The sequence below is a fragment of the Sneathiella glossodoripedis JCM 23214 genome, assembly GCF_000616095.1.
Taxonomy (GTDB): Bacteria; Pseudomonadota; Alphaproteobacteria; order Sneathiellales; family Sneathiellaceae; genus Sneathiella; species Sneathiella glossodoripedis.
The window spans coordinates 345,751-461,093 of record NZ_BAMS01000003.1 but is presented as its reverse complement, the minus strand read 5'-3'; the positions used below and the strand labels follow the sequence as shown (position 1 = coordinate 461,093).

At 46.0% G+C, this 115,343-nt stretch carries 99 protein-coding genes and 10 pseudogenes (2 of these 109 only partly in view); 36 read left to right on the top strand and 73 right to left on the bottom strand.

All coding sequences use genetic code 11. The features are described 5' to 3' along the window. From betB to tdh, 6 genes and pseudogenes are all read right to left on the bottom strand, one after another. Positions 1-1,357: the 5' portion of a betaine-aldehyde dehydrogenase gene (gene betB / locus JCM23214_RS14440; protein ID WP_025899561.1), read on the bottom strand. Its footprint begins 107 nt before the window's first position; 1,357 of the gene's 1,464 nt are visible here — the first part of the coding sequence; the start codon lies at positions 1,355-1,357; the stop codon falls past the left edge of the window. A 76-nt stretch (positions 1,358-1,433) separates the two neighbouring features. Then, positions 1,434-2,876, bottom strand: a complete 1,443-nt coding sequence (locus JCM23214_RS14435) for a SpoVR family protein (protein ID WP_084264840.1) — start codon at positions 2,874-2,876, stop codon at positions 1,434-1,436. Between the two features lie 3 nt (positions 2,877-2,879). Continuing rightward, a complete protein-coding gene (locus JCM23214_RS14430; RefSeq protein WP_025899559.1) occupies positions 2,880-4,121 on the bottom strand; it encodes a YeaH/YhbH family protein in 1,242 nt (413 codons plus the stop codon). 9 nt (positions 4,122-4,130) lie between these two features. Then, positions 4,131-6,064: pseudogene (locus JCM23214_RS21085) on the bottom strand (serine protein kinase). Positions 6,065-6,293: 229 nt separating this feature from the next. After that, entirely contained in the window at positions 6,294-7,493 is a 1,200-nt protein-coding gene (locus tag JCM23214_RS14420; protein ID WP_025899558.1) for an aminotransferase class I/II-fold pyridoxal phosphate-dependent enzyme, read from the bottom strand. Next, positions 7,490-8,548 (bottom strand): L-threonine 3-dehydrogenase, encoded by a 1,059-nt coding sequence (tdh, locus tag JCM23214_RS14415; protein WP_025899557.1) that lies wholly within the window; start codon positions 8,546-8,548, stop codon positions 7,490-7,492. The genes JCM23214_RS14420 and tdh overlap by 4 nt, the downstream gene beginning before the upstream one ends. Positions 8,549-8,640: 92 nt before the next feature. Here tdh and JCM23214_RS14410 point away from each other — a divergent pair, with 92 nt between their 5' ends. Beyond that, on the top strand, positions 8,641-9,207 hold the full coding sequence (locus JCM23214_RS14410) for a helix-turn-helix domain-containing protein (RefSeq protein ID WP_025899556.1): 567 nt from the start codon (positions 8,641-8,643) through the stop codon (positions 9,205-9,207). A gap of 2 nt (positions 9,208-9,209) precedes the next feature. Here the strand turns inward: JCM23214_RS14410 and JCM23214_RS26805 are convergent. From JCM23214_RS26805 to JCM23214_RS14385, 6 genes and pseudogenes are all read right to left on the bottom strand, one after another. After that, positions 9,210-10,498, bottom strand: a pseudogene (locus JCM23214_RS26805) (glycerate kinase type-2 family protein). An 11-nt stretch (positions 10,499-10,509) separates the two neighbouring features. Beyond that, on the bottom strand, positions 10,510-10,905 hold the full coding sequence (locus JCM23214_RS14400) for a GFA family protein (protein ID WP_037493622.1): 396 nt from the start codon (positions 10,903-10,905) through the stop codon (positions 10,510-10,512). Between the two features lie 15 nt (positions 10,906-10,920). Then, a complete protein-coding gene (locus tag JCM23214_RS21075; protein ID WP_199899626.1) occupies positions 10,921-12,873 on the bottom strand; it encodes a molybdopterin-dependent oxidoreductase in 1,953 nt (650 codons plus the stop codon). Continuing rightward, positions 12,842-12,949 carry a hypothetical protein gene (locus JCM23214_RS26800; protein ID WP_369405909.1) on the bottom strand — a complete coding sequence of 36 codons (108 nt, stop codon included), beginning with the start codon at positions 12,947-12,949 and terminating at the stop codon, positions 12,842-12,844. The genes JCM23214_RS21075 and JCM23214_RS26800 overlap by 32 nt, the downstream gene beginning before the upstream one ends. An 88-nt stretch (positions 12,950-13,037) precedes the next feature. Beyond that, positions 13,038-14,288: an NAD(P)/FAD-dependent oxidoreductase gene (locus JCM23214_RS14390; protein ID WP_025899554.1), complete on the bottom strand. Its 1,251-nt coding sequence runs from the start codon at positions 14,286-14,288 to the stop codon at positions 13,038-13,040. 96 nt (positions 14,289-14,384) lie between these two features. Next, positions 14,385-15,347: an MBL fold metallo-hydrolase gene (locus tag JCM23214_RS14385; protein ID WP_025899553.1), complete on the bottom strand. Its 963-nt coding sequence runs from the start codon at positions 15,345-15,347 to the stop codon at positions 14,385-14,387. A 182-nt stretch (positions 15,348-15,529) separates the two neighbouring features. On the opposite strand from JCM23214_RS14385, the gene fahA reads away from it, so the two are divergent. The 3 genes and pseudogenes from fahA to JCM23214_RS21070 all read left to right on the top strand — a co-directional run bounded on the left by fahA (position 15,530) and on the right by JCM23214_RS21070 (position 19,206). Further along, positions 15,530-16,846, top strand: coding sequence for a fumarylacetoacetase (gene fahA, locus JCM23214_RS14380; RefSeq protein WP_025899552.1), 1,317 nt, complete (start codon positions 15,530-15,532; stop codon positions 16,844-16,846). Positions 16,847-16,850: 4 nt separating this feature from the next. Next, entirely contained in the window at positions 16,851-17,480 is a 630-nt protein-coding gene (gene maiA / locus JCM23214_RS14375; RefSeq protein ID WP_025899551.1) for a maleylacetoacetate isomerase, read from the top strand. Positions 17,481-17,602: 122 nt separating this feature from the next. Next, positions 17,603-19,206 (top strand): annotated as a pseudogene (locus JCM23214_RS21070) (GMC family oxidoreductase). Between the two features lie 51 nt (positions 19,207-19,257). Here the strand turns inward: JCM23214_RS21070 and JCM23214_RS14365 are convergent. Beyond that, positions 19,258-20,094, bottom strand: coding sequence for a mechanosensitive ion channel family protein (locus tag JCM23214_RS14365; RefSeq protein WP_199899624.1), 837 nt, complete (start codon positions 20,092-20,094; stop codon positions 19,258-19,260). A 90-nt stretch (positions 20,095-20,184) separates the two neighbouring features. Next, positions 20,185-21,681, bottom strand: coding sequence for a SulP family inorganic anion transporter (locus JCM23214_RS14360; RefSeq protein WP_234397743.1), 1,497 nt, complete (start codon positions 21,679-21,681; stop codon positions 20,185-20,187). Positions 21,682-22,133: 452 nt separating this feature from the next. On the opposite strand from JCM23214_RS14360, the gene JCM23214_RS21065 reads away from it, so the two are divergent. Then, positions 22,134-23,618, top strand: a complete 1,485-nt coding sequence (locus JCM23214_RS21065; RefSeq protein WP_025899548.1) for a DEAD/DEAH box helicase — start codon at positions 22,134-22,136, stop codon at positions 23,616-23,618. A gap of 77 nt (positions 23,619-23,695) precedes the next feature. Further along, complete coding sequence (locus JCM23214_RS14345; protein WP_025899547.1) at positions 23,696-24,103, top strand: hypothetical protein; 408 nt, start codon at positions 23,696-23,698, stop codon at positions 24,101-24,103. On the opposite strand, the gene JCM23214_RS14340 is transcribed toward JCM23214_RS14345, so the two are convergent. Then, a complete protein-coding gene (locus tag JCM23214_RS14340) occupies positions 24,104-24,745 on the bottom strand; it encodes an RNA polymerase sigma factor (protein WP_025899546.1) in 642 nt (213 codons plus the stop codon). A 215-nt stretch (positions 24,746-24,960) separates the two neighbouring features. On the opposite strand from JCM23214_RS14340, the gene JCM23214_RS14335 reads away from it, so the two are divergent. Both JCM23214_RS14335 and JCM23214_RS14330 read left to right on the top strand, forming a co-directional pair. Continuing rightward, positions 24,961-25,353 (top strand): RebB family R body protein, encoded by a 393-nt coding sequence (locus JCM23214_RS14335; protein WP_025899545.1) that lies wholly within the window; start codon positions 24,961-24,963, stop codon positions 25,351-25,353. 27 nt (positions 25,354-25,380) lie between these two features. Further along, positions 25,381-25,833, top strand: a complete 453-nt coding sequence (locus JCM23214_RS14330) for a RebB family R body protein (RefSeq protein WP_025899544.1) — start codon at positions 25,381-25,383, stop codon at positions 25,831-25,833. A 3-nt stretch (positions 25,834-25,836) separates the two neighbouring features. On the opposite strand, the gene map is transcribed toward JCM23214_RS14330, so the two are convergent. Further along, positions 25,837-26,574, bottom strand: a complete 738-nt coding sequence (gene map / locus JCM23214_RS14325) for a type I methionyl aminopeptidase (protein WP_025899543.1) — start codon at positions 26,572-26,574, stop codon at positions 25,837-25,839. Between the two features lie 212 nt (positions 26,575-26,786). Between map and JCM23214_RS14320 the strand changes: the two genes are divergently transcribed. The 7 genes from JCM23214_RS14320 to recQ all read left to right on the top strand — a co-directional run bounded on the left by JCM23214_RS14320 (position 26,787) and on the right by recQ (position 30,901). Beyond that, positions 26,787-27,134, top strand: coding sequence for a RebB family R body protein (locus tag JCM23214_RS14320; RefSeq protein ID WP_025899542.1), 348 nt, complete (start codon positions 26,787-26,789; stop codon positions 27,132-27,134). A gap of 46 nt (positions 27,135-27,180) precedes the next feature. Then, the gene (locus JCM23214_RS14315; RefSeq protein WP_025899541.1) at positions 27,181-27,501 is read left to right on the top strand and encodes a RebB family R body protein; all 321 of its coding nucleotides are present in this window, start codon (positions 27,181-27,183) and stop codon (positions 27,499-27,501) included. Positions 27,502-27,540: 39 nt separating this feature from the next. Next, entirely contained in the window at positions 27,541-27,900 is a 360-nt protein-coding gene (locus tag JCM23214_RS14310; RefSeq protein ID WP_025899540.1) for a RebB family R body protein, read from the top strand. Between the two features lie 108 nt (positions 27,901-28,008). Next, on the top strand, positions 28,009-28,359 hold the full coding sequence (locus JCM23214_RS22715) for a RebB family R body protein (protein ID WP_025899539.1): 351 nt from the start codon (positions 28,009-28,011) through the stop codon (positions 28,357-28,359). Positions 28,360-28,400: 41 nt separating this feature from the next. Next, positions 28,401-28,730, top strand: coding sequence for a RebB family R body protein (locus JCM23214_RS14300; protein WP_025899538.1), 330 nt, complete (start codon positions 28,401-28,403; stop codon positions 28,728-28,730). Positions 28,731-28,781: 51 nt separating this feature from the next. Beyond that, the gene (locus JCM23214_RS14295) at positions 28,782-29,054 is read left to right on the top strand and encodes a transposase (protein WP_025899537.1); all 273 of its coding nucleotides are present in this window, start codon (positions 28,782-28,784) and stop codon (positions 29,052-29,054) included. Positions 29,055-29,104: 50 nt separating this feature from the next. Then, entirely contained in the window at positions 29,105-30,901 is a 1,797-nt protein-coding gene (gene recQ / locus JCM23214_RS21055) for a DNA helicase RecQ (protein WP_037493621.1), read from the top strand. On the opposite strand, the gene JCM23214_RS21050 is transcribed toward recQ, so the two are convergent. Further along, on the bottom strand, positions 30,898-31,578 hold the full coding sequence (locus JCM23214_RS21050; protein ID WP_037493620.1) for a TetR/AcrR family transcriptional regulator: 681 nt from the start codon (positions 31,576-31,578) through the stop codon (positions 30,898-30,900). The two genes, recQ and JCM23214_RS21050, sit on opposite strands and share 4 nt — an antisense overlap. 162 nt (positions 31,579-31,740) lie before the next feature. On the opposite strand from JCM23214_RS21050, the gene JCM23214_RS14285 reads away from it, so the two are divergent. Genes JCM23214_RS14285 through JCM23214_RS22710 form a run of 3 tightly spaced genes read left to right on the top strand, consistent with a single transcriptional unit; the run spans position 31,741 to position 34,473 of the window. Continuing rightward, positions 31,741-32,199: a (2Fe-2S)-binding protein gene (locus JCM23214_RS14285; protein WP_037493619.1), complete on the top strand. Its 459-nt coding sequence runs from the start codon at positions 31,741-31,743 to the stop codon at positions 32,197-32,199. A 1-nt stretch (position 32,200) separates the two neighbouring features. Further along, entirely contained in the window at positions 32,201-34,183 is a 1,983-nt protein-coding gene (locus JCM23214_RS21045; RefSeq protein ID WP_051548189.1) for a xanthine dehydrogenase family protein molybdopterin-binding subunit, read from the top strand. A gap of 8 nt (positions 34,184-34,191) precedes the next feature. Continuing rightward, positions 34,192-34,473, top strand: coding sequence for a xanthine dehydrogenase family protein molybdopterin-binding subunit (locus tag JCM23214_RS22710; RefSeq protein ID WP_051548188.1), 282 nt, complete (start codon positions 34,192-34,194; stop codon positions 34,471-34,473). A 15-nt stretch (positions 34,474-34,488) separates the two neighbouring features. Here the strand turns inward: JCM23214_RS22710 and JCM23214_RS22705 are convergent, their stop codons facing one another. Both JCM23214_RS22705 and JCM23214_RS21035 read right to left on the bottom strand, forming a co-directional pair. After that, the gene (locus JCM23214_RS22705) at positions 34,489-37,095 is read right to left on the bottom strand and encodes an ATP-binding protein (RefSeq protein ID WP_025899535.1); all 2,607 of its coding nucleotides are present in this window, start codon (positions 37,093-37,095) and stop codon (positions 34,489-34,491) included. Between the two features lie 45 nt (positions 37,096-37,140). Then, on the bottom strand, positions 37,141-38,178 hold the full coding sequence (locus tag JCM23214_RS21035; RefSeq protein ID WP_051548187.1) for a substrate-binding domain-containing protein: 1,038 nt from the start codon (positions 38,176-38,178) through the stop codon (positions 37,141-37,143). Positions 38,179-38,380: 202 nt separating this feature from the next. On the opposite strand from JCM23214_RS21035, the gene JCM23214_RS14265 reads away from it, so the two are divergent. After that, positions 38,381-39,511 (top strand): CaiB/BaiF CoA transferase family protein, encoded by a 1,131-nt coding sequence (locus JCM23214_RS14265; RefSeq protein WP_025899534.1) that lies wholly within the window; start codon positions 38,381-38,383, stop codon positions 39,509-39,511. Then, positions 39,508-40,983, top strand: a complete 1,476-nt coding sequence (locus JCM23214_RS14260; protein WP_025899533.1) for a DHA2 family efflux MFS transporter permease subunit — start codon at positions 39,508-39,510, stop codon at positions 40,981-40,983. The genes JCM23214_RS14265 and JCM23214_RS14260 overlap by 4 nt, the downstream gene beginning before the upstream one ends. A gap of 32 nt (positions 40,984-41,015) precedes the next feature. Here the strand turns inward: JCM23214_RS14260 and JCM23214_RS14255 are convergent, their stop codons facing one another. The 4 genes from JCM23214_RS14255 to JCM23214_RS14245 are packed head-to-tail and all read right to left on the bottom strand — an operon-like array spanning position 41,016 to position 46,033. Continuing rightward, complete coding sequence (locus JCM23214_RS14255) at positions 41,016-43,100, bottom strand: 3-hydroxyacyl-CoA dehydrogenase NAD-binding domain-containing protein (RefSeq protein WP_025899532.1); 2,085 nt, start codon at positions 43,098-43,100, stop codon at positions 41,016-41,018. Positions 43,101-43,136: 36 nt separating this feature from the next. Next, positions 43,137-43,349 (bottom strand): hypothetical protein, encoded by a 213-nt coding sequence (locus JCM23214_RS25620; protein ID WP_234397742.1) that lies wholly within the window; start codon positions 43,347-43,349, stop codon positions 43,137-43,139. 8 nt (positions 43,350-43,357) lie between these two features. After that, positions 43,358-44,170 (bottom strand): NADP-dependent oxidoreductase, encoded by an 813-nt coding sequence (locus JCM23214_RS21030; RefSeq protein ID WP_234397741.1) that lies wholly within the window; start codon positions 44,168-44,170, stop codon positions 43,358-43,360. Positions 44,171-44,185: 15 nt separating this feature from the next. Continuing rightward, positions 44,186-46,033: an AMP-binding protein gene (locus JCM23214_RS14245; protein ID WP_037493618.1), complete on the bottom strand. Its 1,848-nt coding sequence runs from the start codon at positions 46,031-46,033 to the stop codon at positions 44,186-44,188. A 136-nt stretch (positions 46,034-46,169) separates the two neighbouring features. Here JCM23214_RS14245 and JCM23214_RS14240 point away from each other — a divergent pair, with 136 nt between their 5' ends. Then, complete coding sequence (locus JCM23214_RS14240) at positions 46,170-46,799, top strand: TetR/AcrR family transcriptional regulator (RefSeq protein ID WP_025899530.1); 630 nt, start codon at positions 46,170-46,172, stop codon at positions 46,797-46,799. Positions 46,800-46,801: 2 nt separating this feature from the next. On the opposite strand, the gene htpX is transcribed toward JCM23214_RS14240, so the two are convergent. Then, the gene (gene htpX / locus JCM23214_RS14235; RefSeq protein ID WP_025899529.1) at positions 46,802-47,725 is read right to left on the bottom strand and encodes a zinc metalloprotease HtpX; all 924 of its coding nucleotides are present in this window, start codon (positions 47,723-47,725) and stop codon (positions 46,802-46,804) included. Between the two features lie 303 nt (positions 47,726-48,028). Continuing rightward, a pseudogene (alaS, locus tag JCM23214_RS21025) lies at positions 48,029-50,678 on the bottom strand (alanine--tRNA ligase). Between the two features lie 244 nt (positions 50,679-50,922). Here alaS and JCM23214_RS14225 point away from each other — a divergent pair. Genes JCM23214_RS14225 through JCM23214_RS22700 form a run of 4 tightly spaced genes read left to right on the top strand, consistent with a single transcriptional unit; the run spans position 50,923 to position 55,076 of the window. Next, on the top strand, positions 50,923-51,864 hold the full coding sequence (locus JCM23214_RS14225) for an AAA family ATPase (protein ID WP_025899528.1): 942 nt from the start codon (positions 50,923-50,925) through the stop codon (positions 51,862-51,864). Further along, complete coding sequence (locus tag JCM23214_RS14220; protein ID WP_025899527.1) at positions 51,861-53,300, top strand: VWA domain-containing protein; 1,440 nt, start codon at positions 51,861-51,863, stop codon at positions 53,298-53,300. The genes JCM23214_RS14225 and JCM23214_RS14220 overlap by 4 nt, the downstream gene beginning before the upstream one ends. A 49-nt stretch (positions 53,301-53,349) precedes the next feature. Continuing rightward, positions 53,350-54,183, top strand: a complete 834-nt coding sequence (locus JCM23214_RS14215; protein WP_025899526.1) for a sulfite exporter TauE/SafE family protein — start codon at positions 53,350-53,352, stop codon at positions 54,181-54,183. A gap of 20 nt (positions 54,184-54,203) precedes the next feature. Further along, positions 54,204-55,076 carry a DUF1853 family protein gene (locus JCM23214_RS22700; protein WP_025899525.1) on the top strand — a complete coding sequence of 291 codons (873 nt, stop codon included), beginning with the start codon at positions 54,204-54,206 and terminating at the stop codon, positions 55,074-55,076. Between the two features lie 19 nt (positions 55,077-55,095). On the opposite strand, the gene JCM23214_RS14205 is transcribed toward JCM23214_RS22700, so the two are convergent. From JCM23214_RS14205 to JCM23214_RS14155, 10 genes are all read right to left on the bottom strand, one after another. Next, positions 55,096-56,334 (bottom strand): TadE/TadG family type IV pilus assembly protein, encoded by a 1,239-nt coding sequence (locus JCM23214_RS14205; protein WP_025899524.1) that lies wholly within the window; start codon positions 56,332-56,334, stop codon positions 55,096-55,098. Then, the gene (locus JCM23214_RS14200) at positions 56,331-56,876 is read right to left on the bottom strand and encodes a TadE/TadG family type IV pilus assembly protein (protein WP_025899523.1); all 546 of its coding nucleotides are present in this window, start codon (positions 56,874-56,876) and stop codon (positions 56,331-56,333) included. The genes JCM23214_RS14205 and JCM23214_RS14200 overlap by 4 nt, the downstream gene beginning before the upstream one ends. Positions 56,877-57,307: 431 nt before the next feature. Next, a complete protein-coding gene (locus tag JCM23214_RS14190) occupies positions 57,308-58,087 on the bottom strand; it encodes a tetratricopeptide repeat protein (RefSeq protein ID WP_025899521.1) in 780 nt (259 codons plus the stop codon). A gap of 10 nt (positions 58,088-58,097) precedes the next feature. Beyond that, positions 58,098-58,862 (bottom strand): type II secretion system F family protein, encoded by a 765-nt coding sequence (locus JCM23214_RS14185; protein WP_159104371.1) that lies wholly within the window; start codon positions 58,860-58,862, stop codon positions 58,098-58,100. A gap of 135 nt (positions 58,863-58,997) precedes the next feature. Continuing rightward, positions 58,998-60,203 carry a type II secretion system F family protein gene (locus JCM23214_RS14180; protein ID WP_025899519.1) on the bottom strand — a complete coding sequence of 402 codons (1,206 nt, stop codon included), beginning with the start codon at positions 60,201-60,203 and terminating at the stop codon, positions 58,998-59,000. After that, positions 60,200-60,808, bottom strand: coding sequence for a hypothetical protein (locus tag JCM23214_RS14175; protein ID WP_025899518.1), 609 nt, complete (start codon positions 60,806-60,808; stop codon positions 60,200-60,202). Before JCM23214_RS14175 ends, JCM23214_RS14180 begins: the two co-directional genes overlap by 4 nt. Continuing rightward, the gene (locus JCM23214_RS21015) at positions 60,808-62,148 is read right to left on the bottom strand and encodes a type II and III secretion system protein family protein (protein WP_025899517.1); all 1,341 of its coding nucleotides are present in this window, start codon (positions 62,146-62,148) and stop codon (positions 60,808-60,810) included. Before JCM23214_RS21015 ends, JCM23214_RS14175 begins: the two co-directional genes overlap by 1 nt. After that, positions 62,145-62,933, bottom strand: a complete 789-nt coding sequence (locus tag JCM23214_RS14165) for a hypothetical protein (RefSeq protein WP_148301901.1) — start codon at positions 62,931-62,933, stop codon at positions 62,145-62,147. Before JCM23214_RS14165 ends, JCM23214_RS21015 begins: the two co-directional genes overlap by 4 nt. Positions 62,934-63,016: 83 nt before the next feature. Next, the gene (locus JCM23214_RS14160; RefSeq protein WP_025899515.1) at positions 63,017-63,541 is read right to left on the bottom strand and encodes an A24 family peptidase; all 525 of its coding nucleotides are present in this window, start codon (positions 63,539-63,541) and stop codon (positions 63,017-63,019) included. 21 nt (positions 63,542-63,562) lie between these two features. After that, positions 63,563-63,754 carry a Flp family type IVb pilin gene (locus JCM23214_RS14155; protein ID WP_159104370.1) on the bottom strand — a complete coding sequence of 64 codons (192 nt, stop codon included), beginning with the start codon at positions 63,752-63,754 and terminating at the stop codon, positions 63,563-63,565. Positions 63,755-64,235: 481 nt separating this feature from the next. Between JCM23214_RS14155 and JCM23214_RS14150 the strand changes: the two genes are divergently transcribed. Continuing rightward, a complete protein-coding gene (locus JCM23214_RS14150; RefSeq protein ID WP_025899513.1) occupies positions 64,236-65,471 on the top strand; it encodes a glycosyltransferase family protein in 1,236 nt (411 codons plus the stop codon). An 85-nt stretch (positions 65,472-65,556) separates the two neighbouring features. Here JCM23214_RS14150 and JCM23214_RS14145 read toward each other — a convergent pair whose 3' ends face one another. The 6 genes from JCM23214_RS14145 to paaA all read right to left on the bottom strand — a co-directional run bounded on the left by JCM23214_RS14145 (position 65,557) and on the right by paaA (position 70,889). Next, positions 65,557-67,143 (bottom strand): glycosyltransferase family 4 protein, encoded by a 1,587-nt coding sequence (locus tag JCM23214_RS14145; protein ID WP_025899512.1) that lies wholly within the window; start codon positions 67,141-67,143, stop codon positions 65,557-65,559. Positions 67,144-67,238: 95 nt separating this feature from the next. Beyond that, positions 67,239-68,315, bottom strand: coding sequence for a 1,2-phenylacetyl-CoA epoxidase subunit PaaE (gene paaE, locus JCM23214_RS14140; protein ID WP_025899511.1), 1,077 nt, complete (start codon positions 68,313-68,315; stop codon positions 67,239-67,241). Between the two features lie 12 nt (positions 68,316-68,327). After that, positions 68,328-68,825: a 1,2-phenylacetyl-CoA epoxidase subunit PaaD gene (gene paaD / locus JCM23214_RS14135; RefSeq protein ID WP_051548200.1), complete on the bottom strand. Its 498-nt coding sequence runs from the start codon at positions 68,823-68,825 to the stop codon at positions 68,328-68,330. 5 nt (positions 68,826-68,830) lie between these two features. Further along, the gene (gene paaC / locus JCM23214_RS14130) at positions 68,831-69,610 is read right to left on the bottom strand and encodes a 1,2-phenylacetyl-CoA epoxidase subunit PaaC (protein ID WP_199899623.1); all 780 of its coding nucleotides are present in this window, start codon (positions 69,608-69,610) and stop codon (positions 68,831-68,833) included. Then, positions 69,610-69,906: a 1,2-phenylacetyl-CoA epoxidase subunit PaaB gene (gene paaB, locus JCM23214_RS14125; RefSeq protein ID WP_025899508.1), complete on the bottom strand. Its 297-nt coding sequence runs from the start codon at positions 69,904-69,906 to the stop codon at positions 69,610-69,612. The genes paaC and paaB overlap by 1 nt, the downstream gene beginning before the upstream one ends. Before the next feature lie 14 nt (positions 69,907-69,920). Beyond that, positions 69,921-70,889, bottom strand: coding sequence for a 1,2-phenylacetyl-CoA epoxidase subunit PaaA (gene paaA, locus JCM23214_RS14120; RefSeq protein ID WP_025899507.1), 969 nt, complete (start codon positions 70,887-70,889; stop codon positions 69,921-69,923). 134 nt (positions 70,890-71,023) lie between these two features. On the opposite strand from paaA, the gene can reads away from it, so the two are divergent. Next, positions 71,024-71,719: a carbonate dehydratase gene (can, locus tag JCM23214_RS14115; RefSeq protein ID WP_234397740.1), complete on the top strand. Its 696-nt coding sequence runs from the start codon at positions 71,024-71,026 to the stop codon at positions 71,717-71,719. Between the two features lie 4 nt (positions 71,720-71,723). Here the strand turns inward: can and JCM23214_RS22695 are convergent, their stop codons facing one another. The 11 genes and pseudogenes from JCM23214_RS22695 to JCM23214_RS14065 form a co-directional block, all read right to left on the bottom strand. After that, entirely contained in the window at positions 71,724-72,479 is a 756-nt protein-coding gene (locus JCM23214_RS22695) for a FadR/GntR family transcriptional regulator (RefSeq protein WP_025899505.1), read from the bottom strand. Positions 72,480-72,705: 226 nt separating this feature from the next. Then, positions 72,706-73,590, bottom strand: coding sequence for a ribokinase (locus JCM23214_RS14105; protein ID WP_025899504.1), 885 nt, complete (start codon positions 73,588-73,590; stop codon positions 72,706-72,708). A gap of 44 nt (positions 73,591-73,634) precedes the next feature. After that, positions 73,635-74,471 (bottom strand): ABC transporter permease, encoded by an 837-nt coding sequence (locus tag JCM23214_RS14100; RefSeq protein ID WP_025899503.1) that lies wholly within the window; start codon positions 74,469-74,471, stop codon positions 73,635-73,637. Positions 74,472-74,593: 122 nt separating this feature from the next. Then, complete coding sequence (locus JCM23214_RS14095) at positions 74,594-75,298, bottom strand: ABC transporter permease (RefSeq protein ID WP_234397757.1); 705 nt, start codon at positions 75,296-75,298, stop codon at positions 74,594-74,596. A gap of 66 nt (positions 75,299-75,364) precedes the next feature. Continuing rightward, on the bottom strand, positions 75,365-76,720 hold the full coding sequence (locus tag JCM23214_RS14090; protein WP_025899501.1) for an ABC transporter substrate-binding protein: 1,356 nt from the start codon (positions 76,718-76,720) through the stop codon (positions 75,365-75,367). Further along, positions 76,720-77,790, bottom strand: a complete 1,071-nt coding sequence (locus tag JCM23214_RS14085) for an ABC transporter ATP-binding protein (protein ID WP_025899500.1) — start codon at positions 77,788-77,790, stop codon at positions 76,720-76,722. Before JCM23214_RS14085 ends, JCM23214_RS14090 begins: the two co-directional genes overlap by 1 nt. 130 nt (positions 77,791-77,920) lie before the next feature. After that, positions 77,921-79,353 (bottom strand): annotated as a pseudogene (gene phnY / locus JCM23214_RS24815) (phosphonoacetaldehyde dehydrogenase). A 15-nt stretch (positions 79,354-79,368) separates the two neighbouring features. Beyond that, a pseudogene (phnA, locus tag JCM23214_RS26790) lies at positions 79,369-80,605 on the bottom strand (phosphonoacetate hydrolase). Between the two features lie 152 nt (positions 80,606-80,757). Further along, positions 80,758-80,946, bottom strand: a complete 189-nt coding sequence (locus tag JCM23214_RS24790) for a cysteine hydrolase family protein (protein WP_199899617.1) — start codon at positions 80,944-80,946, stop codon at positions 80,758-80,760. Continuing rightward, a complete protein-coding gene (locus JCM23214_RS20995) occupies positions 80,943-81,488 on the bottom strand; it encodes an isochorismatase family protein (RefSeq protein WP_199899616.1) in 546 nt (181 codons plus the stop codon). The genes JCM23214_RS24790 and JCM23214_RS20995 overlap by 4 nt, the downstream gene beginning before the upstream one ends. 24 nt (positions 81,489-81,512) lie before the next feature. After that, positions 81,513-82,682, bottom strand: coding sequence for a substrate-binding protein (locus JCM23214_RS14065; RefSeq protein ID WP_025899499.1), 1,170 nt, complete (start codon positions 82,680-82,682; stop codon positions 81,513-81,515). A gap of 252 nt (positions 82,683-82,934) precedes the next feature. Between JCM23214_RS14065 and JCM23214_RS14060 the strand changes: the two genes are divergently transcribed. The 4 genes from JCM23214_RS14060 to JCM23214_RS14045 are packed head-to-tail and all read left to right on the top strand — an operon-like array spanning position 82,935 to position 86,198. Further along, positions 82,935-83,669, top strand: coding sequence for an ATP-binding cassette domain-containing protein (locus JCM23214_RS14060; protein ID WP_025899498.1), 735 nt, complete (start codon positions 82,935-82,937; stop codon positions 83,667-83,669). Then, positions 83,662-84,363, top strand: a complete 702-nt coding sequence (locus tag JCM23214_RS14055; RefSeq protein ID WP_025899497.1) for an ABC transporter ATP-binding protein — start codon at positions 83,662-83,664, stop codon at positions 84,361-84,363. Before JCM23214_RS14060 ends, JCM23214_RS14055 begins: the two co-directional genes overlap by 8 nt. 7 nt (positions 84,364-84,370) lie before the next feature. Continuing rightward, positions 84,371-85,228 carry a branched-chain amino acid ABC transporter permease gene (locus JCM23214_RS14050; RefSeq protein ID WP_025899496.1) on the top strand — a complete coding sequence of 286 codons (858 nt, stop codon included), beginning with the start codon at positions 84,371-84,373 and terminating at the stop codon, positions 85,226-85,228. Then, a complete protein-coding gene (locus JCM23214_RS14045; RefSeq protein ID WP_025899495.1) occupies positions 85,218-86,198 on the top strand; it encodes a branched-chain amino acid ABC transporter permease in 981 nt (326 codons plus the stop codon). The genes JCM23214_RS14050 and JCM23214_RS14045 overlap by 11 nt, the downstream gene beginning before the upstream one ends. Here JCM23214_RS14045 and JCM23214_RS20990 read toward each other — a convergent pair. The 8 genes and pseudogenes from JCM23214_RS20990 to JCM23214_RS14010 all read right to left on the bottom strand — a co-directional run bounded on the left by JCM23214_RS20990 (position 86,179) and on the right by JCM23214_RS14010 (position 96,436). After that, positions 86,179-87,911 (bottom strand): annotated as a pseudogene (locus tag JCM23214_RS20990) (hydantoinase B/oxoprolinase family protein). The gene JCM23214_RS14045 and the pseudogene JCM23214_RS20990 sit on opposite strands and share 20 nt — an antisense overlap. Then, the gene (locus tag JCM23214_RS14035) at positions 87,904-89,946 is read right to left on the bottom strand and encodes a hydantoinase/oxoprolinase family protein (RefSeq protein ID WP_025899494.1); all 2,043 of its coding nucleotides are present in this window, start codon (positions 89,944-89,946) and stop codon (positions 87,904-87,906) included. Before JCM23214_RS14035 ends, JCM23214_RS20990 begins: the two are co-directional and overlap by 8 nt. A gap of 19 nt (positions 89,947-89,965) precedes the next feature. After that, positions 89,966-90,553 carry an amino acid synthesis family protein gene (locus JCM23214_RS14030; RefSeq protein WP_025899493.1) on the bottom strand — a complete coding sequence of 196 codons (588 nt, stop codon included), beginning with the start codon at positions 90,551-90,553 and terminating at the stop codon, positions 89,966-89,968. After that, positions 90,546-91,430, bottom strand: a complete 885-nt coding sequence (locus tag JCM23214_RS14025) for a UPF0280 family protein (protein WP_051548186.1) — start codon at positions 91,428-91,430, stop codon at positions 90,546-90,548. Before JCM23214_RS14025 ends, JCM23214_RS14030 begins: the two co-directional genes overlap by 8 nt. Positions 91,431-91,470: 40 nt before the next feature. Next, positions 91,471-92,873 (bottom strand): annotated as a pseudogene (locus JCM23214_RS20985) (6-hydroxynicotinate reductase); the annotation flags it as partial. Further along, positions 92,870-94,744, bottom strand: a complete 1,875-nt coding sequence (locus JCM23214_RS20980; RefSeq protein WP_199899611.1) for a xanthine dehydrogenase family protein molybdopterin-binding subunit — start codon at positions 94,742-94,744, stop codon at positions 92,870-92,872. The pseudogene JCM23214_RS20985 and the gene JCM23214_RS20980, both read right to left, overlap by 4 nt. A 5-nt stretch (positions 94,745-94,749) precedes the next feature. Further along, entirely contained in the window at positions 94,750-95,598 is an 849-nt protein-coding gene (locus JCM23214_RS24775; protein ID WP_199899610.1) for a (2Fe-2S)-binding protein, read from the bottom strand. After that, positions 95,591-96,436: an FAD binding domain-containing protein gene (locus JCM23214_RS14010; RefSeq protein ID WP_025899491.1), complete on the bottom strand. Its 846-nt coding sequence runs from the start codon at positions 96,434-96,436 to the stop codon at positions 95,591-95,593. The genes JCM23214_RS24775 and JCM23214_RS14010 overlap by 8 nt, the downstream gene beginning before the upstream one ends. A gap of 182 nt (positions 96,437-96,618) precedes the next feature. Here JCM23214_RS14010 and ung point away from each other — a divergent pair. Both ung and JCM23214_RS14000 read left to right on the top strand, forming a co-directional pair. Continuing rightward, positions 96,619-97,327 (top strand): annotated as a pseudogene (gene ung, locus JCM23214_RS20975) (uracil-DNA glycosylase). Positions 97,328-97,355: 28 nt separating this feature from the next. Continuing rightward, complete coding sequence (locus JCM23214_RS14000) at positions 97,356-98,099, top strand: glycerophosphoryl diester phosphodiesterase (RefSeq protein ID WP_025899490.1); 744 nt, start codon at positions 97,356-97,358, stop codon at positions 98,097-98,099. On the opposite strand, the gene JCM23214_RS13995 is transcribed toward JCM23214_RS14000, so the two are convergent. The 7 genes from JCM23214_RS13995 to JCM23214_RS13965 all read right to left on the bottom strand — a co-directional run bounded on the left by JCM23214_RS13995 (position 98,096) and on the right by JCM23214_RS13965 (position 107,330). Beyond that, complete coding sequence (locus JCM23214_RS13995) at positions 98,096-98,965, bottom strand: GNAT family N-acetyltransferase (RefSeq protein ID WP_025899489.1); 870 nt, start codon at positions 98,963-98,965, stop codon at positions 98,096-98,098. The two genes, JCM23214_RS14000 and JCM23214_RS13995, sit on opposite strands and share 4 nt — an antisense overlap. Before the next feature lie 9 nt (positions 98,966-98,974). After that, positions 98,975-100,678: a Na/Pi cotransporter family protein gene (locus tag JCM23214_RS13990; protein WP_025899488.1), complete on the bottom strand. Its 1,704-nt coding sequence runs from the start codon at positions 100,676-100,678 to the stop codon at positions 98,975-98,977. Positions 100,679-100,685: 7 nt separating this feature from the next. Next, a complete protein-coding gene (locus JCM23214_RS13985; protein ID WP_025899487.1) occupies positions 100,686-101,870 on the bottom strand; it encodes a 2-aminoethylphosphonate--pyruvate transaminase in 1,185 nt (394 codons plus the stop codon). 102 nt (positions 101,871-101,972) lie between these two features. Beyond that, on the bottom strand, positions 101,973-103,385 hold the full coding sequence (pbfA, locus tag JCM23214_RS13980; protein WP_025899486.1) for a (R)-1-hydroxy-2-aminoethylphosphonate ammonia-lyase: 1,413 nt from the start codon (positions 103,383-103,385) through the stop codon (positions 101,973-101,975). Then, on the bottom strand, positions 103,385-105,088 hold the full coding sequence (locus JCM23214_RS13975; RefSeq protein ID WP_025899485.1) for a putative 2-aminoethylphosphonate ABC transporter permease subunit: 1,704 nt from the start codon (positions 105,086-105,088) through the stop codon (positions 103,385-103,387). The genes pbfA and JCM23214_RS13975 overlap by 1 nt, the downstream gene beginning before the upstream one ends. Then, positions 105,085-106,194 (bottom strand): putative 2-aminoethylphosphonate ABC transporter ATP-binding protein, encoded by a 1,110-nt coding sequence (locus JCM23214_RS13970; RefSeq protein WP_025899484.1) that lies wholly within the window; start codon positions 106,192-106,194, stop codon positions 105,085-105,087. The genes JCM23214_RS13975 and JCM23214_RS13970 overlap by 4 nt, the downstream gene beginning before the upstream one ends. A gap of 107 nt (positions 106,195-106,301) precedes the next feature. Continuing rightward, positions 106,302-107,330: a putative 2-aminoethylphosphonate ABC transporter substrate-binding protein gene (locus JCM23214_RS13965; protein ID WP_025899483.1), complete on the bottom strand. Its 1,029-nt coding sequence runs from the start codon at positions 107,328-107,330 to the stop codon at positions 106,302-106,304. Between the two features lie 346 nt (positions 107,331-107,676). Here JCM23214_RS13965 and JCM23214_RS13960 point away from each other — a divergent pair, with 346 nt between their 5' ends. Together JCM23214_RS13960 and JCM23214_RS13955 are read left to right on the top strand one after the other, a co-directional pair. Next, positions 107,677-108,543: a LysR substrate-binding domain-containing protein gene (locus JCM23214_RS13960; protein WP_025899482.1), complete on the top strand. Its 867-nt coding sequence runs from the start codon at positions 107,677-107,679 to the stop codon at positions 108,541-108,543. A gap of 24 nt (positions 108,544-108,567) precedes the next feature. Then, complete coding sequence (locus JCM23214_RS13955; protein ID WP_025899481.1) at positions 108,568-109,431, top strand: EamA family transporter; 864 nt, start codon at positions 108,568-108,570, stop codon at positions 109,429-109,431. Positions 109,432-109,479: 48 nt separating this feature from the next. On the opposite strand, the pseudogene JCM23214_RS25615 reads toward JCM23214_RS13955, so the two are convergent. Further along, a pseudogene (locus tag JCM23214_RS25615) lies at positions 109,480-110,657 on the bottom strand (iron-containing alcohol dehydrogenase). A 10-nt stretch (positions 110,658-110,667) separates the two neighbouring features. Beyond that, positions 110,668-112,059 (bottom strand): aldehyde dehydrogenase family protein, encoded by a 1,392-nt coding sequence (locus tag JCM23214_RS13945; RefSeq protein ID WP_025899480.1) that lies wholly within the window; start codon positions 112,057-112,059, stop codon positions 110,668-110,670. Positions 112,060-112,313: 254 nt separating this feature from the next. Between JCM23214_RS13945 and JCM23214_RS13940 the strand changes: the two genes are divergently transcribed. Then, a complete protein-coding gene (locus tag JCM23214_RS13940) occupies positions 112,314-113,072 on the top strand; it encodes a DeoR/GlpR family DNA-binding transcription regulator (protein WP_037493614.1) in 759 nt (252 codons plus the stop codon). On the opposite strand, the gene JCM23214_RS22690 is transcribed toward JCM23214_RS13940, so the two are convergent. The 4 genes from JCM23214_RS22690 to pdxR form a co-directional block, all read right to left on the bottom strand. Then, on the bottom strand, positions 113,069-113,359 hold the full coding sequence (locus JCM23214_RS22690) for a hypothetical protein (RefSeq protein ID WP_051548184.1): 291 nt from the start codon (positions 113,357-113,359) through the stop codon (positions 113,069-113,071). The genes JCM23214_RS13940 and JCM23214_RS22690 overlap by 4 nt on opposite strands. Continuing rightward, positions 113,356-113,925, bottom strand: a complete 570-nt coding sequence (locus JCM23214_RS22685; RefSeq protein WP_148301899.1) for a glutamine amidotransferase-related protein — start codon at positions 113,923-113,925, stop codon at positions 113,356-113,358. The genes JCM23214_RS22690 and JCM23214_RS22685 overlap by 4 nt, the downstream gene beginning before the upstream one ends. A gap of 21 nt (positions 113,926-113,946) precedes the next feature. After that, positions 113,947-114,801, bottom strand: coding sequence for a TauD/TfdA dioxygenase family protein (locus JCM23214_RS13930; RefSeq protein ID WP_037493612.1), 855 nt, complete (start codon positions 114,799-114,801; stop codon positions 113,947-113,949). Between the two features lie 102 nt (positions 114,802-114,903). Continuing rightward, a protein-coding gene (gene pdxR, locus JCM23214_RS13925; protein WP_025899477.1) for a MocR-like pyridoxine biosynthesis transcription factor PdxR crosses the window boundary here: on the bottom strand, positions 114,904-115,343 show its end. 1,054 nt of this gene lie beyond the right edge of the window; 440 of the gene's 1,494 nt are visible here — the last part of the coding sequence; the start codon falls outside the window, past its right edge; the stop codon is at positions 114,904-114,906.

Sequence of the window (115,343 nt, the reverse complement as noted above, 5' to 3'; positions counted from 1 at the left end):
ATCCACCGAATGGAACACCTGCGGGCGTCAGATTATAATTATTGATCCAGCAACTGCCTGCTTTTAGTTTCTTAACTACCCGGTGGGCGCGCGCCAGATCTTTTGTGAACAAGCCTGCCGCCAACCCAAAGTCAGTGCTATTCGCCCTCTCAATCACATCTGCTTCGTCAGAAAAAGAAAGTACAGACATCACGGGGCCAAAGATTTCTTCCCTGCAAATGGTCATGTCATCAGTGCAATCTGAAAAAACCGCAGGTGACATGTAAAAGCCACGCTCAAGCCCCTCTACAGAAATTCTTTTCCCGCCACAAACCAGTGTCGCCCCCTCCTCAAGTCCTTTCTCCACATAGCCCATAACCTTTTGGCCATGATCTTCATTGATCAGAGCACCAACCTGAGTTTCCACCTCTCTGGGGTCCCCAACCACAAGATTTTCAGTCCTCTTCGCCAATCGTTTGAGAAACTCACCCTTTATGCTGTCGTGAATAAACACGCGTGTCCCGTTGGAGCAAACCTCGCCCATACTGTAAAAATTGGCATTCATTGCACCAGAAACAGCATTATCGAGGTCAGCATCATCAAAAATAATAAGCGGGGATTTGCCGCCCAGTTCAAGTGTACTGTGTTTTACGGTTTCTGAGGACATTTGCAGAATTCTTTTCCCTGTGGGCACAGATCCTGTGAAAGTCACTTTGTCGATTTCCGGGTGCTGTACGAGCAAACCACCAGTTTCTGCCTTGCCATGAACAACGTTAAACAATCCGGCAGGCAAACCCGCTTCCTCATAGATTTCTGCGAGTGAAATTGCATTCATTGGCGTTAATTCAGAGGGCTTGAACACCATGGCATTACCAGCGGCCAAGGCAGGGGCAGATTTCCACGTCGCGATCTGAAGTGGATAGTTCCACGCCCCGATACCAGCGCACACACCGAGCGGTTCGCGGATTGAATATGCCATCGCTGACGATCCCAGATCATGGTAATCCCCGCGTATGTCCATCGCCAAACCACCAAAAAACTCCAGCGCATCAATTGCACTATCGACATCAGCATAAGGCGTTTCAGAAATAGGCTTGCCGGTATCAATAACCTCAATCATTGCCAGTTCCTGACGTCTGCGTCTCATGATTTCTGCCGCGCGCAAAAGAATTCGGCCACGCTCCATACCCGGCGTACCGGCCCAAGTTTCAAAAGCACTTTGAGCGGCGCGAACCGCCTGATCAACGTCCTCTTTTGACGCAAGACTTACTTCACATTCAACGCCGCCATCCAAAGGGCGGAAGTTTGTGAAAGTCTCACCGCTATTGGAATGAATTTTTTGACCGTTGATATATAATGGAAGTAAAGTATCAGTCATGAAGATTTCCCGCTAAGCCGAAATTTTCGTGCACTTTAACGGGAACTGTAGCCCAACGCTACCCGTCATAAACAAATTACCAATGCGAAAAATAGGCTCTCGCTGGATCCTCGTTCATTTCCGCTGTCATGGTCAAGCCGGTATCGTCGAAGCTGTATCTTGCAACACTGTTTTTCATTCGGGTTTCGAGCAGCACTTTACGGCCCCATAGTGTATATAAATGCTCCAGTGTCTTTTCGGCATAGCTCGCTTCCAACTCGCGACCATCGAATTCATGAACCAGCTTTAGAGTTCTGGCTCCATCGCAATCTCCATCGACAATGGAAATCCGCGGAATTGCCCCCAATCCAATTGAGTTTATGAGTAGATTTTTTACGTCCTGCCAACTTTCCTCATTGGCTGTTTTCGAAACTATCCAGTCATTTTGCTGCACTTCTGCCTGAAACAGATCCAGCTTTTCCATAGTTTCACGATCCATGAAACGACGTATAAATGACGTATCTCTGTCCACTTCCCGAATTTCAAACATTAACTCTCTGATATTTGCTGGTTGTCGATCATGTGCGTGATCCCTTGCCTTGCCTAACTCTTTTTCTTCTATTCGATCCCAAAGAGCCAATCCGATATTATACGGATTAATATCTCCCGGGATTGGGCGAACTACCTGATTATGCCGAACCAGAAACTCCATATGAATGTCTGTCGGCAACTCAAGGCTATTCATTATTTCACGGTGCCAATAACACGCCCATCCCTCATTTATGATTTTTGTTTCCATTTGCGGCTGAAAATAAAGTGCCTCCTCATGTACAATCGTCAGCAAATCCTTTTCCCACTCGGTCAAGCGTGCATTATGATCTCGAATAAACAGAAGAATGTTTTCCTCAGGCTCTAATGGAAACTTGTGGGATATCTTTTCAATTTCCTGCTCTGAGTTTCCGCTCTCCTCCGCTGCCTTTAACGCGCGAGAAAGTTGTTGTTCACCGGATCGGGCTTTAACAGCCTGATTACGGCGACACTGAAATGATAAAGAGTGGGCTGCATCCAAAATGCGCTCCACAGCCTTCAATCCAATTGAAGGGTCTTCAATATAACTTCGAATTCGATCCGCATGCGCCTTAAACCGCGCAATCGTTCGATCAGCACGGGTATGCGAAAAGGTGAAATTGTTCTTGAAGAAATCGTTGTGGCCATACACATGCGCCATAGTTAAAATTTGCAAGCAAAGGGAATTGTCACGCATCAATCCAGCTATACAGGGATTGCTGTTGATCACCATTTCATAGGGGATGCCCTGTACACCATAATCATAAAGTGTTTTTGTTCTCTCGAATGATTTACCGAATGACCAGTGGGGATAATGGGATGGCATTCCATGATACGTCATCATTCCCAGCATTTGAATGTGATCACAAATTTCAAACTCTTGAGGGTAGCAGTCGAGACCGAATTCCTGAACTTTTTCAAAAATCCGTTCCTCCCACTTTTCCAGATCCTGCAAGTTATAATTACGCACCATGACTTACCCCCAGCTCTCTGGATCAGCATGTATGGTAGTACTTCGCTCCCGCTCTTTTTGAAGGAAAGCTTTGAATTTGGGCCAAATGTCAGCTTTACCTGTTATGCAAACAGTCGTGAAATTTTCTGCCTCAAAATCATCAAACTTTTCAAGCATTGGCGTACCCCACGCCACCGTACCTTCCGGTTTGATTTCTCCATATCCAAAAAGATTACATACCTCACTCAGCTTTTTTGCAAACTCCATGGTCCTTGGAATATCTTCCTGAAAGTTATCCCCATCGGAACAATGGAATGCATAAACATTCCAAAGAGTTGGATCATATCTATCATTTATTACTTCAAGCGCTTTCTGATACCCTGAAGATATCATTGTTCCGCCGGACTCACCTCTGTGAAAGAAATCATCCTCATTCACTTCGCGGGCAATAGTATCATGCGCGATAAATACCAGTTCTGTTTGTTGATATTTGAGCCTGACAAACTGATACAGAAGGAAAAAGAAACTGCGTGCCAAATATTTTTTCATAACATTCATGGACCCGGACGTGTCCATAATGCAAACAACTACCGCATTTGACTCGTAGCGAATATCAGGCTTATGACGATGATAACGAAAATCTCGCTGATTAAAGGGAAAACGGTTTTCTTCTTCCCCTGTTTCCTTGATCTCTTCCAGTGGCTGACGGGCATTATCAATTTTTTCCTGAACAAATTTACGCCTAAGTCGACTTTTCGCGGTTCTTTTTTTGTCCAGATGCGCACGAATTCCAACCCGTTTGGTTCCGCTGCGCTTATGCGTATACTCAGCTTCTATCGCCCGAAGTGGCTTGCTCTCCAGATCTGGAAGTTCCAGATCCTCAAACATCAAATCAATAAGCTCTTCTAATGTGACATCTGTTTCATAGTAATCCTCCCCGGGCGAATTACCTGCCTTACCGTCACCGCCATCCCCCTGTTCTTGCCCCGCCTTTCCAACAACCTGCCCTTCTTCGGTTCCGCCATTTCCTTGCGCAACTCGGGGCTGGTTCTGCCCATAAATAAAACGATACTCTTTAATCCCCTTTATCGGCACTTTAATAATCTGGTCGGAATCTCGACCAATGATGGACTGTTCGGAAATGACGTCCGCGATATTTCCCTTCAGGACCTCTCGTAATTTTTCCTTATGCCTTTGACGGTCACCAGAAGTACGATCAGATTGCAGGCTATCCGAAGGGGAATACGGGCGAAATACTGCACCCATTTTCTCCTCCTAATCCTTCCAAAGGTGATTGGCCGCATATTTTAGAACGACATCTGCAGAATATTCTGTATATCCGCGTTCCAGCATATTCTCGACCAAAGAGCCAAATTTCTCCTGCTGTTCTTCATCACGTGTCCTTGCTTTGGTGATGATGCGACTTATGTCGCGAACAGATTCCATCAATTTTTTCTCGATGGCTTCTCGGAGTGGATCATAGCTTTTGTAGTCAACTTTCTTGCCTCGGCGGCCGATCGCCCATAAGTACGAAATCACTTCCTGCCTGAAACCGTCGACAGAAGACCCGATTATAGCAATTTGCTCCTCAATGTTTTTAAGGAAGTCCTCGTCGGGTTCCATTTCATCACTTGAATTTCGATCCTTAAGCGTAGTTTTATTTACATATGCCTCAGCATGATCGAGATAATTCTGGAAAAGGGTCTCCGCCTGTTCTTCATATGCATAGACGAACGCTTTGGTTATTTCTTTTTCCAGTATTTCAAGATATGCCTTATGGATCGTATCCTGCAGCAGCTCGAGATAATATTTGCGTACATCATCGGCAAATTCCATCTCTTTAACCATCTTGATCATGACATCACGAATGTGAATAGCGTAATGCCGTCTGGATTATCAGTAAGCGCAGTATCGATCGCTTTCATAATAAATCGCGGTGAAATACCGGACATACCTTCATTCGTGGCGTCTTCTTTCAGTTCTTGTATGTCGATTTTCTTTGTTCGCCCCTTCTCAACGACATCCTCTCCATTATAAAGACGCATCTTGGTAACCACGTCGCATTTTGGAGATTTTTCAAGCCTGCTCATTACGGCAAACATCGCTGCAACTTCCAGTGTGTGAGGCGCGATATGAGATTTAAAACCGGAACGAGACAGCATCTTCTGATAAATTTTTACTTCTTCGTTCAAGCGTAAATTGTATGGCACCTTAACGGTTACGATCCGATCAAGAATTGCTTCATTCGTATGATCGGCCTTGAAGCGTCTCCATTCAGCCTCATTGGAATGCGCGAGAATTACGCTATCCACATAAATGGTTCCATGGCGACCCGGTGCGGGCACAAACTTTTCCTGAGTGGCAGTGATGATAGAATGCAAGTATTCAGTTTCATTTTTGAATACTTCAATAAACTCGACTATTCCGCGATTTCCTGCATTAAAAGCACCGTTTAAATCTAAAACCCGAGGGTCACCTTCAGAATATTGATCAAGTTTGGAAATATCTTCTGAACCAATCAGAACGGACGTATCCTGATTGTTTGGATCAACAGGCGGCACAACAGCAATACCACGTCGATGCATACGGGAAAATGTGGTGGTGGTTACTGGAAATCGCTCATATTTACCTTCGAATTCATGCTCAAGGCGATAACGGCAGACAGGGCACAATTCACCCTCAATCTGTATATCAAGCATTTCATTAAATTTTTCGCGCAGCGGCCTAGGAATAAGATGCAGCGGCTCTTCTCGTATGGGACAGCCATCAATCACGTAAATAGGAGGAGCCTCGGTCAATTTACGTTTTAGATGTTCTGAAATTGAACTTTTACCCGCGCCAACCGGCCCCATCAAATAGAGCACCTGCCGACTTTCTTCCCCTTTCATCGCGGCGGCATGAAAATACCGAACAATCTTTTCAAGTGCCGTTTCCACACCAAAAAATTCATCATTGAAAAATTTGTAGACCTTGGGCGGTGTATCTCCCCATAGTTTGAGACTTCTGGCACTACCATCCACTTCGTCGGCTGGTATTATTCCCGCCTCAGAGATAAGGTCATACATATGCCGGTGCGCCAATGCGTAGATTTCCGGCTTTTCTCTTACTAGCTCAAGATATTCAAGGAAAGACCCGCTCCAGGTTAAATTTTTTCTCTCTGCATGGTCTTTTTTTATGATCTCCCCAAAATCTTCTTTTTTTCTGGTCATCTAAATCACTCCGTCCTGTGACAACCCATCCTCACAATCAGGCAAGGCTAATCATACTGTTAACGAAGTGGTGTAGATTAGTTTTTAATCAAGTAAATATATTCATGAATAATCACAATTTTCAGCACATAATTTATTGTTTTTTAAACAACATTAGTGTTCACAAAATTTTCTAAATAAAATTATGCAGTAGCCAAAACTGAAAAATTTCAATCAGGATTTTCAGTGACTAACTCTGCAGTATTCCTTCTTCAGTCAGGCAAGTTCTTAAGAGATTTGCAGCTTCTTCCAGTTGCGCCTGGGTATGCGCTCTGGAGATTTGAAATCTAAGTCGCGCTTCACCTTCCGGTACAACTGGAAATCCAAAGCCTGTCACAAATATCCCCTTATTCAAAAGCTTAGCCGCTACTCTGATTGCTACAGAAGTCTCCCCCAGAATAACCGGTACGATTGCACTCTCTCCTTCCAGTGGTGATAGACCCAATTCTTTTAAATAACATCTAAACCATCGCGCTTTCTCTTGGGTTTGTGTTACCCACTTCGGATTGGAATTCAAGAGCTCTATTGATTTGCACGCAGCCGCAGCGACTGAAGGTGGGAGTGCATTTGAAAACAAGTGTGGCCGGGATTTCTGAACCAGGGTTTCGGTAACGGATTTCGGACCGGCTACAAATCCACCGGTTCCGGCACCTAATGCCTTGCCAAGCGTTCCTGTAAAGATATTTATATCTTCCAATACACCGAAGTGCTCGGCCACACCGAGGCCTGTCTGTCCCAAAACACCCAAACCATGCGAGTCGTCAAGTACAATAATCGCATCATATTTCTTTGCTAACCGCACAATTTGATCAAGCGGTGCGATATCCCCTTCCATGGAGAAAACGCCGTCAGTTACAATAATTCTGGAAGCGGCAGCGCTGTATTGCTTTAACAACCTCTCCAGATGTGACATATCCGAGTGACGATATACTTCGCGAGTAACAGATTTATTGGTCGCCCTGATGCCATCTATCAGGCTCGCGTGATTCAATTCATCAGACAGAATTACATCACCACCTTCGCAAATCGCGGAAAACAAGCCTGTATTAGCTGCCCAGCAGGACGAATATGTGAGAGCTGCTTCGCATTTATGAAGACCTGCCAGTGCTTCTTCAAGTCGCCTGTGAATATCCTGCGTACCGCATATAAAACGCACTGAAGCCGTACTGGCGCCGTACCTTCTTAACGCTTCTTGCGCCGCCTTAACGACTTGAGGATGGTTTGCAAGCCCAAGGTAATCATTCGAAGACAAGAGAGAAATATCATTGCGCCCTTCAAGCTTGATTTTGGCGCCTATAGGTCCTTCAATAGATTTTAGATATTTGTAGGTTCCCTGTTTTTCCAAATCGGTCAAATTCTGCTGAAGCCGCTGAAACAATTGTGTACTCACTGTATTGATCCTCCTTGAAGGGTTTTAAAATCAAGGACAACTTTGCCGCACGCGCCCTCTTCCATTAACTCAAAGCCCTTTTGAAACTCTCTCGCAGGCAGAATATGTGTTATGACCTTGTCGATCAGTTCCGGATTTTTCAGCATAAAGGCTTCGACCTGAAACCAGGTTTCAAACATCCGACGACCTGTCACTCCAAGCAGACTAATCCCCTTCATTACAACCTTACCACCCAAATCCAGCTCGACAGGTCCACCAGGAATTCCCAGTAAGGCGACCGTTGCACCTGGCGCCGCAATCTCAAGCGCTTCGCTCAAAGCCCTTCCGTTCCCACTCACCTCAAGCACAACATCCGGACCGCGGCCATTTGTTAAATCTAACAATTTAGAACGACTTTCCTCATGCCTCGGGTTCAAGACCAAATCCAGATCAAGTGTAGAGGCAATTGCAGCACGTGCCTGGTTGGGTTCTTGCACAGATACAGTTCGCGCTCCGTGAGCTTTGGCGATTGCAGCTGCAAAAAGGCCAATAGGTCCACCTCCGACGATAAGAACATCTTTTGATGTAACTTTAGCTGTTGTAACCATATGCATCGCATTTCCCACCGGATCAAACACGGCGGCCTGCCGATCAGGAATGACTTCCGGGACCCGCCACAGGTTACAGGCTGGCACGATTACCTTTTCAGCAAACGCGCCTTCACGATCCACACCAATAATTTCTGTCTTTTCACATATGTGCGCATTTCCGGTTCGACATAACGCGCAGTTTCCACAGGCAATATGGCATTCGGCCGACACTCTGTCACCGATCTGGTATCCCTCAACTTCTTCGCCAATGTCAGAAATCACACCAACGAATTCATGTCCGATGGTCATTGGTGTTTTAATGCGGGCTGATGACCAACTGTCCCATTTGTAAATATGGTGATCTGTTCCACATATCCCGGCGGCACTAACGTCTACCATTACCATGCCACGCCCCGGTTTTTGCAGGGCAGGATGATCAACGGACCATATTCCTTTTTCGGCTTTTGCTTTGGCAATCGTAAACATTTTGCTTTCTCACTAGTAAATGGAAAAAATTCCGATATAATGGATTTACATTTTGTACAATATATTGGATTTTTATCCTGTCAACAGGAAACATGACTGAAAAACAATTCGCGACCCCTACCGTTGGAAAAACCGTCAACCGGCTAAGAAAAGAGAAACAGCTAACACTCGATCAACTTGCCAGTCAGTGTGGTGTTTCCAAGTCCATGCTGTCACAGATAGAGCGGAATGAAACAAATCCTACTCTTGCAATTGTTTGGCGGCTTGCTGACGCTTTAGGGCAAACGATTGATGATCTTATCCGTGGTGAAGAAGGTACAGCGAGTCTCAACATTGTGGGTGGTTCTTCAATTCCAATTCTGCACGATCCAAACGGCAGCTACACGTTGACAGTGTTAAGCCCAGCGGATCTGGTCAATTCCATTGAATGGTACGAGCTGAAATTAAAACCAGGTGGTATTCTTAATTCTGAGCCTCATCCGGCAAGAACCAAAGAACATCTAACCGTTCTCGAGGGAGAAGTGGTCGTGACGACAGGCGAAGAAACTGGTCTGGTTCGCTCCGGAGAAACAGCAAGATATGGAGCCGACCAACCCCACTCCATCCAAAATAAAACCAAAAAAGAGGTGCGCGCACTTTTGGTGATGATGATGGAATAAAACTAGTCTGGTAAAACCAGAATAGCCCTAAAATCGTTCACATTGGTGCGTGTTGGACCTGTAATCACCAAATCACCCAACTTTTCAAAAAAACCGTAAGCATCATGGCGGGATAAATATTCCGACATGGAGAGTCCGAGATCTTCGGCTCTCTGCCAACTATCGGGATAAAGAATGGCGCCAGCATTATCTTCCGTTCCATCTATGCCATCTGTATCTACTGCCAATGCAAAAACCGATTGAGCAGATCCCAAGGCCTCGGCGAACGCGAGAAGAAATTCTGCATTCCGCCCTCCTCGGCCCAGTGAACCAGCACTGCTGCTAACAGTCACAGTTGTCTCACCGCCAGATAACAAGACGCACGGTTTGGGGGCCGGTTGATCGTAATCGATGACCTGCTTCGTAATGCCTGCCAATACTTTTGCCACATCTGCAGCCTCACCCTCAATGCTGTCACCCAATATCACAGGCTCCAGACCATAGTCCCTTGCTGTGGCTGCTGCAGCCTGTAGAGCATCCTGCGGAACAGCCATCATAAAATTCTGACAATTCCTGAAAGCAGGATGCTCTGCTGAAGGTGGTATGGCCTCCTGACTATCAAGATGGAGTGAGACATCTTCAGGAACGTCAATCGCGTATTTTTCCAATATACGTTTGGCGTTTTCAACCGTGCTTAAGTCTGCAACTGTTGGTCCGGAAGCGATTATTGACGGATCGTCCCCAGGAACATCCGATATCATGTATGTGGTTATTTTGGCAGGGTAGGCCGCCACAGCCAGACGCCCTCCCTTTATCGCGGAAAGCTTTTTCCGGACTGTATTGATTTCCGAAATATTCGCACCTGACTTTAACAAAGCTGTATTAATTGCTTTTTTACTCTGCAGCTAACGCCCTCAGCCGGCAAAGAAAGTAAAGATGATCCGCCGCCAGAGATAAGAACAATCAGTTGATCATCTTCACCTAGCTCTTTTACCTTCTGCAAAATTTGAGCGGCAGCCTTTTGCCCGGCCTCATCTGGAACCGGGTGCCCCGCTTCAACCACCTGAATTCTATTCAAATCAAGACCGTGAGCGTATCGGGTGACGACCAAGCCTTCTAATTCGCCGCCATTCCAGTTTTCATCCACAACAGCTGCCATGGAAGCCGCTGCTTTACCCGCACCAACCACCAGAGTTCGACCAACAACCGGGTCGGGAAGTGGCATTTTATCAATGTTGGGATATGCAGCACTAATGGCAGAGCTAAACAAACTGGCCAGAATGTCAGACGGAGAGATGGTTTCGTTTTGCATTGAGCCCTAGACTATTCTTCTGCCAATTTTGGTAAATCATCGTTAATCTCATAATAATCGCCCGCTGAGGCAACGTAAATATGCTGAACAACTTTTACACCTGTCGGCTCATCCATGCAGCCGATGGCAATGCCCATCGCCTCTGGGTTATTCTTGTCCCAGAACAGCATGCTGGCCCCACAATTTTCACAGAACCCTCGCTTGGCAAAATCTGTGGAGTGATACCATTTCAGCGTTCGCTCCGACGTAAAAACAAGATCTTTAACTGACGCTGACGTACAGCCTACCTGATCACCGTGAAAAACTCGGCAGATCTTACAGTGACAGTTTATCACGTCTCTGATCTTACCCCTGACTTCAAAACGTACTCCTCCGCACAGGCAACCGCCCGTTGACATGTTCTGCATCAAGCTACCCCGCCATCAATTCATCAGCTCTACTTCAACCTTTGCATCATTGTAACAGGCACCTTCGCAAAGGTCAGCTTTAGTTGTTGGCGCGAGAGCGGAGACAGTCTGGTTATTGCGTGTCGTCGAGAACCACGAACCTTTTGGAGAGTACACAACACCCGGACGCACATCGTCGGTTATTTTCAATGGCAAGAAAACCTCGCCCAATTGATTATAAACACGGACTTCATCCCCATCAGACAGTCCACGGGTTGAAGCATCACGTGGATTCATTTCCAGGAACGGTGCTGTCTGATTGGCAGAAACACCACCAAATGTTGACGTAATCATTTTATTTGAAGAAGGGGTAATCAATGTCAATTCATATAGCGCTTCATTCGGCTTATATGTTGGCACCGCATGGTCATATTTATCCCTTAAATAGTCTGAAACCAGCTCAATCTTTCCTGATGCGGTCGCAGGGAACGTATTCTTAAATGGAATTGTTGGCTCCAGATCACCTTCCATGGAAAAGGCTTGCCCAACTGGCAATTCACTTGGCTTTGTACCTTTAAACCGTGCATCCATAGGATCAAGCGCGTCATCCATCAGTTCCAGATCGGATACTTTAAAAATCTCGTCATCAAAGCCAAATCGACTGGATAATCTTCTAAAGATTTCCGTATTCGGCAATGATTGACCCACACGCGGTATCACAGCCTCGGCCCGCTGAACATATGGCTGCCCATAGGCACAATATATGTCGTCATGCTCAAAATGACTGCACGCAGGCAATATGATATCTGCAAAACGCATACTGTCTGTCATAGTGACATCACAGCCGACAACGAAAATGTCCTCGCGAGACATACCTTTTTTCATCTGGTTTTGATCTGGCGCCACAATTACCGGATTGTGATTATAAATAAACACTCCTTTAATTGGGATCTCCAAATCATCCTTTGCCAGATGCTGACCCACATCGAGAATATTCAAGGTCCTCGTTCCTTCTGGAACCAGATCCGGACGTGTCAATTTTGCAGAGGTTTTTGGGAACAGATTGCCGGCTCCCCCCATAAGGCCACCACCAATCACACCAAATTTATTTGCAAGCGCCGGGAGTGCAAATATAGCTCTCAGACCGTTTCCACCATTTCGATTACGCTCGAGCCCATTCCCTGCACAGATTACTGCCGGTGAAATTTCCTTATATAGCTTTGCAAGCTCGCAGATCTGATCTTCACTTACACCGCAAATCCGAGAAGCTTCAGAAAGTGAATACTTGCTGGCTTCAGCTATGAACTCCGTCGCTCCTACTACATGATCCCGAATAAATGACTGGTCAAAGGCCCCCAACCTCTTAAGTTCGTTAGCTATTGCAAATGCAAGAATAACATCCGTTCCCGGATTGACAGGCAGATACATGTCCGCCTGTTCCGCTATTTTCACACGTTTGGGATCGATAACTACGAGCTTGGCACCTTCCGTCCTGGCTTTTTTGATTAATGGTGCCAAATGCAGATTGGAAAATGTGACGTTGTTTCCCCATACAATAATCAGCTTGGAATGTACGACCTGCTCCGGTTGCATTGCTGGCATGGCCCCAAATGTGCCCATATACGCTTCGCCTTTAACGCCACCACACATAGGACGACGCGCTAAAAGAGTAGCACCGAGTTTATGGAAAAATCTCAAATCCATGGAACCGCCCGCCAACATACCGTGTGGTCCGGCATAATTCAGTGGCAGAATAGCTTGCGGTCCAAACTCGTTTATGATCGATTGAAAGTTATGAACAATCGCATCCAATGCTTCATCCCAGGAAATGGCTTCGAATTCATCACTCCCCTTGGGGCCAGTACGACGCAAGGGTGTCTTAAGGCGTCCGGCTGCATGAACAAACTCCGGATAATAACGCGCCACTTTGTTGCAAATAACACCATTTGTTAGTGGATTAGCCTTTGACCACGGACTTGACAATCTCATTATCGCGGACGGTAACCGCCAAGCTACAGGTATCGGGGCAATCTAGTGTACATACACTTGGGCGTTCTTGAAGCATCATTGTCCTCATTATTTCTTATGAGAACAATATGATCAATCATTGGCTCCTGCAAAAGTACCACAGAGCACATTCGAAAGGTACCAATTTAAAATCTGTCTGCTCGATATGGCCAAAGCTCAATAGTATCTTCTTTACCAAGTGCAATATCCCTCACAATACGCGCTGTCGTTGGCCCCATTGTCATCCCATAATGCTGGTGACCAAACGCAAAAATTACATTTTTACTCTTGGGAGAACATCCGATAATCGGCAACGAGTCAGGTGTTGAGGGACGATGGCCGAGCCAGACATCCTGCTCTTGCGTATTGAGCGTTGGAAGCATGCGCTTGGCCAACGGTAAAAGTTTTCGAATTCGCCGAAAATCTGGTCCCCGTTCAAGTCCAGCAATTTCCACCTGACTGGTCATTCGAATACCTCGTTCCATTGGAGCAAGAACGAATGACTTTTCACCATAAACTATAGGCCTTGAAATCGTTTTATCTTCCAAGGCCGGTAACATCATGTGATATCCACGTTCCGCATCCAGAAGTACATTCGCCCCAAACTGATCAGCCAAAATTTTAGACCATGCACCCGCCGCGATGACTAGCTTATCTGCCTTGAACTCCTTGCCATTACCCTTGGCGACAACACCAGCTTCCATTTCAGATACTGTGGAAATTTCAGCGATTTCTATCTGCCCCCCGATATGTTTGAAAGCATCGGCAATTCCGTGAACAACTTTTTCGGGATTAAGCAAAAAACGTGATTTCTTCTGAAAGATCCCATGCTTGAATATAGCATTTAAATTCGGCTCCAGATCCTGAATATCGGTCGCATCAAGTATGTCAAAAGGACAGCCGACTTCAGACATTAATTCACGCGCCTCCAAGGTCTGAGCAAAACCTTCGTCGCTTTCATAAACCTTGAGCCACCCAACATCTTTCATCAGATCGTCAAGCTTCAGGCTTTTCATAAGTCGTGACCAGTCGCGCCCCGCATGTTTCGTAATCTGATACAGGAATTTTGCGTTATGCCGCACTCTTTCTTCGCGAGCTTCCATCATAAATCGAAGCAACCATGGAGTTGCTTTCGCCAAATGAGACCAGCGCACCGTAAGAGGGCCAGTCGCATCAAACAGCATCGAAGGAATATCTTTTAAAATCCCCGGCATGGAATTTGGTACACATCCATCAACGACAATTGCCCCAGCATTACCATATGACGTTCCTGAGCACGGCCCCACCCTGTCAACCAACGTTACAGAAAACCCTGCTTTCTGGAGCATGTAGGCACTTGATACCCCCACAATACCAGCGCCCACTACAATTGCTGTTTTATTTTGATTTGCCGCCATTATTTGCTTCCCTGCCAATTTTATTTGTCAGTTGTAGCTTAAATAGTTACGAAATCTCATAAAAAAAGCCACCATATGGTGGCTTTAATTAGATTTTTAGTCCTGAAGCTTATCCCAAACTTCCTGATCGCGCTCGTCCGTCCAGATACGAGGCCAATCAATTCCATCAAATTCATCCCAAAGCCGTTGCACATCAAACGGCAAACAATGTTCAAAAATTGGCCACATGCCAAATTTAGGGGCCAAATGTTCGTGTGTTGCCAGAAAAGCCTCTTTCACGGTGCCGCCACGCTTATGAACTTCTCCGACTTTTTCAATCATTCCCTTCAGAAAACCGCGCGTCTGCTCAATAGCAGCGTCAACTTCACTGCGTCCTCGTGCAACAGCGCCTCTTCCTCCTATAAGGATTTCCGCTTCATAGGATTTAACTTTATCCAATGTATCGCTCGCCCAATCGAAATGGAACGCATCACCTGTATAAAGTGCTGCAGCGGCCTCTACCAGGTCACCAGCAAACAATATTTTCTGCTTTGGCAACCATGCGACAATGTCTCCCGCCGTGTGCCCACGACCGCAATATTCAAGGATCAACTCTCCCCGATCACCACCCAGCGGAATAGATACTCGGTCGTTAAAGGTGATATCTGGGTGTGTAAGCCCTGGAATACCTTCAGGTTCCTTAAACAATCGGGGCATTCTCCCATATTCACTATCCCAATCCTGTTTGCCACGTTCCTCGATCAGATACCGGGTCTTATCATGCGTAATGATTGTTTCAGCTTCAAATGCGCTCGCACCCAGAACCCGCACCGCATGATAGTGAGACAACACGAGATATTTCACTGGCTTATCGGTATGCTCACGCAATTTTTCAAGCCAGTCACGAGCAGCTTTTGGAGTAGCACGCGCTTCAAACGCAATCAGAAAATCTTCTGCTTCAATCGCGCCAACGTTTGGGTCACCCTCAGCCGTGAGTGCGTAAACGCCCTCGCTCAGGATTTCTAAAGTTTCAGTTTTTTCTTCCAGATCCGCCGAAGAAGCAAAAGGCTTTTTTGCCATTTTCACCACCCATCCATTTATAATTATACGAAGATTTATCTGCTGCCAGACTACAACTTTATCACCAGATTACAACATATAGTTTCAAAAGTAACTATTTTATTGTCAGTCCCGCATGACACTGTTAATGTAATTTCATCTGAAACTACGGACCTCCTTCATTTATTTAGGATTTGACCGATATGACACGCCTTAATGAAACCCATGATCCCACTCTTAAAAGCTGGGTACTAACTGCGAATGATGGGCAGACAGACTTCCCTATCCAAAATTTGCCTTTCGCCAGCTTTCGCAAAAGTAACTCAAAAGAAGACTATCGAATTGGCGTCGCAATTGGTGATCAGATTCTAGATTTGAGAAAAGTGATTACAACCAATGTGTTGGATTTTTCAGATACGGAAATAAACCGTACTTTGAGCAATGAAAAACTAAACGAATTCATGGCGCTCGGTCAGGATAATTGGTCTTCCGCTCGCCAAACCCTCTCAAAAGCACTCCGTGTTGGATCTGCGTTTGAAAACAGACTTCAAGATTGCCTGTTCCCACAATCAGAGGCCGAATATAGCACCCCTTGCGTAATTCCGGATTATACCGATTTTTACGCATCAATTCATCACGCAACGAATATCGGCTCGCTTTTCCGCCCCGACAATCCTTTACTGCCCAACTATAAATGGATTCCAATTGGCTATCATGGGCGTTCATCTTCGATCGGGGTATCTGGGCAGACTTTCCCCAGACCTAAGGGACAAACCAAAGCCCCAGAGGCGGCGGAACCTACATTTGGTCCCTGCAAGCGGCTCGATTTTGAGCTGGAAATGGGCATCATAATTGGATCAGGTACAGAATTAGGTCACAGCCTAAAGATCGATGAAGCTGAAAACCACGTGTTTGGCATGTGCCTGTTCAACGATTGGTCAGCGCGGGATATTCAAGCATGGGAATATCAGCCACTTGGACCGTTTCTCGCGAAAAACTTTGCGTCCACAATGTCCCCCTGGATTGTAACGATGGAGGCTCTCGCTCCGTTCAGGACCGAATTCTCGCACCCAGCCCAAGACCCTCAACCGCTCCCTTACTTACATTCTTCAGCGAACTGTGAAAGTGGTGGACTGGACATTCACTTGGATGTTTTGATTCAGACCGAAGACATGAAAAGCAAGGGAATTTCAGCGCAATCATTGGCGACATCCAACATGAAGTACAGCTATTGGACTGTTGCTCAAATGGTCACCCATCACGCCTCAGGGGGCTGCAATCTGCAATCTGGTGACCTGATGGCAACAGGCACGATGTCAGGTCCGGATGCTGCTCAAGCCTGCGCAATGATTGAGCTGACCAAGGGCGGTAAAGAGCCAATCGTTCTGAAAAATGGTGAAAAAAGAACCTTCCTTGAGGACGGTGACACCATTGTCATCACTGGATATTGCGAACGAGAGGGTACGGCCCGTATCGGATTCGGCAGCTCAGTCGGTACTATCTTGCCAGCTCGAGATTAATCAAATGGGTTACGAGCTATTCACTTATTACCGCTCTTCTGCGGCCTACAGGGTCCGTATTGCTCTGAATTATAAAGAGATCGACCACAAACTAACCGCAATTAATCTTTTAAGCGCAGAACATGATGATCCTGCCTATAAGGCAATCAATCCTCAAGGCCTTGTTCCTGCGCTGAAAATTCCTGACGGAAGGATCATAACCCAGTCACCAGCTATTCTGAATTTTTTGGAAAATGAACACCCAACACCACCACTGATGCCAGCGGACACATACGAGACGGCTACCATCAATCAGTGGTGCAGCGTCGTTGCGTGCGATATCCATCCTGTAAACAACTTGCGTATCCTTAAGTACCTTACAGGCAAGCTTGGAATTTCGGAGCAGGCAAAAATGGAGTGGTACCATCATTGGGTGCTTCAAGGCTTTGAATGTCTTGAACAGCAAATTAAAGCCGCCCCTTATTGTAACGGAAATGCTTTATCCACGGCTGACCTCTATCTCATTCCGCAAGTCTTCAACGCCCTGAGATTTGACGTAAAAATGGAACGATTTCCGAAAATCATGTCGGTTTATGAAGCTTGCAATAGCTTGGATGCCTTTATCGCTGCCGCGCCAGACAAGCAAAAAGGTTAGAACAGTTTAATATTAAAACTTGGATAATTGAAAAGAGAAAGGTACCGTTCTTTCATGAGTTGCCCGCTCCAAAGGGCCAGACCAAAACAAAATAACAGGTCTAACATGGGAGGACATTATCAATGTATGATTACATCGTCGTTGGAAGCGGATCCGGTGGATCAGTAGTCGCCAGTAGGTTAAGCGAAGATCCTGCGGTATCTGTCTGCCTGTTGGAGGCAGGCGGGCCAGACAAAAGTATCCTTATTCATGCACCTATTGGTACTGCAGCGATGTTACCGCGTAAGATTAACAACTGGGCCTATGAAACAGTTCCGCAAAAAGGGCTTAACTATCGCAAGGGCTATCAACCCAGAGGGAAAACACTTGGAGGATCGAGCTCCATCAATGCGATGTTATATGTACGCGGTCATAAATGGGATTATGATCATTGGGCGGAGCTGGGCAATGCTGGCTGGTCTTACAAGGAAGTTCTGCCCTATTTTAAAAAAGCGGAAAATAATGAGCGCGGCGGCGATGAGTTTCATGGAACCGGTGGCCCATTGAATGTCGCAGACCTCAGGTCCAAGAAGAAAATCGGTCAGGTATTTCTTGATGCGGCAGCAGAGTTACAACTTCCTTTAAATTCAGATTTTAATGGAGAAGAGCAAGAGGGTGTCGGATTTTACCAGACAACACAAAAGAATGGGGAACGCTGGAGCGCTGCAAAAGGGTATTTGACCCCTAACCTGGACCGCCCCAACCTGACGGTCCTGACAAACGCCCCTGCCACAAAAATACTTACTGAAGGAAAAAGAGCTGTCGGAATCCAATATCAGCAAGACGGTCAACTAAAGGAAATTCATGCGAATAGAGAAGTCATCCTTTGTGGAGGTGCTTTCGCAACACCACAGCTAATGCTGCTTTCGGGTATTGGTCCCGCTGAGGAAATCAAAAAACACAATATTGCAGTGGTTCATGAACTCCCAGGTGTTGGCGAAAATTTGCAGGACCATATTGATTACGTTTCCGCCTACAGATCAGATTCAAAAGATACCCTAGGGATTACTTTCGGTGGTCTCGTTGAGATCATGAAAGGGATATCTGAGTGGCGCAAAAGCCGTACAGGAATAATCACAACCCCGTTTGCAGAAGCTGGCGCGTTCTTAAAATCATCTCCAGATCTCGCCATCCCGGATTATCAGCTACATCTCGTTGTTGGAATGATTGATGATCATGCCCGTAAAACCAATCTTGGGTACGGATTTTCATGCCACTGCTGTGTCCTACGTCCCAAAAGCAGGGGAAAGGTTGCATTGAACTCTGCTGACCCATTTGCGCCACCGATGATTGACCCAAACTTCTTTGGTGAAGAAGAAGATCTTCAAACTCTGTTAAAAGCCGTAAAAGAGATGGAGCGGATTTTGCACGCACCCGCGTTTGATAACTATCGCGGTAAAGCCTTGTATCCTGTGGATCTAAGTTCAGATGAAGAAATCATCAATGCATTGCGAAATAAGTCAGATACAGTGTATCACCCTGTTGGCACTTGTAAAATGGGAACTGATGACTTGGCCGTTGTCGACCCAGAGCTTAAAGTTCGCGGAATGGAAGGCCTACGTATAGCGGACGCCTCTATCATGCCAGCATTAATCGGTGGAAACACCAATGCACCAAGATCATGATCGGTGAAAAAGCCTCTGACATGATTAAAGCTGATGCAAAATTGCAAAAAACCGCAGCGTAAATATTGATAAATAAAAAGCCCCGGAATATTCATCCGGGGCCTTTGCTACTTCTAGTCGTCTTCTTTTATCAGATGAACATCCCGCTGTGGGTACGGAATTGAAATACCCTCGCGATCGAAAGCTTCCTTCATCTTTTTTGTCATATCAAATTTGAGTGGCCAATAGTCACTCGCCTTACACCATATCCGAACGGTAAAGTTGACAGAGCTATCAGCCAGCTCAGATACCACCACCATTGGTGCAGGATCTTTGAGCGATCTTTCATCCGCTTCAATAAGGGATAACATCAAATCGCGGGCCTTATCCATGTCGTCATCATACCCAATCCCCATAACCAGATCGACGCGGCGTGTTGGATGGAAACTGAAATTCTTAATAGAGCTGCCCCAAACACTGGCATTTGGTAAGATAATTTGAACGTTATCCCCTGTTGCCAGTTCGGTAGTAAACAGGTTCACTGCTTTAACGGTGCCACCATGGCCTGCAACTTCAACAAAATCACCAATTTTGATTGGGCGGAAAAATAGCAACATTACTCCACCCGCAACGTTGGAGAGAGTTCCCTGCAGCGCAAGACCGATTGCCAGACCAGCGGCACCTAAAACAGCGATCAAGCTCGCAGTTTGAACACCAAACTGAGCAAGCACCAAAAGCAGGGTAATAATAAGTATGGAAGCGCGGGTTAGATTACCCAAAAAATTCACGACAGTTTGATCGACATTGCGCTTATTAAGTAGAGCCGAGACGGTTTTAGGCACGCTTTTCGAAATAATATTACCAATTATCAGAATTATGATGGCGCCAATGACGTCAAGACCATAAGTGGTCAACACCGTAACAAGCTCCTCGGCAACGACTTCCAGATCCATGTTTTCCAAAAAATTCATAAGATTGCCCCTCTCACTGCACCGAAAATTGCCAAAATTACATTACCCTAATTTTTCAGGGCAAACAGTATTTGTCTAGCACATATAGTCCTATTTCTCGTAATCCGCTGCGACACCATATTTAGGATCTTCCAAAACTGATATCTCAACCATATTTCTAGCCTTGTGCAGCAAATCCAGACAATCCTGGCTCAAATGACGCAAATGTAACTGCTTACCCGCTGCTGAATATTTTTCTGCGAGGCTGTCGATGACCTGCAACCCTGAATGGTCAACAACACGTGAATTCCCAAAATCTACAATTACATCGTCAGGGTCATTTTTTGGGTCAAACAAATCCTGGAAACTGGTCACAGAGCCAAAAAATAGCGGGCCATCAATATGGTATACTTTTGAGCCTTGCTCATTAATCTCTACCCGTGCATGGATTTTCTTCGCACCTTCCCATGCGTAAACGAGCGCAGAAACAATCACACCGACCACAACCGCAATAGCCAGATCACTGATTACTGTTACCGCCGATACCAGCACAAGAACAAAGGCATCCGATTTGGGGATTTTATTAATAATCCGAAAACTGGACCAAGCAAATGTGGCGATCACCACCATGAACATCACACCGACAAGCGCGGCCAATGGAATTCGTTCAATTAGAGGAGCGCCGAACAGAATGAACACCAACAGAAAAAGAGCTGCAGAAATGCCTGAAAGTCTATGGCGTCCACCTGAGGTGACGTTGATCATGCTTTGACCGATCATGGCACAGCCACCCATGCCACCGAAAAATCCAGTAACCGTGTTTGCTGCGCCCTGTGCGAGGCATTCACGGCTAGCCCCACCTTTCGTATCAGTCAGTTCGCTCACCAGATTAAGCGTCAACAGGCTTTCGATAAGTCCAATTGCTGCCAGAATGACCGAATAGGGCAAGATAATCCAAAGAGTCTCCAGCGTGAAAGGAACCGAAGGTATGTGAAAACTAGGCAATCCACCAGAAATTGACGCCATATCTCCGACTGTGCGCGCGTCCAGTCCAAACCAGATCACAAGCAATGACACTACCAGAATGCCAACCAACGGTGCAGGAATTGCTTTTGTGACCTTTGAAGTTCCCCAAATGATGGCCATAGTAAGCGCAATCAGAGCCAGCATCCAATACAGGCTGGCCCCTTGTAACCAAACCATTTCACCGTTTGTGTCTGCGATTTTGAATTGCCCCAACTGCGCCAGAAAAATAACGATAGCCAATCCGTTTACAAAACCCAGCATCACTGGATGCGGAACCATCCTTATGAACTTGCCCAGTCTAAATATCCCCGCGAGGATCTGTAAAATACCCATCAGCACTACCGTTGCGAAAAGATATTCCACGCCATGCTGCGCAACGAGACTGACCATAACAACTGCGAGCGCACCCGTCGCACCTGAGATCATACCGGGCCGTCCTCCAAACACCGCAGTTATCAAGCCCACTAAAAAGGCGGCATAAAGCCCGACCAATGGATGAACGCCTGCCACAAAAGCAAATGCAACAGCTTCAGGAACCAATGCAAGAGCAACTGTAAGTCCTGACAAAAGTTCGGTCTTCATTTGCAGTAATTTACTACTTGGAGACTGGTTTGAAAAAAGAGATGTATTTGTCTGCACGATACTCAGCCTGACATTTTGAAATTTCGCAGTCATTTGTGCAACGCACAAATTTAAGCGCACCTTTTAGCGCAAGTTCGCCCAAATTGCCACCCCTTTACCAGCAGATTTCTGATCGACCAATAACCGCACCTCAATTGTTATCTTGACATTTCCGCCAAAAAACAGCATATCACCGCAGCAGTCATTATGACGCATTTAGCAAATGCAGCATTTTCCTGCATTTGAGAACAGGTTTTGCGAACAGTGTTTCCGCGGTATTCAAATGTACCGCTCGCCGGTCATATATCTGCGATATTTTGAGCCAGGCTGGGAGAGACAGTTCCCGCCTTTGGCTTTATTTTACCCGGTGCCTTTGAAATGGCTGTACCGGGCAGTTTGTATTGAGGATTTTTATGACAACCTTTTCCGATCTTTCATTGGTTGGCCCCCTTCTGCGCGCCTTGGAAAAACAGGGCTTTGATACCCCCACCCCTATTCAGGGGTCCGCGATCCCTCACCTGCTCGAAGGACGAGACCTGATGGGGATTGCGCAAACCGGCGGCGGAAAAACTGCTGCATTCGTTTTACCGCTATTACAAAACCTACAGCATGACCGCAAACGGCCTAAGCCCAACAAGCCAACAGCAGTCATTTTGGCACCCACGCGTGAGTTGGCCAGCCAGATTGGCAAGGCAATTCAGATTTTTACCCGCGGAATAAAACTTTTTCATACTGTTGTGTATGGTGGTGCGCCATATGGCCCTCAGCTAAAACAGTTAAAAGCTGGTGTAGACATACTTGTTGCAACTCCCGGCCGGCTGATGGATCACATGGATCGCGGTACGGTAGACCTATCCAACGTTCAAACTTTCATCCTGGATGAAGCTGACCGTATGCTAGACATGGGCTTTGTCGAAGATGTGCAAAAAATCAGCGCAACACTACCGGAAGAGCATCAAACAGTAATGTTCTCTGCAACTATGAGCCCGGCGATTAAACGGTTATCGCAATCGCTGCTCGTTGATCCAGAGTTTGTTGAAGCGCCTCGCGAGAGTGTTGTTGCCAACACAATCGATCATTCCGTCCTGATGGTAGAGCGAACTCATAAAAAAGATTTGCTTATGCATCTGATTGGGCTTGAAGAAACCGAAAAAGTAATTGTTTTTGTTCGAACAAAAGCAACAGCGGAAACACTGACAGAAGAAATTGAAGATACAGTCGAAGGAGTTCGGACTGCAGCAATTCATGGTGATAAACAGCAAAGAGCACGTGAGAGAACTCTTAGGTCTTTTAAGAACGATCGCTTTACCGTGTTGGTAGCAACCGACGTTGCAGCACGCGGCATTGACGTCAGCGGCATCACGCATGTGATTAACTATGACCTTCCAATGGAAGCAGAAAATTATGTCCATCGGGTTGGTCGGACCGGGCGTGCGGGTGCGAGCGGAACAGCGATTTCCATTTGTGAACCACGTGAGCGGAACCTGCTGAGAAACATTGAACAATTGATCAAGGTGCAAGTCCGCGTTGATAATGATCACCCGTTTCCGGTCCCCAAAGAGAAACCGAAAAAGTCAAAGCCAAAGGGCCGGCCGTTTTCCAAAACTAAAAAACCCGGTTTCAAAGGGAAAAGCTCAGCCGCGAAACGGCGTAAAAATACGGAATTCAATGGACGCCCAGAAGATCATCCTCGTTTTGAAGGCAAAGGTAGAGTTGAAAAGAAGAAAAAATTTACTTCTGAAAAATCTCAAAAATCGACAGGCAAAACCAGGTCGTCCGAAAAAGGCGCAGCCTCCAAGTTTCATGCAAAAAAACGCAAACAGGAAGGCAAGTCTGACACATCTGGCAACACAGTAAAATTTGCTGCTAAAAAACACCGTTTTAAAAAAGCCAGCTAGCTAATAACCAAGATTGAAATTGCTCTTTAGTAAAAGTCCTCTAGCATATGGGTTCATCTCGGCTAGAGGATTTTTTTATGGGCGAAGATCAAAACGCTATTTCCAACAAGATTCAGGAATTGTTTCAGCGTTATCCAGATCATGCGAGGATTGCCCTGCTACATGTAAGAGATATAATCTACGACTTATCAACTCAATCAGATGCGATAGGGAAAATTGAGGAAAATATAAAGTGGGGTGAAGCAAGCTTTGCTACCATCAATCCTAAATCAGGAACACCCATTCGACTTGCATATCGTGAGCCATCTGACAAATGCGCCATTCTCGTACATTGCGGCACAACTCTTGTTGATGACTTCAAACAAACCTGCCCTCCTGGAATTGAATTTGAAAAGAACAGGGCACTTCTTTTCAACCCCAAAAACCCGCCAGAGGATACCGTATTAAAATCATTCCTCTTTTCAGCTCTCACTTATTATAAATAATTACCTATCCGCGGGTTTGTAATCCGCAAGTTCTTTGCGAAGAAATGCCCTTGCCTGCTGTACTCTTTTGCGAGCATTGTCATTTGATATTTCCAGACGAGTCGCGATCACATCATACTCTTCACCATGAACAAGCCGCATAACAAACGGTGCGTATAGTTTTTCAGGAAGCTTATCGATCGCCATATAGAGCGTCTCACCCAATTCCGAATTCAGAAGCTCGCCTTCCGGAGTTTCTGATACTTTATCGAGTGCGGAATAATCGATAGTGTTTACTTCCTTTACTCGTTCACTTAACTGAAACCGACGCTTATTCGCACGATGTCTGTCGATGCAAATGTTATGAAGCAACCGTGCAAACCACGCCCGCTGGTTGTTTATGTTCTTGTGATGTTTTTTGTATTTTTCAAAGGCTCTTATAGTGGCATCACTCAAAGCATCTTCAGCTTCCATCGCGCTCACATTCATCCACATCATACTTAACCTGTGTAAATATTCGCGGTGGGAATTCCATGCCTCCCAAAAGCCCAAGTCATCCTCCTGATGAACTTGTGAGATTTCTCGAGCACTGTTGTCATCCTTGCGACCTACAAATTGAACTTCCTCTTGGAGTGGCGATTTTCTCCGTAGTGGTTCGAACATCAAGATCCCCCATTCACTCCTTATAGGAGCTTTTGAAAAACAGTTCACTTGATCTAGGTTGCATTAATAAACTTTTAAAGTGCAAATTTTAAATTATTTTCAATTTTTTGGAGAAAATATTATTTATTGTAGATATTGAATAATTACTAAGTAATAACCAAATTATCTGATGTAAATTTTAATTTTTATTAACAAAAAATTATAGGAGTTAATTAATGGCCAAATCACCACAAAATAAAAATAGAAATTCTGTTTTAGATTCTGTAGTTGCCGTAAACGAAATAGTGCTAGGAAGCGCCGCCTCTACTGCGATGGCCGCAATGTATATTTCAATGGCGCAAGCAACTGGAGTTAGCAATCAAAACACCGTGTCAACTCAACATCAGCGTAATATTCTCGGAACAGCTGCAATTGCAGCGGGCACTGGCAATCTTCTTTGGAGCGGCCTTACGCAACAGGTAGCGGACATGCCATTAAACGCTCGTATGAAAAACTGGGAAGATATGCTTGCCATCGCAGAAGGCAGAGAAACTGGAACCGATGTAGCAAATTCTGAAGGCGCTTCTTCAGAAAAACAGGAAGCAGCACAGAGCGATAATAATCAATGATAGTAACTTTTGTAAGGATTTTCGACAATGCCATCGTCAGACAAACCTGCAACTCCTAAACTAGACAGTCTTTATGCAAATGTAGAAGAATCCCCAAACTTCGCGATGGGTTTATTGTACCAATTTGCCGCTCACTCTTCTGGTTTAGCTTTGGAAAATGCGACTGTGAATTCTAACATCCTAAATAATGTCAACACTGCCAATGGAACTGTGATCACAGCGTTAAAAAACGCAGAAGCGGCTGCTTTAAGCGCGCAACGGGCAACTATTAATGAATCCTACAATGCTCAAACTGCAGCCATTTCTCAGGCGTTAAACTCACAAACGCAAACTGCTGTCAGCAATTTAAATTCTGTATCCAACGCTGGTGCAACAGCATTAAGCTCACAAACCAGCCAACAGATTGCAGGAATTACTGCGGATGCAATTGCGGCAACAGCAGTTGCCATGGATGCAATTGTCAAAAAGATGGGAGGTTAAAAGTTAGGTTACAATGATCGGCTTTTCCTTAGTGACGATCAATGTATGCTCAAACTGGGCAGCACGATTTCTGTCCAGTGTCAATAATGTCCAGCCATCTCGTCCTTCGCGATAGGCACCAATACCCTTTGTCAGGAAGGGTTCAATCGTAATAACAAGCCCTTCCTGCAATATTTCATCCCCAGCAGAGTTAAAGGTGTTATGAACTTCAGGGGGCTCGTGAATGTGCCGCCCCACTCCATGACCCACTAGACCATCAATAATGTTAAAACCCGCGCAGGTAGCAACTTCTTCTACGGCTCTTGCAATGTAACTAATAGGATTACCAGCGCGAGCTTGCTCTATACCGGCTGCAAGCGCCTGACGCGTTGCCGAAAGTAAAAACCGATCATCGTCACTTGCTCCCTCGACAGCAAAAGATCGACCTGAATCCGCCCAGAACCCATTCTTTTCAGCACTTACATCCACATTTACAAGTTCGCCTTTTTTAAGTTTCCTGTTTGAAGGAATACCGTGCGCTGCCTCATCATTTAAACTTATGCAGCTATAGCCAGGAAAATCATAAGCGAGCTTTGGCGCTGATCGCGCTCCATTCTGAGCCAGCATCTCCCCCACTAGCTGGTCCAGTTCAAGAGTCGAAACACCGACACGTATGTGAGTTTCAATTGTATCAAGAATATTCCTGATTATTCCTCCGACTTCTTTTAAACCAGCTATTTCTGAATCTGATTTTGCGATCATAGTGTGGAAATGCCTCTTCCGCTTACTGACAAAACCAAAGCTATGTAGCACACGGCGACTGATAAAAACATCTCAATCCGTTGCGACAATTCGCAACAGAAAAGAAGAAAATGGAAATTTGATTTTCACAGCGTCTCATCAACTCTCGTCTAATCGCTGTCGAATGAGAAGCATATTGCTCTCACTTTTGTCACCAGATGGAGGAAGACTGAATGGCAACGGACACTCCGGTAAACAGTCAAATTACAGATGCTGTAACACAATCGAATATGACTGTTCTAGGTAATGCTCCTGCGCAGTCCATGGCGACTGCCTATCAGATGTTGGCACAATCAACAGGTGTAGCCATGCAAAATGCTGTTTCGAACCAGCAGAACATGAACACCATAGATTCCGCCATTGTCTCTCAGGGCATTAGTCTTCTGTTCAACCTTGACGGTGCAATAGATGCGAGATCTGCAAAGGAGATCATTGAGAATGACTCCAATACAGAAGTTCTCTCGACATTGCAGGCAATCATTTCAGAATTGAAAGCAGCAAAAAACGATGACGAAGAATAACCTCCGCCATCATTTTTACCACCAAGTACTTAAAGGAGTTATTTAAATGCCAGGTGATACACCCGTAAATTCACAGATTACAGACTCAATTACCCAAGCAAATGTGACAAGCTTGGCTGAGGCCCCTGCCGTTTCAATGGCAAACACTTACCAGGTCTTTGGTCAGGTCGTTGGCGCAAGCATGCAAAACGCGGTTTCCAATCAGCAAAGCGCGTCCACTATTGACCTAGCGGTAACTACACAAGGCACTAGTGTACTTTACAATCTCTCTGCCGCAACCGCATCTAAATCAACTGCTGAAATTCTCGGGGGCAATCCAGTTGCGGAGTCCCTAACTGCCATGCAAGCAGCCGCGAGAGCGTTCTAATTTTTAACAGATAAGTTCAATTTCCAAAGGAGTTAAACAATGGCGGAAAATACCTGGATGAATAGTCAGATAACCGACTCTGTAACCCAGTCTAACGTCAAGGTTCTTGGGGATGCCCCTGCAGAATCTATGGGCATGCTTTATCAGATGCTCGCTCAAAGCACCGGTATGAGCATGCAAAATATGGTAGCCAACCAGCAGCATAAAAACTCAATTGATAGTGCTGTAGTAACAGGAGCAGTTACAGTTCTGTACACGCTCGACACAGCGACACAGGGTAAAGCAACGCAGGAAATCCTGAGCGGAAACCCAATCGCCGAGTCAATGTCTTCCCTCAAAGGTGTACTTGCCGCTTATGAGCGTGATAGAAACGCAAACACCCCTCGTTTCAGCTCATAATGTAGCAAATTCTGCGAACTAGCAAATGATGATATCTGAGCCTCACGACTGACCCTTTCATGCGTCATAAGTGAGGTTCAGTTAAAACAGTGTGCATTGGAGCAAATTATGTCTAGTACTACAAAAAGTGAAACAGCAGGTATCAGGTCAGTAAACAGTCAGATTACGGATGCCATTACACAATCCAATTCCTTGATCACTGGCATGGCACCAGCGCATTCTATGGCTGCGCTCTACCAAACCATGTCTCAAGCCATGGGCACAGGTGCACAGAATACTGTTTCTAATCAACAACACGCAAATACCGTAGGTTTAGCAGCGTTGACCCAAAATCTTCAACTTCTGCTATCTCCACAACGAAAACAAACCATAATCCATATTCCACCAGCAATTGTTCCGGAAAAACGCAGAAAACGAAATAAGAAAACCAAAAATATTCGCACAAAAGAGAGTAAATAAATTGACGTCGAAAAGGCTAAAAGCCTGCCAGGAGTACTTCAATGAGCGAAGACAGTTATGTAAATAGCCAGATAACAGACGCAGTTGGTCAAACAAGCCTAAAAGTGATCGGTGAAGCACCGGCAGAAGCTGTAGGAATTTTATATCAGCAAATGGCACACAGCGTGGGACTGGCACTGCAAAACGTGATCGCACAGCAGCAACACAGTTATTCCATTCACAACGCAATTACGCTTGCGGCTTCTCGTCAACTTATCACTTCAGACCCAGCTGCCGCAGCCAAGGCTTCACAAGCCTTGATTAATGACAGCGCGGTTGCAGATAATTTGGCAGCCATACAAGCTGTTGTTGATAAAATGGGCAATAAATAGACCAACGCTTATATTTTTCCCTAAAAGTTTTTAGTGAGGTGTAATTTCAAAATGAAACGAATTCAAAAAGCACAAATTGAGATTACACAAATCCTAGCTGAAATGGAAAATGGTTCTGATATAGGAGAGCTGTCAATAAAGCATGGAATATCAAAGGCAACTTTGTATCGCTGGCGAAAAAAAGCTCAACAGGATCAGAGCGAGAAAGCCAACAAGCTAAAAGACGTTGCACTGGAAAACACCAGGCTACGCAATCTGCTAACTGACGCGGCCCTCGAAATCCAAGCACTGAAAGAAGAAATAACTGAACTAAAAAAATTATAAAATCAGTTTTCGCAATTGATTGACTTATGCAGAACTGTATAAGTGAAACCATGTTGCGTAAACCTTTGGACATTTTGCAAAATACATTTGGCTATCCCCAATTTCGCGGCGCCCAGTCGGAAATCATCGATCACGTATTAGGAAACCGGGACGCGCTGGTACTCATGCCAACAGGTGGCGGCAAATCACTGTGTTATCAAATCCCTGCTTTAATTTTTGAAGGTCTGACAGTTGTTATCTCTCCTCTTATTGCACTGATGCAAAATCAGGTAATGGCTCTGCGTGAGCTAGGCGTGGAAGCCGCAGCTCTAAATTCGGGGATGCCTTTACTTGATCGCCAACGTGTAATCGAAGACGTTCAAGCCAATAAAGTAAAATTGTTATACATTGCGCCCGAACGCCTGTTTGCAGATGGATTTTTCGATTTACTCAAAAAGATTCAAGTATCATTGTTTGCCATCGATGAAGCCCATTGCGTATCCCAGTGGGGGCACGATTTTAGGCCAGAATACTTGCGCTTATCAGCTCTTCATGAAATTTTTCCCAATGTCCCACGTATCGCATTGACAGCAACCGCGGATAGCGCCACACAAAATGACATACAGGAGAGATTAAATCTTACCTACGGCAGAACTTTTAAATCCAGTTTTGATCGCCCGAATATCCAATATCATGTCACCACGAAGAACAACGCTGTATCGCAACTGCTAAGCTTCATAACCTCGCAGCATAAATCTGATGCGGGAATAGTTTACTGCATGTCGCGAAAAAAAGTTGAGTCCATCAGTGAAAAACTCAACACTCACGGCTTTAAATCCCTGCCCTATCATGCCGGACTTAACACTGAGGAAAGAGCACGCAATCAGGAAGTATTTCTAAAAGAAGATGGAATAATTATGGTGGCAACCATCGCTTTTGGAATGGGTATCGACAAACCCGATGTCCGCTTTGTCGCTCATCTTGACCTTCCAAAAAATCTCGAAGCCTATTATCAGGAAACCGGTCGAGCGGGACGAGACGGTCTTCCCGCTGATGCCTGGATGACCTATGGTCAGCAGGATATCGCCAAAGTTAGAAACCTGCTCGGCACCAATCAATCGAGGGCGCAGCTAGCTATTGAACATCAGAAATTCAATGCCTTGCTAAGTTACTGCGAAAATCTCAAATGCAGACGAAAATACCTGCTGAAATATTTTGATGAAAAGTCAGATGATTGCGGGAACTGCGATAATTGCCTAACCAAACCGGAAACAATCGATACCACGGAAGAAGCTCGTTTGGCATTGTCCGCAATCTTCAGAACCGGCCAACTTTATGGCGCCACACATATCATTGATGTTCTGCTGGGGAATGAAACTGACAAGGTCAGCACAGCATCTCATAATTCACTCGCCCTTTTTGGGAAAGGCAAACATAAAACTAAACAAGAATGGCAGGCAATTCTTCGCCAATTACTGGCCAAGGATTATGTGCTTCAGGACATGGAAAATTTTGGCAGCCTCAAACTGACAGAAGCCTGTCGCCCCCTCCTTAAGGGAGAAGAAACCTTTGTGAGTCGCAAGCTATATATGAGCAAACTGAAAACCAGCAGCATGGGAACGCCGTCATCTGTCGTATTCAATAATGATGAAGATAATTCTCTTTTCTCAAAGCTGAAAGAGCTCCGGCTTGAACTTGCTCGTAAAGCGAATATTCCACCCTATGTCATTTTTCACGACAAAACATTAATAGAAATGGTCTTCAATCGGCCGACTACATTAGATGAGTTGTCAGGGATTCAAGGAGTGGGAACAACAAAAAGGGACAAATACGGAAACCTGTTCCTGAACCAGATCTTGCAAAATTAAGCCGTTATTTCTCGACGAATACTACGATATTTCATGCCATCCAAGACCAATGACAATGAATTAAACAAGGCATCTTCCAATTCAAATTTTAACCCTTGTATCTCTGGATGTTGTTGAACGCGTTCAACGATTGGCGACGTTTCTGTGATATGGCTCCAGCCAATTAAAAGGCTGTGGAACTCAATCAAAACCTGATTTCCACCATTCTCAGGGAGATACGGGAGTGCTTTTTCTATAAGCGGCGAAGTGCTGCGCATCAGCGCAAGCAGCTCTCTTTTAAACGCGAACGCTTCATCGTAGGATACATTTTTTTCCAAAATCAGATGCATCAGGGAGATAAGGCGCTGCAATCTAATCCGGTGTAAGAAAGTATCTCTTAGTATTTCGACAAACTCGTTATTTTCAAGAGGTACTGAAGCCTTTCGAAGTTCATCACGCAAATTCTCAAACCACTCTCCCAACTCACTTAGTAACAAACTGAGAAATAGCTCTTCTTTGGTTTGAAAATAGATGTAAATCGTACCTTTCGCGATACCTGCCTTTTTTGCAATCATACTCATGCTGACTTCAAAATAACCGGCCTGCAAAAACAAATCCCCAGCCGCGACCAAAACTGAATTTCGCCTCGCTTGCTTTTGCTCTTCGCTAACTGCCCGTTTTCCAGCGCCTAATTTCATTTTAACAAACTCATATTATTTGCAAACAGGCTTCTTATGCCTCCTAGCAACTTAAAATTCAAAGAATTTCACAATTCTTGTATCCTTCTATTGACATATAAATAGTCACTCCCCATCATTATGACCAGCGGTCATTTAAATAATATTATATGGGGCTGAGCCATGCTGACGCTAAATATCAACGGTAAAGAAATTCAAATTGATGCAGAAGAAGACACGCCGCTTCTGTGGGTCCTACGTGATAATCTTGATTTGACAGGAACCAAATTTGGATGTGGGATCGCCGCCTGCGGCGCATGTACTGTCCATGTCGATGGCACCGCGATGAGATCCTGCTCGGTTCCCATTTCGATGGTAGCAGAGAGCAAAATCACAACCATTGAAGGATTAACGGGAACAGTTGGAAATGCTGTCCAGAGAGCTTGGATAGAAGAACAGGTTCCCCAATGCGGCTATTGTCAACCGGGCATGATCATGGCTGTGTCAGCCCTCTTAAAAGAAACCCCTTCCCCAACCGATGAAGATATCGACGATGCAATCACAAATATATGTCGATGTGGCACTTACCCTAGAATTCGAAAAGCAATCCACAGGGCTGTAAAACTGGAAACGGAGGCATAAGATGGCAAAGTCAACTTTATTGACACGTCGCAAATTCCTGATTGCAGGCGGCCTTGTTGGTGGTGGTTTGGCTGTTGCCTATGCTTTTGGAGGAAATGACGTACCCGACAGAGCGCCTTACGCTTCTACTGCAGGTACAAATGAATTTACCCTAAACGCATGGGTTAAAATTTCGAGCAACGGAAACATCAGTGTCGCCATTTCACAGGCTGAAATGGGTCAAGGAATACACACGGCGTTATGCATGCTTGTCGCAGAGGAGTTGGAAGTTGACGTCGCAGGCATTACACCGGAACAGGCACCGATCGACGCCGTCTATGCAAATTTCACCATTATTCAAGACAGTCTGCCATTTGGAGATGGACATCATAGAGGAGAAGAGACTGCCGGCGCTTGGGCAATGAAGAAAGTTGGCGCCCTACTAGGTATTCAAGCGACAGGAGGAAGTACAAGCGTTCGCAATTTCTGGCTTCCAATGCAACAGGCAGGTGCGACCGCTCGCCAAATGCTGATCCAAGCGGCGGCTGATCGCTGGTCAGTCCCTGCATCTGAATGTTATGCTAAAGCCGGCAAAATTATACACGACAGCAGCGATAACTCCGCTAGCTATGGTGAGCTCGCACAAGCGGCTTCGAAACTGGATATCCCGGAAGAAGTATCGCTAAAACAACCCTCAGAGCGTCGCGTTATAGGATATTCTCAACAGAGAATTGACATTCCTGCCAAAGTTACTGGAGAAGCCGAGTTTGGCGTAGATGTCTCACTTCCCGATATGGTTTATGCCGCGGTTAAAATCTGCCCGACTTTCGGCGGAACAGTTAAACACTGGGACGAGAGCAAAATTGGAAATATGCCGGGCGTGCTGAAAGCCGTTAAACTTGAAAATGCTGTTGCCGTAGTCGCCAACAGTTTTTGGCGCGCCAAACAGGCAGTCGAACAATTACCCGTTACTTTCGACGATACCATCAATTCCTCTCTCAGCACTGACGGTATATTCAACGAATTTGAAGAGCAACTCAAGTTGGATGACGGACGCTCCTACGCTGAAGAAGGTGATGCAAAATCTGTGCTGTCCAACTCCGGTGCTAGTAAAAGTACAGCAACCTATAAAGTCCCATTTCTCGCACATGCCTGTATGGAGCCTATGAATTGCACCGCGATTGTGACGGATACGTCCGTTGAGGTCTGGACACCTAACCAATCTAACACGTTAATTAGCTGGATTGCCCAGGAAATAGCTGAAGTAGATGCCGAGAATGTCAGCGTCCACAATACTTACCTTGGCGGAGGCTTTGGCCGCAAAGTGGAAACTGACTGTGTTTCGATGACCCTCAATTTTGCCAAAGCATTTAAGGGCCGACCTGTTAAGCTGATATGGACAAGAGAAAATGATATGCAGCATGACATGTATCGTCCCGCAGCGTTAGCAAAATTTGAGGCGACCCTGGACTCTCAAGGGCGAGTACAGGCATGGCATAATAAAGTTGCCAGTCCCTCCATCTCCCGAGCGTTCGTGCAACGTATGTTACCGTTTGCCGGTGCTGATATGCCAGATAACACGACGGTGGAAGGGGCAGCAGATATCCCTTATGAATTCCCTCATAAGCTGATGGAGCACTTTCCAACCCCTGTCCAGGTTCCTATTGGTTACTGGCGGAGCGTCGGACATTCCTACAACGCTTTCTTTACCGAGTGCTTCATGGACGAACTTGCCGCCAAAGCGGAAATAGACCCAATTGAATTTCGTCGCCTCCACCTTTCAGATAGCAAAGATTTTTTGGCAGTCTTAAACCGACTGGAAAAAGAAAGTAATTGGAAAGAACCTGCTGCAGATGGACACTTCAGAGGTATCGCGTTGCACGAAAGCTTTGGATCAATCGTCGGACAGGTCGTTGAAATCAGCGTCAGCCCAGACAAAGAAATCACCCTGCATAAGGTCACATGCGTCATAGATTGTGGTGAAGTTCTGAACCTGATGGTGTAGTATCTCAGATGGAAAGTGGGATCATTTTTGGATTAAGTGCTGCGCTATTTGGTGAGATTACTGTTGAAAACGGGCAAGTTGAACAGGAAAACTTTCCAGACTACGAAATGATCAGACTAGCAAACACGCCTCAGATTGATGTTCATTTAGCTCCCTCAGGCAGACCTCTTGGTGGTGTGGGAGAACCGGGCACGCCGCCCATCGCACCAGCGCTTGCCAATGCTTTATTCACGGCAACAGGTGAACGAATCAGGGAATTACCTCTTTCCAAAGCCGGGTATATTGCTTAACCGCTAGTCAAATGCTCAAGTCTGATCTGACTGGTGCCTAGCATCATAAAGAGCCGCTGACAGTTTTGCTTTTGTGAAAGGTTTAAACAGAATATTTGCATCCGCAGGAATATCTTTGTCCGCAGTAAAAGCTGTACCAGCAAAGCCGGACATCAATTGCACTGCTTTTTCCGGGTACTGGCTACGGACATATTTGTAAATATCAATGCCTGACATGCTTCCGGGCAGGATGACATCACTCAATACAATATCAACATCTTGTATAATAAGTGCCTCCAAAGCTTCCGCCCCTGTCTTACAAACGAGTGTCTCATATCCAATGGAGGAAAGTTGAGTTTTAACGAGTTCACGTAACTCTTCATTATCTTCGACCACAAGGACACATTCTCCCTGACCCAGCTTGACGACATCATCCACACTAACATTAGTGTCTTCATCACTTTCACTAAAGACACGTGGCAGCATTAGCTTGATTGAAGTTCCCTCACCCGGCTCACTGTAAATACTGACATGGCCACCTGATTGCTTGGCAAAGCCAAAGACCATACTCAACCCAAGGCCGCTCCCCTTACCAACTTCTTTGGTCGTGAAAAATGGTTCAAATATCCGCTCCATCAGTTCGGGTTCGATACCTGATCCATTGTCGGAAACAACTACGCAAACATATTGTCCTGCCTTTAATTCCTGCTTGCCAGCCACATACTCATCATCAAGTTCAATATTAAAACTCTCAAGACTAATTGAACCGCTACCATTCATTGCATCTCTTGCATTAACCACAAGGTTCATTAGCGCATTTTCCAACTCATTCGGATCAACTAAAACCGACCAAGTATCTTCAAACTGAAGGTGAAAATCTATCCCCTCACCCACAGCCCGTTGCAGCAGCGCTTTGATATCCGCGATCACTTTCTGCGGCCGAACCCGTTTTGGATGCAACGCCTGTTGACGGGAATAGGCCAGCAATTGATGGGTTAGCGCAGCCCCTTTCTCTGCCCCGCGCATCGCATCATTGAGTAATTTACGCATCGGTTTAGCAAGCTTTTCATCCTCCAGCGCCAGCTCCAGATTTCCAATAACAACTGACAGCAAGTTATTAAAATCATGAGCGATTCCGCCTGTTAGCTGTCCGACAACCTCTAGTTTTTGCGATTGTCGCAGTTGCGCTTGTGCGGCTTCCGCTTCCTGTTGAGCCTCGACTTCAGCGGTAATGTTCGAAGACATGCCACGATAGCCTAAGAAATTACCTTTACTATCGTATCTTGGCTTACCACTGGTGGAAAAATAGAATACACGACCATCGTCCATCGACCATTTAAACAATATATTTTTATAGGGTTGCAGAGTTTCCAGAATATGATGATATTCGTCCCAACTCATGCCTTGTATTTCCTGGAACGCTAAATCATCTCGGCGGGTACCAAGCAATGGGCTTTGGGGTTGGTCAAATACTTTTGCTTCTGGTTGTCTGGCAATAAAAGAATAACGATGCTCTGTATCAGTCTCCCAAATAATATCAGACGCAATGGACACAATGTCTTCAAAACGCCTTTCACTTTCCTGAAAATCATTGAAGACACCGGTGAGAGTTTTACCCACCTCATTGAACTCTGAAATTGTAAATGGCTGAATAATCGGGTTGAGCTCACGCCGCCCAACTTCCCTCGCATAATCGATGAGAGCTTCCAAGGGTTGCAATATCTGACGATGCGTCAAATAAATAGCGAGTATTGAGATACCCAGTGTGAATAGCAGAGCAGCACCAGAAGATAAGAAAAACAACTCTTCAAGCGATTGATTAAAATCTGCAGGAAGAATAGAGAGAGTTGTAATTTGTAAATCAGGGACTTTTTCTCCAAGTACTAAAGAGCGAACGGAGGTCCCTTCAATTGCAGAGGAAAACTGACCTGTTTGCACATATTCCTCAATCACAGCTCGGCTCACTTCACCCACATGGGTCAGGGTGTTACCGTCTATAATTAAAGACGTCGAAATAGCGTTACTACGCGACAGTATCTCTTCCATCAAGCTGCTGTTATCTTTGAGAAAAATACCGCTCAACAGGTATCCGGTCACTCGGCCCAGCCTTGGATCAACCAACTCACTCTGATAATATAATAGAACATTATTGATGCCACCATTATCGCGCTTTTCGATAGCCCAGTTCCATCTTTGAATTCGGGGTTTCGCTGTCCGAAAACTGCTGCGAATGGCTGGATATTCCTCGAATTCAGAGCTAACCTCAGTTATGATATTCCCTTCGCTGTCAAGGATAGCAATGAAATCAATCCGACCTTCTTCTTGTGAGTAAAAAGCCCCTCTGATCAAGTCTTCTGCAGGGAACCCTCGGCTATTTTTGAGAGAAGAAAGCTCCTCTGCGAGTAAATCTGTGTAGTCAGAAATCGCCTCCAGTTCTTTATCCAGAACCAGATCCCCAACAATTCCTGAAATTTCCTCTATGCGCTCCTTTTCACTCTCAACAACAAGGCTTGAACTGTAATAAGTGACGATCAACATCACCACGCCAAATAACGTCAATAATGAAAACTGACTAATCAGGATTAATACGGAAAGAGATATTCCGCTTTTTGGAAGAAACTTACTCAGAATATCGGAACGCACGCTTCTTCAAAGCCTCAATTTCAAGGTCATTCATATCACTGTCTACTAAAACCATATCACCAGAGTAAATTGTTGGGACTTTATTCTTAGACCTGACTGGGCCAAAACAATAGCGTCAGCCATGGCGACACCGTTGTCATCATTCATTCGCATTACCGTTAGAGTCATTTTATTAGATCTCAGGGCCTCTAATTCAGCGCTACCGCCCCCCCAACCGTTTGTAATGACTTTCCCTTGCAGCCCCATTTCTTCAACTGCATCAATTACACCGAGGGCGATATCCGTAGATGCACTGAAAATAAACTTTAAGTTGGGATGTGTTTTCAGAACCTCTAGCGCCGCTTCACGTGATTTCTCTCTATTAAATCCAACGAAATAGGAATCCTTCAACACCATGTTTTTATTTTTCTGCATGGCCTGTAGAAAAGTTCCTCCGCGCATGTCACTGACATATCCCTTTGGACCGTAAAAAATGGCGTATTCAGCTCCATTTGGGAATAGCTCGAAGTATCTCTCAACGAGTAATCCAGTTCCCAATGCGTGATCAAACCCGACATACTGAAAAGGTTGAAGTGCAGAAAACTCTTTAAGCGGTGTTGTGATATTCTGTAAAATTACTTGGGTGGAACTTCTCGCAAGCAATTTACGAATGACATTTTTATGGCGATTTACGTTTAAAGTAAAAATGAGGTAATCTGGTTCTTGTGCCAAAAACTCTCCGAGTTTCTGCCCCTGTTCGCCGACACTTTCGCCGGGCTTGGTAAAATGGGTAATCAATTCATATTTTTGACCAGCTTCCTGCAAACGCTTTTCGAGTGATACAATGCTACGACGCCAGTAATCTGATACCTGCAAGCCAGGGTATACAACAGCTATTTTGGCAACTGCATTAGATGAGTTAGTTGTCCTGGCCTCTTTTCGAACAGCAATGGAAAAAGTTTCGCTAAGTGCGACTTGTTCAACATTAAGCGACAAAAACTCTTCAACTGTCCAATAGTCTTCGAATCTGCTCGCAGAGACCGAATTAATACTCCCCACAGTAGAAACTGCTATACACAGTGCGATCAGCAGAATTCGAAGCATTAGATACCTCCCACTTCCATACTCACGACATCCTGAATATTAAGCATATCCTAAAATACTTATAAAGTTTTAAATATTTACAGAAATTTTAGTATTGGTTGAACGTGGGTCACCGTATTAACAGTGAGAAGTCATAAAAACTGATTGCTTCGGCTCAAACATAGCGGATAGTCTGTCATCAAAAATAATATGGAAATTTAGCATGTCCCGCCCATTAGACGATATTCTTGTTATTTCACTTGAGCAGGCTGTAGCAGCCCCGTATCTATCCTCACGACTTGCGGATGCCGGTGCCAGAGTTATTAAGATTGAACGTCCTGAAGGAGATTTCGCCCGCCAATATGACAGTGTTGTAAATGGACAAAGTGCTTACTTTGTCTGGCTCAACAGGGGTAAAGAATCCATTCAGTTGAACATTAAAGACGATCAAGATCTAAGACTGCTAAAGTCTATGATACAAAAGGCAGACATATTTATTCAAAATCTGGCACCGGGTGTTGTGAATAAATTTGGACTCGACTGTGAAAGTTTAAGAGAAAAGCGCCCGGAACTCATTACAGTGGATATTTCTGGATATGGAGAAAGCGGTCCGTTTACTCAAATGAAAGCCTATGACATGCTGGTGCAATCAGAAACTGGCCTGGCGATGGTTACCGGATCTCCTGATGAGCCTGGGCGCGTTGGTGTATCCGTTTGTGATATTGCCGCGGGTATGCACGCGCTTGTCGCTGTTCTTGAAGCATTATATGAACGAAAAACCACTGGAATAGGAAAATCCATCAAATCCACATTATTTGCTGGAATGGCGGATTGGATGACAGTGCCATTACTTCATCAGGAATATGGAGGAAAAGCACCCGGTCGCGGTGGGTTACGGCACCCGTCCATTGCGCCTTACGAAGCTTTTGAAACTGGAGATGGTGATAAGATTGTCATTTCCATTCAAAATCAACGCGAATGGCGTAATCTGTGTGAGATTGCTCTAGAGGCCCCGCACCTGCTGGAAAATCCAAGCTATAGATCCAATGAAGATAGAGTAGCCAATCGTGATCAGCTTCATCAAGACATTAGCAAAATTTTTAAGACAATGTGCAGACAGGAAGCCAGTGAACGACTACTAAAGGCGAAAGTTGCTTTTGGATCTTTGAATTCAGTTGAAGATTTATCCCTTCACCCTCAGTTGGAACGCGTTGAAGTGCAAAGCCCAAAAGGACCTGTAAAACTTGTTTCATCACCGATAAAGTTCAAGGATCAAAAAGAGGTCTATGGTCCTATTCCTGAGTTGGGTGAGCATAACGACAGGCTACGCAAAGAGTTTGGCGATGCCCAATGACGTCTGCGCGTGAAACCAGATTACAGGAAAAATTCGGCCCTGCTTATAAATGGATGGCGGGCTTTTCCGTAATATTAGGATTATTGACAGCTATTTTCTCGTCAACAATGGTGAATGTTGCCTTGACCGACATCATGGCAACTTTTGATATTACACAGGCTTCTGCTCAGTGGATGTCGACAGCCTTTCTGAGCGCGTCTTGCGTGGCCATGCTCACCACCGCCTGGCTTATGAATAATTTTGGCGCCCGTTCAACATTCCTGATTGCCATTGCAGCTTTTTCCATTGGAAGCCTGATCGGATGGCAGTCAATTAATTACGAAATTCTTGTGTCTGCCCGCATACTTCAGGGTATCGGCGCCGGCATCTTGCAACCCCTTTCAATGTCACTGATTTTTATGCTCTTTCCAGCTGAAATGAGGGGAAGAGCTATGGGTTTATTTGGAATGGGTGTGGTCATAGGACCAGCAATGGGCCCTGTCATTGGAGGCATTATTACAGATAGTCTGGATTGGCACACAACCTTCGCAGTTGTCCTTCCGCTGGCACTATTAGCGGGACTACTCGGTTACCTATTGCTCCCTGACAAATCAGAAAACCGCCCAATTGCTAGGTTTAATTTCCAAAGCCTCATACTTATCAGCGCTTGTGTAGCCTGCCTGCTAAGCGGATTGTCGAACAGTCAGTTTTTCCCTTTTTCAAGTTTACTTGTATTCCCGTATTTACTTATCGCCGCAATTACTCTCGTTTTGTTTTTGATAAGAGACGTGAAAAGCACTAACCCGCTAGTTCAACTGGCGTTGTTTAAAGATCCACGGATCTGTGCGTCAGCTATTATTGGGGCACTCACCAGCGCGGGTATGTTTTCCAGCTTTTATACAATTCCACTATTTTCCAGAACTGTTCAGCAGACCAGCGCAACAGATGCCGGTTTGCTTTTGTTACCTGCAGGACTGCTGCTTGTGATTGTGTTTCCCATAGTTGGACGTTTGATAGACAGAATGCCGAGCTATCCATTGATCCTGATCGGTCAGGTAACGTTTGTGTGTTCAACTGTTGCACTCAGTTATGCAACAGCAGACACCAGTTTTCTCTATCTCGCGGGTTGGATCATAATCAGCCGTATCGGGCTTGGCTTTATCATGCCTTCAAACAGCACATATTCGCTTTCAATTGTGCAGGCTCATCAGGTTCCCGACGCATCTGGTGCACTGAACTTTCTTAGAATACTTGGCGGTACTATCGGTGTAAATTTGACAGCTCTATTAATCACCGCTCGATCAGATTTTCATTTAAATGAAGCCATGCAAGTTTCGGGACAACAAGTCCTTACTGAGGTCGATCAGATAAGGGCACTAACTCTTGTTTTTGAGGATGTCTTTCTTGTGACGGCTTCAGTCTTCGCTCTATCACTTCTGCCCGCCCTATACCTTACATATTCATTCCTAACCGCAACAAAAAAACCCCGCTAGTAAATTGCGGGGTTTTCTGTGAGACTAATAATTTATACGCCCGAAAATGTTTTCTTTTCCTCAACCATTTTCGCAAGTAGTGCTGAAGGTTTGAAAAATTCGCCGTGCTCTTTTTCGTATTCGAGCAAGGTGTTATATACATTTTCCAGTCCGATAGAGTCTGCGTAACGCATGGGTCCACCACGATATACTGGCCATCCATATCCATAAACCCAGATCACATCAATATCGCTTGCGCGAGAGGCAATTCCTTCTTCGAGAATTTTACACCCTTCATTGATCATTGGATAAATACAACGCTTTAGAATTTCATCATCTGAAATTTTACGACGTGTAATGCCGGCTTCCTTCGAAGCTTTGATAATGATGTCTTCAACAATTGGGTCAGGTGTAGGAGTTCTGCTACCATCTTTATACAGATAATATCCAGAACCAGTCTTCTGCCCAAACCGGCCGAGTTCACAAATGGCATCGGCGATTGGGCTGGTTACGCCTTTTCCTTGACGAATACGCCATCCAACATCATTACCGGCAAGATCTGCCATTGCGAATGGTCCCATTGGGAAACCAAAGTCAAAGAGTACTCTGTCAACGTCTTGAGGCAGTGCACCTTCCATGAGAAGTTCTGTAGCTTGCTCGGATCTCCGATGGAGCATCCGATTACCAACGAAACCTTCGCAAACACCAACCATTGCAGGAACTTTGCCAATTCGTTTGGCAAGCGCCATACAGGTTGCCATAACGGTCGCACTGGTTTTCTTGGTGCGAACTTCCTCCAAAAGCTTCATGACATTGGCTGGGCTGAAGAAATGCAGACCGATTACATATTCCGGACGCTTCGTCACATCACCAATTTCATCAATATTCAAAGTAGAGGTATTCGTCGCAAGAATTGCCCCGTCTTTACAGATGGCATCCAATTTGGTGAACAGCTCTTTCTTAACGTCCATATTTTCAAAGATTGCCTCAATGACAATATCCACGTCTTTGAGATCTTCCAGATTTGTCGAACCAGTGAGCAAGCTCATGCATTTATCCATGGCTTCCTGGCTCATGCGTCCTTTGGAAACTGTTGCCGCATAGTTTTTCTCAATGACAGCAATACCTTTGTCCAAAGCTTCCTGCGTTGTCTCAACAATGGTGACCGGAATACCAGCCTGCAGGAAGTTCATGGCGATACCACCTCCCATTGTGCCAGCACCTACGATACCACAGGTATTAATATCAATTAGCGGTGTTTCTTTCGGTACATCTGGAATTTTTGCCGCCTGGCGTTCTGCGAAGAAGAAATACCGTTGACTGATTGACTGTTCACCAGTCATCAGTTCCATGAACAGTTCCCGCTCCCTTTTAAGACCTTCGGGGAAAGGAAGCTCAACCGCCGCCTGAACGGCCTTGATACAATTTTCAGGAGCCTGAAAACCGCGAGTTTTACGAGCAATTGATTTTCTGAAATCATCGAAAATCGCAGGATTGTCTTTAGCTTCCTGAAGGCGTTCATTCTGATCACTAATTTTGACCAGTGGCTTGCCTTCTGCAACCACCTTTTTCGCAAATGCAATCGCGCCCGCCTTTAAATCAGTTTCGATAACCTCACTGACCAAGCCAACTTCCTGGGCTTTTTTTGCGTTGATAGGATTACCGCTGGTAATCATTTGAAGTGCCATTGGAACACCCACCACCCTTGGCAGACGTTGTGTGCCACCAGCACCTGGAAGAATTCCCAATTTCACCTCTGGAAGCCCTACTCTCGCCCCCGGATTAGCAACGCGATAATGAGCCCCCAAGGCTGTCTCAAGACCGCCGCCCAAGGCTGTACCATGAATGGCAGCAACAACGGGTTTCGGGCACATTTCAATATGGGCGATTACTTCATTAAGACTTGGGCCGACCAGAGGCTTACCAAACTCGGTAATATCAGCGCCAGCAATAAATGTCCGGCCATCACACCACAAAACAACCGCAGAAACACTGTCGTCAATTCCAGCGATTTCAATTCCTTTTTTAATCCCTTCGCGCACACCCGCGCTCAGTGCGTTTACAGGAGGATTATTGATGACAATAACGCCAACTCCATCCTCGACCTCGTAACTCACCATATCTGTAATTGCAGTCATTAATTATTCCTTCCAAGGTTTGACTGATTGCTGTTTTTAGCTGCGTGTCGGATCGTCGGAAACCTGTACCAGCAGCTTGCCGAAATTTTTACCTTTCAAAAGCCCCAGGAACGCCTCTGGTGCATTTTCAATTCCCTGTACGATATCTTCCTTGTATTTGACCTTGCCTTCGCGAATCCAACCACCGAGATCCCTGACAACATCAGGAAAACGGTCATAGTGATCAAAGCTTATAAAACCTCTAAGCATGATACGTTTTACCAGCATCTGCCAAAAAAGGCAGGTAGTTTATTGGGGCCTTCCGGATCGCCTGTCATATTATAATTAGCTATACGGCCGCAGAGTGGAATTCGCGAAAAGTCGTTCATCAACGGAAAGACTGTATCAAAAACAATTCCGCCAACATTCTCAAAATAGATATCTACACCTTTGTCGCACGCAGCCGCCAGTTTTTGAGCAAAATCCGCGTCTTTGTAGTTAACGCATTCGTCAAAACCCAATTCATCCACTACGTAAGCGCATTTTTCTGGGGAACCGGCGACACCGACCACTTTACATCCTTTGATTTTTGCGATCTGTCCGACGATAGATCCGACTGCCCCTGAAGCTGCAGACACAACAACAGTTTCGCCTTCTTTTGGCTTGCCTATGTCAAGAAGACCCGCGTAAGCGGTAAGGCCAGGCATACCAAGAATACCAACACCCGTCGAAATAGGAGCATTTTTTGGATCAACCTTCATGACACCCTGCCCGTCTGAAAGACTGTGAGACTGCCAGCAGGTTTGGGAAACCACATATTCACCTTCAGCGAAACCATCCAGGTTTGATTTTACAACCACAGAAACACCTGTGCCTGACATTGGATCACCCAGTTGTGCCGAAGCCGCGTAGCTTTTGGTATCATTCATCCGCCCCCTCATATAAGGGTCAAGTGACATATAAATCGTCTTGAGCAGCATCTGGCCTTCACCCGGCTCAGGTACAGGTGTTTCTGCGTATTCAAAATTGTCCAGTGTTGGCTCCCCGTGAGGGCGGGATTTCAGCAGCCATTGTTTATTCATTTCTGACATTTTCATCACTTCCTGTTAGTTGAATTTCATGATGTCTTCAAATTGGTCATTATATAACCGGCTTACAAGTTCCGCCCTGTTATCAAGGACGGCGCGCTGATTTATATATTGTTTATCGGTAATCTCGTTTTTGTCCGCCGACAGCGGGCTTCCCATAATCAACGCACTACCGACAAAGCGGCTTTTAGACGGAAATTTGGTGTTATGTGCCGTAATTTTTTCCGAAATTTTTGCCATCAACTCACTGTCCGTGATTATGGAAAGCGGTCCCTTATCAACAAAACCTCTCTTTATCGCGTCTTTGACCACAAACTCGCTGGGTACAATTAAAATTGACAAAAATTCTTTGTCATGACCCGCAATCACAACATCACGCGCAAAAGGATCTAACGCGTCAATGAGAGTCAATCGCAGACTCCCGGTTTCCACCCAAGTTCCGTTAGACAATTTAAAGTCTTCCGACACACGCCCTTTAAAGGCCAGTCCCCGTTCGGGCTGCTGGGGATCAATGAATTGCACAGCATCCCCGATGCAATAAAACCCATCTTCGTCAAAATAATCTTTCGTTAAATCAGGTCGTTTGTAATAGCCCGAGTGAACAGCGGGACCTTTTAAGCGAACTTCAAATTTATCCTGTACAGGAACCAGTTTGAGCGTAATGCCTGAATAAGGAACGCCAACCAAGCCCACCTGATCTTCGTTCCAGAAAACAGCCGTTCCCATTGCTGTTGTTTCGGTTGCGCCCCAGCCGGTTCCTACAGGAATTCGCTTACCGGTATATTTCACTGCCTGAACCTGCAAACGTTCAAACAATTCCTGAGACAGCGCGGCACCTCCGTAATTGCAAAGGCGCATTCGCTCAAAAAATGCACGCCCCAATTCCTCGTCCTGCTCCATCTGATCAAGCAGGAAACTATAAGCCGTTGGAACTGAACTGAAGCGCGTTGGTTTGATCCGCTTGATATTTTCAATTGTCCGTTGGAACAACCCTGGAACCGGCTTTCCATCGTCCAAATACATGGTTCCACCCAATCGCAAACATCCTAGAAAGTTAGCGTTTGCTCCAAAAGTATGGTGCCACGGGAGCCAGTCCAGAAATATGGTTGGATTCCCCTCAGGATCTCTCGGTTCTGACATCAGCTCCACCATTTTTTGAGCGGAGCATAACATTTCCTGTGTATTGGGAACTGCTTTGGGCATCCCGGTTGACCCAGATGTAAACAATATCTTTGCAAGCGACGCTGGTTGCACTTTTGCACGTGCTGCACGGACCCTGTCACTCTCACAAATCCCCAACATGTCTTCAAAACGAATTCCACCATGCGTGTCACCAGAAACAGTAACTGTCTGAAGGTCAAATTCACCAAGCACATTCAACGCCTTACCATACAAATCACCATCTTCAGCAAAGACCAGATTTGCACCTACCAGTTCACTGGCATAACGCAACCGTTCAAAATCTGCACTCATTAAAGAATATGACGGCGACAACGGTGCAATTGGCACTCCGATTTGCAGGGCGGCCATCGTTAGAAGTGCATGAGCAAAACTGTTACCGGACAGAATTAAAACAGGCGTTTCGGCGTTATAGCCATTATTTAGAAGCCAAGTGCTAATCTGATCAGCTTTGTCAGCCGCTTCTTTAAATGTCAGTTGCGGCCAGTCTTCATCAGGACTGCATTTCACTAGACAAGCCCTGTCGGGCACCTCTTCTGCTGACTTTAACCAATAGTTTGCAATATTTTTTTCATATTCTCCGATTGAAATATTGTTGGTAATCAGATATGAGCCATCCTTCGATTTTTGAACGGAGATATCTGGTTTAGGTCGGTTTAGTTCCAAATATGGTATTGAGCTAGTCATGCCGGTCACGTCTCCCCCAGTGATTTTTTTAGTTCAGTTTTTATTGGCTGACTGGTAGTGTTTTACGATATTGACAAATTGTCATGAAAAATACCAGCGTCAGCTGTAAAAAAAAATAATAAGGGGTAACTTTTACATGACGGATGCATTGGAGGGGAAACTTGCAACCGATCGTGCCAGTAAACGTAAAGCAGAAAAACGGGGAAGACTGCTAAGCGCCGCACGAAAACTATTCATTCAACGCGGGTATCACGAAACGCGTCCGCAAGATATTGCCCGGGCGGCTGATGTTGCGCACGGTACTTTTTACAGCCATTTTCACGACAAGCGCGAGATTTTCATGGCATTCGCGAGTGAAGCTCAGGAAGACCTCCATCAATTTGTGGTAGAGCGAATCCCTAAAGTTGAAAGCTTCGAGGAGTATATTTATTACGCTCTTAATGCCATTCAGGAATTCGCCGAACAAAATCCGGGGCTTTTACGTTCTGCTCTTGTTGACACAAAAGTTTTTGACCCATCAGATTCAACCGGCAAGGTTGTGAGAAGCAAATTTGCTGCTGGCTTCATAAAAATCCTGAAAATGTCCAGAACCAATGACGAACTATATGATGATATAGATCCGGAATTGATGGGGCATGCCATGATGGGATTGATCCAGTCAACAGCGCCACAAGCCTATCGCATGGGAAAAAGCAGAGAAGAATTTGTACAACTTCTTGCGAGGTTTTTAATTCGTGCGATGGTGAAGTCTCCAAAAAACCTTTGAGATTAATTATTCCAGGGAGTATGCGGACCACCACCTTTTCTTGACGAGGCCGAAGGAACAGAAGTCCGCCGTGAAGTTTGCGCCTTTGGACGCAACCGAGCCATTTCCAACAAACGTGCTATTCTGTTTTGCGTTGAAGGATGTGTTGAAAATAAATTGTCAGCACCCTTTCCGTGGAGCGGGTTTACAATAAACAGATTTGCCGAAGCCGGATTTTGTTCAGCAACGGGATTTTCAATATAACTTGCACCCTTTTCCAATTTGTGAAGTGCACTCGCCAGCCACTCGGGGTTACCACATATCTCACCACCCAATTTGTCGGCGGAATATTCACGAGTGCGACTAATCGCCATTTGCACCAGCATTGCAGCAACAGGTGCTAAGACGACCATCAACAAAGTCCCAACCACCCCAAGGTTATTGTTTCGATTACCACCAAAAAACAATGCAAAATTGGCGAGCATACTGATCGCCCCTGCAATGGTGGAGGTCACGGTCATAATCAATGTGTCACGATTTTGAATATGCGCGAGCTCATGAGCCATCACACCTGCCAGTTCTTCACGGGTGAGCATTTTCAACAATCCTGTTGTTGCAGCAACAGCCGCATTTTCGGGATTTCGACCAGTTGCAAAGGCGTTCGGCTGAGGATTGTCCATAATATAGACTTTTGGCATCGGCAAGCCAGCATTCTGAGCAAGCTTTCGGACCAGCGCCACATATTCCGGGGCGTCTGCGTCTGACACCTGCCTGGCACCATACATCCGAAGCACCAGTTTATCTGAATTCCAGTAGGCAAAACCGTTCATTGCAATTGCAACAGCCAGAGCAATAAACATTCCGCTCTCACCACCGATGGCAAAACCAACACCTAGGAAGAGCGCAGTTATACCCGCAATCAGGATACCCGTTTTAAAGAAATTCATGACCTATGCCTCCATAGACAACAGATCTTTGAGATAAGAAAAATAATGCATCCTTCAATATGGACTGTCAAAAATATATACTGATCGGGTAACAAATTTGAGTCGCACTGCCATAGAATTACCCTATTGGCGCCTCACGCAGAACAACTATTCAGTTCACAGTTAAACTTCCTTTTACAAAGCACTGATTTAAAATCGTAAAAGGAGTTCGAGTAGTCACTCGGAGGCGCTCTGTGCTTCGGTAAGCACAGAGGGGAACGGCAGGGGTCAACAGCCTGCCGTTCTCTCTTTATACAAGCTGAACTAACTTACGATTGCAGCCTTGATTGCTTCAATTGCAGCAGAGGCAGCCGAAGCATTGGGTCCACCTGCTTGCGCCATATCAGGTCGTCCGCCGCCGCCCTTGCCTCCAAGTGCTTCTGAACCAAGCCGAACAAGATCGACCGCGTTCACGTCAGGTGTCAAATCATCTGTAACCCCAATTACGATGGATGCCTTTCCGTCATTATCAGCGATCAGAACCACTATACCAGACTTAATCTGAGCTTTTATTTCATCAGCCATTGGCTTTAAGTCACGAGGGGGCACATCACCAATTACGCGAGCCACAAAATTATGTCCCGCAACGGTATCTACTGCCGCTGCGTTTTGAGAACCACCCGTAGCAAGCTTTTTACGGGTTTCTTTGAGTTCTTTTTCAAGCTTTTTGCGCTCTTCAAATAACGCATGTACGCGAGAGGCTAAATCTGCAGGAGACGCTTTAAGCGCTTCTGCTGCGCTGTTAAGTAAGCCCTCACGCTCGTTAATATAATCTAGGGCCGCTTCTCCCGCGACAGCCTCAATACGCCGAACACCAGCGGCAAGACCACTTTCACTCACAATTTTAAGCAAGCCAATATCGCCAGTTCGCTCCACATGTGTACCGCCACAAAGTTCGGTTGAATATGATCGGCCTACCCCTTTCGAGGCTCCACACCGCCCATGGAAACTACACGAACCTCATCTCCATATTTTTCCCCAAAAAGGGCCATAGCACCGGCCTTAATTGCCTCCTCGGGTGTAGTTAGATGCACTTCAACTTTAGCGTTTCGGCGAATACGGTCATTCACATCCTTTTCTACCTGCCGCAATTCTTCACTGCTAATTGGCTTTGGATGTGCAATATCAAATCGAAGCCTGTCCTCCGCGACCAGAGATCCTTTTTGCGTTACATGATCACCTAGGCGTTGACGAAGCGCCTCATGCAATAAATGAGTAGCAGAATGATGAGCTTTGAGTCGTGATCGACGCTCCTTCTTCACCTGTGTATTAACGACATCTCCGACTTTGGCGGAGCCTTGAAGCACCTTTCCTACATGAACAAAAAGGTTCTCTTTTTTCTGAGTATCGGTAACATCAATTTTAAGGCCGTTCTCATTCACCAGGTCGCCGCAATCACCTTCCTGGCCACCAGATTCCGCATAAAATGCGGTCTGGTTCAGTATCACCATGACGTCATCCCCTTCCGTTACAGAAGGAACTTCCTTACCATCCACTATCAAGGCCTGTACCTGCCCTTCTGCAGACTCTGTCTGGTACCCCAAGAATTCTGTTGCACTTAACTTATCACTCAAATCAAACCAGAGTTTGTCAGTTGCAGCATCGCCGGATCCGGACCAGGCGGCACGCGCAGCTTCTTTTTGCTTGGTCATAGCCGCATCAAAGCCAGCTTCGTCAAGCTCACGCCCCTGTCCTCTGAGGATGTCCTTTGTCAGATCCAAAGGAAAACCGTATGTGTCATAGAGTTTGAAAGCAACATCACCAGAGAGGGCTTCACTATCACCCAACTTTTCGGTTGCATCCTCCAGCAACTTCAAGCCGCGGCCTAGGGTCTCCTTAAAACGGGTTTCCTCGGTCTTCAATGTCTCTGTAATAAGGGATTGGGCACGCTCCAACTCTGGGAAGCTGCCCCCATTTCATCGACCAAAGTCGGCACCAACTTCCAGACCATCGGATCCTTGGCGCCCAAGAGATGAGCATGACGCATGGCCCGTCGCATAATCCGGCGCAGCACATAACCCCGCCCTTCGTTAGATGGAAGAACACCATCCGCAATGAGAAATGATGAAGACCGCAAATGATCAGCAATTACGCGATGGGAGACCGCAAACTCACCATCAGCCGAAACATTGGACGCATCAGCAGAGGCTTCAATAATCCGCCGCATCAAGTCGATATCATAGTTGTCGTGCTTACCTTGTAGAACCGCCGCAATCCGCTCAAGCCCCATACCGGTGTCAATGGATGGACGAGGCAAATTCAAACGCTCACCTCCCGCTTGCTGTTCGAATTGCATGAAGACCAGATTCCAAATTTCGATAAACCGGTCACCATCCTCATCTGGAGAGCCTGGAGGACCACCAGGGATTTTTTCGCCATGATCAAAGAAAATTTCCGAGCATGGTCCGCAAGGTCCAGTATCACCCATCGACCAGAAATTATCGGATGTTGCTATCCGGATAATCCGATCATCGGAAAGTCCGGCAATTTTTTTCCATAAATCAACGGCCTCCTCATCATCATGATAAACGGTAACCAAAAGCTTTTCTGTAGGAAGAGCAAACTCTTTAGTGAGCAGGTTCCACGCAAGTTCAATCGCCAGATCCTTGAAATAGTCACCAAATGAGAAATTACCCAGCATCTCGAAAAACGTATGGTGACGAGCTGTATAACCAACATTTTCAAGGTCGTTGTGTTTTCCACCGGCACGGACGCATTTTTGCGTAGTTACAGCTCGATTATAATCTCGCTTTTCCTGACCAGTAAAAACGTTCTTGAACTGCACCATACCCGCGTTTGTGAAGAGCAGTGTAGGATCATTTCTGGGTACAAGCGGTGAACTATCAACTATCTCATGACCATTTTTGCCGAAATAGTTGAGGAAACCAGATCGAATATCTTTTGCCGTTGTCATTTTCTACACTCTCCATCGCCATTTATCTGGCAAGGGCTACTTTCATGCTCAGTCAAACTGCTGTTCAACCACGCCTTTTAACGTGACTACGCGATTGTGTCCAGCGGGATACAAGTATCTAGGCCACTCCTACTGGATCAAACCATTATTTCCTGCTATTGAAACAGTATCAGAGAATAACAACCAAAAAACATATCGGGCCGAAAAGCCCCTAATCAGAAAATCGGAATTACTCGTGACATTCATCGATGAAAAGCCGCAGGCGGCAATTGAGGATATACTAAAACGTTTTGAAAAAGCAGGCTATATCTGCGATCAGCATATTGCCACATCCATTTATTTGTCACAAAAACTGGACAAACCAATTCTGGTTGAGGGTCCTCCGGGCGTTGGCAAAACCGAATTGGCAAAAGCGACTGCGGAACTGTTGGGGACAGACTTAATCAGGCTCCAATGCTATGAAGGGCTGGACGAATCCAAAGCGTTATACGAATGGAAGTATGGAAAACAGCTTCTGTATACTCAAATTCTCAAAGAAAAACTGAGAGATTTGCTAGAGGATGCACAAGGACTGGAAGCCTCAATTGACAGATTACATCAATTTGGCGACCACTTCTTTTCAGACAAATTCCTGGAAGCAAGGCCGTTGCTACAGGCTTTGAAATCTGAAAAACAATGTGTGCTTCTGATAGACGAAATTGACAAGTCCGATCACGAATTTGAGGCTTATCTGCTGGAAATATTGTCAGATTATCAAATAACTGTCCCAGAAATTGGAACCATCAAAGCCAAGACAAAACCTGTCGTATTTCTGACAAGCAATAACAATCGTGAGATGGGCGATGCCCTTAAGAGACGATGTCTGCATCTATACATTCCTTTTCCAGACAGCAAACGTGAAAAACAAATTATTCAAGCTAGAATCCCTGATATTGACGCCAGTTTACGGGACCAGCTCGTTGAATTTGTTCAGCAACTTCGAACACAAGATCTCAAAAAACTACCCGCAGTTAGTGAAACAATTGATTGGGCGCGCACGCTGATGCTTTTGCATGCTGATAGTCTGGATGCTGATCTGGTGCGTAACACCCTCAATATAATTCTAAAATTTGAAGACGACATTGATAATATGGATATTGAAATTCCGAAAATGATAGCTGCTGCAAAGAAAGCTGCCCGCGCATGAACCGCCCCTTAGCCGATTTCATAGAGATGTTGCGTTATTCGGATGTTCCCGTCTCCATTGGCGAAGCAATGGATGCTGCACGTACAATTGAACTGATCGGCTATCAGGACCGCGCCCTGCTTAAAACGGCACTTGGTCAAGTCATGGCAAAAACTGCTGAGGAAGTTGTCAGTTTTAATGACTGCTTTGATCAATTCTTCTCACTCAATACCGAACTCGATCTGGACACTCCCTTAAATTCAAACGAAGCTCCGATTGAAGCGCCAACGGCACCAGAAGATTTTCCTCCGGAACTTGGTCAATTGGACCAAACAGTCCAAGGGCAAGGCGGTGGAGATGGCGCCGGCGGCGGATCCTCTGGGCAGCAAGGGAGCGACGGTGCTCCCCAAACCAGCCTGCTTGAGATGCTTGAAAATGCGGACCGCGCAGGCCTTACAATGGCGATTACCCAATCCGCTGATTCTGTGGGGCTATCAAATATAGTTCTATCCACACAACGAGGGCTATTCACTCGTCGCATAATGGAAGATATGGGGCTTGGGGATATCACACAGGAAATTAGTGATCGGCGCAGCAACGAGCGGGAAACTGAAGCTTCTGAGCTTGAGCGCAGACTGAACATACTGTTTGAAGCTGTCCGAGACTATGTTGATCGTCAACTGGCGCTGACTGCATCTGGTAAAAGCAACGAATTCCGTCAGGAAGTCCTTAAGAAAGTTCGCCTTTCAAATATTGAAAACCGTGATTTCAAAGTAATGCGCGAAATGGTGCGTAAAATGGCGAAACGTTTGACCGACATGAATTCGCGGGTTCGAAAGGTAAAAAATCGCGGGCATTTGGACATTCGCAAAACCATGCGTCGAAATATTGCCTACGACGGGATCATGTTTGAAACTTACTGGAAACAGAAAGAGAAAGACCGTCCAAAAGTTCTTGCCGTGTGTGACGTTAGTGGATCAGTTGCTGCTGTGGCCCGTTTTCTACTGCTGTTCCTCTACAGTATGAATGAAGTCCTGCCCAATGTCCGCTCTTTCGCATTTTCCGGCGAACTTGGTGAAGTCACAGATCTGTTTAACCGATATGGCCCAGAGGAAGCCATCCCAGAAGCGATTGAACGTTTTGGGGGCCGATCGACAGACTATGGCCGGGCTATGGAAGATTTCCGGGACTTGGTAATGGATCAAATCGACAATCGGACTACTGTCATTTTTCTGGGGGATGGTCGGTCGAACGGCGCAGACCCAAGAGTTGATATTCTGCGAGAAATCAAAAACAAATCCAAGCGTGTCATTTGGCTAAACCCGGAGCGCAAGAATATTTGGGGCTCCGGCGATTCCGAGATGCGGAAAATTTCACCTAACTGTACAACAGTTGAGGTATGTAATTCACTCAATAAGCTTGAGCTGGTCATTCGGGACTTATTAAAGACAGGATAACCATTCACGCCAACGCGATTTTTAGTAGTTAGTATTCAAGGTAAATTACATGCTCGATCTGTTCAGCGACACACCTCTTCTCGTAGGTATGATTGTTACTTTAGCTGCCACCGGTATTTTTGGCGGCATTCTGGCTGGTCTGCTTGGAGTGGGTGGAGGCATTGTTATTGTACCGGTACTGTTCCATGTACTTCCTTTCTTCAACGTACCTGAAGACATCAGAATGCATGTGGCGGTTGGCACATCCCTCGCCACAATAATACTGACCTCCATATCCTCTGCCCGCTCTCATTATAAAAAAGGAGCGATCGACACTGATCTGCTAAAGACCTGGGGACCTGTTATTCTGTTAGGGGTTCTGGGTGGGACATGGATGGCAACGGTCGTAAATTCAGCTATACTGACTGGTGTATTTGCGGTTCTCGCACTTCTCGTTGCAGCCAATATGGCTTTTCGTCCAGAAGGGGCGCATATAGCCAACCAACTTCCACCGCGCCCCATACGGGATTTCCTTGCGTTATTCATAGGGTGGTTTTCCGCAATGATGGGAATTGGCGGGGGGACTTTTACTGTACCAATCCTGACATTGTTTAACTACCCCATTCGCAAGGCCGTCGGAACCGCTTCGGCAATCGGTTTAATCATATCTTTTCCTGGAACAATTGGGTTTTTGTACTCAGGCCTTTCTGCTGCAGGCTTACCGCCCGGGAATATCGGTTATGTTAATATGCTGGGATTTTTTGTAATTGTTCCAATGACAATCCTGTTTGCTCCAGTGGGCGCGCATATTGCACATAGTATAGAGACAAAACTTCTCAAGCTGGCATTTGCGGTCTTTCTGTTTCTGACATCACTTCGAATGTTTTATAGTCTGATGACGTAATCACCAAATGAAAGACCCTCGTGCGCCAACTGGAAAATTACTTACCTCACGTTGTTGAAGATCTTCATTGGGTCATTAAGAGCCCATTCCTCACTCGCAACCTGCCCGAGCCGGATTTTCGCAACCACAAGGGAACAAACCAGTTACTTAAAAGGCTTGAGGAAAATCCAGAAATTATTCTCGATGACCTTGCGTTGATGAAGCGGCATAATCTGGGCAGTTATTTTGAAACACTAGTCTCTTTTTGGTTAAAGAATTTACCCGATGTTCAAATTATAGCCCAAAATCGCCAAATCAGAAACGAGGGGAACACCATAGGGGAGCTCGATCTGGTTTTTTTGTTTAACGACGTCTACTACCATTGGGAGCTTGCCGTAAAATTCTACGCAAACACCGACGATACAAGCCAAGAGAGCTGTTGGGTTGGACCGTTAAAAAAAGATACCCTTAAACGCAAATTTACCCGGCTATTCGATCACCAACTGCCAATGGTGAACCACGCTATTAAAACCCTAAATCTTCGACCAGAGCTACCTGTTAAGTCATCTCCTTTTGTTAAGGGCGTCCTCTTTCATAAACGTCGGTCCAATACAACCGATATAAAATTACCTGCAAGAGTAAACCCCAATTGCCAGAAAGAAATATGGCTTAGTGTCGGCGAACTGCCCCGGCACTTTAAAAACATGCCCACTCACTTTGCTGCCCTACCTAAACTTCACTGGTTTTCAACAAATGTTTACGCAGACTGGCAGCAACTGACACACTATTCGCAAATTGAAAAACTTGTGAATCTGAACGAACGACCTCAATTAATTGCCTTTGGAAGCAGCAAGCACGGCTCTCACCCTCCTCTGCAAATTGCCAGACATTTTATTATGCCAGACGATTGGTGAAGCTCGTCATAGTCAAACCTCATTCGAGGTGAGAAATACTGTAATTCGCAAAAATCTGGCTGAAATCTGCGATTGCAGACCTAAACTCTTCCTGATTTAGCACCGACTTGTAACCTGCAAGCGCACTACATTTCTGAAAGGCGTTCAAATTTTCGCCGTCATTGGAAAGGTCCAACACCCAAAGTTTCATCCTATTTGAGGCCAGCAATTCACACACATGGACGAAATCTCGTGCAGACTGTCGCACATTCCCTATCTCAGTCCCCAACAATAAAAGAATATGTTTATTTGGCGAACCCTTGACCGATGACTGTCCTCGCCACACCCCTTCCCATTCTGGAGCAAGCATTCGTCCCGCCCATAACAGGCCACGCTCTAATATAAACTTGGGATATAACTGAGGAACTGAAAACTCTCGTACAATGTGACCCCAGTCCGAAGTAAGTGGAAGTAAGCGTAGAGCCGGACATTTAAGGCCTTTCCTAATTGAAGTTTCCGCCTCGGTACTTTGAATACCAATCACGTTAGCATTACTTAAAGCTGGAAATAAATTGTCCGCGGGTAATGTAAAATCAGTTCCTGCAACGTCCTTCCTGCGCTTGACGCACCCAATACGACTTGCCGGGTTATCAGTCCAGTTGGAATTGGGAGATATGTTAACAAATTCCGATGCCATTGGCACGACACCTAATCGCAATTGATTGCCGAAGCCCGATTGTTTGTTAAATTGGCTCTGAAGGAAATTGACTGTATCTTGCAATGGCTGGGACAATAAAGCGTTTGAATTGTCCAAAACTAATACCACATCAGCTTCTGTTGGCTTAAATTCTGATTTCACTTCTACATTAAATTGAAACTGTCGATTAATGCCGACAACTGAAATATATGTGTAGGGCAAACTGGCCTGCAATGTTATCTTGTGGCCATGCTTTGAGGTATCTGAAATCTCTTCCAATAAAAAAGCACTAAGTTCTATATCTGACGTTATATGGAATTGAACCTGCGAATTGACAAAATCTTCAGCCATTTTATTCAGTGTCTCTCCATCAGTATATGAAGAATTAGCCGATACTAATTGCACAGCAGAAACCGCGATAGACTGAAGCTTTCCCCGCGTTTCATAAAAACGCATAAAGTCTATTGCTACAGCAACAGCACCAATAAAAAGTGCAAATGTAAGAGCGAACCATACCGCGAGCGCCCCTTCCTCTCCTTTTAGGAATTGTTTAGTCTTATGAACACGTAACCGATTACTCATTTCCAACCAGTCCGTGGCGAATATATGATGGTTTCAACGAAAATTCCCTTTTTAAGCAAAAAATTGAGGGAACTGATAAACGATTGATATTGTGGGATTGCACAAAAACGAACACCAACAAAATATTGCGTAGGCACGAAACCACGTACTTTATTATCTATGAGCTCTTGTTCGATAATACCGCTTCCACAGTCTGCACCACCCAAGATTGTATCCACTAGAATATCAGCACCATTTTCACCCCAACCACTTAGAGATATAATTTTGATCTGATAGAATATTTTTAGATCCAATGAAGCGGAGTTGTCATGAATTAACGCCTGCACTGAAAGCAGATCATTCTCACTAACTTTATTTAAAGATGCCAGGTGTCGCGAGAGCGTGGCGGATAGGTTGTTCAGGTTTTGTGATGCCGTGTAATAACGGCTAAAATCTAATAGAACGAAAATTAATAAAACAATCATTGGAAATATAACCGCGGCTTCAACCGCCACATTCGCACTTTCATTTTTCATCAATTTATAGAGCGACTTAATCACCATTTGCTCCCTGTGTTTGACGGAAATAAACGACAAGCTCCTCCGAGCTGTATAATGAGTCTACAAAATCAAAAGTCGGGAATAAATTGTCGCCGAAATCCCATACAACACGAAAGGCTATGATCCTTCATTTCCCTCAAATGAATGATAAAATACTTGTAAATTTTGAGGTGCAATCAGGGTCACTCTTCGCGTGTTCACAGCAGTTAACAGATGGCTACGGAACAATTCTGGTGTTATGCTGATATTCTTCGAGACGCCCATTGAAACGGTTGTGGCAGCCCAAAATAATGCGGATTTCTTTGCAACTATTGTTGCTAGTCCTAATGTTAGAACAAGCAACATTGCAAACACTGGGAAAATAATTGCAAACTCGAGAGTAACACTTCCTTTGTATTCTCGAATAAGCTTCAGAAATTTAGAGTTCTTGTTACTCATTGTGCTAGCAAAGCACTACGCACTTCACCTCTATTCCCTGATCTGTGTAAATACCGGTAGAAACTCATATTTTGTTCCACTAAGGACGGCGGCAAATCTCTTTCGCTCATGCTTCTCGCTGCTGACCAATTTCCAAGCATTGCGTATGAAAATGCAAGATTTTGCCTATGCTGAGTAGTCGACCGAGGGTGACTTATCCAACCAGACAACTCCTGAACAGCGGCACGATATTTACCGTCCAAAATCAGAGAAACAGCGTAATTGCTTCGGTAATGTAGATTTTCTGGTTCATCCAATATCAACTTAAAATATAATTGTTGTGCGCGCTTGTAATTACCAATCCAGGTAGCAGCGAACGCAAGCCCATTTCTCGCCTCTTTGTTAGAACTTTCCAACGCAAGACATTCTTCAAAAACGAGCACAGCTTTTGCATGTTCATTCAGTTTAATCAATGACACGCCCGCACCCGTCAGTATGAAACAGCTCCGGTGTCCGCTTGCCAGCAATCCCGCAAAGCTTTCATGAGCCCGTTCATATTCCTCAGATTTGTAATATAACCATGCGAGTTCAGCTTTCAGTGTGTGGTCTAATGGATTTGCCATTGCCGCCTTTCGCAAAACCTCTAGCGCGGGCCTAACGGCCCCTTTCTCAGCTAAAGATCTCGCTAGCTTTATTGGGTCAGCTTCTATTGCATTCTCCGTCTCTGAACCTATCGGGAAATGGGCACAGCCTCCCAAGATCGATAATATCACCAGCATTAAGAAAGTTGTTTTCATCAATATCTCACTAAGGTATGGAACGTGAAAGCTGGACAATACTTGGTCCTGCAGAAATGATAATGACAGGCGGTAAAATCAAAAACATAACCGGTATACTTAAATAGACAGGCAGCTTTCTTGCTTTTTCTTGCTCAACCATCAACGCGTTCTGTCTAGCCTCAGCCGCCACCGCTCTTAATGATGCCCCTATTGCAGTCCCATGTTTTTCGCCATAGACAATATGCGCTTTAAGAGTTGAAAATATACTCGACCCCGTTCTCTGAATTAGATTTTCAAATGCCTGTTCACGTTCAGGTAATACCGCTAATTCTTTACTTGTCAGTTCGAGTTCTCTAGACATCCAAGGTTTTAACTCACGCATCGCAACGCTCGACTGCAAAAGCGCTTTATCAATACTCAGCCCTGTATCAACACCTAGAAGCAGGAAATCGATCACATCAGTCGCAGATTGATCAAACTTTCGACTTTTATATCGCTGATAGCGCAAGTTGGCATTGGCGAGGATAATGGGGCCACAGAAACAGCCCACCAGAACAACTCCTAGCTGCGATAAAATACTTTCATCAAATAGGCCAGTCGCTAACGAAAATGAGGAAAAAATTACACCCGTGCTTAACGCACCTATTGCTCTCTCATACAATTCAAAGCTTTCGGGTAAACTTTCTGCCCTCCGGATGTAAATATAAATATCCGCAAAAATACTGGCTTTAGATTTATTGTTTATTAGACTTTTTTTGAGTACCCGATACCCCCCGGAGTTAGTATTGTTCAAGGCATACTTGTCTTCCGTAAGTCCCTTTAGTTTCGAGAACCGATAGAACAACAACTCTCTCTTACGACTCATATAGCAATGAAAAACAAAACGAGGCCAACACATAGAAAGCCCATACCCGCGAATAAAAACCAACTATTCACGGCTACCTCCCGTAATTATATGAATAACAATGAAACCCGAGACCAAGCTTAATAGACAATACCCAACCATTTCTCTGCCAACTTCATCCTCAAGAAAAAAGCGCGCTTGATAAGGGTTAGTCATCAATAGAAACGTTAGTAAAACTACTATTAAAACCAGTATTACTGTTGCTGCTGATTTTCCTTCGGCCACTAACGATCGCACGAGTTTACGCTGGTCTTCTTGTTCTTTTAGAGTATCTCGTAAACGAACGAGAATTGAACTTAGTTGACCTCCACTTCTTCTTTGCATCGCGAGCGCTGAGGAGAGAAACATGAACTCATAGCTTTTATATTTAACTGCTGCTTTATAGAGAGACTCATCTATCGAACAACCTGCTGCTGACCAACCGCACATATCCTTTGTCGCAGCATTTATTGGATATGGGAATTCGTGACTTGCCTGAACTATCAATTCATCAATCATTCTTCCTGCTTTTACGCCACTCACCAATAAATCCAGTCGATCATTCAATTTTTCCACATTGCGCGAGAACAACAGTTTATCGATACGGTTGGGATTAGAACATAGGACGCCCAAGCCATTGTTTCTAGTTCTGTTGAAACAGGCGGAGGCTGCCGGGCTATTTTCCTGCATATCCAATAACAGAGTTTTGCGTCGATAATGTTGTGCCAGAATATCTGCTACAGAACACGCAATTGAAGTCGTCCCCACGCCTCCTGCCGCTCCAAGTATCCCAATATTTCTGGCTCCAATTTTTCGCGGAGACCTTGGAGCTTCACCACCTAAAATTGCCTTTAGTCTAGTTTTCAGCTGTGATAACGGGATAGGTTTTGTGAAATATTCATCTACTCCCAAATCTTTCAATTGTCTGTAAAGGGAGATGCTATCAATATCACCAATTGCGATGAACCGACAATCACTCAGACATACCTGTCTTAACTCTTGAATTCGCGAGGCTGGCAGTTCCTCGTTACTGATATCACTCACAACAACCGCAGGTGATTTTTTGGCTCTAAAATATTTAATTGCTGTATTGATCCCCCCTTGCATAAATTCAATGTTCAAATCCACTTCGTCTTTAAAAAAACGCCGAGCACTTTTTATATCTGAACTATTTTTGAGGAAAACTGCAGCCGCTAGACCATCTCCAAGCTCCGCTGGACTAAAAAAACGATCCCCGATAAGATTTTTCATTTTACGACCTCAGAATTTCTAACGCGATTTTCTTTTGTCGTCCAATGCTGGCCCGTCTCACCAGTATGATTCACTCCTCCGGTATTAGTGGTCTCAGCGGCCTTCCACAGCTCCGTCTGTCGCACCAGTGAGAGGGCTCTATTCTGAGACACCGCACAACCGACCTTATACGCTCTTAGCTTCGTCATACAGGTTTGTAAAAAGAGTTGAGGAATATATTCGGTGATTTGCAGTCGCTTGCCAGCGCCATTTAGAACAGTATTGTATTGTAATTGTCTTGGTTTAATTCCTAGATTTTCGAAGAAAGTTAAGAATTCACCTCTTTTATGATCATCATAAGACACAACGGGGAGAGTCAGAACATACTCGATGTTATGTTGATGCAAGTCTTCCAATTTATTTGTTACGCTGACGACACATTCAGGCCGACTTAAATTCTCAATCAAACAACTCTTGAATTCAGACGTCTTCAAAACAAACCGCAAGTCAGTAAATCGTTGCGGAGCAAAGTAATCTGCAGCATTTTTTTTAGAACTAATACCGACACACCCCATCAATGGTACGGCAACTAAAGCACCAAAAGTTAAAAAGAGAAATTGGCGCATCAATCGTGTACCTCCATGAGTGTCAGTCCTCTCGGTCCTATTAACCCTCCAGGATGTTTTGGATAAATTACTGCACCGTCCTGATATGCCTCACCAGCAGGATCCTTAAATATATCTTGATCAACTGGCTCCACAATATTTGCGGTCGCGATCACAACGAGTTCGGTTTCCGAGTTCTGATATTCACGTGATTTAAAAAGAGGACCCAATACATCAATTTCTGCAAGCCATGGGACTTCCCTGATCAAATCTTTTCGCTGGTTCTGCAACAATCCAGCAACGGCAAAACTTTGCCCACTGGATAGTTCAATAGTTGCCTCTGTACGTCTGGCGGCCACTCCGGGGATTGCTATCCCACCAAGTTTCACCGCTCCAATTGAAGTCAGTTCACTCACTTCTGGTTTTATATGCAATCTGATCCGCTGATCGGCCAACACAGTTGGCGTCATATCCAGTATCACTCCAAACTGTTTAAATTCGATACGCACATTGTCATCTGTAGTAGCAACGGGAATGGGAAACTCTCCGCCGGCAAAAAAACTAGCTGTCTCTCCCGAGCGTGAGGTCAGGTTAGGCTCTGCCAGTACTGTCACAAGATTTTGTTCAGCCAACGCATCCAAAACGGCTCCGACACTGATATTACCAGATGCCGTTCTAGCAGCTGTTGCGCTGCCCCCTTCCAACAAACCTATACCGGAAATAACAGTTCCTTGGTCAGAAAAGAGTGGTGCTCGACCAGAAATCAGATTGATCGCCATCGAGCCCGGATTAAAAAGAATGTCCCAGTTAAGGCCGAGATTTTCAGTCTCTCGACGGTTCATCTCCATAATCCGCACTTTAAGATTTACCTGTGCAACCGCAGAAACTCTTAGATTATTGACCAGCTTCTGTTCATCCGTAAGTGCCCCTCCTGCTAAATTCAAGATCATTTCCATTTGCTCGACGCTCCCAACTTTTCCAGAAAGTAACATGCGATCGGATACCCAATCTAACCGTACACTCGCCTCTCCCAAGTCTTGTTGAATCAATTTTCTCAAGCGTTCCAAATCTGGGATAACTTCAATCTTGTGATCAAACAGAACTTGATTTCCTTTCGTTAGGGCAACAATCTGCGTTACTCCCGTTTTTTTGCCATAAATCATTAAGCCGCTGTGTTGTGTCAGTTGGACGTCAGCCACATTTGGATTGGTGATCAGGATTTCGGTGACCTCTTGCCCTAATGTCAAAAACCTGCCTTCATTGACGTGAAGCCGAATTCTGTCCGGCTCCGCCCGTAGCAATCCAGGCAAGGTCGTTAAAAGTACGACAATACAAAAAATGGGCCATGTCATCCTTTTCATTGCGCCTTGTCCATTGCGTCATTTGTTACTTGAACAAGTTTCGAAAAAGTAGTTTCTACATTGTCAATTCTTTCAACCGCCGCACCGCGATATACGATAATGTGCCGCTTAACATTAGGTTGGTGGTCCAAAATTTTCTTTTTATTCTTAAAATGCAGGGCATCAAATGCTGCCTGAGCTATCAGATTACGGGTTGCAATATCATGCGATGTAGATGTACTAGCTTCAAGCACCCCCACCCTTTGAGCTTGCATAAGCGCTTCAAGCTCTGCATCTAAAACCTCCAAGGTTAGGAATAGCGAGCCCTTTGAATGTTCGACCCATTTAAGTACCCTAACTCCTTGAGCAATTTTTAAAGGAACATTATTGTAAAGACCGCCAAAAACCTTTGCAGTCCGTTCATCCGGCCGCAGGTAGATTCCCATTTTTGATCCTACGGGATGATTTTGAGGGAGAAGTGCACTAAACGCCTTTCCATTGATAGATATCGCTTTATGAGACGGCTTAAGAACTTCTTGGATGAAATTTCGATTATCGCCCCAAATCACAACATCTCGGCGCAAAGCAGTCCCACTTTTCACGGGACTTTTAAGCGCTATATAGCTTGCACCCTTGTCAATAAATTCATTGTATTGAAGAAATTGTTCATCATCCGATGAAATACTGGCATCAGACCAAATAATCTCTGCAGCCGAGACAATATCTGTGGCCTCGTAGTCCTGCCGCATCACAGCCAGCTTAACGTCAATCATCGCGACTGACTTTGGTTTTGCAGATTTACCCACCTCTTCGTAAATACCCTTAAAGACTGTAAATATTCCCCCACCCACAAATACAAAACAGCAGATGAAAAGTATTAAAGAGCGCATTATCCGTCCCCTGTAATAAGAGGAAGCATCAGATAAATTGAAGCGCTTGATATAGCGACAGCATAGGGTACTGATGATGGGCCTCTTGTAATTGCATTGGAGACTCGGACCCCAACCAAAGGAATAAATACTAATTGCAAAGCGATTACTCCTCTCATCAGATAAAAAAACGCAACTGGTATGCCCATAACCGATATCATTACGAAGAACGAGATTAGGTGATCCATTCCAATCCAAAACGCCATCACCGTAATTAGTTTGACATCCCCCGCCCCTAAAACCTTCAAAAGAAACAAAGGGAAAAAAGCTGCAAGTGCTAGCGACCCAGCTAGTAGACCATTACCGATAAGGCCATTCTCATTTGCGGCGCTGCTATAAACCGCATAGCACAAAAGGATATGAAAGCACACCCAGTTCGGTATTCGCCGTGCACAAATGTCGCTCCATGAAGCCACGACAAGTAAAACACAGACATAAACGGGAAGCAGCGAGTGCCATGCGATATTCATAAACGATATGACCATAGCTACTCCCCCTTAATTCAATCAAACACCGCTGGAGTCATCGCCGCTTGCTCCCCCTCCAAGGTCGAGACTGGAAATCAAGGACTTGATTTTCTCGTATATTACATTGTCCCCTGCAGCCAGTAACGCTGCTGCAGCACCAGCCATCATTGCGTACTCGACAGATGTGACACCACTTTCATCCGCAAAAAAATCAAAAACCGCCTTTTTCATTGTCACCTCCTCTTGGTGATTAAAACTGACCAAATTCAGATCAACCATAAGCAAAAAACCAAACTACCCGTCCAACCGACCACCTAATTTTTCAGTAGGTCAATCTATAAGTAAAACTAATGTTCGGGCTCAAAGCGTATGGGGAAGTAATTAATTTTCTCAAATAATTTTTGCACCAATAAATTAATAATATTAATATTTAATTCCCTCATAGATTAATATGAAGTTATTTAAATATTTGAAAATAAAAAGATTTTTGTTAATTCCATTTAGCGATATTTTGTGAAAACTATTTCGTTAATAAAAATAGTTAACGCTAATATTTGAACAATAAATATTATATTTTTTAGATTTTCTAACTAGAATCTCTGGAATATTCTCAGTACAAAGAAAAGATAATCAGTGCATTATTGTATACAGACGTTTATATGGTCGATAGTATAACTTTAACCGGCGTAAGTATTTCTTTTGGGGGGTCAAAATGTCCCTGGATAATGGCGCAAGGCGCATCCTGATTTATAGTCATGACTCGTTTGGCCTTGGACATCTGAGACGGTGCCGTACTTTGGCACATGCGCTGGTGGAGCAAAATCAAAACCTCTCTGTCCTTATACTCTCCGGCTCCCCAATCATTGGCAGCTTTGATTTCAAAGCCCGTGTGGATTTTGTACGCATCCCAGGTATTATCAAACTGCGCAATGGCGAATATACGTCACTTAGTCTGCACATCGATACAGAACAGACGCTTGCTATGCGCGCGTCTATCATTCGGCATACAGCAGAAACATTTGATCCCGATATCTTCATTGTCGACAAAGAACCTTTTGGCCTTAAAGGAGAGGTTGAAGACACTTTGCGAGTTCTAAAGGAAAGAGGCACCCAACTTGTATTGGGCCTTCGGGACGTTCTTGATGATCCTGCACTTCTCATTCCAGAATGGAAACGCAAAAATGTTTTGCCCGCTCTGTCAGAATTATATGATGACATTTGGGTGTTCGGTGTCGAGCAGCTTTACAACCCGCTGAACAGCATTGAAATGCCAACCGAAATAAAGCGCAAAGTAACCTATACAGGCTATCTCCCTCGTAAAGTACAGCCCAGCAATGAACCTGCAATACTTGACGAGATCGAAGAGCCATATGTTTTGGTTACAGTTGGCGGCGGTGGAGATGGCGACGTCCTCACCGATTGGGTCCTTCGCGCCTATGAAGAAGATCCAGACCTTCCTCTGAATGCACTTTTTGTTCTAGGCCCCTTTATGCCAACAGATTTGCGTGCCAGTTTCCGCGAGCGGATGGCTAAACTGCCAAAAGTCAAATCCGTTACATTCAATAACAATATGGAAAGCTTGATGGACCGCGCCTCGGCAGTTGTCGCAATGGGCGGCTACAACACATTTTGTGAAGTTCTCTCCATGGATAAACGGGCGTTGATCATTCCAAGAACTGTACCACGGCTGGAACAATATATTCGAGCAACCCGTGCTGCCGAACTGAAGCTGATCAGTGTGTTAATAGATGACGGAGAACGAGCCACTGAAACAATGAGCACAGCGTTGAAACAATTGAGCCAGCAAAACAAACCTTCAGATGTGGTGATACCAGGTCTGCTCGATGGGCTTGTCAATGTAAACCGCTTGGCACATTTGCGCTTCAAAGATCGTGATAGAGCCCGCAATGAACAACAGTTCGCGGTCAATTACACACATAAAGCTTAAATTCGCCACAACAAGTCAGAGAACTTTGATAAGGTCCATTTTCGCAAGCCATCCGGCAAATAGCTGCATCCGATCGGCCCTGATGTCACATTTCGCCGCCAGATCCCCAATACTCATCTCCTGCCTCATCAATATGGGTGAGCATCTGCTCAAGCTTTTCCTCACTTGGCAGAAGCTTGATGACCCCATTCCCAAGTGAGTCCTTTAGGTAGCGACCAACCGATCCTCTGGCATCAGGTTGCAGACTTAACCGCGAATTTGCAGTCATCAATTCGGTTGGATAATGAGCAAAAGTGGAAAACGGATCATCAATCAATGGAACAGCAACTTTCGGCTTTTCTATCTGAGCTGCGAGCCTTTTTTCTGCAAGTGAGGACCACAGATCCTGATATTTCGGTATAAGCACCTGCCAGTCAAAATCTCCCTTCGCCCGATCTCTACCAGCCTCCCCCATTTTTTTCCGAAGATCAGGATTCTCGATCAACTTTATAAAGCATTCAGCACAGTGATCCGTATCCACATTGGTAAACAAGCTGACTTGACCGATATAGCGGTCATAATGATCAACTCCAAGCTGGTACCTGTAAGACAATGGTAATCCAGACCCAGGCTCAGGCATGGTTGTACGCACCAAAAACCCGTCTACTCCATCACGGACAGTTTCGCGATACCCGTCCCAATCAGTCGCAACCACAGGCATTCCTGCTGCCATTGCCTCGAGGGGAGTTATCCCAAATGTTTCCTGAATATTGTCTGCGAGTGTTGTGAAGATATCCCCCACATGCCAGATATGTTTTCTGGTATCTTTGTCGCGTCCATCAATAAAGATGCAGTTCACGGACGGACAGAACTTTTTTGCACCTTCGACAAATTGTCGCTCGATCGACTCGGTTGCAAACCAGCCTGACTGCACCAGATGCACTTTCTTTCCCGTCTTGCGTACTGCTTTTTCCAACGCCTGATACATGAGGAGCGGATGCGCTTTTGCATGAGATGCTAGGCGCCCAACGTAAAGAACGACGATGTCGTCTGAACCGATTGAATGTCGATCCTTAAATTCTTTTACATACGCATCCGCGGTATCCGGCCATTCAAATTCATCGCAATTAATTCCGAGCGGTAAAATTGGCAACTGAACCCGAATATCAAACTTGCCACCGCCTCTTTCCGCTAGATGCTCCGCATAGTTACCAAGCGCATATTCAACAGTTTTTTTGACTGATTGCGACGTACAGATCAAAGCATCCCATTCATGCAATGGACCGGTTATCAGTTGCCCGAACGCATCCATTGCTTCTCGGGAACAGGTCGTATGAGTTAACCCGCAAAGGCTATACGCGTTCGGTGTAATATACTGGCGTTGCCACGCAAAACTGCCAAGCCCCGGCCCAGAATAAAAAACACAACCCGGGTTTCGGATTTTGTGAAGTTCAAGCGGATTAATCCATTCAGCTTTGGGTTTGGATAAGCGGTAGTCGCTGATTTGTTTTTTAAATAACTGAAACTTGCCAGGATGATCAGTATAACAGAAAAACCTCTCAAGATCTGCGTTCTTGACAAACCCTCTCAGGAAGCTTTCGCCGGCGACCTGGCGCCCTAACAAGCGTTCACCCGTAGTTGAAAAGCCGTCAACTTCGTAAAAAATAGCGGCATTTCTGTTCTGATCTGACATGACAGTCCCCCTCAGTCAGTCTGATTATTCATGCATCATTCAGTATCTTATTATTTTAATGCCAGAGGAAAATGAAATTTGTCTAAACGGAAACGCTATTGATCAAAATCGACGATAACATCATCACTTAAAGGGTGAGACTGACAGGTCAACACATACCCATCATCCACTTCATCATCTTCTAACGCGTAATTGATGTCCATTCGGACATCACCCTGAAGTACCTTGGCACGACATGTACTGCAAACACCGCCCTTGCACGCAAAAGGAACATCCACTCCCGCCTCAAGCGCTGCATCCAGAATGGAAACTCCCTCTTCTGCAATCGTGACTTCCGTTGAGCTCCCATCCAATACAACTTTAACAACATGATTTGGTCCTGAAACCTGTTTGTCCGCCGCAACTCTTTCACGGCTATCAGCAATTGCTGCATCCGTAATAAACAGTTCAAAGTGAATATTGGACTTATCCACGCCTTTGCTTATCAAACAGGATTTAACATCAAGCGTCATCTGTTCGGGCCCACAGATAAACGCGTCGTCAACTTTAATTCCCTTCAGCGGACCATCCAGTATTTGAGCACACTTTTCCGCTGAAATTCGGCCATTAAAAAGCTCACTATCTTGCTCTTCCCGGCTAAGAATATGCAGCAGGTTCATTCTTGTTGGATACTTGTTCTTTAGATCTTCAAGCTCTTCCAAAAATAAAATGCTTGACACAGTTCTGTTGCCGTAGACAAGAGAAACACTGCTCTGCGGTTCAGTTTCAAGTATGGATTTAACGATGGACAAGATGGGTGTAATACCACTTCCAGCAGCTACACATAGGTAATTTTTAGTATTTGACGGATCGAGGTCGGTAAAAAAGCGACCTTGTGGGACCATCACCTCAAGAACATCACCTTCACGGAAATTCTGTTTCGCATAAGTCGAAAATTTTCCATTTTCGATCTGTTTAATCGCAACCCGCAACTTTTGTTCAGAAACAGCGCTGCAAATCGAATAGGATCGGCGCAGCTCCTCTCCATCAATTTTAGCTTTCAAGGTCAAATGTTGTCCTTGAATATATTGAAAGTCATTTTCCAGTTCCGCAGGTTTTTCAAACTCAACTGATATTGCATCGGATGTTTCCTGAACTACTTTTTTAATCTTCAGGTTATGAAAAATCGACATTCTTATTTCTTTCTAAACACACTTGAAATAGTCAAATGGCTCGAGGCAATCTTCGCATTTATAAAGTGCCTTGCAAGCAGTTGAGCCAAACTGACTAACCAGTTCTGTATGACCTGAACCACATTGTGGGCAAGTCACAGCCTCCTTATGAAAAAGGCTTCCTCTTTTAGCATTTTTTTGTGGAGGCGCTATACCGAATTCTCGCAATTTAAGACGACCTTCATCGGAAATGAAATCGCTACTCCAGGCGGGTGTCAATACCGTTTCAACATGTACGTCGGCGTATCCGTTAACGTGAAGGGTATTTTCAATGTCTGCTGCTATCGTATCCATGGCCGGACAGCCTGAATAGGTCGGCATTATTTCTACGTTGATTTTCTTTTCATCAATCAGGACATCCCGAATAATCCCCATATCGGAAATCGACAACACAGGGATCTCGGGATCTCTCACCTGCTCGAGGACCTTATAAACTTCACTTTTTGAGTAAATCGGATTAGTCGATGTCACTGATCTTACCAATTTGCGTCTGGATATGCCCGTGGCAAAAACTGCATTTCAGCTAGCAAATAGCCCAGATGTTCGGTGTGCTTGCCTTCTTTGCTTCCTCTGACTTGCCATGTCAGTTCTGGGAAATTTAACGTCGCTTCACTCAAAACACCTTCAACCATCTTTTTCCAAGCTGGTTCAATTTCTTTTAAGTCCACCCCTACACCTGATTTCAGCATGGCTTCATCAACCGCATCCATATCAAACATTTCGGGTGTGTAGCCCCAAAGCTCGTCTACCGCTTTTTGCATTCTTTGATGGCTTTCTTCTGTTCCATCTCCCAAGCGAATAACCCAGTCAGAACTATGACGAACATGATAGGTGATTTCTTTTAACGACTTAGTCGCAATTTCAGCCAGCTTTGTATCTGCTGAATTTGACAGTTTTTGATATTGCAGGAACTGAAAGCAGTCAAAAAACAGCTGTCGAGACATTGTCTTGGCAAAATCACCGTTTGGCTGTTCAACCAACAACAGATTTCTCCAGGCCTGTGCATCCCTGAAAAAGGCAAGTTTATCCTCGTCTCTGCCTGCGCCTTCAACCTTGCCAGCATAATCCAACAGCATTCTCGCTTGCCCAAGTAGATCAAGGCCAACATTCATCAACGCAAGTTCTTCTTCGAGCACAGGTGACTTACCACACCATTCCGCAAGTCGTTGCCCAAGGATAACGCAATTGTCGCCCAATCTTACTGTATATTCAAACAGCTGATCCTGTTCAGTCATTTCGGCTACAGAGACACTCATTACATATGTCCAATCTCGTCCGGAATATTATAGAATGTGGGATGACGATACATTTTATCATCGTTGGGTTCATAAAATGCCCCCCTGTCTTCTGGACGGGATGCCACAATATTTTCAGCCTTCACAACCCAGATACTGACCCCTTCGCTACGCCTCGTATACACGTCACGAGCATTGGTTAGGGCCATTTCATCATCAGCAGCATGCAAGCTCCCCACGTGCTTGTGATGGAGCCCGTTTTTGCTGCGAATAAACACTTCATACAACGGAAGTTCGCCTGTACTAGTCTCACTCATTACTAAATCCTTCTTTAAGCAGCTGCTGTTTTTAACGCTTCGCGCTTACGTTTCTTTTGTGCATAGGCAAGCGCAGCATCGCGCACCCATTTACCCCCCTCATGGGCATCCTTGCGGGCTTGCAATCTCTCTCTGTTACAAAGACCATTACCAGCAACAACGTTTTTAAATTCGTCCCAATCGATTTCACCCCAGTCGTAACTCTGCGTCTCTTCGTTCCAGGCCAGTTTGTCATCAGGGATCGTCAAACCCAAATATTCTGCCTGAGGCACAGTGGCGTCAATAAAACGCTGACGGAGTTCATCATTGGATGAACGTTTAATTTTCCAAGCCATATTCTGATTGGAATGATTACTGTTCTTATCATGCGGACCAAACATCATCAGCGAAGGCCACCACCACCTGTTTAAGGCATCCTGGGCCATTTCGCGCTGCTCTTTTGTACCTCTCGCCATCGTCATCATAATCTCGTAGCCCTGACGTTGGTGAAAACTTTCTTCCTTGCAGATTTTTACCATCGCTCTCGCATACGGACCATATGAGCAACGGCATAAGGCGATTTGATTGGTAATCGCTGCGCCATCCACGAGCCATCCAATAGCCCCTATATCTGCCCAATTCAGGGTTGGATAATTAAAAATAGAGGAATATTTTGCCTTGCCCGAATGTAGCTGCTCATACATTTCATCGCGCGAAATGCCTAATGTCTCTGTGGCACTGTATAAATATAACCCATGCCCACCTTCATCCTGAATTTTCGCCATCAAAACAGCTTTACGCTTCAAAGATGGAGCCCGTGTCAACCAATTCCCTTCCGGCAGCATTCCTACAATCTCTGAATGCGCATGTTGAGACATCTGCCGGATCAGAGTTTTTCTATATCCTTCTGGCATCCAGTCTTTCGGCTCGATTCTGATTTCCGCGTCAACCTTCTTCTGAAAATCATCTTCGAGTTTCGCAATATCAGTATCCGGATTAGTCATGCGCATCTCCACTCTTAAACAGCCCACCCATCCCTTTATGATACACTATTCATTAAAAATCAATAAATTTTGTATCATATAAATATGTAATTTTTCACATGAGCCTCTTGAATTAGACGACAAGACTTGTACAAATGAGCTCGCATTACACAGATTACTGGATAGAGAGAGGCGACAGGATGCACCCAACCCCTGAAGATCTGTTTAAACGGAACATAGAGTGGGCAACTCAGAAAACTAATGAGGATACTGAATTTTTCAGTAAGCTCGCCAACATTCAAACCCCGAAATATTTATGGATCGGCTGCGCGGATAGTCGAGTGCCAGCAAATGAAATAGTTGGTATGCAACCCGGTGAGCTATTCGTCCATCGGAATATTGCAAATGTAGTTCCGCACAGCGATACCAATTGTTTGTCTGTTATTCAATATGCGGTCGAAGTTCTACAGGTCGAACATATCTGCGTGACAGGACATTATAATTGCGGCGGCGTTAGAGCAGCCCTCGATGACAAGGGGCTCGGCCCAATCGATAACTGGCTCGCGCATATCAAACAGGTCCTTGAAAAACATTATGATGAAGTAATGGCAATAGAGGACATCGATGTTCGTGTTGACAGGCTCTGCGAATTAAACGTGGTTGAACAAGCTCGAAATGTCGCTAGCACACCAATCGTACAAAAAGCGTGGCGCAAGGGGCAGAACCTAACTATTCATGGTTGGATATACGGCCTTAAGGATGGACATTTACGGGACCTCAAAGTTGATTTCTCAAGCGCTGATGCAGTTCACCCCGCCTTCAAAATCAACTCTGACGCAGACTTGAGATAACTATTCAAGCCACTGCATTTGGTTTCGACCCTAAAAAGTCTCTTTCCCGTCTAGCGGCGTCTATATATGTCCCGATAAGGGTCTTAGCGCCGCTATATGCGGCATCACCGTCATGTTCCTTGATTCTCTCAACGACATAAGCGTACCAGCGACTTGGCCCGCGACGCGCCTCGACGCTTCTATATTGTTTATATTGACAATGGGATATTGATAGTCTGACCGCATCACGCATCCGCGCAATATATTCATTCCCACATGTCTCCAGTAAAAAAGTATGAAATGCCAACTCCGCTTCATATGACTTGTCGATATTTCCTTCTTCCCAAGCCCGGTGGATCATTTGACACGCTTTTTCAAGATATCTGACCCCACCAAGTTCATTGGGTTTCATTGCGTGCAGACGCGCAGCTTCCGGTTCTGCAAATTGTCGAACTTGCATGAGCTGTTCAGCATGCCCTTTAGTCAAGCTTTCCACCCTCTGCCAGCAAAGCACATCTGGATCCCAAATATTCCAATATTTCCTCTTACGAACACTTGTTCCTGCACGTTGCTTCGCTTCCAGTAGACCTTTAGCCGTTAAAACCCGAAATGCCTCACGGATAGCCGTGCGACTACCATTATATCGATCAATAAAGAAATCTTCTTTTGGTAGGCGCTCACCTTCCTTAAAGCGCCCATTGACGATTGCCCTTCCCACTTCATGCACCACTCGTCCATGAATGCCGTTTTTAGGATATCTTCGATCAAAACTACCAATCATTGCATCTGCCCCCCATTAAAACTCAATTCACATTTATAATGTTTATTGAATATACAGATCAATAGTTATAATTATGGTTTTGTAAAAATTTTCTTATTAAGACACAAATACACCGCAAAAAGTGTAAGTATCACAAATTTTTTCTATTTATAATATAATTACTAGCCTCAATATGAGCGAAAATCGAGCAAAAAGAGCAAAAATTAATCGAAAAAGTGAACAGAGACTAATATGATTCTCTTAAATAGGGTATGCTTGTTTGCGCACCAGCACGGGTACAGGAAAGCCCAGCGATAGCAGTTGCTGACTTGAGTGCGTCCTGCAACGCCTCTCCCCGCTCCAGAGCTGCACAAAAACCACCGATGAAGCTATCACCAGCCGCAGTTGTATCCACCACTTCCACAGTATCAGCAGGAACATAAAAGCGTTCGCCAGCATTTTGCGCTTTCACTCCATCGCCACCAAGTGTGATCACGCAACATAAATCGTAGGTATCCGAAAAATAAGCCAACAATTGATCCATATCAATTGCTTGCTGACCGAGCTGTTTTGCCAGAAAAGAAGCCTCAATTTCGTTGAGTACCAGATAATTCAAATCATGAAGCATATCTTCTGATACAGGTGCTACCGGAGCCAGATTAAGAAGCGTGGTAACACCACACTTCTTGGCAATCTTTAAAATTTGAGAATTTTCCGCCGAAGGAACCTCCATTTGCAGCAACAGAAAATCACTCTTCTCAATGACCTCTTTTGGAACCTTAGTTGCGTTAAGCTCAGCATTTGCTCCGGCAAAAACCACGATGCTATTCTCGCCATCGGCGCCGACCCACACGGATGCACAACCTGTCGGACCTTCGGAAATTTGCAGATATGTTAAATCAACACCATCTTTCGTCAACAATGACAAAGCCAAGTCCGCATTCGCATCGCGCCCAACGCACCCAAGCATTGTCACTTCTGCACCAGACCGACGAGCTGCAAGTGCCTGATTAGCGCCTTTTCCACCCGGAACTTGCATATAGGCGTTACCGCTTAAAGTTTCTCCCGCTTTTGGCAGCCTGGTGACCTGATATACCTGATCCAAATTGATTGACCCAAAAACTGTGATCATTTTGTTAGTTACCCTTCCTTCAGTCCTGCCAAAGGCTGTTCTATTTACAAACGTTTGTCCATGCCTGAAGAGAAAATATTTTTGGCTAGTAACCGGTGACTTACCAGCAGGAAAAGAACCCCTGGAACAACCATTATAAGCGTCAAAGCAGCTGACACGGGATCCAGTATGCCCCCTGCACTTATTTTGGAAAACAAGAGCGTTGCCAAGGTATCCACCTGCCCCTTACCCACATAAAATGTCAGTAGAAATACATTTATTGAAATTAGAATGCTAAAAAAGGCAGATGCAACCAGTCCCGGTAAAATTAACGGCAGCTCGATAAAGATAAAAACCTGCCACGGTTTTGCCGACAGCAATTGCGCTTGTTCAATCAGCGTCTCATCAAGTTCCGCATACACATTTACGAGCATTCGGAACATATATGGTAAGACCGGGATCAAGTGAGCGATGACAATACCTGTTACGCTTCCATACAATCCGCTATCCAGAAAAATCAGTAAGATACCTGCCCCCACAGCAATTTCAGGAATAATAAGAGGAGACAGGAAATAGAGTTCAAGAAAAGTTCTGCCAAAAAACCGACGACGAGCCATTACACGCGCCGCTGGTACGCTCAATGCAGCCGCAGCTAACGTCACCATCCCGGCGATAAGTATTGTATTTCCAAATGCCGGTAGAATACGGGATACCGGATCGAATATATAATCCCATGCCAGCGGAATACCTGCGTCACCCCGCCTCTCCCACCACCAGATTGACGGCAGTAAATCGGGCCAACCCCAGCGAAAGGAAAAGGAAGCGATTATCGTTGGGATAAAGGGCCCTGCAAACGCAACCAACGCCAACCATAGATAGGTCTTTTGCCAAAATTTCAGCATCCTAACCTCTTCCGGTTTTTCGCTCAAAAGCCCGATACGCCAAAAATGCTGCTGTCAGGGTCAAGAGAGAAAGACATACAGTCACAACGACAGTCGCCATAGCTAGAGGTCTCTTTGTATAATCAGCTATCAAATAATTGCCACGCCTGTACGGGGAGGGTGTTTGGATAACCCGCTCCTAAAATATAGGGAACCTCAAAAGAGCCAAAGTTGAAGGCAAATACTATTGCCATGGCAGTAATCATGGCCGGAATTAATTTTGGTAGTGTTATATGAAAGAAGACTTGCTTTGCCGATGCCCCCAATAATCTGGCGCTTTCCTCATCTTCACGACCGATAACCATCAAATTTGAATAGAGCACAAGGGTCATAAAGGGGATTTGTTTCCAAAGATAAACCATCATAATGCCAATACCGTTACTGGTTTGGAGCAATCTTGGAAATTCAGCGGGTGATGAGACAATCCCAAAAGCATGGAAAATACGTGCAAACAAGCCGCCGTTGGCAAAAAGCAGAATAACCAGGCTGACCCCAACCAAATAGGGAACCACCATAGGAATTTTGTATAAAAATTCGGCGATAACTTTGGCCTTGAAGCGTTTTACCAGTATCAAGGCCAATGCAAGGCTTATCCCCGCCCCAACAAAAGTTGGGACGATCGCATAATAAAAAGTCAACCAAACCGAAATCCAGAAACCTGAGTCACTGCCCAACTTCAGATAATAATCAAAAGTCAAAAATTCCTGAATGCCGTATTGCGGTGCATATCCCAAACTTTGCAATATCGCCAATACAAACGCACCAACAAAAATTACAAGCAGAACCATCACTGCAGGAAGCAGACACAAGAGATCAAAGATGCACAGTCCTCGGTTTCGGTTTATTTTCATAGATCAGGACAGTTTGGCAAATGCGTCCGAAACGATCTGTTCAAATGGCTTTTCATTATTCCGCTCGATATATTCTATCCAGATTTCCTGAATAATTTTAACCAGCGACGCGTTGGTATCGGGCACCGCATTTGATGCCAACTCTTGCGCACTCACACCGTGATGAGATGGTGCCGCCTCTACAGCGCGTTGTTGATCATCTGCGGAAAGTTTACCAAGATCAATTCCTAGCGGATATCCAATCTCCTTCAATTTGGAAATCTGCAAATCAATTGATGACAACACATTTGCGAGCACCATCGCGGCAGCCGGATTTGGCGCATTTGAAGGAATGGCGATAAAGTTTTTGTTTTTTATCATCCCATTTTTAGGAAATAACATGGTCTCTGTTGTTTCAGAAAAAGCCCCGGTCTTTCGCAGATTTGCAACCAGATACAACCCAAACTCACAACCTATATCAACTTCACCATTATTAAACAGTGCCTGATTAGCGGCCTGATTTTTAGCATAGATTGGCGAGCCCTCACCCAACAAAAAGGGCTCAATCCGTTTCAAATACTCAAACCCCGGTTTTACAAGTTCAGCGAAACTGCTCTCGCTAAAATCCGAGACTGATTTTTGAAAATCGACTGCGCCGCTTCCGTTTGGGTTAAACGCATATAAAACTGATTGAACAAAGGTATTACCCACATAATGTGGGGGTTTTACATAGGTAAACCGTCCTGGATTTTCTTTCAGCCAATCTTCAAGTTCTAAAAAAGTCGAAGGTGCGTCACTGCGCGCCAAACGGGATGAATCGAAATAACAGACATATTGCTCTCCTGACCAGGGAACTTCCTGTGCCAATGTCGGCGTTCCAAAATCAGACAGGTTTAATTGAGCTGCAGGCACAGCGGGATCAAAGTAAAAATTAACTGAATTGGGAAGCTTGTTTGCAAAGGAGCCGAACAAAGCATTTTGTTGGGACAGAGTATAAAAATTATCTCCGTTTAACCAAATGGCATCGACACTCCCCTCTCCCACCCCTCTACCGGACTGCTTTTCAGTCAAGACAAGATCCACCGCCTCCCGGGTTCCGCCAAGCCGCGTAGTTCGAAGTTTTATTCCTTTATCCGCAAGAGCCGGTACAACATGCCTGTCAATCCAGCTATTCAGACTTTCACTGCCACCCCAATGAAACAAGTTTACTTCCCCTTCTTCACGCGCTCTTGCCTCCACTGCCGCCCAGCTTAATTTGCCATTTAGAAATTCTGACCGAAATTTTTCCACGCTTAGCGTTTCCGAAAAAACGGGCGTCGTGACGCACACACCTAGCACACTAGCTAAAAAGAAACTTTTCATACCCTTGATTTTCAGCATTATCTCATTCCATTTCGTTCTCGAAGGGGCCAAATTAAATCTGGCGGAATTCTCATTTGAACCGTGGTACCTCTCTTATGCCGTTCACGGCCCGCACTTTTCACGTGAAAAACAGTGTCATTGGCCTGCACTTCATAAGACATGAAGCCACCGATATATCGCGCTTCAAGAATTTTCCCGACAATCACGTTGTCAGAGAGAGGCCCATCACCACATTCTGCTTTCAATTCGATATGTTCAGGCCGGATCATAACTAATTTTGCATCTCTAAAAGCACTGCTATTTTCTAACGAATGGCTTAGTCTGAAATCCTCAATAAGGACTTCATGATCTGAAATAACACTGCCATTGAAGAGGTTCTTCCCCCCCATAAAGCGAGCAACTTTTGGCGATGCCGGACGATCTGTAATTTCAGTGGGTGTGCCGACCTGATCAACGCCGCCCTCACTCATTACCGCAACTCTATCCGCCAATAACAGAGCTTCTTCCTGATCATGTGTAACAAACACCGTCGTAATATTTAACCGTTGCTGCAAATCACGAATAAATTTTGCCGTTTCAATTCGCAAGTTTGCATCTAGATTTGAAAGAGGCTCGTCCAACAATAAAATATCTGGATCCATGACAAGTGTACGGGCCAGAGCAACTCTCTGACGCTGCCCCCCCGAAAGCTGATGCATAAACCTGCTCTCAAGACCAGAGAGTTGCATCACAGTTATCATGTCTTCTACTCGTGCCCGGACTTCTGAAGCAGAAACCCGCTTCATTCGCAAGCCGAAAGAAATATTCTTCTCCACGGACATATGAGGAAACAGTCCGTAATTCTGAAACACCATACCGACTTTTCGCGCACGAGGGTCAAGCGTCGTCAAGCTGATACCATCAAACAAAATATCACCGCCTAATAACGGCTCAAGCCCCGCGATGAGCCGAAGCGTTGTCGTTTTTCCTGAACCCGACGGCCCCAAAAGAGACAGCATTTCTCCCTTTGGCACGGATAAAGATATAGGTCCAATCTGGCCACCATCTTCAAATCTGGTTACCACACTTTCTAAACTCAGCCCCGACAAATGCACTCCCCTTTCGCAAGTTCCTACACTGTATCGGGTTTACAAAAAGCTGTGTTGTAAAATTGATGTGAACACAAAAAAAACTGCACCCAGCAAGAGTGCAGCTTTCATCAAGTAGTTTCTTTCTATTTTACCACGGTAGTGAGTAAGTCTTTAAATTCGTAAAGCTCTTCATCGCTTCCAGGACACCTTCCTTGTACCCCAATCCTGAATCTTTAATTCCGCCAAAAGGCGACATTTCAATCCGATATCCCGGCACTTCCCAAATATTGACCGTTCCAACATTCAATTCCTTGATAAAACGTTGAATAAGTGGCCAGCTATCCGTACAAACACCTGACGACAGACCGAATGCCGTTGAATTGGATATACGAATTGCCTCATCAACTGTTTCAAAACGTATAATTGGCGCCACGGGTCCAAATGTTTCTTCGCGAACAAGTTCGCAGTCGTAAGGGACATGATCAACGACAGTTGGCGAATACAACGCCCCCTCGCGTTTATTGCCGAAAACCAATTCAGCTCCCTTGGCCACAGCATCCTTTACTCGTTTTTCAAAAAGTTTTGCTGAAGCTTCATTAATCACGGTTCCCATATCCATTTCAAGGTCAAACGGGTCACCATATTTTAGTTGTGCGGTTTTTTGAGCGAGCAGATTGACAAACTCATCGGCAACCTTGTTGTCCACAAGAATACGTTTAACCGCTGTGCATCTTTGACCTGAATTTTTATAGGCGCCCGCCACCGCCAGATCGCTTGCCTTATCGAGATCAGCATCGTCAAGAACGATCAAAGGGTCATTCCCACCAAGCTCCAAAACCTTACGTTTATATCCTGCTTTCTCAGCGATATATTTGCCTATGGGAACTCCTCCGGTAAAAGTCACGAGTTCCGCATGCTCATTTAAAAGCATCTCATCGGCGATATCTTCGGGCCTGCCAGTGACCACAGAAAACATCTCTGGTGGTAGACCTGCCTCATATAAAATATCTGCTAGCAACAAAGCAGTCAGTGGTGTTTTCTCCGTTGGTTTAAGAACCATACAGTTATTCGTTGCAATTGAGGGGCTACTTTATGCGCCACCTGATTTAGAGGATGATTAAAAGGCGTTATTGCACTAATTGCTGTCAACGGCTCTCGCAGCGTGAATATTTTCCGCTCTTTACCGTGAGGGGTAATATCGCAAGAATAAATTTCTCCATCATCAACTATACATAACCGTGCCGAAAGACTGAATACATCGTAGGCGCGACCCACTTCGTACAAGCTATCCTTTTTACACAAGCCCGCTTCCGCGGTAATGACATCAGAAATCTCTTCTTTGCGAGCTACGAGTAAATCCGCAGTCTTCTGAAGAATTGCATATCGGTCATGCCGACTTAAAGCAGGTTTGTAATTGGCTGCAATCTCGAATGCCCGTCTAACATGTTCCTTTTGTCCAGTCGGTATGGTACCAATCACTTCGTTAGAATATGGGTGGACCACGTCAATTGTTCCATCCGCATCAACCTTTTCACCGCCAATTCTCATTGACTCAGCACGTTTTTGAAACCTGCTCTTCATCCCACCCCCCAACGGTTATTGCGCAAAATTCAGCGCCATATCAAAGATATCAAAGTTGCGAAGCCGGCGTCCGTCATCTACTCCATGCGCAGGCTTGGTGCACAATAATGGAACACGTTGTTCAGAAATGCCTCCATGAGAACGAAGCGGTTCTTTTAATGCAGAAAGGTCGTGTTTACTGACACTCGTTCCCAATACTTTATGCGTTGAAGAGACTAAGATCACGTCTCCTGTTCGATCTTCTGGCAGCTCAAACTCTGCGCACCCTTCTTTACGAGACAGACTTTTTTCAATTCCCTCAAGACTTTTCAGCCTATCGATAATGTCTTCTCTATGCTCTTCGGGCAAATAGGCGGTCGCAAACGATCCCAGCGCTCCATGATGCACAACATAGGGATCTGTGATAGGCAAGATAACGCGTGCCTTTCCAGCCCCAAGCCAATCATCAAGGACATCCTGCAGATAAATAACGTCCGGTTGCCCATCCTCCGCAAATTTTGACTTCATACCGTGATCCGCAGTCAAAGCGATCACAGCACCACGAGCATCAAGCTGCGCTAAATACCGGTCCAGCATGGTATAAAAATCATTTGCGACCGGCGTGCCTGGCGCATGTTTGTGCTGAATATAATCGGTCGTCGACAGATACATAATATCAGGCTGGAATTCATCCATCAGCTTAACACCACAGGCAAAGATAAATTCACTCAACTCCGCTGAATAAACGGAAGGAACGTCTCTTCCAATCCAACTGGCGGCGTCTTCAATCCCATTTTCTGCAAGAGTTGCATCTGCCGATTTTTCTGATGAAAAACAAATTGCCCGACCAGAGCTTACATCTAGCCATGCCCCAACAGTTTTCGAAGTTTGTCTTTCGCAGTCACAACGGCAATTTTGGCCCCCTCGTCAAAAAAAGCCTTGAATATCGTAGGTGCACGCAGGAATTTTGGATCATTCATCATGACCTCGGCATCGGTCTCTACGTCATAGAAATAGTTACCGCAAATTCCATGCACACTTGGAGCTGCCCCGTTACAATGGAAAGATTATTGGGATTAGTGAAACTGGGGACTACACAATCTGCACGCAGATCAGTACCTGAGGCTAAAGCCTCTTTCATAAACGGCATTACCCCGTCAGCTATAGCTTGTTCAATATAGGCGGGTTCACTCCCATCTATACACACCACAACAACTGGCTGTTTTGGCCAAGCATAGCTTCGGTTATTCACCGTTACTTTGTCTTTCGACATAAATCTGTCCCTCTATCAGTCTTTATCCATACTGGCAGGTGTAAATGAAGCTTATGTGACTTCGATAGTCTACCCGCGAAAATTATGATGAGTATAGGAACAGTTCAAAAATAAACAAAATCGATATTATTAATTGAATTAATAAGCCAGATTTATACTGATATGGATCCAACAAGATTAGCCCCTCGAGAGGCCATAAAGTACAGTCCCATATAATGCGTAATGTTTTGTGGATGTGCGGCCACCTCCGGCAGCCCCGCGTCTCGAGCCACCTCAATCGGCAGATCGTAAGTGGAGCAGCCTTTATCATAGACATGTATATTTTGAAGCGTTGGCATCATGCATGGTTTCTCGCACTTAAGCTGGTAAGCACGAAATCCATGACACAAATGTCAGTACAGATCCCCACAACGATAAGATCCGAAAGCTCGTTCTTGTTTACCCAATTCACGAATTTATTTTCTCCGTCAGCGTCAATGCTTCCAACAAATCCGTTAATGCAATCTTTTCGAACAAGCGTTGTCTGTGGATCGCGCTCCAACCATTTAAGTTCAGGAACCAGCTCTTCCTCTCCGGTTCCAGCCTCACAATGAGGGGGGTATGGCGGCTCAGCCTTTCCCGGTTCATGAGTATCAAGAAAGGCAAGAATAGGCTTTCCTGATTTGGAAAACTCCTGAGCCAATCGGTTCGTCTCCGCCACCATTGTTGAGACCTGTTCATTGGGAACCGGCGGCGCCAGATTACCAGCGCCGACGGATGCGAAACCATTTACTTCATCAACAATAACAAGACCCACAGCCTTGCAATCCTGACCCACCTTCAATTCCGCCAACTGAATTGGCATAATTTCGCCAATGGCTGATGTAATCGCCTCACTTTGCATGGTTTCGCCTCATGTCTGTATTTACTAGCCGCACTGTTTCGAAGGCTCAATAACACCCAGTGCTTTTTCTACATTTAGGGTGCCGCCCTCAGTTTTACCAATATACATATTCATTGCGACGTGATGGTCTTCTTTCGTGATCGTCGCTTTGCCTGTTGGAATGTCAAAACTCAAACCAGACATTCCATCAATCAGTGCTTCCCGATCCACTTTTCCTGCTCTTTCAAGACCAGCCTTTACCGCCATCAGAGAATTGTAATGGGTCATCACATAAAATGATACGACTGCATCCGCACCTTCGCGTTTTTTGATTTTGGCGACAAAATCCTGAACACCGGCTTCTTCGGAATTTGCGACCATGGGAAGTCCAGCATACATCCCCTCTCCCTTACCTGCACCGAATGCGCCGAGATACGTTTCAGCAAATCCTAGAAATGCAACTGTCACTTTGTCCATCAAGCCAAATTCTTCGGCCTGCTTGATAAAGGTAATACCATCCGCACCCGGCAGCGCAAACAGCAGGATTTTAGCGCCGGAATCCGCGATTTTTCGAATAACAGAGGAAAAATCCTTCACACCAAATGGCGTATACTCTTCTCCAAGCGATGTACCGCCAATCTGCTTGATCATATCATTGGCAGCTTTGAACATATTTCGCGGCCAGACATAGTCTGCACCGAACATGTAATAGCTGTCACCAACCCCAATGTCTTTCAAGTACGGAATAAGGGGTGCGGTATCCTGATTGGGGACTGTATTGAAAGAAAACAGATATCGATCACAGATCCCACCTTCGTAATTTGTCGCATACAACAGAGGGGTCTTAAGCCGCTTCACAGTTCCTGCCATGGCATCACGGGCTGCAGATGTAATAGGTCCCGACACAGCGATAACTTCATCGCGCTGAATTACCTTTCGAGCGCGCTCAACAGATGTCTTTGGATCCGTTTTATTGTCTTCGTATAAAATTTCCACTTGATGGCCCAATATACCGCCAGCTGCATTTATCTCTGCTGCTGCAAGGTCAAGTCCCATCTGCGCCTGCTTACCAAACAGCTCCAGCCCTCCGGAGAATGGCTGCACCGCGCCAATTTTGATGGTTTTTCCTGCGGAAATAGCTGGCATGGCGAAACTGCTCACCGCTATCGCTGCACTACTCGTTACCAAAAAATTACGTCTTGAAAGTTGAGTCATTGCCGTTCCCCGATTTTATTCGTTTACAAACAATAATATTTCATAAAAAATGAAAATTATCCAGTTTTGAGTTGGCCTCTTGTTGACGAATTTCTCTATAAAGGCAAGTAATCAGACCCACATTCTGTAGAAAAAATGTAAAACAGTTTAAAAAATAGGCAGTTTCTTTTGTGCACTTATATTTTTTTCATTTGATCACTGACAAATCAGAATTGATTTCTGTTCGCTCACTTATGACCTTGAGTACTCGACATGTCGTTTCTTGATATCATATCTCTTACTCGGAGATTCGGAGGCCTAAAAGCAGTCGACAACCTTAACCTGTCGATTGAGGAAGGATCACTTACAGCAATCATTGGACCAAATGGCTGCGGAAAATCCACATTATTCAATCTCATTTGCGGTGCGCTGAAACCTGATATTGGAACAATTATATTGGACGGAGTTCATCTGGAAAATATGACCGCGACCGAAATCGCCCGGCACGGTGTCGGACGGAAATTCCAGGTACCTTCTATTTTTGATGACCTGACGGTTATGCAAAACATTCACCTGCCCACCCTTCGCAAATCTCGATTTGCCAGCGAAGGGCCAAGTTGGACAGTACAGCAGATACTGGAACTAACCAAACTAGCCCACCGAAAATACGATTTGGGCAGTGAACTCTCTCATGGGGAAAAGCAGTGGCTGGAAATTGCTATGATCCTTAGTCAGTCTCCCCGTGTCATTTTGTTGGATGAACCAACGGCAGGCATGAGTCTGTCGGAAACAGAGCAAACAGCCGACCTGATCAAGAGCATTAATGCCAATAACAACGCCACCGTGTTGGTTATTGAACATGATATCGGATTTATTGAACGGTTGAATTGTCCTTTGCATGTCATGAGCAGTGGAACTTTACTGAAGTCAGGGAATTTTCTGGAAATTCGTCAGGATACAGAAGTTCAGGAATTATATTTTGGTAAAGCCGGAGACTTTCATGCTTGAGATTAAAAATCTGGTCAGCGGCTATGGAGAGGCTACCGTACTAAAAGAGCTAAATTGCACAATTGCACCCGGTGGAGTAAGCGCCATTATGGGCCGCAACGGAATGGGCAAGACGACTCTCCTGAAAACGATAATGGGGCTAGTTCGGGCACAAAGCGGTGAAATATTCTTCAATGCTGTCCCTATTCACTCCCTTCCAACTCACCAGATTGCTCACAAGAAACTGGGATATGTACCACAAGGTCGGGAAGTCTTCGACAAACTGACTGTGCTGGAAAATCTTCGTCTCTCCGCATTGGGGTCAAGCAAAGAAAACCTGCAACTCTTGCCACAAATTTACGAGTGGTTTCCTGTTTTGCAGGAAAGATCATCGCAAAAAGCCGGAACCCTTTCAGGGGGACAGCAACAAATGCTGGCAATTGCCAGAACGTTAATAGGACGGCCAGAAATCATCCTGTTGGATGAGCCCAGTGAAGGCATTCAACCCAGTATCGTTCATGAAATCGCAACCCGCCTTAAAAAGATCGCGCTATCAACAGGGCTGACCATTCTTCTGGTTGAGCAGAATGTCGACATGGTGATGACGATGGCGGATCACATTCATTTTATGGAAAACGGAGAAATCAGGGAAACCGTGGGTAAAGAAGAGCTGAGGAACAGCGACGAAAAACTCAGAACATACCTGAGCGTATGAGGCTAACATGGACATAATCATACCACTAGTGGACGCAAGCTCTTATATTTTAATCCTGATCATGATCGCTCTAGGACTGATGATCGTATTTGGAATGATGGGCGTTATAAACATGGCCCATGGCGAACTATTCATGATTGGGGCCTATGTTATGGTCCTGTGCCAAAGTCATAATCTGCCTTTCTGGCTTGGTCTTGTATTGGCACCCATAATGGTTGCTTTCATAGGTCTGCTGATAGAAACCCTTCTCATTCGCCATATTTATCAAAGACCACTGGATACGATTTTGGCCACATGGGGGTTATCTATTGCCCTGAAGCAAGCAATTGTTCTGGTCTTTGGCCCCGAGGCTCAAAGTGTTTCTGCACCTGTAGACGAAAGCTTTTCAATCGGCGATTTCTCCTATCCAATTTATCGCTTGTTTATCATGGCTGCTTCACTTTTCATGATTATCGCAACTTTCTGGATTTTTCTGAAAACCGACTTTGGCTTGATGGCACGGGCCGTAATTGCACGCCCCCATACGTCCGAGACTTTGGGAATCAATACACGGCGAATTTACCGATGGAGTTTTGTTTTTGGTACCGCATTGGCGGGACTTGCAGGAGCTCTTATCGCACCAACAATCAGTGTAGATCCACAGATGGGTTTAGGTTACCTCGTTCCCGGATTTTTATCCATTCTGGTCGGCGGAACCGGGCCACTTGCGGGAGTTCTTGCCGGTGCTGGTGCCATCGGCGGAACTAACAGCCTGCTCAGTGTCTGGGTCTCCCCTGTCGCTGCACAAATCGCGGTCTTCATTCTGGCAATTATCATTATTCGAATGCGACCATCGGGTCTGTTGGGGGAGCGTGATGAAAAATAACCTTTTTATAATTTTCACCTTCGCCCTGCTCGCAGTGATGCCTCTGATCCTGTCTGACTACTGGACAGGTCAGTTAAATTATTATCTGATATATGGCCTGTTTGCGTTATCCCTGTCACTTGTTTGGGGTTACGGCGGAATTCTGTGTTTTGGACAGGCCATTTTTTTTGGCATCGGCGCCTATGTTATGGCCGTTAGCACCAAGGGCATGTTATCCCCTGTTCCTGCCAATTTTTATCTGGGTCTTTCTCTTGCCTGTATGGCTGCGGCAGCCTTTGCTGCCCTTTTGGGTTCTTTTCTTTTCGCCGGTAAGGGAATAAATGGACCCTATCTGGCAATTATTACGCTCGCCATAGCCATGGTACTGGAGCGTTTAATGAGTAATTGGTATGCACTCGGGGGTTACAATGGCCTCCTTGATATCCCCCCAATTAATCTTGGTCTTTTTAGTTACGATCTGGAAATCTGGGACAGCCGACCCGCTTTCTATATTCTATGGTCGATAGTTTTTTGTATTACGCTATTACTGGGATGGCTTGTTAAATCTGACTTCGGATCGCTACTCATCGCCCTAAGAACAAATCCTGAGCGATTGACATATTTTGGCTTCAGCCCTCTTCAGATCAAATTAAAAGTATTTTGCTTAAGCGCTGCCATAGCCGGCCTTGCGGGTGCGTTATTCGTGACGTTGGATGGGTTTGCATCTCCCACCCTTATTGGCTTTACTTTATCTACCGAAGTTTTGATTTGGGTTGCATTGGGCGGTAAAGAGCTATTAATCGCAGCCTTTTTGGGAGCTATCGCAACCCGGCTTGCGGAAAACTGGCTTTCCGAACTGTTCGGTGATTACTGGCTCCTGATACTTGGCTTTCTTTTTATGGTCAGTGTCGTTCTGTTTCCCAAAGGATTGATTGCAACCCCCATCCAGGCATTTTTAAAGCGCTTTAACTCTAACAAAAACGCTGCCTAAGATGTGCGGTTGCGTCTCCATCAATTTTCAAGCTGTCTTTGTCGAATACAACGTAGAATAAGTCTTCGGCCTGCTTGGGCGTATAATATCCAAGCTCTACATCTTGCTCTACACGCTGGGGATCACGTAACCACGGCTTTCCAAAACCGCCTCCACCCGGTGTGGATATGGCGATCTTATCACCCTGCTGAATATGAATATCCTGATCCTTGGATAAATGCGGAGGAGTATAGGATTTATTTGCCGTAAAAACGGTCACTTTGTTGGTACCGCCATCACTCCCACCCAAAGCGCCGGATGGCCCATATCTTCCGTGATCCATCACCATCGACGCACGCGCTTCTCCCCGACGTAATTGCAAAGTATAATTCACACCAAACCCACCCCTGAACTGGCCAGCGCCACCAGAGCCTTCGTGAAGTGAATACTCCTCAAACAGAACCGGGTAATATTGCTCCATGACCTCAATCGGTGTCGTTTTGGAAATACCGATTGTGGAACAGCCATTGGTCAATCCATCAGCACCCGAATACCCTCCGTACCCTCCACCAGATATCACATACATGACATAGGACTTATCCCGCTCAGGATCATACCCTCCAATTGCCAGGTTGCCAGAAGTTCCTGCAGGCGCTGCAAACAACTCTTCCCGCATAACGTCAACCAATGCATTAAAAACCGCTTCCGCGATACGTTGGCTGACTTCTGCCGCGCATCCAGAAACCGGGCGCGGATATTTGGCATAGAGAAAAGTTCCCTCAGGATCATTGATAACAAGGGGCTCAAAAGTTCCTGCATTTATGGGAACATCAGGAAAGATATGTTTTATGGCAAGATAGATAGAGGATTTTGTAGTCGCCAGAACAGAGTTCATCGGCCCCATACACGGCGGGCTGGAATTTGACATGTCAAATCGCATCTCTTCGCCTTCAACGGTAACCTTCATACAAATACGAAGGGGCTCATCGACAACACCATCGGAATCCACATAGGATATCCCTTCATATGTGCCATCAGGTATATCGCTAATTTTGCGGCGCATTTGCTGCCTTGCACGGCACTTCAACTCACCAATTGCTTGCGTAACTGTGTCCTCTCCATATCGATCGAGTAATTCGGTCAAGCGTTGCTCTCCAACATGCAGTGCTGCAGATTGAGCTTTTATGTCACCTATTCGCTGATCAGAAATTCGGATATTTGATAGCACGATCGAAAGGATTTCCTGATCAAGCTTGCCTTCTTTGAAAAGTTTTACTGGTGGAAGTCGCAACCCTTCTTGCTCAACCTCCGTTGCATTGGCAGAAAAGCTCCAGGAACAGCACCGCCAAAATCAGGCCAATGGCCAGTATTGGCGAGCCATGACCATAGTTTCCCCCTATAGAAAAATGGTTTTACAAATTTAACATCCATAAGATGCGTACCACCCAAATAAGGGTCGTTGACGATATAAATGTCACCAGGCTGTACGTCTTTCGCCCGCTCAATCACTGCTTGAGTGGAGAACTGCATTGTACCAACAAAAACAGGTAAACCCAGCTCACCTTGCGCAATCAATTCACCCGTGTCTGCTGCATATATGCCATCTGAGCGATCCAGCGCTTCTGATATTACAGGACTGAAAGCAGCCCGTACAAAAGCAAGGTCCATTTCGTTGCAAACCTGAACCAGGCCATTTTGAATAACCGAAAGGGTGATTGGATCTAGCTCACTCATTGGAAATCTCCACGATCAGGTTCCCGTAATCGTCCTGAACTACTGTGCAACCGGGCTCTATGACACTTGTTGTATCCAACTGAGTAATAATGGCCGGCCCCTGCAATCTGAATTGGTCTGGTAACCTCTCACGCTCATAAATTTGAGTTACATGCCATTTACCGTCAAACAGGATAGGGCGGTCGGATACAACAGCTTGCTCCAGCGTCGCGGCAGGAGTGTTGCTTTTTAACATTGCCAGATCCACGCTTTCACGACGCCCGATAACCGCAGTGTGCACATTTACCAGAACAGCTCTTATTTCCGGAAGTTCCACACCAAAACGCGTCCAATAAACCTCATCGAAACGGCTTTGCAATTCTTCAAGGGTAACATCAGGTCCGCTGATCGTGACCGGTAAAATGTGGCTTTGTCCTTGAAACTGCATATCTGCAGAAAACACAAAAGCCTGTTTCGAAACCACTATGTTGTCTTTTTCAAGCGCCGACAGCCCTTGCTGGATTTGTGAGCGAATTAGGCTGCGTACCTCCTCAATATCAAGCGATTGTAATGGGCAATTGATCGTATTTACAAAATCATGCCTCAGATCAGAAACAACACACCCAAGCGCATTGGTTATTCCTGGTCTGGCAGGCAAAACGACTTTCGGAATTCCAAGTTCCCTTGCAAGAGAGACTCCGTGAAGAGGACCTGCGCCGCCAAACGCAAATAACGCAAAATCTCGCGGATCCAGCCCTTTGGAGAGGCTAACCATCCGTATGGCACCCGCCATTTTGTTATTCGCGATTTTCAATATTGCATCCGCAACTTCCAGCGCGTTCATGCCCAGAAAACGTCCAATTTTCTTTTCAAAAATCTGTTCAATTTCAGAAATAGAAACGGAACTTTCAACAGACAGCAAAGCTTCGGGATCAAGTCTGCGAAGTAACAGGTTGGCATCTGTAATTGTGGGTTCACGACCACCGCGCCCATAGCAGATTGGTCCCGGCATGGCGCCAGCGCTTCTCGGCCCCACCTCCAACAGACCTGCCTCATTCAGATAGGCAATCGAGCCACCGCCCGCCCCAATTGTGTGCACATCAACCATAGGGACATGAATGGGCAAGCCGTATTCCAGATCCAGTTCAGATGTAACTTGTGGTATGCCATTCTGCACGACGCCAACATCGCTGCTGGTTCCCCCCATATCGTAGGTGATCACACGATCAATTCCCGCAACCCGTGACGTAGCCGCTGCAGCCATAACACCCGAAGCAGGTCCCGACATAACTGTACTCACCGCCCCTTCAGTGACCATGGACGCGGCAACGCTTCCACCATTTCCCTGCATGACTAGCAAATCATGTGTAAAACCGGCATCTTCAAGTTCAGACTGTAATCGCATGATATATCGGTCGAGCACCGGTTTGATCGCCCCATTAATGGCTGCTGTTGTACCCCTTTCATATTCCCGATATTCCGATAACAACTCATGCCCCGCAGTTACATATGTGTTGGGCCAGTTTTGCAGCACTATCTCCTTGGCGCGACGCTCATGCGTTGGATTTTTATAGGAATGCAGAAAATGAATGACGATACTTTCAACGCCCAGCTCACGCAATTTTCCTACGGCTTCAAGTACCGCGGCCTCATCAAGCGGGGTTACCACTTTTCCATCCGCATCCATACGTTCGGGCACTTCAAGTCTCAGGTTTCTGGGAATGAGCGGTGTAAACTGACCTTTTAACCCATAGGGTTTTGGTCTTGTCCGCCGCCCCAGCTCCAAAATATCCCGAAACCCTTTTGTGGTAATAAGACCGACTTTCGCAATTTTTCTCTCAAGCAGCGCATTTGTCGTGGTTGTAGTGCCATGACTGATTGCTGAGACACCCTTCAGATCAACGCCAACTGAACCCAGAGCATTCATAACCCCATAAGCCTGATTATCAGTCGTGGTTGGTACTTTTGCGATCTTGATATCTCCGCTCTGCGGATTTACCGAAATCAGATCAGTAAAAGTGCCTCCAACATCCACACCAATTTCAATACCCTTCATAGGCGCCCCTTGTTTCTGATTATCGCAATCCGTCAAATTTTGAAATCTGATCCGCGGCCAATCCGCCAAGCCTTGCATGAGGTCGTCCGCCTGTTGCCATCACAAGAGCAAACAGGATTTCATCCCGTCTAGGGCTGTCTCCCCCACCGACTTCCATTGCGTCAAAATGACTTCTCACATATGAGGCATCCTTGTGTGTCAAAGGAATTTCCAGACGCGCCCCCAAATGACCGATCTTTTTACTCGATGGCACAATTGCCAGAGCTTGCCCAAGTGCTTCACGCATGGCGTACCCACCTGCTACATGCCAGGTTGCGCCATGCTCCAGTTCGCCATCCTCACCAACAATGGCACCTTTACCATAACTACAGACAGCATTCGCGTCTCCACCCAAAGCGGCGATGAGCTTGTTTGCAAGCTGGAGTCCTAACGGTTTTAAAGCATCCATAAATGGCAGCAGGTCTTCTTCGTATCTTCCTGCGTACGGGTTTTTTACAACGACTGTTACCGCTCCTTTTAAAATTGGAGTTTCCAACGCTGGCCCTCGCTCGTGATAAACCTCTTCCACATCGACTTTAATTTTGCGAATTTGCACCAATTCAGACATGTAACCTCTCCCTGAAAATTCTTTTGGACATACTGACGCTTTTCACTTCTCCCTGAAGTGAGAGATAAGCGCCAGAAATCACCCCTTTTGACATAAATACGTTTGCTGTCCTCATCCCCTTCATCAAAGCCTCCCTGCGCGCTTGAGGAGACAGGGTTTTGACATCTACAGTGACCAGCCTCCGCCCCAAATCTGTACTCGCATCAATTTCTTCGGCAGGTCTTTGCAAGACAGCATTGTCTGCAACGTACACATCACCGGCAATAAGTGTCGCTGCGATATCAGCATCAACAGCGTTTCTTGCAAGCACCGTTACGGCATCCGCAATCCCCATGGACAAAGAGCGACCCCGCCAACCACTTGTTGCAATGCCGCGAACCGGTTGGCTATTTGTAATTTCGATTTCAGCATCACAGCGCGGATTGTCTGGATTATCCACGATTACAGTCTTAAAGACTTTTCCGGGACTTAAACTAAAGGCAATATCCCCCCCGTTATTCACATATGCTTTCGCCAGGTTTGTTTCTCGGCACATTTCAGTCAACACAGCATCCGCTACCGCACCGGCAACACCGGCCATCGGAGTTACAAAATATGAATGGCTGAATTGCTCGGCCGCTTTAATCATATTTTCGCTGACAGCACATATGTTTGGAGCTTTGATCCAGCGGCCCTCTTCACCAGCTTTTTGTCGCAAAATCGGCAAATCATTCACAAGTCCTTGTAACAAGGTCTCGAAATATCGATCTGCCTGCTGATATGCTTTGTAAACTTCTATATCCGGTCCTTCAGCCAGACAAATTAGATCTATCGGACCATGCTGCAGATGCAGTCTCCTGCCATCGGGCATCATTCTGACGACAGCTTGCCCCACCACCTTATTGCTCCAACCTAAGACGCTTCAAATCTCGCGATTTCAGTACATCCTCAACTGGTATTATTCTCTCCACATGACCACCGAGTTCGCCAAAATCCTGCTTCGATAAGGTAAATTCGATTGGCGCGACAATGGCTGGTGTCGGCACATACCCAAACGAATTTTCCGGCATCTGCGACACATCCACCATCATCGTAATTCCTCCCCCAGGCCAGATATAGGCGGGCACACCTCCGCAGGTCACCTTGGTCAGGCTCTCTTTAACAGATCGCGTCAATCGCACCGGATTTTCCGTAACACCGGCTCTCAAAGATCCTCCGGCGCCCGCCATAAACAAGACAGTACAAAGCGCGGGTTCACAATTTTCGGCAATTCTATCAACAATCTGGCGAATTTCTTCGGGCATGGCTGTAGGGACAGGCACCAGATTCTCATCAAGTACGTACCAGGCACTATCCTGCCCCGTGGTTGATACCATCAGCAACCGCATACCCGCATAAGCCCGCTCCGGATCAATTTTCGATATGATATCAAGTGGATCTGTAATATCGGTCCCTCCCCAACCTGCACCATGATCAGCGACTTGAAAATATCGCCCTGGGGTGGATTTACGACCACGCACCCGAATACCTGATAAGGGCATTTGTAAAAATTGACCCGCTTGATGCTCGCTCAATACACCAGTGATGTGATCATCAACGACTATGACTTCATCAACTTTTCCATGCCACTGAGGTGCAAATATGCCAATGGTAGCGGAGCCACACCCGACCCGCATTCGTTCTTCCTGCACATCATCAATTATGGGAGGTTTTCCCGCCTGAACGACAACTTTTGCCCCATTTTCAACGTTAAGGGTAACAGCTTCTCTATTACACAAACGCAGCAACGTATCGCAGGTCACCCGCCCTTCTTTTTTGGACCCGCCCGTCAAATGACGAACCCCTCCGATGGCAAGCATCTGGCTCCCATATTCTGCTGTTGTCACATGGCCGACTTGCTCACCCTCAGCGAAGACTGCCGCAGTTTCATCGCCCACATACCGATCCGTATCGATTTTTATTTTTGTGCCGCAATAACTGAATACGCCCTCAGAGACGACTGTTACAGTATCAACGCCATCCACCTCTGCTCCCACAATGAACGGGGCTGGCTTGTAATCCGGATAAGTCGTGCCGGACCCGATACCTGTTATGGTTACGTTCTGCGGCTTTAAAATATTTCCATCCCAATCGGCCTGATCGGCTGGGCAAGAGTATCCGCCTGCGCCGTTTCTGTAACGACAAGGGGATCCATTCTGGTCAGCACCCCATCCACATTTCCGTACCGGTCGCAAGCGCCAGTTTGACCTACCCTGATGCGGCAAAGCACCGGACATGCATCACATCGGATCAAGTCCTGATCCAGCGGTTGACGCTTCGAACCGGTTGAGGTTTTGGTCATCTTGTTACCTCCTGTTTTTGCAAAGCAGCTTTCAGCCTGTGTGGCAGCATTGGCGCCTCCGTCACACGTACTCCGCTTGCGTGCCTGATCGCACTAAAAATAGCTGGCGCCGTCGGAACCAGTCCCGGCTCGCCCACACCCTTCGCACCGTAGGGGCCAAGTGGCTCAGCGTCCTCAACTATAATCACCGTCATATCAGGCATGTCCCCGACTGTCGGGATGAGGTAATCATGAAGATTTTCTGTCTTGCCGGGGACATACTCCTCCATCAAGGCAAGCCCTAATCCTTGCGCAATTCCACCTTGTATTTGTCCCTCAACCTGCTGTGGATTTATCGCACGGCCAACATCATGGGCTGCGAAGATTTCCAGCACCCGAGTGGTTGCCAGTTCCATATCCACCTCGACAAGAGCGATCTGAGCAGCAAACCCATATGTTGCATATGGAATACCCTGACCATTTTTATCCAGCATGGTCGTCGGTGGATCGAAGCGGCCGCGCCCTACAAAAACTTGCCCTTTTTCATCTGGAGTAAGGGTTTCAAGCTGAATTTCGTGACAGGAGGTTTGATCCTCAACCACCAGTGATCTGTCTTGCATACTTAACCGAGCATCTTCGCCTGCATTCACATGGCGTAGAATTTTCCTCCTCAATTCCAGTCCTGCAAGCTCTGCGGCTTTTCCCGATACAAATGTCTGGCGCGACGCCGATGTTTTGCCAGCATCCTCCGTCAAATCACTGTCACCCATTACATAGTGAAAATCCGCGACAGGTAAGCCTGCGGCATCTGCGCAGATCTGCAGTAGAACAGTATTAGATCCCTGCCCGATATCCACCGCCCCGTTAAATAACGTTAATTGACCCTTCCTGTTAATACCAACTTCCATGGTGGAGGGGTTGGAGAGGGCTGTGTTTCCAATTCCATACCACATGGCACCGATACCAATACCCCGTCGCAACCGACCATTTTGCGCTTGATTGAACTGATCCACTTCAGCCATCAATCTCCGCCAATGTGGCTGCAGCATTTGCAGACATTCTGCAAGCCCCGCACTTGCTTTCAGTTCTTGTCCCGTAGCTGTCTCTTGCCCCTCCCGGATCGCGTTTTTGAGACGGATTTCCAGGCGGTCCATTTTTAACTCTTCCGCCAAATCATCCATCATACACTCATGGGCAATGGCAGCCTGTGGCACACCAAATCCCCGGAATGCCCCAGCGGGTGGACCATTAGTGTATATTCCCCGGCCAGTGATTTTCACACTGGGCACAAAATAAGGACCGCTCCCATGCACTGGCACGCGCCCAGCAACAGTTGGCCCCCAAGAGGCATAAGCACCAGTGTTAAAATCCGCCTGCATCTGAGCAGTCTGCAAATACCCCTGTCGATCCGCTGAAAATTCGGTCCAAATGCGCGAAGGATGCCGTTTGGTACTCGCAATCATGCTTTCAGGACGTTCATATACCATCGCCACCGGCCGATCATTTCGGTAAGCTGCAATTGCAAGAAGGGGTTGTACGGACACATCCAGTTTGCCGCCGAAACCGCCACCACATGCACTCGGAATTACTCGAACCAGTTCTTTTTCAAGCCGCATCACACTCGCAATCTCATCGCGGTCCATATGAACCGCTTGCGTTGTGACATGCATTTCAATGCGATCCCCAATCCGCTGGGCCCATCCCGCCTCTGGCTCAATGTATGCGTGTTCGACAAAGCGAGTTTCAAACTCTCCCCTCACGACAATTTCCCCGCATTGCGTCACATCCCCTTTTTCGACGCTGCCTTCAATAAGTACGTTATCCGGGTGATCTTCATGCAATATGGGAACATTGGATGATACAGCATCCTTGGTGGTTGACAGCGCTGGCAATTCACTCAGTCAATGGGCAAATCTTCAAGATTTAGCCTGCTTATAACCTCTTTTTCACCCACCAGAGCGACAATTGCATCTCCTCGATAGCGGGCAACATCTTCACACAGGACTGGCTGATCTTTGCCCTCTGGATAAATACCAAACCGGTTAAACGGAACATCACGGTGGGTCAGAATTTCGTACAGTCCCGATATCTGCTGAACCACCTCATCCAAGTTCCCCAGCTTAATCTTCGCGTGCGACAATGGAGACCTTAAAACCTTAACCCACAGGGCATTGGCAGGAATGTCATCTGCGCCATACCGCTCGGCCCCTGTCAATTTTGGATCCGCATCAACTTTTGCAAGGGATTGACCGACAGCGGAACCAGCTTCAACGGCTTGTTGCATCTTAGTGCCGCGGTAATCCAAAATGGCTTCCACAATTTTCTGATAACCTGTGCAGCGGCACAATATTCCCCCAATCGCATCTTCCACTTGTTCTTGCGTGGGCGTTTCAACCTTGCGCAGTAACGATGTCGCCGCAGCCAACATCCCGGGAGAACATATGCCGCATTGAGCAGCCCCATGACGTTTGAACGATTGTTGCAGCGCGTTCAACTCACCGGACTTTCCAAGCCCTTCTATTGTTTCAATCCTACGCCCTTGCACTTGCGCAACTGGTGTGAGACAGGCGCACATCTGTTCGTCATCGATCAGTACGGTGCAGGCACCACAATCCCCCGCGTTACACCCCACTTTAGTACCCGTAAGTTGCAAATTCTCCCGCAAAACCTCAGATAACCGGCGGATCGGTGATGTTTCCACCTCATGCTGCGTACCATTTACAGATAAGACGAAACGTTCACTCATATTGACCCCACTCACTCAACATATCGCGGAGCATCGATTGAGCAGCCTGCAACCGGTATTCAGCGCTCGCCCGAACATCATCAATTGGGCTTAAAATCGCAAGATGTTCAGCCTTTACAGCATCTTCCAGATTTTCATCTATGGAAGCTCCCGCCAAGGCTTTTTCCAGCTGAAAAAGACGGCAGGCAACTTCTGAACAAGCCCCAACCGTTATTCGTACATCTGTGATTTTACGATCCTTTGTCAGGCATAAAACAGCCGACACCATAACCAGCGAGATAACCAAATATCTACGGGATCCCAATTTTTTAAAATACCCAAACGCGCTATCACCAGCTGGTTTAGGAATGCGAATACCATAGACAATCTCAGCTTCTTTCAAGGCAGTTCGGCGGTTACCGATCACAAACTGATCGATGGGAAGTACTCTAATTCCTTGAGGACCGAGAATTTCGACTTCAGCATCCAAAGCGAGTAAAGCTGTCACACCGTCCGCTGCAGGTGACGCATTACATATATTTCCGCCAATCGTGCCGCTTGCCTGAATTTGCATACCGCCCACTTCTTTCGCAGCGAGCCTTAACCCATCAAAAAACGGAGGAAAATTATAATCCCGAATTTCAGACCAACTGGTTGTCGCCCCTATTCGCCAGTAAGCCGTGTCTTCAGAAATACCTCGCAATTCCGCAACAGCGGTTAAATCCAGAATATCTGACGTTTCTGTTTTTCCGACAATTGAGGGATAGTAGTCCGTTCCACCTGCCAAATACCGCCAATGGCGCCGCGACAACGCAGACACAAGGGCATCCCTGTTTTCCGGTCGGAAGAACTCTCCCATTTCATTCCTCTTTATATGTATACGAACAATGTTGGTAAAAATTAGATTTCTGTCAAGCAGGACTTTTCAGCACACGAAAAATATTTACTCCATTCGCCATGACCTGTTGTTGAGGAATTACAACTACGATAGTTTCGATCTGAAAACCCGAATAATACCAAAACAGTGTCCTGAAATTAAAAATGAAGCTCTCGGCGAAACTTGATCATATTGACGGCGACTGGTCAACTCACCTGCAATTGCAAATCTCCATGCCTTATTTTCAGAAGCTTGAAGAGTTTCTGAGTGGTCAGAAAAATGCCGGCAAAATTATTTACCCTGAAGAGACTGATATATTCGCGGCCCTTTCCCTTACCCCGTTTCAAGATGTAAAAGTGGTGATCCTTGGGCAGGACCCTTATCATGGCCCAGGTCAGGCCCACGGATTGAGTTTTTCCGTAAGACATGGCGTTAAAATTCCCCCATCCCTTCGAAATATTTTTCGCGAGATTGAGCGCGATCTGGGATATCCGCCACCTGAAAATGGTAATCTCATAACATGGGCTAAACAAGGGGTTCTGCTTCTTAACTCTGTCCTCACCGTTGAGGCTGGCAGAGCCGGATCACACAGAAATAAGGGCTGGGAAACTCTAACTGACAGCTTCATAAAAAAACTATCGGATGACAGGAATTCACTTGTATTTTTGTTATGGGGTAAACCAGCACTTAGCAAACAGTCGCTAATAGACAGGACACGTCACCTGATCTTGAGCAGCCCCCACCCATCGCCATTATCAGCATCGGGGCTTCATTGGAAACGGTCATTTTTCTGCAACAAATAACTATTTGATAGAAAACAATATTTCTCCTATTACTTGGCAAATTCCGCAGGAACAACCTAAACTCTTGTAATAAAGTTAATCGGCTGGGGAGCCCACAAATGCAGTACCCATATTTTAACAATATGCCTCGAATTATCGCACATCGAGGCGCATCCGGCTTGGCACCGGAAAACACTCTGGCCGCCATTGATCTCGCTGCAAAGTTGGGAATCCGTTCAGTCGAAATCGATGTAATGATTACGGCTGATAACCAGTGTGTCATCTGTCACGACCATAATGTAAGACGCTGTACGAACGGTGAAGGGAAAGTCCGGCTGAAAACTCTCAGCGAAATAAAAGAGCTGGATGCAGGTAGTTGGTTCTCTTCAGAATTTAAGGGCGAAAAAATACCCACCTTATCTGAAGCGATGAAACTCATCGCTGAACGCGAAATGAGCGTTAATCTGGAAATAAAACCACTCGATGGATGGCAGGTTCCCACCGCCGAAATTGTCTGCGCCGAACTTAAACGCCTTCAGTCGCAACTGCCGCCACTCCTGATTTCGTCTTTTAATATTGAAAGTCTGCAGGTAGTGAATAAACTCCTGCCAGATGTCCCTATCGGGTATCTGAGCGACACCCTGCCCCACAACTGGAAAGAACGTCTATCTGCGGTGAATGCCGCCAGCCTGCATATGGACTGTGATTTCATAAACCGCGATATAGTCAATGAGGTACATGAGGCCAGCATCAGATTATTGACCTACACCCTGAACGATCCAGCAAAGGCAAAACAATTCCTAGGCTGGGGTGTTGATGGGATAATCACCGACTTTCCAGATCGCATGTCTGAACTGAGCTAGCCGAAAGCGTGCGAAACCAATGCAAAGATACCGGGCTTTTCCTCATAAGGAAAGACTTCGTTCAACGCCATAACGGGTGATCTATCCACCTCTTCAAACCCCATTTGAAACAGTTGTTCACGAAAGCTGGACTGGTTGGAGTAAGTATCTATTCTCAGCTTCGATGATTGACCATACGCCAACATCTGACACAGCGTTAAGGCCTGTTTTTGTGTTATCGCAACAACAGGCCCGATCACCGAATACCCATCTCTGATATATCTGCAGGCATAGGCCTCAATAACTTCCGTGTTTCTGTTAATCAGATAAACACCTGCAAATCCGCCCTGTTGCATCGCAGAAAGCAAATGAGATCTATTTGCACCAAATTGCTGACGGTCCAGCTCTATTAGTAACGGCATGGCATCCGCATTAACAGGTTTGCAAACATAACCGTCCAACTCACCAAGTTGACTTGGAACTTCGCGCCTCACCCGCATCAACTTGTGACACTGGTCAACTGTTTCATATCCAAGTTTCTGATACAACGGTGCCCCTTCGGGCGTTGAAATCAACCGTGCAGGCAGCTTTTTTTGCGCAATCTTTTCATGCAGGTGCTTCATGACCATTCGGCCGATACCTTTACCCTGACATTCAGGCACTACGATTACCGCACCGACGAAACTATGAGTTGGGGGGAAACAGATATGACTGGCGCATGCGATTAAGCGTCCTTCATCTGAAAAGGCGCCGATAACCGTGCTCGTGGCGATTAACAATTGCCAGTATTGAAGCGTATAGTCCCATCCCACTAAATTCGACAAATTCAGCAAATTATGGGCATCCATTGCACCTAAATCCCGAAATTCCAGCCCTCGCTCTGACATCCTCACCCCCTAGTGCAGTTGGTCGCGTGATTTCTTCTTCTTGGATTTATCCTTCTTTTTGCTGTCACTTTTGTTACCGAATTCTTTCAATTTGCTTTTTCTTTCCAGCAAAGGGTAGGCAATGGAAGAAATCAGCGAATTAATGCGGCGCAAGTCACTTAGCAGGCCCAGATGGAGCGCACTTGAAACTTCATCCATAGCAGGCCCCTGCCGCAATCTGGTCAAATGTGCATTTACGGCAGTTCGCTCCTGCTCGCGCAAAATCTGCTTATTACGCACAAGTTGAGCAGCTTGTTGTTCATCCTGCGTCAGGAAAACTGTGAAGGATAGTTTCAGGCTTGTCAGAAGCAGGTCAAACAACCTGTGATGATCAGCGATATCCTCTTCAGAAAAAACAACCTGATCAGAACTGCTCCGCTCCAATAGCTCCGCCATATTCAAAACGACAATATTACCAATATTTTCCATATTGGTTGTAAACGTCATTATTTCTGTACAGCGCCGCTCATCTTCATCCTCAAGGCTTTCGCGCCCAAGTTCCGTCAAATAGCTTTTAATTCCTGCATTAAATTCCTTGATACTATTGTCGGCGTCCCTAACCCGCTGCAGGATAACAGGATCATTTTTCTCAAACGCAACTTTGTAATCACGGAACATTTTTTCCATGACATCACCAAGGCGCAACGTATCTCGTACAGCGTTCGCAATAGCCAACTGCGGACTTTCAAGTGCTGCGCGGTCCAGATGAATGGGAATGGGCGCCAAATTATCTGTTACAGTCTTGTCCGGAACAATTGCATGTGTCAGCCTGCCAAGCGGGCCCGTAAAAAATATAAATACGGCGGCAAGACCAAAATTGAAAAATGTATGGAAATTCACGATCTGACGGGCTGGATCCTGAGCAAATCGGGAAAGCTCCGGCTCGATCAGATGCAAGAACGGCAATACAAATACGACAGCGGTCAATCTACAGATTAAATTTCCAAGTGGCGGACGCCTTGAAGCGGCATCTGCATTCATGGTCGCCAGAACCGGTGGTAACGCTCCGCCCAGATTAGCCCCAAGTATCATGGCCAGCGCCACATCCATAGGGACACCACCGGTCGCTGCCAATGTCAAAATAAACAACACGGTGGCGAGGCTTGAATGTGCCGCGAAAGTCAGTATTGCACCCAATAATACAGTCAGTACCGGCTCTCCCGTGAGAGAGGAAAACACATATTGAGCGACACTGGAATCACGAATGGGTTCTGATGCAGCAACGAGTAATTTCAATGACGTCAGCATCATACCAAGGCCCAGCATAATGCGACCAAGGTTTTTTGCACGAGTGCTTTTGGCTGTCGAGTGCCGGACAAATCCAATAAAAAGTAAAACCGGCGCCAACCAGGATAAATCAAAGGTCAGAATTTGCGCAACCAGCGTCGTACCGACATCGGCGCCAAGCATTACAGCGATTCCCGCAGACGCAGTTACTAAACCTCTTCCAGCAAAGGATGCAGTCAACAGTGCCGTTGCTGTACTGCTCTGCAACAGCATTGTAACCCCTAGGCCACCGAAAAATGAGTTGATCCTGTTCTTGAGACTAAAATTCAGAATTTTACCAAGTTCACGACCAAACGCGCGTGTGACACCAGTGTTCACCATGCGCAATCCCCACAGGAGCAGGGATACTCCACCCAAAAGGCTAATCAATACTGTTGTTGCGTCCAATTTTTCTCTATTTCACTCCATCTGGCGGGCCGAAATTCGTAACCCCCATCACTTCGCAGCTATCCTTGACTGCCTGTACTACACCACTCATGACATGCTGATCAAGCGCGCCAATACATCCAACCCGGAAACTGTCCGCCACCGTTAGTTTTCCAGGGTAAATAATAAATCCACGTTGCTTTATCTCGTTATAAAATCTGGAAAATTCAAATTTTGAATCATTTGGGCTGAAAAAGGTAGTTATGATGGGAGAAAGCCATTCATCATCCAGAAGCGTTTCAAACCCAAGCGCTCTCATTCCCCTTACCAAGACATCTCTATTGGCAGTGTAGCGAGCGAGCCGCCCCTTCACGCCTCCTTCCGCTTCGTGAAGACGGAGTGCTTCCAAAAACGCGACGACAGTATGTGTAGGTGGTGTAAAACGCCATTGCCCCGTATTATTCATGTAAATCCACTGATCGTGAATATCCAGACTAAGTGAGTGGCTGTTCCCTTTTGCAGCCAGCAACGCTTCTTTACGCGCCAAAATAAAACCAAACCCGGGAACACCCTCAATGCATTTATTTGCCGATGATACAAGCGCTTCAAACGGGATGTCCGCGACATCAATTTCAATGGCCCCAAAAGCGCTCATGCTATCTACAATTAACTTGCGACCTTGCCGCTGAACGACATCCGAAATCCCTTTAAGAGGGTTTAATATCCCTGAACTGGTCTCACAATGTATGGCAACTACATGGGTAACGTCAGGATTCTCGCCCAGGATTGCATCGACCTCTTCAGGCATTGGCGGCAGATAGTCCCCCTTGTCCAAGGTAATATAATCCCTCTTTAGATATTCAAGGGTTTTAGCGGATCTCTGACCATACGCACCGTTCATTAAAACCAGCGCTTTTCCATCTTTCGGAATAAATGACGCCAAAGCGGCTTCTACTGAAAAAGTGCCGCTCCCTTGCATCAATACACAGTCATAATCACTCTCACCCGAACACATGGCGACCAATCGTTTTCTGATTTCTGCAGTAATTGCCTTGAAATCATCATCCCACGACCCCCAATCTTTGAGCATCGCAGCTTTGGTTGATACCGCAGTAGTTAGTGGACCGGGCGTCAGCAGATAGGGCTCTTCCCCAACGCGATGGGTACCCTCGCTCGTACTATATTGCGGAAGTTGCAAGGCTTGACTAGACATTTCCCTCTCCTTTATTGAAGGGCCGATGGTAATTTTCCTCATTTGGCGTCCTTACCATCGATAAGTCAAATTGCTATTTTCGATCAAATTAATCACTTTAACTTATATATTTTTCGACCTGCTTTGTACGTGTTTGAGCCCCTCTTCAATCACGTCTAAAGCAAAATCCAATTGCTCAATTGTGGTGATAAGAGGCGGCGTGAAGGTCAATACATTCCCCATAGTAGTTTTGAAACTCAGCCCCTTGTCAAAAGCATGATACAGGATTTCCTCCGCCGCATCGGATGCTGGTTCCTTTGTTTCCTGATCTGTCACAAGCTCCATTCCCAACAGGAAACCACGACCTCTTACATCGCCAACCATAGAAAATCTATTCTTAATGTCTTTCATACGGTTAATCGCGTAAGTCCCTACTTTTTCAGCATTTTCTACGAGCTTTTCCTCGTCAATAATCTCAATCGTTGTAAGCGCAGCCTGTGTGGTAACCGGATTTTTCTCATGCGTGTAATGACCGATGGCGTAATCGCCCAGAACATCAAGTTCTGGTCTGCATAACATCGCCGCGATCGGAAGAATTCCCCCGCCCAAAGCTTTCCCCATCACCAGAATATCCGGCACTACCTCGTCATGATCGCAGGCAAACATCTTGCCGGTTTTTCCAAGTCCTGTCGGGATTTCATCGAAAATCAACAACGCTCCAGCGTCATTGCATGCTTCTCGAACCATCTTCCAAAATCCAGATGGTGGGGTATAGGGAACTGCGCGTGCGGGCTCTGCGATCACCGCGGCCACATTTCCCTCCTTTTCCAAAACATAACGGATCATATTCGCGCAGGTGGTCTTGCAGACGCTCTGGTCAGGCGCACCATTCTTGTCAACGTCATATCCATACGGACATCTATAACAGGCGAAGGGTGCAACATGTTCGCTCCCCGGAAGTAACGGCCCTATGGCTTGGCCCCGAAAAAGCTGCTCTCCTCCAACGCTGGATGCTCCAAAGCCGGCACCATGAAATGCATCCCAAAAAGAGACTGTCTTGAAACGCCCCGTTTTCGCACGTGCCACTTTAAGCGCCATTTCTATGGCGTCGGATCCGCCGGTTGCAAACAGAACTTTCGATAAATCGCCGGGGGATATTTCCCCGAGTTTCTCGGCCAACGCCACCGCGGGTTCACAGGTAAAACGACGCGGCGCGAACGGCAACTCGTTCATCTGACGGTTAATCGCTTCTTTCAGTTTTGGATGCCCATAACCGATATGATGAACATTGTTCCCATGAAAATCCAAATACCGACGCCCCTGACCATCGTAAATATAGGCGCCTTCAGCTTTTGAAATGGTATTAAGACAAGGTGTAGACACAGATTGATGCAGGAAAGCTTTCGCATCTCGGGCTAGTAGCGCGTTGCTTTCAGCATCAATATTTGTTGCCGCCCAGTCTTGTCTCCGCTTGGAAAAATTAACATCCCCTTCCGATTGATGAGGTGTTTGATTGGAAGCTGCACCACCAGACATCACCGTTTTCTCCACGCTTGGGTTTTCAACTGAAGCCCCCTTGAAAGCAGCGCATGGATTAAACGGACCGTTGCCGAAGTTGCTACAATCACCATACACATCGCAGCAGCGGGTGCCACATCACCAGCATCATCCATATTAAGCGCCGCTATTGATGCCAGTGACGTATCGGTGGAATAGAGGAAAATAACCGCAGACACAGTCGTCATGGCATTTACAAACAGATAAATGGAAATATCCAGAATTGCTGGCAAACAAACGGGAACCGTCACCTTCAGAAATGTTCGGAAAAACGGAACTTTAAGAGACGCAGATACAGTTTCAAATTCCGGATCCATCTGCTTCAATGCAGTCATGGATGTTAAATGACTCACCGTATAAAAATGAGCAATGGTCACGATTACCAGAATGGGCATGGTTCCGTAAATGAACCCCAACGGATTATCTGGATGGTTAAAGAAAAAGATATAGGCAAGACCCAACACCATGCCCGGAACCGCCATTGGGATCATGCACAGAAACTGGATAACGCCTCTGATCGCTTTAAATCCCTTGGCTTTTTCCACCATATAGGCGCCGGTAAAGATGATTATCGTCCCGAAAATGGCAGTATAAGTCGCCATTTTCAAAGAATTGTAAAAGGACGCCCAACCACCGCCATCCATGACATCAAAATTATAATTGTTCAGTGAAAGCTCGAGGTTATAAGGCCAGAAAGTGACAAAGGATGCATACCCTGCCATCCCAATAATGCCGATAATCATAGCGCTGATAACGACACAATAGATAAAAAAGACACTATCGAGCCAGAAATGCGGCTTGGGCTCATAGGGTACCGCCCTCGCCGTCAGCATGGCCACTTGCTTGCGCTGAACAAATCGGTCGACCGCGAAAGCAACAACAGCAGGTATAAGCAAAACAACACTGACAACAGCGCCCATTTCAAAATTCTGCTGACCAATAACCTGCTTGTATATGTCCGTTGCCAGAACGTTATACTGACCGCCAATAACCTTGGGGATACCAAAATCTGTGATCACCAGCGTAAAAACAACGAAAATTGCACTGATCAAACCATATTTGATGCCGGGCAGCGTAACCGTGAAAAAAGTTCGAATTCGGCCAGTACGTAAAACCTGAGCAGCCTCATACAGGCGAGCGTCTGCAATGGAAAATGCTGCAATCAGAATCATCAATGCATGCGGAAAGGTATAAAAAACCTCCCCCATGATTATCCCGATAGGCCCGTAAATACTTGCGTCCCCAAGTAGATCCTTCAACACGCCCTGACGGCCGAAGAGATACACAAATGAAATGCCTGGCAACAAGGATGGGGCGAGCAGTGGCAGCAGCGCTGCTCCTTTGAAAAACCCTTTAAAGGGAATGCTGGATCGCGCCAGAACAAAGGCAAATACGGATGCCAGTGAAATTGTTATTATGGTGGAGGTAATCGCGATGAAGAAGCTGTTGTTAATTGAATTGAACAATGCAGGGGTTGAAAAATATTCAATATAATTTGCAAGCCCTGTAAAGGTTCCATCCTTGCTTTGCACACTTTTGGACAACATGGCATAAAGCGGCAGCAATAACGTAACAACCAGCCATAATCCAATTCCCACAATAAACGCACGCATGACCCAGTCATCGCGGCTCAGCCTTGCTTTAACGACAGGCGGCGTTACAGAAAATCCCTGATCCGTCATTTCGCTGTATCCGCTGGAAAAATATGAAGACTGTTTGCCGGGATCGCCACTCGAATTTTGGCGCCGGGTATTATGTTGCGATCACGAACAAGATTAATGGAAAAATCTGCGTTGATATTCGATCCTTCGTCACCGTAGCACAACGTTGCCCTGCAAAAAGAGCCAAGAAACTCCAGATCCTTCACAGTTGTCATAAAGGCATTTTCTGTAGCATCGTCGATATTGCGAACCTGAATATCTTCAGGGCGAACGCAAGCCAGAATGGGGCTTCCATTCAATTTTTGTCGTTCGGCCTCATCCAGATTAAGCAGATTTTCACCCAGTAGGATTTGCTCATCGTTGGCTTTGCTGGCATTAAGGAAATTCATGGTACCTACAAATTCCGCAACAAAAGCGCTCGCCGGATTGCGATAAATTTCTTCCGGTGTCCCCACTTGCTCAATAACGCCATCCTTCATGACCACAATGCGGTCGGCCATGGTGAGGGCTTCTTCCTGATCGTGGGTTACCATGACCGTTGTGACCCCAAGGCGCCTCTGCAGCTCCTTCATTTCATGGCGCAGATGAACACGAACCTTGGCATCAAGTGCTGAAAGGGGTTCATCAAGTAACAAAAGTCCGGGCGACATTGCCAGCGCCCGTGCCAGAGCGACGCGTTGCTGCTGACCACCGGAAAGTTGCGATGGATATTTGTCTCCTTGCTCAGGCAACCCCACAAGCTCGAGAAGCTCTGCAACCTTGGCGGCTATCTCCGCTTTAGAGCTGCGGATATTGACAAGGCCATAGCCCACATTTTCATTCACGGTCAAATTTGGAAAGAGCGCATAAGACTGGAACACAATTCCAAAATCACGTTCCGATGCAGGCAGGCCAGAGATATCCCGCCCCCCTTGAAACACAGACCCGTGGGTTTGGATATCCAACCCGGCAATGGCCCTTAAAAGAGTTGTTTTCCCGCAACCGGAGGGGCCTAGAAAACAGACAAATTCCCCTTCATACACATCCAGCGATATGTCGCGTAGTGCAGTGAAGGAGCCAAATTTTTTAGTTACATTACGAACCCGCAGATAGGCTTCGCGCTTCTGATCAGCAACGTCCTTACTCATAATTCCAGCTCTTGCTCAACAATCGTTGCGGTCACAGACCGCATATAAATGAAAAAGGCCTTCGCAAGTCTGACAAGCGAAGGCCCCAGCGACCTTTTCAGGTTTGTTTATTTAGCTTCCGACTTGGAATCGTAACGCTTTTGCCATTCAGCCAGGATACGCTTGCGATTTGACGCAGCCCAACCAAAATCATTGTCGATCATCGCATCTGCAATATTTTCAGGGAAATATTTTACAGGCTTGGCAACCCCAGGATATGCAACCACAGCATAGCCTTCGTTATACATTTCGTTTGCCTTGCGGGTAACTGACCAATCCACGAGCTTTTTAGCCGCTTCGAGTTTTTTCGTACCCTTGATGATTGCAGTTGCTTCCATATCCCAACCGACACCTTCGGATGGTACGATAATTTCAAGCGGAGCCCCTTTTGCTTTGGACTTGGCACCGCGGAAAGCAAAAGAAATACCGATAGGAATTTCACCGGCTGCGGCCAACTTGCATGGCTTGGAGCCTGAGTGAGTATATCTGGCAATATTCTCATGCAATGCATCCATATATTTCCAGCCTTCTTCCTCACCAAAGAGCTGCAACCACGAAGAAACGTCAAGGAAACCGGTTCCGGATGAGTTTGGATTTGGCATGATGACCTGATTTTTATAGACAGGCTTGGTCAAATCTTTCCATGAAGTTGGCATAGGAAGTCCGGCTTTTTCAGCCTCTACCGTGTTAAAGCATACGGAAGCCACCCATGCATCCATACCAGTCCATGTGGTTGGGTTGTCTGCATCTCTAAACTTGCTGTCCAGCTTTTCAACGCCAACAGGCGAATAGCCCTCAAGCATACCTTCTTCTTTGAGCAGCATCAGGCTTGTCGCAGCCAGTCCCCATACAACATCTGCCTGAGGATTGTTTTTCTCTGCCAATAGTTTTGCTGTGATAATACCAGTTGAATCGCGAACCCAGTTTATTTTGATGTCAGGGTAATCCTCATTAAAGTTTTTCGCATACTTCTTAAGGTCTTCCGCTTCAACCGCGGTATATACGGTCAATTCTTCTGCAACGGATACTGTCGCAACCGTTCCCAGCATAACGCCGACAACACTTGCGAGTACTGATTTTAATGTCTTGGATTTCATAGCTGCATCCCCTTCTGTTTGACATTTATGAATAAACTGCCTGAATAGCGCCCGCCTTTTTTCAATAGACGATTGTTATTTGGTTCGCTTAATTCATGCTCCCATTCTGTTATGCTTTTATGACGACCTCCCAAATCTTCATAACGCACTTACTAGTTTATTGAATTTTTTTGGAATTATAAAAGACATTTTCACAAAACTGTCTTATTTCCCACAACTTCGCCCAAAATATTCACAAATCGGGCTTCGTATTTTCATAAATTAGCAATTGTGCTTGACCCCACTTTAGCCTGCAAAATAATATAAATCCAAGTTCTTTATTTTATCATATATATAAGAAAATATTATGTATTACTCTCAATTTCGCGCCTTTCACGCGGTAGCCACGCATGGAGGCTTCTCAAAAGCGGCGGACAGTCTGGGCCTGACGCAGCCCGCCCTTTCCGATCAGGTCAAGAAACTTGAAGAACGCTTTAACGTTCTTTTATTTCACCGTCACAAACGCGTCGTCCGCCTGACCCCGCTGGGAGAGCAGCTTTTTGCGATCACGCAAAAATCCTTTCAACTTGAAACACAGGCAATTGATCTGCTGTCCGCCCACCAAACCCTCGCAAAAGGACATCTGAGTGTCGCTGCGGACTCCCCATTACATGTAATTCCCCTGATTGGAAAATTTAAGAAATCCTACGAAGGGGTGGCCGTCAGCATGCATATTGGAAACGCTGAACAGATCATTTCGGGATTACTCGATTTTTCCTATGATTTAGGAATTGTGGCTGACATGGAAAAAGACAGCCGCTTCACGTCTCTCACCCTCTGTGAAGATCCGCTGGTCGCATTTGTCTCACGCACGCATCCACTGGCGCAACGCGACTCCATAACGCTTAAAGAACTATCAAAGTTCCCCCTGATCATGCGCGAGCCCGGCTCACGCACCCGCAACCACACGGAGGAAGAATTTTCAAATGCACGGCTTCCCATGAATATTGTAATGGAAGTGCAAGGACGCGAGGCCGTTCGAGAGGCCGTTGCCGCTGAAATCGGTGTGGGCATTGTCAGTGAACCCGAGTTTGGCCATGACAGCCGTTTGAAATCCCTTAGATTAAGTGACTGCAAAGCCACCATGACGGAGTCGTTGGTGTGCCTCAAAGAAAAGCGGCACCTGAAAACAATCAGTGCATTTTATGAATGTAACGCGATTGCAGACAATTAACCCCTGACACAAAAGGACAGCTTCTTGTCACTCACGATTACTTTGCTGGTTTTATGTTCCGCGACACTTCATCCGCTTTGGAACCTGCTCATCAAAAAAGACCCCGAACCGGAAAATGCGTTTCTGACCCTCGCTCTTATTGTCGCACTTGTTGGTTTGGTGCATGGCATAGCGATAGGAGCAGACTTCTGGCTTTCCCCTGATGAATGGCTTTTGGTTGGAATTTCCGTTGCAGGTCAACTCCTCTACAGTCTGTCTCTTATTGCGACCCTCAAACGGGGAGATCTTTCTGCCTATTACCCCATCATCAGAGCATCCCCTGTCTTTATCGTCTGTTTCAGTTTTCTGTTTCTGGGAAAAGTCTATGACTGGGAAATTCTGTTGGGTATCGCACTGGTGATCATCGGTGCCGTTCTGCTTCTTTACCGACGCGGTGTAAACCTGCTTTCCGACACCAGAACTCTCGCTCTGGCGATACTAGCCATGTGTGGCACCGGCATCTACTCCCTCTCTGATTCCCAATTAATGATGACGATCGAGGCACCTGTACTGTTCTTTTGGGTACAGATCATCATTTGGCCGCTTCTGGCCTTGATCTATATCAGAAACGGCTACCCGTTTCCTGCATATGGCGGACTTCTGCGTGTCATCAGGACTCCGGTTCTACACCTGAAACTTGCCGTGTGCCTTTATGGCTCCTACTTCCTGATCCTGCTCGCCTATGAACAGGGGGCAGATGTGGCAATTGTTACCACTGTCCGGCAGGCATCCATCCCCTTATCCGTCATTATAGGGGGATATTTCCTCAATGAAGGAGCTATCCTAAGGCGTCTGTTTGCATCCTTCATCCTAAGCGCCGGAATAATCACGGTTATCTTGTTGGGATAAAAAAAGCCGGGCAAAGCCCGGCTTTATATTTCGAATTGACCGTTTCAATCAGCCAAGATCACCTTTGACCGCATTCAGGAACAGCTCCGTATATTCCTCAGCTGTCAACTGGATCGGATTTCCACCTGATGATGGATCCTCAACAGCCATCTTGCCAATCAGTTCAGCTTTTTGATCATCAATATTCAGTGCGCCCAGGTCATTGGGAATATTCAACTCATTGCGAATATCCAGAACCCAGCTCAAAAAACCATAAAAATTGGGATCTGCAAGACCCATATAGGCTGCAAGTCGCGCAATGCGATCCTCAATAGCTTCTTTATTCCTGATCAGCACATAGGGCATCAGAATCGCGTTTAGCAAGCCGTGATGCGCGTCATACAAGGCACCCAACGGGTGAGCCAATGCGTGCATACCGCCAAGCCCCCGTTGAAAGGCTGTTGCCCCCATGGTTGATGCGACCATCATCTGACTTCTTGCAACCAGATCATCTCCTGTCTTTGTCGCTGCTGGAAGATATTCCTTCACAAGGCGAATCCCTTCTACGGCAATGCTTCAGCCATTGGATGATAAAAGGGAGAGCAATAAGCTTCCAGATTATGAGACAGCGCATCCATTCCTGTTGCCGCTGTAATATGTGGTGGCAACCCAACAGTCAGCTCCGGATCAGCGATAACTATTCCTGGCAGCATTTTTGGATGGAAAATGATTTTCTTCACATGATTTGTCGCATCTGTAATCACTGATGCACGGCCAACTTCAGATCCAGTACCAGACGTAGTCGGAACAGCAACCACTGGCGCAACCCCTTCTGGCTTTACACGTGTCCAGTTGTCGCCCACATCTTCAAAGTCAAACACAGAGCCACTCTGCCCAACCATCAGCGCAATTGCTTTTGCTGCATCCAGTCCTGATCCACCACCAAAGGCGATCACACCGTCATGCTTGCCTTCGTGATATACAGAAACTCCTTCTTCCACATTCTCGCCTACCGGATTTGGCTTCACGTTGCTAAAGACAGCACATCCCAAACCGGCGCTTTCGCAGGATTTAACCGCGTTTGCAATCATTGGTAAGGCCGCCAGTCCCGGGTCAGTTACCAGAAGCGGGTTTTTCATTCCCAGCTCTGCACAGGCTGCGCCAATTTCCTTCGCCCGGCCAACACCGAAACGAACAGAAGTGGGATAGTTCCAGTTTCCTGAAAGCTGTTCAACAGTAATAGACATATATACTTCCTTATACAGAATGACGCAGATGATAGGATTTTGGGCGGGTCAGGCTTTCATACCCAACACTCGACAACGTGCAGCCTCTACCGGAATTTTTAACCCCTGTCCATGCCAGCGCAGGATCAAGATAATCACACCGGTTCATAAACCATGTGCCGGTATTAATCTGATCTCCGATCTCAATGGCTTTCGCTTCGTCATTTGTCCAGACAGACGCGGTCAAACCAAACTCGCTGTCATTCATCAATTCAATAGCCTCTTCGTCTGAGCCAACCTTCATGATACCGACAACAGGACCAAAACTCTCTTCGGTCATCACCCGCATGCTGTGATCAACATCGACAAGGACCTGCGGGGCAAGATATGGGGTTCCCTCTTTATCCATTGGGAAATTGGATGGGTCGATAAGCGCCCGAGCACCTGCCGCTACCGCATCTTTAATCTGTCCCCGAACGAAATCCGCTGCTTTGGCATTCACGCAGGGTCCAAGTGTTGTTTCCTGATCAAGGGGGGAGCCAAGCTTGTAGCCATTGACTGTATTTACGACACCTTCAACGAAAGCATCATATACATCTTCATGCACATATATGCGCTCGATCCCGCAGCAGGACTGCCCAGAATTGAACATAGCCCCATCAACAAGGTTTTCCGCAGCAAACTGTGGATCCGCATCCGCCCTCACATAAGCGGGATCCTTACCGCCAAGCTCCAGACCAACGCCAATAAACTGACCTTTCGCAGCTTCTTCGATCGCAGCGCCACCCGGAACGGATCCGGTAAATGCAACAAAATTAACCCCACCTGATTTTATCAGATCTGCGGCAAACTGATGTGTTGCAACGACAAGCTGAAACAAATCTTCAGGAAGGCCTGCCTCAACGAATGCGCTTTGCATTGTCTCTCCGCACAAATGGGTCTGCGTTGCATGCTTCAGTATCACAGCGTTACCTGCCATTAATGCAGGAACAATGGAATTTACTGCAGTCATATATGGAAAATTCCACGGAGCGATCGTAAAGACCACACCCAAAGGTTCACGCTTGATATAACGTGTAAAACCTTCCTTCTCACCCACCTGAACGTCTGCAAGTGCCTTTTCAGCGACTTCAATCATGTAAGTTGCCCGCTCTTTGAAGCCGCCAACTTCTCCTGCACCATAGCGGATTGGACGCCCCATCTGCCATGCCAGTTCCTCACTGATCTGATCTTGTCGGGACACAAAATTCTCAACGCATTTAGTCAGAATTTCCGCCCTCTCGGAAATGGGTTTTAACTTCCATTGAGCCTGCGCGGTGCGAGCTTTCTCAACAAGCTCGGGAATTACGTCAGGCGACATGTAGGGCCTTTCAAGATACAGGCTTCCGTCAACTGGCGTAAAACATTTCAAACTGTCTGACATTAGGCAAATCCACTTACAAATTTGAGGGAAAAGTTTTAAATCATTTCGATCCTGCGCGGCACTTTAGTCATTTTAAGCCTGCAATCTCAACACATTTTTCATGCCATTTGAAACAAAGGTCATACATCACAAAATATCCTTCACATTTCCAACAAATCAGGGCAATAAATTTTGGATTCCCACAAACTGGTTTGCAGTATCCTCAACCTATGCTAGCGTTGTGGATATTTTAACCGTAAGTGAGTCTGCATTACATGATCAAGCAATCCAAAAGACAACAGGAAATCATGAAAGTACTGCAGGTTCGCAAGTCTTGCAGTGTTATTGAACTTGCGGAGCAACTTGATGTCTCAGATGAAACCATCCGCCGCGATATTCGGCATATGGCTTCCACTGGCGCGGTCGAAAAAATACATGGTGGGGTGATGCTCCCTCATAATTCGGCCGAACCCCCTTTTCTGAGCCGGCTGCAGGAACAACGTGAAGAAAAACAACGCATTGCCAAGCTGACAACCAGCTTCATAAAAGATGGAGAGACCCTGTTAATCGATAATGGCAGTACGTCATGCTATATTGCTAAAGAACTGATTACTCACAGAAACCTCACAATTGTCACGAACTCCACCGAAGTCGCACGCGAGCTCTGCTCGCGTAACAACAACCGTGTTTTTATGGCTGGCGGCGAAATCCGTTCAGACGACAGCGCAGCCTATGGCCCAACTGCTATCGAATTTGCAAGGCAGTTCACTACACATAAAGCGATCCTATCCATGGGTTCTGTCCATGCACAACAAGGCTACTTGGATTTTGACTTGGCAGAAGCAGAATTCAAACGCGCAATTCTGCCTCAAGCGGAACAGATTATTGTCGTCGCTGATCACACAAAATTCAACAAATCAGGCACAGTAAGGGTCGCAGACTTTACTTCCGTTGATAAACTTGTAACCGATCAGATGCCGCCAGCAGACCTTGTTGAGTCTATCGGCAGCAACCGAATTTTTGTTGCACCCTAAAGTGTTGCAAACACTTTGCGCTCAAGCCAGTTTCTAACTTCCAGATGGCGGATATCGGAATTGAGAACATCGTCATCGATACCCAACTGCCAGCGCAGGTCACTTCGCCCGGGATCACTATGAAGGTCCTGCAACCTGTCAATAAAGACTTCTGCCTCGGCGACAGAGGCAAAATTTCCCTGCGCCGTTAGCCCCTCTTTACGCCAGCGGCACAGGCTTGCAATTTCGTGCAAATCATACTCAGGATGATACTGAACGGCCCAAAAGCTCCCTCCTCTGAAGGTCACATCGACGGCCTGTACTGCGGAAAAATTATTGGAAGCCAGTACAACGGCACCAGGCGAACATGCGTTATTTCATCCTGATGACTTGTGAATCCATCAAACACGGATCGCTTGCCCGCATACATCGGATGTCCTCGACCGGCGTCATTCAGTGCAATCTTACGCGCAACACCGAACTCTCGCCCGCGCGGGCTCGGCGCGCATCGACCACCGGCAGCAGTTACAGCCATTTGTGCGGCCCAGCAACTGCCAAACATGGGAACTTGTGCCTCATAAGCTGCTTGGGCAAAGGCAATCTGACGCTGCACCTGTGGGTCTTTATCATCATGGATGGTCAGACTGGACCCGGTCCAGACAATTCCATCCACATCGGCAAGCGCTACACCGCCGGGTAATTCACAATCCTCATCCGCAGGGTATAAAACCGTCGGCTCACATTTACTGCTTACCGCTTTCAGACGTTTGGCGTAAAGTTCCCCAGCCAGCGTTCCTTGATGATCTGCCAGCAACTTCCTGTGGTCCTTAGGGTATCCATCAAGGACCAGTATCTTATAAGAATGACTACTCATGTGCGACTTTCAGCCCCTAAATCAAGATGGGCGCTTGTCGCCACCAATGGTCACCCGGCGCATCAAACGTTTATATTGAACATAGTCATTCATTGCATAATGTTGCGTGCAACGATTATCCCACATCGCGATTGAGCGATCTTCCCATCTGAAACGACAGGCGAATTCTGGCTGCGTTGAAAAATCATAGAGATATTGCAGGATTGGGGCGCTTTCTTTTTCCGTCATCCCCTTAATGCGGATCGTGAACATCGGATTGACAAAAATGGATTTTCGCCCCGATACGTCGTGAGTTCTGATCAGGGGATGTTCAACTTCCGCTGTCACAGCATCCGAATACTTGTATTTAAGGGAATGCTTCCCTTCATATTTTTCTGCGGTTGTACGCGGATCAAAAGCGACTTTCGCGGAATGCACCGCAACCAGTCCATCCAGCAACTCCTTCATTCCGTCGGACAAATGATCATAGGCCTTTTCCATGCTTGCCCACATGGTGTCTCCCCCAACGGGCGGGGTTTCGATACCGTAAAGCATGGTGATCATGCTGGGCTTTTCAAAAAACGTATTATCCGTATGCCAGCCGGTACCAAAGGAGGCTCCCTCGCCGGCAGGTTTTAACACCTCAATCAACTCCGGATGATCGTTGGAACCTTCAACAATTGGATGCACTTCTGGCGTCCCAAAACGCCGGGCAACATCCAGTTGATTTTCAGGAGATAAATCCTGATCGCGAAAGAAGATAACCGAATTATCAACAAGCGCGTCATGAACATCCTGAAACTGTTCGTCTGAGAGTGGTTTTGAGAAATCAACACCATGGATATAGGCGCCCAGTGCGCTTGCCATTGGCTCAACTTCGATGGTTGAATATGTCATTATTTTTCCTCGCTACGGCAAATCCGGACAAAATTTCTGGCAAAAAGCCTGTTAAAACAGGTAATACAAGACCCGAAATTTCATTAGGTCCAATTTTGAATATTAATTAATACCAGAAAGTTGTTCTTCCATTAACCGGGCCAATAATTCAAGCCCTGGCCTGATTTGGTCGGTGGCGATTGAAGAAAAACCCAGTCGCATGAAATTCCGGTTCTTTTCTGGTTTCATAAAATGAGGGCTTCCCGGCTCGATCAGCAAGCCTTGGTCACGCGCTTTTATTGCCAGCTGGTCCGCATCGAGTTTTGCCGGCCCCTGCAACCAGACACTTGTATTGATACAATTTGACATTGTATCCATTTTCGCAAAAATTGTATCGATACAATCCGACATCACCTCCGCCCGCTCTGAATAAATACGACTTAATTTCCGCAAATAGCTCTCATGATAGCCAAGGGCGATAAACAGCGAAGTTGTCCGCTGGTTATTGCTGGGGACATGGCGCAACATAAGCCGTCTTAGGGAGCGCAATTCCGAAATCAAAG

Excerpts from the sequence above, each read along its gene's own strand:
- JCM23214_RS14435 (WP_084264840.1), bottom strand. The coding sequence starts at position 2,876 with ATGGTGCGTAATTATAACTTGCAGGATCTGGAAAAGTGGGAGGAACGG.
- JCM23214_RS14430 (WP_025899559.1), bottom strand. The coding sequence starts at position 4,121 with ATGGGTGCAGTATTTCGCCCGTATTCCCCTTCGGATAGCCTGCAATCT.
- tdh (WP_025899557.1), bottom strand. The coding sequence starts at position 8,548 with ATGTTTACGATTGCCAAAGCAAAAGCCGAAAAAGGAATATGGTCCGTT.
- JCM23214_RS14410 (WP_025899556.1), top strand. The coding sequence starts at position 8,641 with ATGACTGAAAAACAATTCGCGACCCCTACCGTTGGAAAAACCGTCAAC.
- JCM23214_RS14400 (WP_037493622.1), bottom strand. The coding sequence starts at position 10,905 with ATGCAGAACATGTCAACGGGCGGTTGCCTGTGCGGAGGAGTACGTTTT.
- JCM23214_RS21075 (WP_199899626.1), bottom strand. The coding sequence starts at position 12,873 with ATGAGATTGTCAAGTCCGTGGTCAAAGGCTAATCCACTAACAAATGGT.
- JCM23214_RS26800 (WP_369405909.1), bottom strand. The coding sequence starts at position 12,949 with ATGCTTCAAGAACGCCCAAGTGTATGTACACTAGATTGCCCCGATACC.
- JCM23214_RS14390 (WP_025899554.1), bottom strand. The coding sequence starts at position 14,288 with ATGGCGGCAAATCAAAATAAAACAGCAATTGTAGTGGGCGCTGGTATT.
- JCM23214_RS14385 (WP_025899553.1), bottom strand. The coding sequence starts at position 15,347 with ATGGCAAAAAAGCCTTTTGCTTCTTCGGCGGATCTGGAAGAAAAAACT.
- fahA (WP_025899552.1), top strand. The coding sequence starts at position 15,530 with ATGACACGCCTTAATGAAACCCATGATCCCACTCTTAAAAGCTGGGTA.
- maiA (WP_025899551.1), top strand. The coding sequence starts at position 16,851 with ATGGGTTACGAGCTATTCACTTATTACCGCTCTTCTGCGGCCTACAGG.
- JCM23214_RS14365 (WP_199899624.1), bottom strand. The coding sequence starts at position 20,094 with ATGAATTTTTTGGAAAACATGGATCTGGAAGTCGTTGCCGAGGAGCTT.
- JCM23214_RS14360 (WP_234397743.1), bottom strand. The coding sequence starts at position 21,681 with ATGAAGACCGAACTTTTGTCAGGACTTACAGTTGCTCTTGCATTGGTT.
- JCM23214_RS21065 (WP_025899548.1), top strand. The coding sequence starts at position 22,134 with ATGACAACCTTTTCCGATCTTTCATTGGTTGGCCCCCTTCTGCGCGCC.
- JCM23214_RS14345 (WP_025899547.1), top strand. The coding sequence starts at position 23,696 with ATGGGCGAAGATCAAAACGCTATTTCCAACAAGATTCAGGAATTGTTT.
- JCM23214_RS14340 (WP_025899546.1), bottom strand. The coding sequence starts at position 24,745 with ATGTTCGAACCACTACGGAGAAAATCGCCACTCCAAGAGGAAGTTCAA.
- JCM23214_RS14335 (WP_025899545.1), top strand. The coding sequence starts at position 24,961 with ATGGCCAAATCACCACAAAATAAAAATAGAAATTCTGTTTTAGATTCT.
- JCM23214_RS14330 (WP_025899544.1), top strand. The coding sequence starts at position 25,381 with ATGCCATCGTCAGACAAACCTGCAACTCCTAAACTAGACAGTCTTTAT.
- map (WP_025899543.1), bottom strand. The coding sequence starts at position 26,574 with ATGATCGCAAAATCAGATTCAGAAATAGCTGGTTTAAAAGAAGTCGGA.
- JCM23214_RS14320 (WP_025899542.1), top strand. The coding sequence starts at position 26,787 with ATGGCAACGGACACTCCGGTAAACAGTCAAATTACAGATGCTGTAACA.
- JCM23214_RS14315 (WP_025899541.1), top strand. The coding sequence starts at position 27,181 with ATGCCAGGTGATACACCCGTAAATTCACAGATTACAGACTCAATTACC.
- JCM23214_RS14310 (WP_025899540.1), top strand. The coding sequence starts at position 27,541 with ATGGCGGAAAATACCTGGATGAATAGTCAGATAACCGACTCTGTAACC.
- JCM23214_RS22715 (WP_025899539.1), top strand. The coding sequence starts at position 28,009 with ATGTCTAGTACTACAAAAAGTGAAACAGCAGGTATCAGGTCAGTAAAC.
- JCM23214_RS14300 (WP_025899538.1), top strand. The coding sequence starts at position 28,401 with ATGAGCGAAGACAGTTATGTAAATAGCCAGATAACAGACGCAGTTGGT.
- JCM23214_RS14295 (WP_025899537.1), top strand. The coding sequence starts at position 28,782 with ATGAAACGAATTCAAAAAGCACAAATTGAGATTACACAAATCCTAGCT.
- recQ (WP_037493621.1), top strand. The coding sequence starts at position 29,105 with ATGTTGCGTAAACCTTTGGACATTTTGCAAAATACATTTGGCTATCCC.
- JCM23214_RS21050 (WP_037493620.1), bottom strand. The coding sequence starts at position 31,578 with ATGAAATTAGGCGCTGGAAAACGGGCAGTTAGCGAAGAGCAAAAGCAA.
- JCM23214_RS14285 (WP_037493619.1), top strand. The coding sequence starts at position 31,741 with ATGCTGACGCTAAATATCAACGGTAAAGAAATTCAAATTGATGCAGAA.
- JCM23214_RS21045 (WP_051548189.1), top strand. The coding sequence starts at position 32,201 with ATGGCAAAGTCAACTTTATTGACACGTCGCAAATTCCTGATTGCAGGC.
- JCM23214_RS22710 (WP_051548188.1), top strand. The coding sequence starts at position 34,192 with ATGGAAAGTGGGATCATTTTTGGATTAAGTGCTGCGCTATTTGGTGAG.
- JCM23214_RS21035 (WP_051548187.1), bottom strand. The coding sequence starts at position 38,178 with ATGCTTCGAATTCTGCTGATCGCACTGTGTATAGCAGTTTCTACTGTG.
- JCM23214_RS14265 (WP_025899534.1), top strand. The coding sequence starts at position 38,381 with ATGTCCCGCCCATTAGACGATATTCTTGTTATTTCACTTGAGCAGGCT.
- JCM23214_RS14260 (WP_025899533.1), top strand. The coding sequence starts at position 39,508 with ATGACGTCTGCGCGTGAAACCAGATTACAGGAAAAATTCGGCCCTGCT.
- JCM23214_RS14255 (WP_025899532.1), bottom strand. The coding sequence starts at position 43,100 with ATGACTGCAATTACAGATATGGTGAGTTACGAGGTCGAGGATGGAGTT.
- JCM23214_RS25620 (WP_234397742.1), bottom strand. The coding sequence starts at position 43,349 with ATGCTTAGAGGTTTTATAAGCTTTGATCACTATGACCGTTTTCCTGAT.
- JCM23214_RS21030 (WP_234397741.1), bottom strand. The coding sequence starts at position 44,170 with ATGTCAGAAATGAATAAACAATGGCTGCTGAAATCCCGCCCTCACGGG.
- JCM23214_RS14245 (WP_037493618.1), bottom strand. The coding sequence starts at position 46,033 with ATGACTAGCTCAATACCATATTTGGAACTAAACCGACCTAAACCAGAT.
- JCM23214_RS14240 (WP_025899530.1), top strand. The coding sequence starts at position 46,170 with ATGACGGATGCATTGGAGGGGAAACTTGCAACCGATCGTGCCAGTAAA.
- htpX (WP_025899529.1), bottom strand. The coding sequence starts at position 47,725 with ATGAATTTCTTTAAAACGGGTATCCTGATTGCGGGTATAACTGCGCTC.
- JCM23214_RS14220 (WP_025899527.1), top strand. The coding sequence starts at position 51,861 with ATGAACCGCCCCTTAGCCGATTTCATAGAGATGTTGCGTTATTCGGAT.
- JCM23214_RS14215 (WP_025899526.1), top strand. The coding sequence starts at position 53,350 with ATGCTCGATCTGTTCAGCGACACACCTCTTCTCGTAGGTATGATTGTT.
- JCM23214_RS14205 (WP_025899524.1), bottom strand. The coding sequence starts at position 56,334 with ATGAGTAATCGGTTACGTGTTCATAAGACTAAACAATTCCTAAAAGGA.
- JCM23214_RS14200 (WP_025899523.1), bottom strand. The coding sequence starts at position 56,876 with ATGGTGATTAAGTCGCTCTATAAATTGATGAAAAATGAAAGTGCGAAT.
- JCM23214_RS14190 (WP_025899521.1), bottom strand. The coding sequence starts at position 58,087 with ATGAAAACAACTTTCTTAATGCTGGTGATATTATCGATCTTGGGAGGC.
- JCM23214_RS14180 (WP_025899519.1), bottom strand. The coding sequence starts at position 60,203 with ATGAAAAATCTTATCGGGGATCGTTTTTTTAGTCCAGCGGAGCTTGGA.
- JCM23214_RS14175 (WP_025899518.1), bottom strand. The coding sequence starts at position 60,808 with ATGCGCCAATTTCTCTTTTTAACTTTTGGTGCTTTAGTTGCCGTACCA.
- JCM23214_RS21015 (WP_025899517.1), bottom strand. The coding sequence starts at position 62,148 with ATGAAAAGGATGACATGGCCCATTTTTTGTATTGTCGTACTTTTAACG.
- JCM23214_RS14160 (WP_025899515.1), bottom strand. The coding sequence starts at position 63,541 with ATGGTCATATCGTTTATGAATATCGCATGGCACTCGCTGCTTCCCGTT.
- JCM23214_RS14155 (WP_159104370.1), bottom strand. The coding sequence starts at position 63,754 with ATGAAAAAGGCGGTTTTTGATTTTTTTGCGGATGAAAGTGGTGTCACA.
- JCM23214_RS14150 (WP_025899513.1), top strand. The coding sequence starts at position 64,236 with ATGTCCCTGGATAATGGCGCAAGGCGCATCCTGATTTATAGTCATGAC.
- JCM23214_RS14145 (WP_025899512.1), bottom strand. The coding sequence starts at position 67,143 with ATGTCAGATCAGAACAGAAATGCCGCTATTTTTTACGAAGTTGACGGC.
- paaE (WP_025899511.1), bottom strand. The coding sequence starts at position 68,315 with ATGTCGATTTTTCATAACCTGAAGATTAAAAAAGTAGTTCAGGAAACA.
- paaC (WP_199899623.1), bottom strand. The coding sequence starts at position 69,610 with ATGAGTGTCTCTGTAGCCGAAATGACTGAACAGGATCAGCTGTTTGAA.
- paaB (WP_025899508.1), bottom strand. The coding sequence starts at position 69,906 with ATGAGTGAGACTAGTACAGGCGAACTTCCGTTGTATGAAGTGTTTATT.
- paaA (WP_025899507.1), bottom strand. The coding sequence starts at position 70,889 with ATGACTAATCCGGATACTGATATTGCGAAACTCGAAGATGATTTTCAG.
- can (WP_234397740.1), top strand. The coding sequence starts at position 71,024 with ATGAGCTCGCATTACACAGATTACTGGATAGAGAGAGGCGACAGGATG.
- JCM23214_RS22695 (WP_025899505.1), bottom strand. The coding sequence starts at position 72,479 with ATGATTGGTAGTTTTGATCGAAGATATCCTAAAAACGGCATTCATGGA.
- JCM23214_RS14105 (WP_025899504.1), bottom strand. The coding sequence starts at position 73,590 with ATGATCACAGTTTTTGGGTCAATCAATTTGGATCAGGTATATCAGGTC.
- JCM23214_RS14100 (WP_025899503.1), bottom strand. The coding sequence starts at position 74,471 with ATGCTGAAATTTTGGCAAAAGACCTATCTATGGTTGGCGTTGGTTGCG.
- JCM23214_RS14095 (WP_234397757.1), bottom strand. The coding sequence starts at position 75,298 with ATGGTTCTGCTTGTAATTTTTGTTGGTGCGTTTGTATTGGCGATATTG.
- JCM23214_RS14090 (WP_025899501.1), bottom strand. The coding sequence starts at position 76,720 with ATGCTGAAAATCAAGGGTATGAAAAGTTTCTTTTTAGCTAGTGTGCTA.
- JCM23214_RS24790 (WP_199899617.1), bottom strand. The coding sequence starts at position 80,946 with ATGATGCCAACGCTTCAAAATATACATGTCTATGATAAAGGCTGCTCC.
- JCM23214_RS20995 (WP_199899616.1), bottom strand. The coding sequence starts at position 81,488 with ATGCAAAGTGAGGCGATTACATCAGCCATTGGCGAAATTATGCCAATT.
- JCM23214_RS14065 (WP_025899499.1), bottom strand. The coding sequence starts at position 82,682 with ATGACTCAACTTTCAAGACGTAATTTTTTGGTAACGAGTAGTGCAGCG.
- JCM23214_RS14060 (WP_025899498.1), top strand. The coding sequence starts at position 82,935 with ATGTCGTTTCTTGATATCATATCTCTTACTCGGAGATTCGGAGGCCTA.
- JCM23214_RS14055 (WP_025899497.1), top strand. The coding sequence starts at position 83,662 with ATGCTTGAGATTAAAAATCTGGTCAGCGGCTATGGAGAGGCTACCGTA.
- JCM23214_RS14050 (WP_025899496.1), top strand. The coding sequence starts at position 84,371 with ATGGACATAATCATACCACTAGTGGACGCAAGCTCTTATATTTTAATC.
- JCM23214_RS14045 (WP_025899495.1), top strand. The coding sequence starts at position 85,218 with ATGAAAAATAACCTTTTTATAATTTTCACCTTCGCCCTGCTCGCAGTG.
- JCM23214_RS14035 (WP_025899494.1), bottom strand. The coding sequence starts at position 89,946 with ATGAAGGGTATTGAAATTGGTGTGGATGTTGGAGGCACTTTTACTGAT.
- JCM23214_RS14030 (WP_025899493.1), bottom strand. The coding sequence starts at position 90,553 with ATGTCTGAATTGGTGCAAATTCGCAAAATTAAAGTCGATGTGGAAGAG.
- JCM23214_RS24775 (WP_199899610.1), bottom strand. The coding sequence starts at position 95,598 with ATGAGTGAACGTTTCGTCTTATCTGTAAATGGTACGCAGCATGAGGTG.
- JCM23214_RS14010 (WP_025899491.1), bottom strand. The coding sequence starts at position 96,436 with ATGGGAGAGTTCTTCCGACCGGAAAACAGGGATGCCCTTGTGTCTGCG.
- JCM23214_RS14000 (WP_025899490.1), top strand. The coding sequence starts at position 97,356 with ATGCAGTACCCATATTTTAACAATATGCCTCGAATTATCGCACATCGA.
- JCM23214_RS13995 (WP_025899489.1), bottom strand. The coding sequence starts at position 98,965 with ATGTCAGAGCGAGGGCTGGAATTTCGGGATTTAGGTGCAATGGATGCC.
- JCM23214_RS13985 (WP_025899487.1), bottom strand. The coding sequence starts at position 101,870 with ATGTCTAGTCAAGCCTTGCAACTTCCGCAATATAGTACGAGCGAGGGT.
- pbfA (WP_025899486.1), bottom strand. The coding sequence starts at position 103,385 with ATGTCTGGTGGTGCAGCTTCCAATCAAACACCTCATCAATCGGAAGGG.
- JCM23214_RS13975 (WP_025899485.1), bottom strand. The coding sequence starts at position 105,088 with ATGACGGATCAGGGATTTTCTGTAACGCCGCCTGTCGTTAAAGCAAGG.
- JCM23214_RS13970 (WP_025899484.1), bottom strand. The coding sequence starts at position 106,194 with ATGAGTAAGGACGTTGCTGATCAGAAGCGCGAAGCCTATCTGCGGGTT.
- JCM23214_RS13965 (WP_025899483.1), bottom strand. The coding sequence starts at position 107,330 with ATGAAATCCAAGACATTAAAATCAGTACTCGCAAGTGTTGTCGGCGTT.
- JCM23214_RS13960 (WP_025899482.1), top strand. The coding sequence starts at position 107,677 with ATGTATTACTCTCAATTTCGCGCCTTTCACGCGGTAGCCACGCATGGA.
- JCM23214_RS13945 (WP_025899480.1), bottom strand. The coding sequence starts at position 112,059 with ATGTCAGACAGTTTGAAATGTTTTACGCCAGTTGACGGAAGCCTGTAT.
- JCM23214_RS13940 (WP_037493614.1), top strand. The coding sequence starts at position 112,314 with ATGATCAAGCAATCCAAAAGACAACAGGAAATCATGAAAGTACTGCAG.
- JCM23214_RS22685 (WP_148301899.1), bottom strand. The coding sequence starts at position 113,925 with ATGAGTAGTCATTCTTATAAGATACTGGTCCTTGATGGATACCCTAAG.
- JCM23214_RS13930 (WP_037493612.1), bottom strand. The coding sequence starts at position 114,801 with ATGACATATTCAACCATCGAAGTTGAGCCAATGGCAAGCGCACTGGGC.